This window comes from Synechococcus sp. N32 (assembly GCF_900473895.1).
GTDB lineage: Bacteria > Cyanobacteriota > Cyanobacteriia > PCC-6307 > Cyanobiaceae > Parasynechococcus.
In genome coordinates this window covers 51,712-157,658 of sequence record NZ_UCND01000014.1, presented here as the reverse complement: position 1 = coordinate 157,658, position 105,947 = coordinate 51,712, and the positions used below count along the sequence as shown (strand labels likewise).

The window sequence follows — 105,947 nt, the reverse complement described above, 5'->3', positions numbered from 1 at the left end:
GCTGCCCATGATGCGGCCTCTCAGGCGGGCCGGCCAGCACCCTGTTCCGTGATCCAGCCGGTGAACGGAACATCCCAGGACTCCCGAGGCAACGCCTCGGCCGCAAGGCAGGTTGAGGGCAGCACCACCCAGGCCGGCACGGCAGCCCAGGCGGGATCAGCCCTGAGTCGGTCGTAATACCCACCGCCGTAGCCCAGGCGGATTCCCGCGCCGTCCACCGCCAGCGCCGGCACCAGCAGCAGCGCCAGTTGATCGGGGTTCAGAGCATCTCCTGTGGCAGGCGCGGGAATGCCGCAGCCATCGGGCTGAAGCGGTTCCTCACCCCAGCTCCGGTAGATGAGCCGGCCGTTGCCATCGGCCACCGGCAAGGCCAAGGGCGAATGGGGACCCTCCCGCAGCGGCCGTACATCCACCTCCCCCGGAAGGGGCCAGTAGACCCCCACATGGCGGTTACCGCAGTTGGACTGGTCGATCAGCGCCGCCACGGCGTTCTGGATGGATCGCGTGGCGGCTTCCTCCAGATGACGCTGGGCTTTGAAGTGACGGCGCAGGGTTGGCTTGCTGCTCATCGCTGCAACCAGGCCGTCAGCGCCACCGCAAGGGCATCGGCCGCATCGTCCGGGCGGGGTGGTTCCTTCAGGTTCAACTCCCGCATCACCGCCTCCAGCACCTCATCCTTTTCGGCATGGCCGAACCCCGCCACGGCGAGTTTGATCTGCATGGGTGGGAACTCCACCATCGGGATCTTGAAGCGGGCCAGGGTCATCACCACCACGCCCCGCGCCTGTACCACGTTGATGGTGTTGCTGGATCGGTAGAAGAAAAACTTCTCCACGGCCGCCAGTTCCGGGCGCCAGATCCGGATCAGCTGCCGCAGGTCGCCAGCGATTTCAACCATGCGATCACCGTCAGAGCGACCGGGATCGGTCTGGATGATGCCGCAATCGAGCATGCGCTGGCATCCGTCCTGAATGTCGATCACCCCGTAGCCCACCCGGGCGAGGCCCGGGTCGATGCCGAGGATCCGCATGGGCTGATTGTGGGGGGATCAGGCGGCGAGGGCCAGTTCGAAATCAGCGCGGTCGCTGCTCTCGCTGCGCTCAAACACCTTGCAGAACACCTTCACCACGCGGTCGCCGGAATCCACCTGCTCCAGGGGGTCCTTGCGCAGCCGGTGGCGCAGGCAGCAGGAGGCCACGCGGGCCACGTCTTCCTCGCTCACTTCCGTGCGTCCCTCGAAGGCGGCCAGGGCTCGCGCGGCACGGTTGGTGACGATGTCACCCCGCAGACCATCCACATCCAGCTCGCCGCAGACGGCGGAGATGCGCAGACGCAGATCCTCATCGATGGTCACCTGGCCGAGGCGTTGCTGGGCCTCCACCACCCGCTGTTGCAGGGCGTTTTGATTGCCCTCCACGGCGGTGCTGAAGCCATCGGGGTCGCTGTCGAAGGAGGTGCGCTGGTCCACCACCTGCACCCGCAGCTCTGGATCACGCACGGTGCGCACTTCCACGCTCATGCCGAAACGGTCGAGCAGCTGGGGGCGGAGTTCGCCTTCCTCGGGGTTGCCGGAACCGATCAACACGAAACGCGCCGGGTGGCGCACGGAGACGCCTTCCCGTTCCACCGTGTTCCAGCCGGAGGCCGCTGAATCGAGCAGCACGTCGACGAGGTGGTCGTCGAGCAGGTTCACCTCATCCACGTAGAGCAGGCCACGGTTGGCTTTTGCCAGCAGGCCGGGCTCAAAGGCGCGCACGCCTTCGCTCAGGGCTTTCTCGATGTCGATGGTGCCGCAGAGGCGGTCTTCCGTTGCACCGAGGGGCAGGTCCACCATCGGCACCTGCCGCGGTTCGGTGCTCAGGGTTTCCCCCTGCTGCATCCGCTCGCGCACCTCACTGCTCTGCAGGTCGGGATCGCTGGCCGAGCTGTTGTAGGGATCGCCGGCGACAACGTCGATGTCCGGCAGCAGATCGGCCAGAGCACGGATCGTGGTGGATTTGCCGGTGCCACGGTCTCCCATGATCATCACGCCGCCGATGCGCGGATCGATCACGTTGAGAAGCAAGGCCAGCTTCATCTCCTCTTGACCGATCACCGCAGTGAAGGGGAAGACCCTGCGCTTCCGGGGTGCAGTCACGAGCAATTCTCTAAGCGTGCTCAGGATTGTTTCACAGGCTGCACGGTGATGACCTGCGGTGGTGTGGCATCAGCGGGATAGACCAGACGAACGCGCACCTCTTTGGCCTCCCCTGGCTTGAGCATCAGCTGTCCCAGGGACGGCCCCTGCTGCCCCTGGCGCAGCACCAGGTGCTGGGTCTGGCGTCCCTGGGAAACTCCCTCTGGATCCTCCAGACCCGTGGTCTGCACAGGCCCGCGGAACATCACCGGACCGTTGAGGTCATCGCGGAAGCGCAGCAGAGAGGTGGTGCTGTTGTCTTTGAGGGGCGAATCCAGCGACAACTGCAGCGTGACCGCAGAGGAACCGGTGTTCTTCAGCGGCAGGGTGAGGTCGTACTCCACCCCGTAGTTGCCATGGGCCGCCCAGGCGGTGCCGGGGTAAAAGCGCTTGAGTTCCGCGGTTTGCACCTGGTTGGTGGCGAGGGTGCCGCGCTCAAGGCTGCTGATCGGCCAGGAGATGGGGGCCGTGGGTGCGGCCAGCACCGGGCTGCCCGGGTCGGTGATGCGCGCCCGCCAGCTGCTGCCGATCTGAACACCGCTCACCCGGGAATAAATGATTTTGCCTTTGCTGCCCCGTGGGGTGGGTTGGTGCTCCTTGCTGCTCATGCGTTGGTTCTTGAGCAGCTGCAGCCAGTGCTGCTCGCTTGGAGCCTTGCCGTCTTCACCGTGGGCGGCCAGGGTGGCCAGCGCCACAGGGCCGGAGCTGTGGAAGCGCAGTTGCAGGTTGCGGCCGTTGAGCAGGGGATCGAGACCGGCCACGGGAATGGGCAGCAGCAACAGCTGTGTGGGTGCGCCGGGAGCCAGGCTCCAGCGGCGGTTGGTCAGTTCCGCTGCGCGGCGGCCGGCCAACAGATCTCCGGCCACACGGCTGCCGGGGCCAGACGCCACCACGTCGGTGGTTTCCGGCATCAGGCTCGGCAAGGGCAGGAAGGGGGCCTGGGTCTGGCCAGGCTCTGTGGCCTGCGAGAGCGAGGTGCTTCCCGAGAGCAGCTGCAGGGTCACAGGAGCATTCCCCAGCGGAGCCGCCAGCACCGCCAGCCACAGGGTTGAGCTGGGGCTGCCCTCCGCATCACCGGCATACACGTGGTGGCTGAACATGTCGAAGCGACCGTTCAGCACCACCGGAACTGACGCCACCTTTCCATCGGGGAAGGTTGAGATCAGGATGCCGTCGTCCTCGATCAGCTCGGGGTTGTTGTCGTTCACCATCAACACGCCGTCGAGGCCTCCCGGCAGGGGGCGAACGCTCTGCTGACGCTCAATCACCTCCGCAGCGCCGGGCATGGCTGCAACAGCCAGCCAGGCAGCAGACAACAGCGGAGCGAGCTTCATGGCTTGGGCGGAACAGGGATGGGTTTGAGGTGCGGTGCCATCGCAGCGGCGAGCCGACGGATCAGTTCGGTGGATCGGGGGTCGTTGAAGGGGCCCTCCACCAGAAATCCCGCCACAGCGCGTCGTCCGTCGGGGAGTTCGATCAGCCCGGCATCGGCGTAGGCGATGCCGATGTCACCTGTTTTGTTGTAGACGCGGTACCCCTTGCGGGCCAGGCTTGCGTCCGGTTCGCCCTGGGCGCCACCGAGGCCGCGCATCAAGCCCCTGGGCAGCAGCGTGTTGGTGATCGACGTGCCCATCACCTCGCGAAACAGATCCCGGCTGCGGGGGGCCAGCAGCTCCCCGCTGTCCACCAAGGCGATGGCCCGGCTGAGATCTCTGGCACTGGTGGTGTTGGTTCCGTCGAGATCCGGCAGCCAGTTGTTCACCACGGTGGAGGGCAGATCCAGCTCCTGAAAGCGGGCGTTGATCGCATCCATTCCCCCTGCCCGGGCAATCATCAGGTTGGTGGCGGAGTTGTCGCTCACCCGGATCATTTCCGTGGCTACCTCATGGGTGGGGAAGCGACTGCCCAGGGGCCGGGAGGCCATCCATCCGGCGCCTCCCCCCACCAGTTCTTCGGTGAGCGTGAGCGGTTCGTTCCACTGCAGTGTTCCCTGATCCAGCAGTTCCAGTACTGCGAGCAGGATCGGCGTCTTGATCGAGCTGGCGGCAGCCATCGGCCGTTCGGCCTGCATGGCTGCAAAGCGTCCGTCGTCGAGAATCAGCATGTAGGCGCTGGCCTGCAGATCGCTCTGTTGCGCGGCCAGCTCCAGCCAGCGCTCACTCAGCGCCCTGATTTCCTGCCTGGGGGCGAAGCGTGCCTGCTTCAGGCCCTTCGCCACGACAGGAGCAGTTTTCTTCCCTGAGGCATTTTCAGTGCTGGGCGGCTCCACGGCGTCACCGAGCAGCGTGGTGATCAGCGCTTGATCGGCCAGCCAGTTGGGCAGGGCGATCTCCTGTTGCTGAACGCGAGGCGCCAGCAGCCGCAGGCCGCTGCCGGTGAGCAGTCCAAGACCCACCCCCATCAACACCAGCCGCAGAATGAGCTGGGCCGGACCTTTCCAGCCGGCGGAGCGACGTGACGAACGACTGCTGCTCAACCTTTCAGCCGTGACTGTTCGGCAGAGATTAGGGGCGCTTGGCGCGGATGGCCCAGCGCAGTTGGCGCACCATTCCCCGCAGCAGAGCTACCTCCTCGGCGCGCACCGTGGCGCGTTGCAGCAGATCCCGCACCTTGGCCATGCGGGCGGAGGCGGTGTGCTCCAGCAGGAAACCGGCCTCCAGCAGCAGGTCAGTGGCGTCGTCAAGACATGCTGAAAGCGCTTTGGCGGCTGCCGGGTCCGGCGATGGTGGCTCGATGCAGCGGGTTTCAGTGCTCTCGCTGTTGAGGCGGGCCAACTCATGCAGCACCACCGCCACGGCGTGGGAGAGATTCAGCGAGGGATAGGCCTCCCCGCTCTGCAGGCAGAGAACCCTCTGGCAGAGCCGCAGCTCACTGTTGCTGAGGCCGCGGTCTTCCCGTCCAAACACCAAGGCCACGGGGGCGCCTGAGCTGGAGCTGCTGCCATCGCTGGCCAGCAACCAACCCAGGGCCTGCTCGGGTGTTTGCAGGGGGATCTCGCCATGGTCCAGGCGTCCGCAACTGCCCACGGTGCGGCGGCAGTCATGGATGGCCGTCAGCAGGTCGGGAACCACCACGGCGCCCTGAAGCAGCGCCTGGCCGTGCACGGCCATCAGAATGGCCTCCTCGCTGAGGTGGTCACAGCGGGGGGCCACCAGCCGCAGCTCGCTCACCCCGAAATTGGCGCAGAGCCTGGCCACGCTTCCGATGTTCAGGGGGCCGGCCGGCTCCACCAGCACGACAACGGCATTCAAGGCAGCGGCTCAGCTGAGGGTGTGCAGGTAGGCCAGCAGATCAGCCATCGATTGCGGTTCCATCTCAAAGCTCGGCATGGGGGGAGTTTCGCCACTGATGATCTGGTGCACCAGAACGGGGTCTTTGAGCTGGTTGCTGACGCCCTGAAGTTGAGGGCCCACCAACCCCTGGCCGGCAAGGCCGTGGCAGCCGGCGCAATTGATCCTGAACAGCTGGCCGCCGTGGTCAACGGCCCCCTGCAGCTCAAGGCTGGCCTTGATGTAGGGGTCCTGCTGGGCGCTGCCCAGAACCCAGAGCACCAGCACCACGCAGGCCGTGGCAGCCGACACCACGAGCGCGGCGATCAGGCCGCGACCCCGATCGCTTGAATCATTTGCATCAGCTGATGCCGATTCGGCCGCAATTCGTGACGGCTGGACCACAGACCCGGAGTTCCAATGAGAGGATTCTCCCTAATTCTGATTGCTGACGCGACGCGATGATCGAACCTCTGCTCTGCGGCATCGTTCTGGGTCTGATCCCCGTCACGCTGATGGGTCTGTTCGTGGCGGCATGGAACCAGTACCGCCGTGGTGGCAGCGCTCTGGGGGGCTGAGCAGCATCACGCTGCTGATGCCGTAGCGGCGTTGATCCACCACTGTCCAATCTGAGCCCGGTTCTGGGTTCAGGTTGGAGCGGTGTTCACACACCACCAGAGAATCCTGGTGAAGCCAATTCCCCTCGGCGAGGGCGATTAGGCAGGGTTCGTAGAGGCCCTGGTCGTAGGGAGGGTCGAAATAGACGATGTCGAAGGGCTCCTGGCTCCAGCCTTTTCGCAGCCATGCAATCAGTTCCCGCCGTTCCGTGCGGATCTCTGGAGCCGGTGCACGGCTTTCCGCCACGACACTGAGGTTGCTGCGGCTGACGCGGATGCACTGCGGGTCTTGATCAACGGCCACCACACAGCGCGCCCCTCGCTGCAGGGCCTCACAGCCCATCACGCCGCTGCCGCTGCAGAGGTCGAGCCAGCGGCAGTCCTGCAGGTGCGGGGCAAGGATGTTCATCACCGCTTCGCGCACCCTGGAGGTGGTGGGCCGAGCCGTGCGACCCCCGGGGCTCAGCAGCCGTCGCCCCCCGCTGAGGCGCAGTTGCCCGCCACCGCTCATGGGCAGGGTTCAGCCCCGTTGCGCAGCCAGGTCAACCAGCGCTTGAGCATCTGTTCTCCGGCATCGGACGACTTCTCCGGATGGAATTGGCAAGCGCCGACGCGGCCCCGCCAGACCACAGCGGTCACCTCCTGATCGCCGAAGGGGGCCGAGGCTTTGAGGTCATTTCGATCGGTGGGAACAGCGGCGTAGCTGTGCACGAAATACACCCATTCCGATGGGGCATCGCTGCTGAGCAGTGGGCAGCTGCCGTGATGCTTCAACGGTGCCCAGCCCATGTGGGGGATGCGTTCGCCGCTGTTGCTGGGCAGGCGGCTCACCCGTCCGCTCAAGAGCCCGAGGCCTGGATCGCTGCCTTCATCGCTCTGCTCGAACAGCAGTTGCAGGCCTAGGCAGATGCCGAGTAGGGGGCGATCCTCCTGGCCCCAGCGCAGCAGGTGGGGCACCAGTCCGGTGGCCCTGAGGTTGGCCATGGCTGGGTCGAAGGCGCCGACCCCGGGCAGGATCAGCGCATCGACGCCCTCCAGATCATCGGCGTTATGGATCAACGAGCAGCCTTGATCCAGCCGCTCGAGGCATTTCTCCACCGAGTGGAGATTGCCCATGCCGTAATCGATTAACCCGAGGTTCAGACTCAACCGGTTGATCCGTTCTGAAGACGGATTCAGAGGTACTTGGAAATGGTGCCTGACAGGGTTGCCTTGGGAACAGCACCCACGACAGTGTCAACTTTCTGGCCGCCCTTGAACACCATCAGCGTGGGGATGCTGCGGATGCCGTATTGGCTGGCAACGTTGGGGTTTTCGTCGGTGTTGAGCTTGAACACCTTGATCTGGCCGTCAAATTCTTTGGCGATCTCTTCCACGATCGGAGCCACCATGCGGCAAGGTCCGCACCAGGGTGCCCAGAAGTCCACGAGAACCGGCACGTCGCTCTGGAGCACGTCCTGCTCGAAGGATGCGTCGGTGACAGCAGCAGCGCTGGACATATGAGCAGGTGAATTTAAGGAGAATTTAGCAACGGTTTCGAGTGAAAACACAGCTCTTCCCTGCTGAGAAGGGAACTGTGACAGTCGCTCTCCACAAAGAGTGAAAGCCCGATCGCGCCGGGCCGGGGGGTGTGAGGAGTGTGTGGGCCGAAGCCCGCACAGCTCCAATTTAGCCCTGCCTTACTTGCCCATTCCGAGGTGTTGGGCCTTTTGGTAAACCTTGCCTTCCGTCAGCAGGGAGGGGGCCACGACCACCTCCACCTGCTGCATCTCTTTGATGGTTTGGGCGCCCAGGGTGCCCATGGATGTCTTCAGGCAGCCCAGCAGGTTGTGGGTGCCGTCGTCCAACTTGGCCGGGCCGCGCAGGATGCGCTCGATGCTGCCGGTGTTGCCCACATTGATGCGGGTGCCGCGGGGCAGCACCGGGCTAGGCGTGGCCATGCCCCAGTGGAAGCCACGGCCGGGAGCTTCCTCAGCACGGGCGATGGGAGAACCGATCATCACGGCGTCGGCGCCGCAGGCGATGCACTTGCAGATGTCACCGCCGGTGACGATGCCACCGTCGGCAACAATCGGCACGTAGCGACCGCTTTCCTTTTCGTAGTCGGCTCGGGCGGCAGCACAGTCGGCCACTGCGGTGGCCTGGGGAATGCCCACGCCGAGAACGCCACGGGATGTGCAGGCGGCACCGGGGCCGATGCCCACCATCACGCCGGCGGCACCAGCCCGCATCAGCTGCAGGGCCACGTCGTAGGTGACGCAGTTGCCGATCACCACGGGAACGCCCATGTCGCGGCACAGGGCTTCCAGATCCAGGGTCTCCTGGCCTGCAGGACCGGTGTGATCGGTCGAGACCACGGTGGCCTGCACGAAGAACAGGTCGGCTCCGGCTTCGGCGATGGCCTTGCCGAAACGCATGGCTGCCACCGGAGTGCCACTGACGGCTGCAATGCCGCCCTGGGCCTTGATGTCCTGGATGCGTTTGCGGATCAGCGCCTCCTGAACCGGCTGGCTGTAGATCTCCTGCATCAGCGGGACGAACTCGTCCTTGCCGACGGCGGCGATGCGATCCAGCACCTGGTTGGGGTCTTCGTAGCGGGTCTGAACACCCTCAAGGTTCAACACGCCGAGGGCGCCCAGTTGGGACAGGCGAACGGCCATGCCCACGTCCACCACGCCGTCCATGGCGCTGGCGATGATCGGGATCTCGCGCTCGATGCCGCCCAGGGTCCAACGGGTATCGGTGACCTCGGGGTCGACCGTGCGACCCCCAGGCACCAGAGCGATTTCATCGATTCCGTAGGCCCGGCGAACGGTCTTGGAGCGTCCGAGCTGAATGTCCACCGCGCGACTTCAATAAAGTCAGATCAAGCTACCAATCGGGATGATCGACTCAGCTTGATCGGGTCAGCTCGATCGGCCTGTCACGCGGGTCCAAGTGGAGCGGGCGCCCTTGATGAAGTTGTCCCGATCGCTGTTGCGGATCAGGTTGCGCAGGGCGAAGTTCACCAGCCAGATCACTCCGGCCAGCTCCAGCAGGCCTGGCACCAGAGGGATGCTGTTGATGGTGCTGAGCACGCCTGAGTAAACCGTCGCCACCAGGCTGAACACGATCAGGCCGCCCACCACCCGCAGCGGCAGCTGGGCTTTGGTCCAGAGCTCAGCCAGATCGTTCTGCTCGAGCCAGTCCTTCACCTTGCCCACCAGCAGCTCCCATTCGCCGCCGTCTTCATCGGCGCTCTCCTGAGCAGGGATCGACACGGTGGAAGCAATCACCGGGTCTGGTGTTGGAGCGGGGGTTGGTGCCGGAGTGGGAGCCGGTGTTGGTGCCGGAGTCGGCTCAGGTTCCGGCGTTGCGGCGGGCGTGGGCTCCGGTGTGGGGGTGGGGTCGCTGCCTGGGGTTTCGGCTTCAGGGCGCGGCTCGTCGACAGGACCCATCACGTCAGTTGAAAGCGTTCGGCAGTTTATCCGGATTTTTCTGTTGCTTCCACTGTCCGAGATAGACTGACAAAGGACGTCTGATGCACGTATGACGGATTCTGTGGGGCCTGGCGGCGGCGGTCCCGGCGATTCCGACGATCGGATCATTCAGACGGACCTGCGCAACGAGATGTCGCGCTCCTATTTGGAGTACGCGATGAGTGTGATCGTGGGTCGGGCCCTGCCCGATGCCCGCGACGGCCTCAAGCCGGTGCATCGCCGGATTCTCTACGCGATGTACGAGCTGGGCCTCACCAGCGACAGGCCTTACCGCAAGTGCGCCCGTGTGGTGGGCGAAGTGCTCGGCAAATATCACCCCCACGGCGACACCGCTGTGTACGACGCCCTGGTGCGCATGGCCCAGGACTTCTCCATGTCGATGCCCCTGATCGATGGGCACGGCAACTTCGGTTCGGTGGACAACGACCCACCGGCGGCCATGCGATACACCGAATCGCGGTTGCAGGCGCTCACCACCGACAGCCTCCTGGAGGACATCGAGGCCGAGACCGTTGATTTCGCCGACAACTTCGATGGCTCCCAGCAGGAGCCCACGGTGCTGCCGGCGCGTATTCCGCAGCTGCTGCTGAATGGTTCGGCGGGCATCGCCGTGGGGATGGCGACCAACATCCCGCCCCACAACCTCAATGAACTGATTGATGGCTTGCTCGCGTTGATCGCGAACCCGGAGATCACTGATCAGGAGTTGATCCAGCTGATCCCCGGACCGGACTTCCCCACCGGCGGTCAGATCCTGGGCCGTGAAGGCATCCGTGAGACCTACCTGGGTGGCCGCGGCTCGGTGACGATGCGCGGCGTGGCCAACATCGAAACGATCGAGGCACCGGGGCGTCCCGATCGCGATGCGGTGATCATCACCGAGTTGCCGTACCAAACCAACAAAGCGGCGCTGATCGAGCGCATCGCTGAGTTGGTCAACGACAAGAAGCTTGAGGGCATCTCCGACATCCGCGACGAGAGCGACCGCGATGGCATGCGGATCGTTGTGGAGCTGCGCCGCGACGCTTACCCGCAGGTGGTGCTGAACAACCTGTTCAAGCTCACTCCGCTGCAGAGCAACTTCAGTGCCTACATGCTGGCGCTGGTGAACGGTGAGCCGATCCTGCTCACCCTGCGCAAGATGCTCGAGGTGTTCCTCGACTTCCGCGTCGAGACGATCGAGCGCCGCACCCGCTATCTGCTGCGCAAGGCCGAAGAGCGCGACCACATCCTGCTGGGCCTGCTGCTGGCCCTCGATCAGCTCGATCCGATCATTGCCCTGATCCGGGCTGCACCCGACACGGCCACGGCCCGGCAACAGCTGCAGGATCGCCATGGCCTATCCGACATCCAGGCCGACGCCATCCTGCAGATGCAGCTGCGTCGTCTCACCGCTCTTGAGGCCGACAAGATCCGGCTCGAGCATGAGGACCTCGTCACCAAGATCGCCGACTACAAGGACATCCTGGGCCGGCGTGAGCGGGTGTTCGGGATCATCCAGGACGAGCTCGGCCAGCTGCGGGATCGCTACCCGACGCCGCGCCGCACCGAAATCCTCGATCTCGGCGGTGGCCTGTCTGACATTGACCTGATCGCCAACGAGCGGTCGGTGGTGCTGCTCACCGAGACCGGCTACCTCAAGCGGATGCCGGTGAGTGAATTTGAAGCCACCAGCCGCGGCACCCGTGGCAAGGCGGGCACCCGCAGCCAGGGTGAAGATGCGGTGAAGCTGTTCATCAGCTGCAACGATCACGACACCCTGGTGCTGTTCAGCGACCGTGGTGTGTCGTATGCCCTGCCCGCTTACCGCGTGCCCCAGTGCAGCCGTGCGGCCAAGGGAACACCAGTGGTGCAGCTGCTGCCTATTCCCCGGGAAGAAGCGATCACCACGTTGATTCCGGTGTCGGAATTCAGCGACGACACCGACCTGGTGATGCTTACCCGCGGTGGCTTCATCAAGCGCACCCGCCTTTCGGCCTTCAGCAATATCCGCTCCAACGGCCTGATCGCCATCAACCTGGAGGAAGGCGATGCCCTCACCTGGGTTCGCTTGGCCGTGCCCGGTGACAGCGTTTTGATCGGCTCCAAAGCCGGGATGACCATCCACTTCCGCCTCAGCGATGAGGAATTGCGGCCACTGGGGCGCACGGCCCGCGGCGTGCGGTCGATGAACCTGCGCGAGGGCGATGCCCTCGTGAGCATGGATGTGCTTCCGGTGGAACTCGCCGATCAGGTGGCCGCCAGTGCCGACGATGAAGAGGATGCCGCCAGCGAGGGCCCGTGGGTGCTCGTGGCGTCGGCTTCGGGTCTGGGCAAGCGGGTGCCGGTGACGCAATTCCGTCTGCAGAAGCGGGCCGGCATGGGCCTGCGGGCGATGAAGTTCCGTACCGACTCCGACGAGCTGGTGGGACTGAGTGTGCTCGGTGCCGGCGAAGAGCTGCTGCTGGTGAGCGAGAAAGGGGTGATCGTGCGCACCAGCGCCGATGCCATCCCTCAGCAGTCCCGTGCTGCTACGGGGGTGCGTCTGCAGAAGCTCGACAAGGGCGACCGGCTGCTGAAGGTGGTGCTGGTGCCGCCGGAAGCGGAGGACGATTCCGCTGACGACACTGAGTCCAACGACACTGAAGCTCAGGCGCAGGACAGCTGACCTTGGCTGAGCTGGTGGATGTGCTGGTGCTGGGGGGTGGTCCTGCTGCCCTCTGCATCGCTTCGGAACTGAACCAACGGGGTGTGGCTGTTGCAGGTATCGCCCCTGATCCGGTCGACAATCCCTGGCCGAACACCTACGGCATCTGGGCCGATGAACTCAAAGCGGTGGGGCTTGAGCAGCTGCTGGAGCACCGCTGGAGCGACACCGTCAGTTACTTCGGCGAAGGCGGATCAACGGCTCAGGATCAGAGCCATGCTCACGGGATTGACTACGGCCTGTTCGATCGTGCTGCCCTGCAGCGCCATTGGCTGGAGCGGGCTGAGGGTGTGGTCTTCCATCAAGACACCGTTGAGCGGGTGGACGTGAATGGCTCCACCACCAACGTGTGCTGCGCATCGGGAACCACCCTTCAGGCGCGCTTGGTGATTGATGCCTCCGGCTCGCGCACGCCCCACATTCGCCGGCCGGATCAGGGGCCGGTGGCGGGCCAGGCGGCCTATGGCGTGGTGGGGCGTTTCTCCAAACCGCCGATTGAAGAGAACCGGTTTGTGCTGATGGACTACCGCTGTGATCACCTCAGCGAGGAGCAGCGCAGCGAACCACCAACGTTCTTGTATGCGATGGATCTGGGTGATGGGGTGTTCTTCGTGGAAGAAACCTCACTCGCCTTGGCGCCGGGTGTTCCCTACGACGTGCTCAAGCAACGGCTGCAGCAGCGCCTGGATCTGCGCGGCGTGGAGATCACCGAGTTGATTCATGAGGAGTTCTGCCTCTTCCCGATGAACCTGCCGCTGCCAGATCGCAATCAGCCGGTGCTGGCTTTCGGTGGTGCGGCGAGCATGGTGCATCCGGCCTCGGGCTACATGGTGGGATCGCTGCTGCGGCGGGGGCCTGATCTGGCCCAGTCTTTAGCCGAAGCCCTCGCTAATCCAAGCCTTGGTTCAGCGGCTTTGGCGCAACGGGGCTGGCAAGCGCTTTGGTCGATCGAATTGGTGCTGCGCCATCAGCTTTATCAGTTCGGTTTGGGCCGTTTGATGGACTTCAACGAAGAGCTGCTGCGCACCCACTTCGCCACCTTCTTTTCGCTGCCGCGGGAGGAGTGGTTTGGCTTCCTCACCAACACACTGCCGTTGCCGCGCTTGATGGGGGTGATGCTGCGCTTGTTTGCCCTATCCCCCTGGGACTTGCGGCGGGGATTGGTGCTGGGGGCGGCTCAGGATCAAGCTCCGCGGTTTTGAGATCGTTTCAGGAAAGACCCGATCCCTCAGATGAGGGAGGCGATTGTCTATACACTCTGAGTAGAAGGCTTTGCAGTGGGCTTGGGCGGCACCGGAGCCCAGTCCAACGGCTGAATCAGCGGGAACAGGCGGTCGTCCGCCTGCACCTCCTCAAGCCAGCCCTCCGGCAATTCGCTGGTTCCGTCGATCGCCTGCATCAGTTGCCAGAAGCGGCCCAGGTGGCGTTGCACCCGTTCTTTGGCCAGTTCGGTGGTGGTGCCGGCCCGGAGGATGAAGCTCCAATCCGACGACTGCGCCAGCAACAGTTCCCTCGCCGCCTGCTGCAGCCACTGCATCGCCTGCTCGCTGCCGACGCCGCGGCTGCAGCGCTGCACCATCGCGGCGCTGGCCTTTTCCCACTCCGGGATGATCCAGGCGTTGCTGTCGTTCAGCCAGTAGTCGTGATAGCCCCCTTGCCCCCAGCTGGAGGGGCAGGGATCGCAGAGCTGAAGCTGGCCAACGTTGTTCAGCACATCGCGCAGCCGGGTGAAGGCCACCCCTTCCTGAGGTGCCTGCTGGAACAGCTGGCTGAGAAAAGCCGGGCCTTCAAACCACCAGTGGCCAAACAGTTCGGCATCGAAGGGGGCCACCAGCAGGGGGGACACGTCCATGGCAGCGCCGAGCTGATCCAGTTGCCGCCGGCGGCCCTGCAGGTAATCGTCGGCGTGCTCTTTCACCCGTTCAGCTGCCACCCCCGGTTCGTAGGGGTGTTTGCGGTCCAACGGCGCGCTGTGGTCGGTGACCCGATGCAGCTTCAGGCCGAGCGGTCGCGGCTGGTCGAGCCCCAGGGGTTTGAGCTCTTCGATCGGCAGGTCCCAACCCAGATCCCGGTGGAACTCCCGGTAGTGGGGATCGCCGGGGTAGCCGTCCTTGGCCGACCACACCGGCAGCGTGGCGTCACTGTCGCGCCCGAAGAAGGCCACCCCATTGCGGCTGCAGATCGGGGCGTACACCCCATAGCGGGGTCTGGGCCGGCCGTGCAGCAACCCATGGCCGTCCAGCACGGCGTAGCGCAGCCCCGCATCGCGCATCCAGCGATCCAGGCCCTCGTAATAGGCGCATTCCGGCAACCAGATCCCCAAGGGGCGTTCGCCCACCAGGCGTTGGTGTTCCCGCACCGCCGTGCGCAGTTGCCCGCGCACCGCTTCCGGGTGATGGCGCAGCAGGGGCAAATAGCCGTGGGTGGCGCCGCAGGTGAGCAGGTCCACCACCCCCTGGCGTTGCAGGGCGGCGAAGCGCTGGATCAGATCGCCGTCGCAGCTCTGCCAGGCCCGCCGGTGCCGCTCGATCGTGGCCGCCAGGTGTTCGGCGCCTGCGCGCAGGGACGGGTCAGCCTTCGGCAGCAGATCAAGCCGTTCGTTCAGCCAGGCGGGAAAGCGCTGCTTGAGGTCTTGATCGCTCAGCAGCGAAAGCAGCGTCGGCGATAGACCGATGGTGAGCTTGGGTTGCTGGTGCGGGTCTGCGCTGGCCCGCTCCAGCGTTTCCAGCAGCGGCAGATAACACTCGATCAGGGCCTGGAAAAACCAGTCCTCCTCCAGGGAGCCAGGTTGTGCCGACCGCACGTAGGGCAGATGGGCATGCAACACCAGGGCGACAGCGCCTTTGGTCACGAACAAGCCCAAACGGTGGCTGAATTTAATCCGATTCCCCCTCGGGGGCTGAACTAAGATGGGTTAACTCATAGTCATTCCGACTAAGACCTCCGCTGGAGCCCCTTCCATGGCCAAGGACCCCGGTCGCGTCCTGATTTTTGACACCACCCTTCGGGATGGTGAGCAGTCGCCCGGGGCGAGCCTCAACCTGGAGGAAAAGCTGGCCATTGCCCAGCAGCTGGCCCGGCTTGGTGTGGATGTGATCGAGGCGGGATTCCCCTTCGCCAGCCCCGGTGATTTCGCTGCAGTGCAGCGGATCGCCCAGCAGGTGGGTGGCGACAACGGCCCGATCATCTGCGGCCTGGCCCGTGCCTCCCGGGCTGACATCAAGGCCTGCGCCGATGCCGTGGCACCAGCCCCGCGCCGCCGCATTCACACCTTCATCGCCACCAGCGACATCCATCTCGAACACAAGCTGCGCAAGAGCCGTGCCGATGTGCTCGGCATCGTCCCCGAGATGGTGAGCTACGCCCGCTCTCTTGTGGAGGACGTTGAGTTCTCCTGTGAAGACGCCGGCCGCAGCGATCCGGAGTTCCTCTACGAGGTGATTGAGGCGGCGATTGCCGCTGGCGCCACCACGATCAACATTCCCGACACCGTCGGCTACACCACCCCCTCGGAGTTCGGTGCGCTGATCGCAGGCATCAATCAGCACGTGCCCAACATTGGCGATGCCGTGATCTCGGTGCACGGCCATAACGATCTCGGCCTGGCCGTGGCGAACTTCCTCGAGGCGGTCAAGAACGGCGCCCGTCAGCTTGAATGCACGATCAACGGCATCGGCGAGCGGGCCGGCAATGCCTCCCTTGAGGAGTTGGTGATGGCGCTGCACGTGCGGCGTCGTTACTACAACCCCTTCTTTGGCCGCGAGGAGGACAGCCCCACGCCGCTCACTGCCGTGCGCACCGAAGAGATCACCAAGACCTCACGGCTGGTCTCCAACCTTACCGGCATGGTGGTGCAGCCCAACAAGGCCATCGTTGGTGCCAATGCTTTCGCCCATGAATCGGGCATCCACCAGGACGGCGTTCTCAAGAACCGGCTCACCTACGAAATCATCGACGCCCAGACGGTGGGTTTGTCCGACAACCGCATCTCCCTCGGCAAGCTGAGCGGCCGCAGTGCCGTTCGCGCCCGTTTGGAGGAGCTGGGCTACGACCTCACCCGTGAGGACCTCGATGAGGCCTTTGCCCGCTTCAAGGAGCTCGCCGATCGCAAGCGCGAGATCACCGACCGTGATCTGGAGGCGATTGTCAGCGAACAGGTGCAGCAGCCGGAAGCCCGCTTCCAGCTCAAGCTGGTGCAGGTCAGCTGCGGCAGCAGCCTGCGCCCCACCGCCACCGTCACCCTTTCTGATGAAGAGGGCAGTGAAACCACGGGCTCGGCGGTGGGCACCGGCCCGGTGGATGCCGTCTGCCGTGCCCTGAATGATCTGGCGGGTGTGCCCAATGAGTTGATCGAGTTTTCGGTGAAGTCGGTCACCGAGGGCATCGACGCCATGGGTGATGTGACCATTCGCCTGCGCCGCAACGGTGCGCTCTATTCCGGTCACGCTGCCGACACCGATGTGGTGGTGGCGGCGGCGATGGCCTTCGTGAACGCCCTCAATCGCCTGGTGGCCGGAGAGGAGCGCCAGTCATTGCATCCGCAGAAGGATCCTGTTGTTCTGGAGACCCGACCGACGCTCTAGAGCCGACGCCATGCGCACCTCCACCGCCCGGGTTGTTCAGCTGGTGCTGCTGATTCTTCTGGCGCTGCTGGTGCTCACGCCCTTGCTCTGGTTGGTGAGCACCTCGCTCAAGGGCACGGCGGAAGACATCTTCAGCAGTCCACCGGCGTTGCTGCCCGCCCAGCCGAGCGTCGATGCCTACGTGCGGCTGTTTCAGGACAATCCCCTCACCACCTATCTGTTCAACAGCACCGTGGTGAGTGGCCTGGCGGTGCTGGCCAACCTGCTGTTCTGCTCCCTGGCCGCCTACCCCCTGGCCCGGCTGCGCTTCGCCGGCCGGGGCCTGGTGCTGGGCCTGGTGGTGGCCACGATCCTGATCCCGTTTCAGGTGGTGATGATTCCGCTGTATCTGCTGATGGTGCAGCTGGGGTTGCGCAACACCCTGCTGGCTTTGGTGATTCCCCAGGCGGCCACCGCCTTTGGGCTTTATCTGCTGCGTCAGAGCTTCCTGGGTGTCCCCAAGGAGCTTGAGGAGGCGGCACGCATCGATGGCTGCAGCCGCTTGGGGGAATGGTGGAACGTGATGATTCCTGCCGCTAAAGCCGATCTGATCACCCTCGCGATGTTCGTGTTCATCGGCACCTGGAGTGATTTCCTCTGGCCGCTGGTGATCCTCGACGACCCGTCCCTCTACACCCTGCCTCTCGGGTTGCAGCAGCTCTCCAGCAGCTTTTCGCTGGATTGGCGAATCGTTGCCGCCGGCTCGGTGGTGTCAATCCTGCCGGTGTTGGTCTTGTTCGTGCTGTTGCAGCGCTTCATCCTGCCCAATGCCAGCGGGGATGCGGTGAAGGGGTGAAGCGGCCGAGGTGCGCATGGCCGAGAAGGCGTCCATGCGTTCCTGCATCACACCCATCTGTTGGCTGAGTAGCTCACTGTGGGCGCGGTTTGGTGTGCGCTCCTCCAGCTGATCGATCCGCTCCTGCAGCGCATGGATGCGTTGGTTGTGCTGCCGCAAACCCTGCAGCAGGGTCACCACCAGAACACTCACCAGCGCCAGGCTGCTGCAGCTGATCAGTTTCAACAGCATGCAACCTCCCCACTTGGGTCGATGCTGACTTGAATGGGAGCATGCAACAAGTGGTGCAGGGATGTCTCTCGAGGATCTGGATCGGTTTCTCACGCTTCGCGACGGCGACCCTGATCTGGCCAAGGCCCTCGCGCAGCCCATGGATCTCGAGCGGTTCCTCGGGCTCGCTGCCGAGCACGGTTTTGCCCTGAGTGAGGCGGATGTCTTCGCGGCACAGCAGCGCGAACACCACGCGCGAACGGCAGCTGAGCTCCAGCAGGATCAAGCCGCCGAATCACGCCGCCTCCGCAATTTCATCCACGGCTGATCACCACCACGTTTCAGTTCGCAGATCCAGTCACTGATCCAGCTTCACCACATCCGGTGTTTCCCCGTGCACCTCGCCGATCCAACGGGCGTGGGTGACGGCACCGTCATGGGTGTGAAAGATCCAGGCCCTTTCGGGGGAGGGTTGCCGTTCAATCTGTTGATCCACGGCATTGACGCCGAGATAACCGCCGGCTGAACAAGACCGCAGCACGTAGCGTTCGGCGTACTTGGTGAGCATTGGCTGAGAGGGCTCTACCTGCTCGCTAGCGGTGCGTTTCGGCGGCTCCGCGCGTTCTGCGGAATTGCTTTTAGTTTTCTTCCTTGAGGGTTAAGAGGGTTTGTTGTTGCCAGCCCAACCCCATGGGCGCAGCAAAGCGGCTTTGATGCCCGCCCTCCCGGAACCAGGGGGTGCTGAGGGTCTCGATCTCCAGCTCGTCCAGGTTGAGCGACCAGGTGTCCTGCAGGTAGCGGCGCAGTTGCTCGGGTTCCGGCGGATCGGCCTGTTGCCAGTGCACCACGGCCAACTGCCCGGGCCGTGAGCGGAGAATCGCCAGACGGTGACTCGGATCGCCATCGTTGGCGGGCTGAATCGATTCCTCCAGCTGCTCATCGCAGACGTAGAGCCGCAGCGGGGCGCTGCTATCGGCCTGGGGAAGTGGATATTTGTTGAGATACAGGGCCCGTGCTTTTTGAAACGCTGCCCCCGGAGCCTTCACCATCAAGGCGTTGTAGGCCTGCTGCAGCTGTTCACTCATGCCCTTTGCGTCCCGTTGCTGGCTCCAGTGTGTGAATGCCGCCGGGTCACGATTATGTGAAGATGGTGACACTTCCGGGATTGGACTGCGATGGCCAAGCATCGCTCCCGCTACCGGTTGGTTGGCCTCGACGGTCGGCCGCATCCGGTGCTCGACGCTCCTTACGACACGTTGGAACTGGCCCTCGCTGATGCCAGCGATTGGTGCACGGGACAAGGGTCCCGCTGTTCCATGGGTCAGCAGGGCATTGCGGTTGAAGTGCGAACCGACAGCGGCAGTTGGCGCACCATCGACTACCCCGTCAGTTGCTTGAGCCGATCCAGTTCTATGGCGGGCTGATGTGGGTCAGCGTTGACCTCTGCGTGGTGCCGATCGGTGTGGGCGTCAGCCTTTCGCCCTACATCGCCGCCTGTGAGCGGGTGATCGCCGCCACGGGGCTGACCCATCAGCTGGGTCCCAATGGCACAGCGATCGAAGGCCCGTGGGACGAGGTGATGGACTGTGTGCGCGCGTGTCATGCCGAGTTGCACAGCATGGGAGCCCCGCGTCTCCACACAACGCTCAAGCTCAACACCCGCACCGATCGGCAGCAGTCGTTTGCTGAGAAGGTCACTTCCGTGGAACAGCTGCTTGACGACTGAAAATCTGTAGAACTTCGGTGGGAATCAAGCCAGCTTGAGCCGATCTTGAGACCAATGAGATTGTTCTGTGGTCCCTGGCTTGATGGGTCGCCGTTTCAGGGCTGCGCTGTTGGTTCTGCTGGTGTTGCAGCTCACGGGCAGTGCTGTTCAAGCCTCAACCTGGGATCGCATCGCCAGTTACCTGCGGCTGCTGCAGCGGGCGGGCGTGAAGGCTCTGGTGGCGCCCGACTGCCCTATGGGCTTGCTGGGGGCCTTCCATGAGGGCAAGCAGGCCCTGTTGATGTGCGGCAACAACCTGCCCGACGATCCCGCCGTGGTTTGGGTGGTGCTGGCCCATGAATCAGCCCATGTGATGCAGTCGTGCCATGGCGGCAACCTGATGCCGGCGGCCTTGCTCAGCCGTGAGGTGGAGCTGGCCCGCCAGCAGGAGCCCAATCCTTTTCACGAGTTGCAGCTCTATCACTCCAGCCAGCATCACGTTGAGGCGGAAGCCCGGCTGATTCAGGCCCTGCCCGCGGAGCAGGTGGTGGCCTTGTTTGAAAAACACTGCGCCCAGCGGCTCTCCCCTTGAAGCTGCTGATCCAGGACCCGTGGCTGATGGCGGTCGATAAACCCGCCGGCCTGCTGAGCCAACCGGGCCTGGGGCCCGAGCAAAGCGATTCCGTGATCACCCGCCTGCAGGAGCAGGACCAAAGCCTGCGCCTGGTTCACCGCCTGGACCGCGACACCTCGGGGGTGCTGCTCTTGGCCCGAAGCGCTGACGCCCTGCGCCGCCTGAGTGCCCTGTTTGCTGAACGGCGGATCAACAAGCTGTACCAGGCGGATGTGGAGGGGGAACTCCATGGCCGTGGTTGCATCGCCAGCCCTTTGGCGCGCCTGTCGCGCCAACCGCCGCGCTACGGCAGCCACCCTGAGGGACGTCTGGCGCTGACGATCTGGAGAGCCCGCGCCGCTGGTGCTCACAGCACGCGGCTCTGGCTGCGTCCGCTCACGGGGCGCTCCCATCAGCTGCGGGCCCATCTGGCCGAACGGGGTCACCCCATCGTGGGCGATCCCATCTATGGGGATGCCGGCCGTTCCTGCCGCTTGCATCTGCATGCCCAGGCTCTGAGCTTTCGCCATCCCTTCACCCAGCAACGCGTCCGTTTGATCGCGCAGGAGGTTCCCTTTGCAACTGAGTGCTGAACTCGTGAGTGCTGAATGTGGACGTTGCGGTCAGCGTCGGGCGGGGATTGGATAGGGGATGCGGCGGTGGCGCATCCGCCGCCATACCTGCACGAAGGCACGAATCACCAGTTCCACTTCGCTGCGGTTGAGGCTGCTTTTGCGCAGTTGTCCATCCCGCTGCCGCGCTTCCACAATCCGCCGCACCGTGTCCACCGCCTGGGCATCGGAGGTGTCGGGGGGGAGGGATCGAAGCGCCGCTTCACAGCCGTCGGCCAGCATCAGGATCGCCGTTTCTTTGGAGCGGGGTACCGGGCCCCGGTAACGGAAGCGGCTTTCCTCAACCACCCCGCCCCGCTCCTGGGCCTTGTGCAGGAAGTAGCCCATTTTCAACGTGCCCTGGTGCTCAGGGATGAAATCGGCGATGGGCCGGGGCAGGCGGTGGCGCCGCGCCAGCTTCAGGCCCTCATCCACATGGGCTTGAAGCACCGCCGCACTCGCCTGGGGGTCATCCAGCGCGTCGTGGGGATTGGGGCCATCCTTCTGGTTCTCGATGAACCAGTCCGGTGCATGCAGTTTGCCCACGTCGTGGTACAGCGAGCCGGTCCGGATCAGATCCACATCCGCACCAATCGCCCGCGCCCCCTCCTCCGCCAGGCCGCAGATCATCAGGGTGTGTTCGAAAGTTCCCGGGGCTTCGCAGGAGAGGCGGCGCAGCAGGGGGCGCTCCTGGTCGGCCAGTTCCAGCAGCCGCGCCCGGGTGAGCAAGCCAAAGGAGCCCTCGAGCATCGGGATCAGCAGCAGGCTGAACATCAGCAGAACACCGAGCACAAAGGAATCGGTGGCCAGTTCATCCAGGCTTGGGTTCAGATTTCCCCAGAGCCGCAGGCCGGTGATCGGTTGCATCTGCAGCAGCAGCCACTGCCCCACAAAGGCGCCGATCGGCAGCAGCACCGTGAGTTGAAGCAACTGGCCGCGGCTGCGCTGACGACCTGCGATCAAGGCCCCAGCGGCGGCCACCGTTGCCGCCACAATCAGGCGACCGTCCCCCAACCCTTGGACGGGTTCTGGCCAGAGCAGAGCGGCCACCCCCATCCAGACCAAGCCGCAGCCGGTGCCGAGGCCTTCCGCCAGCACCAGGGTGGGCGCCACCAGCACAGCCAGAGGGCTCACGGAGCTTTTGAACCAGAGCTTGGCTCCCTGCACCAAAAGCAGCAGGCCCACCGCCAGCAGCGCATGGCGCACCTCCAGGCCAGGCCGTTCACGCCGCATCACCAGCAGCATCACGGCGCAGGCTGCAGCGGCTTCAACAAACCGTTGGAACCAGATCAACGGTTGGGGTTCGCGGCGCACGCGGCCGAAATAATCCAGCACGTCGTAGGCCTGGGGACTGATCAGCTCGCCTTTGCGGGTGATCAGATCCCCCTTGCGCACCTCGATCGTGGGAATGGTCTGTTTGGTCAGCTGTTCCTCGATCAGCTGCTTGCTCAGGTTCGGGTCCGTGCGCAGGTTGGTGCTGCCGCGCATGGCGCTGGTGAGCACCTTGCCGGCCAGGGTGCTCGCCGCCTCTGGCTGCAGGGCAACCGCCTTGAGTTGCTGGTCGGCGGCCTTGCGCAATTGCTCAATGGCCAGGTTGCTCACAAGCCCTTGGCTGAGCATGCGATCAGCGGTGCTGCGCACCGCTTTATCCCAGGCCAGATGCTCCCATTCGCTGCGTCGTTCCAGCCACCTTTTCTCTTGATCAGACAGGTTCACCGGCCCGATCCGGTCTCCAGATCCGGTGTTGGTGACCTCCTGCAGTTGCAGGAGTTGTTGCTCGAGCCGTTGTTTGAGTGCTTGGGTCTGCTCCTGATCGATCACCTGCACCACCGATCGCGCCACCAGCGAGGCCCGCTGCTGCTCGAGGGCGGTGCTGTCCTGCACCAGGGCATCCTTTGGAGCGATGGCTTCAAACGGGGCCACTGATCCGGGTTGAAGTTTTGGCTTGATCAGCCAGGGCAGGCTTGAGGCTGCGGCCACGGAAAGGCATAGCAGCAGCACAACAAAGGTCTGCAGTCGCGTCCAGCGCAGCAGGCGTCGCCCTGGGCCTTCGAGCCGCACCCAGTTCCGCCAAAGGCTGCTCAGCCGTGGAACACGAACCAAAAAGGACCCTGTAGCGGCTTAACGCTAGCTCTCCTCAGAGGGCATGCTGGAGGGAGTGCATGGGAATGCCATGGCCCTGCGTTTGGACGGCAAGGTGCTGGCAAGGGATGTGGAGCATCGTCTTCAAACCCTGATCGAACGGCGTCTGGCCGAGGCGGGGCGACCGCCGGGCTTGGCGGTGCTGCGGGTTGGTGATGATCCCGCCAGCGCCGTCTACGTCGCCAACAAGGAAAAAGCCTGTGCTCGGATCGGGGTGGCCAGCTTTGGTGATCACCTCCCCGGCGACACGCCCCCAGCGCAGGTGCTTCAGACGATTGAACGGCTGAATGCCAACCCTGCAGTGGACGGGATCCTCCTGCAGCTGCCTCTTCCTTCTGGCCTCGATGAGGGGCCGCTGCTGATGGCCATTGATCCTGAAAAGGATGCCGATGGTCTGCACACCCTCAATCTCGGACGGCTGCTCAAGGGGGAGCCGGGCCCGCGCAGCTGCACCCCCGCCGGGGTGATGGCGATGCTGCGCAGCAATGGCATCGATCCTGCGGGCAAGCGCGCCGTGGTGATCGGCCGCAGCATTCTCGTGGGGCAGCCGATGGCCTTGATGCTGCAGGCCGCCAACGCCACCGTCACCATCGCCCACTCCCGCACGGCCGATCTGGCGGCCCACACCCGCGAAGCCGACATCCTCGTGGTGGCAGCAGGCCGTCCTGAGTTCATCGGGGCCGAGCACGTGCGGCCGGGAGCTGCGGTGGTGGATGTGGGCATCCACCGCAAGCCGGAAGGCGGACTGTGTGGGGATGTTCGTGCGGCTGAAGTCGAGTCGATCGCTGCTGCGCTCTCGCCCGTCCCCGGCGGTGTGGGACCGATGACGGTGACGATGCTTCTGGTGAACACCGTTGTGGCTTGGTGCAGACGCCACAACCTTGACCATGATTTGGACGATCTCGTGCCCTGATCGGTTCCATGGCGCTGCACTGGCTGTTCCCCACCCCCGTTCTGCAGGTGGACCTTGAGCCGGATGCCGCCACAGCCGCAGCCATGCAGCAGCAGCTGGAGCAGTTCGATGCCCAGGTGTATCAGCACCCTGAGTTCAGCGATCGCAACAACCTCACCGGAGATCTGCTGGGCCATGCCGGCCTGGATCAGTTGCATCGCATGGATGCGTTCCAGTGGCTGAACGGGCAGTTGGCTGAGCACGTTTCGGCCTATTTCCGTGCGCTGTTGGGCCCGGATCACGGTCTTGTGGCCCACATCCAGAAGGCCTGGCCTGTGGTGTGTGCGAGGAATGGCGGAACGGTGGATCTGCATAGCCACCGCAACGCCCAGTTGAGCGCGGTGTTCTACGTGTTGACGGATCCTGCGAACGAGAGCGGGGAGCTGGAATTTGAGGCACCCGACGATTACTTCAGCCATGTGATGGCGATTCCCTACCGCGATGCGGCGGTTTCCGGTGGGGTGTTTGCGCCCTTACCCCAGCGTCTTCTGCTGTTCCCTTCGGACCTGCGCCATCGGGTGCTCCCCTATGAGGGAAGCAGCCCCCGCTATTCGGTGTCCTACGACCTGGCCATCACTACGGCGCCGGGCAAGGGACGCGAGATGCGAACACCCCATCCGATGGATTGGGTTCCCCTCGGCAGCTAAGGGCTCGGCCTGAGAGAATCCCGCCAGCCAGGGTCCACCCATGAGCGCCGAGTTCGATTTCAAGGCCTATCTCGGCAAGGCCAAAGAGCGGGTGGAAGCGGCCCTCGATGGATCGCTCGGTCCGGAGCGGCCGGAGTCCCTCAGGGAAGCGATGCGCTATTCGCTGCTTGCCGGTGGCAAGCGCCTGCGCCCGATTCTCTGCCTTGCCGCCTGCGAGTTGGCGGGCGGGGAAGCGACGCAGGCCCTGCCCACGGCGGTGGCGTTGGAAATGATCCACACCATGTCGTTGATCCATGACGACCTGCCGGCCATGGATGACGATGACCTGCGCCGTGGTCGTCCCACCAACCACAAGGTGTACGGCGAAGCCGTGGCCATCCTTGCCGGTGATGCCCTGCTGACCCGTGCCTTTGAAATGGTGGCGCTGCGCAGTCCGGATGTTCCGGCTGAGCGTCTGCTCAAGGTGGTGGGAGAACTGTCGTTGGTGGCCGGCGCCCCTGGCCTGGTGGGCGGCCAGGTGGTGGATCTGGAAAGCGAAGGTAAGGAGGTGGATCTTGAAACCCTCGAATACATCCACCTCCACAAAACCGGAGCCCTGTTGAGTGCCTGTGTGATCACCGGGGCGATGATCGGCGGCGCCGATGAGGCGCTGATCAAGGCCCTGCGCACCTATGCCAGGGGGATCGGCCTCGCCTTCCAGATCATCGACGACATCCTCGATATCACCGCCAGCAGCGAGGTGCTCGGCAAAACCGCCGGCAAGGACCTCATCGCCGACAAGACCACCTATCCCAAGCTTCTCGGGCTCGACGAGTCCCGCCGTCGGGCCGATGCGTTGGTCAATGAAGCGAAAGAGGCGCTTCAACCCTGGGCCGAGAAGGCGATTCCCCTGCTGGCCTTGGCTGACTTCATCACCAGTCGCGACCGATGATCGACGCCACGCCCTCCCATGCGGTGCTGCGGGAGTTCTTCGACAACAGTTCGCTCACCTGGGGCCTGATGGCCTGTGGCGTCGCCCAGCTCTCGAAATTGTTCCTTGAGTTGCTTCTGCATCGCCGTTGGCGTCCGGCGGTGCTGATCGAAACCGGCGGCATGCCCTCGAGCCACTCCGCCCTGGTCACCGGCACGGCGGCCTGTGTGGGCTGGACCCTGGGCTTTGATCACCCACTCTTCGCCGTTGCGGCGATGGTGGCGTTCGTCGTCATGTACGACGCCAGTGGCATTCGTCGCGCCGCCGGGCTGACGGCGGAACGGGTCAATGCTCTGCCTGATTCGCTCTGGCCGGACGCTCCGGAAAAACCCCTCAAGGAAAGCCTTGGCCACAGCCGGCTGCAGGTGCTGGTGGGCAGCCTGATGGGTCCCGCCGTTGCTCTGCCCGGTTTGGAATTTGTGGGATCACCGCTGCATCTGCTGTCGGGTCTTGGAGCTGGGCTGGGGTGACCGCTGCCGCGGACCTCACCGCTGATCAGCAGGAAGCGGCGGACGCCTTTGCGGCCTGGCTCAAGCAGCCCGTGGATGGCACGCCCTTCGTGCTCAGCGGTTTTGCCGGCAGCGGCAAAACCTTCCTCTCCATGCGCCTGCTGCGCCAGGTGGAGGCCAGTGGTTTGTGCTGGACCGTCGTGGCACCGACCCATAAAGCGGTGGGCGTTCTGCGCCAGGCGTTGGAGTTGGAGGGTCTCCAACCCACCTGGTACCCCTCCACCATTCATCGCTTGCTGCGGCTGAAGCTCAAGCGCTCCGCCGACGCTGAACTCTGCGAACCCACCGAGCAGACGGCCATGGCCCTGGAAAACCTGGGCCTGGTGCTGATCGACGAAGCCTCGATGGTCGACAGCACCCTGCTGGGCATTGCCCTCCAGTGCGCCCATCCGTTCAAGACCCGTCTGGTGTTCGTCGGCGACCCCGCCCAGTTGCCCCCGGTGGGTGAGCCGAACAGCCCCGTGTTTGCGATGCAACGGTCCTGTTCCGCCAGCTTGACCCAGGTGGTGCGGCATCAAGGCCCGGTGCTGCAGTTGGCGGCGGGGCTGCGGGAGGGGCGCCTGCCCTGCCAGATGCCGCCGCTGCTGCCGCCGATTCGTTCCCCGCAGGGGCAGGTGCGCAGCCTGGTGCAACGGGAGTGGCTGGATCAGGCCAGGCGTGCATTGCGCGACGCCTCGGTGCAAGACAACCCCGATGCAGCACGCATCCTCTGCTACACGAACCGCACCCTGGATCGTCTGGTGCCCCATGCGCGCCGGGCCATCCATGGGGAAATGGCCGATCAGATGCCGGTGCTGCCCGGTGAGGTGTTGATCAGTCGCACCGCGGTGATGGCCCCGGCCTCAAGGGACGGAGAAGAGGCGGGTGAAGAACCCGACATGGTGCTCGGCTCCAACCGCGAAGTCACGGTGCGGGACGTCAAGCCTGAGGCCTGTGACCTGGCGGATTTCGGCCTCTCCTCAGCCGATGGGCCCGTGCCGGTGATCGAGACCCTCTCCGCATCGGTGAATGCGGGGGATCTGGAGCTCACCCTGCGCTTGCAGCCGCCGATTGGTAGCGCTGGTCGTCAGGAGCTTGATGCGGTGATGCAGCGGCTGCGCAAGCAGGCCCGTGATGCCGGCAAGAAAAACGGTCGCGCGATCTGGCGGCAGTACTTCCTGATTCGCGATGCCTTCGCTTCCCTGGGGCCTGCGGCAGTGCTCACGGTGCATCGCAGTCAGGGCAGCAGTTTCGGGGATGTCTTCGTGGCGCCGGATGTGTTCCGGGCCGATCCAGCCATCCGCCAGCAGCTCTGTTACGTGGCCGTGTCCCGTGCCCGCACGGGGGTTTGGTTGCTCGGCGGCGAGACGTCGCCTGATCTGCGCGCCACCTGGCAGCGCCAATTCGACACCATGCGGGATTCCGAGTGAATCAGTTGATCATCAAACCGCTGATGCCCTGCCAGCCCAGATAGGAGCCCAGTCCGAAGCTGAGGCTGCCCACCACCAGCTCCCCCCGACGCAGCAGGGCGGTTTTGCCGCGTTGCAGCAGCGGAAGAACCCGCTCGCGTCCGATCAACACGGCCAGGAACGGAACCAGCATCAGGGCAGTGGCGGCGGTGCTGAAGCCGATGCTGCAGGCAATCTCCTCCTGCAGGGGCAGTTGCGCAGCCAGAATCACGGCGGCGCTTTTGGCGAACAGCAACAGGTCGTCGGGACTGATCACTTCAGTGACGCTGCTGATCAGCAACAGCAGGGGAAGCGGCATCGCGGCGAAACGATCCACGGCGCCGCTCCAGGCGGGGGCTGCGCCGTCGTCCAGCAGCCCTCGGATCAGTTCACGTCCGCCCAGGGCGATCAAGGCTCCGCCGCCGATCAGGTCCAGACCGGTGCGGTGGTCAGACCCATGGGTCATGTCCAGCAGCAGCCCATGGCCCAGCGTCAGCAGCCCGATCACCGCCAGGGCGCTGGTCAGCAGCCAGCCGCCCACAAACAAGCCACCGCGCCGCAGCGGCGAGCCCCCCAGCAGAAGCAACAGCAGCAGAACGATGTGGATGGGCGACAGCGCCACGCCAAGCCCGTAGGTCAGCAGTTCCGTCCAGATCCGGGGTTCCGCCATGGGCCGTGCTCAGAACTCGCAGCTCACAGTTGCAGGATCAGGGCCGCCAGGCCGATGCTCACCCCCAAACTCACAACGCCGAGCAGGGCTCTCCAGAAGGCTTTGTCTTTGGTGTCGAGGAAGTTGCTCAAGACATGCCACGGGCGTTATTCGCCAGTTGTGCCATCTGGCAGTAGGTAAGGGAAGGTGCGATGAATCGGGCGGTGCAGCGACCGCAGCGTTTTGTTGTAGTGCACGCCGGGCACAACGCTGTAGCGGCGCCCCAGCACCAGTGCATGGTCCAGATCGGCCTCGCAACTGCGGATGTCGCTTTGCACTGGCCGCGCCTGCGTTGACACCGGTGCAGCGGCGGGAATCAGGGCCGAAAACTGTCCTTCCCTGAGCCGCCAGCTTTGACAGGCGTTGAGGGCTTTTGCCGCGGAATCGAACACCTGCTTGGTGGTTTCCCGTCGTGTGCTCATGGCCTCCATGCCGAGCAGGGGCAGCGCAGTCATCAACAGGACAAATCCGAAGCGGAGCATGCGGCAGGCGCGAAGGTCCTGCTTCAGCCGTAGCGAGATGGGCGGAGCGTGGAGACCTCCTTCCCAATTTTTTCGCGTCTATGTCTCAGCGCACGTCGTCTCAGTAGCGCACTTCGAACCAGTCGTCGCCCGTGACCGGGAGCTGGCTGGGGGTCACCCGAACCACCCGGGCGCCCGGCGGCCCGACCTCACACCAGGCCCGCAGTTCAGACAAGGCCAGCGGTGGGCCTTCGGCCTGCACTTCCACACGGCCATCACTCAGGTTCCGCACCCAGCCGCTGATGCCGAGATCCAGGGCGCGCCGATTGCAGCTGGCGCGGAACCCCACCCGCTGAACGCGACCTTCGATCACCCAGCGCCAGCGTTCGGAGAAGGGTTGGACCCGCGGGGGCTGCTGGCGGCTGACGAAGCGTTTGGCGATCTTCTCTCCCCGGATTCGAGCGCGGCGCGCCATCGGGAGCAGATCGTCGTAGAGCTTGCCCAGTGCAGGTGAACCCAGCTCGCGTGAACCGTCTGATCGACCCATCCTTCCGAATGTCGATGGACTTTCCATCCCTCAATGTCCCACAGCACTGACCTGTCGGAGGACGGCCGGTTGGTGTGCAGTTCCCAGCGGTGAAATTCATGGCCCACCAGCTGCTGACCGCTCTCCACCACAGGGCTGTCCCGCCGCGCCTGCAGGCGGCGATAGCCCACCTGCAGCGGGCCGCGCTGGGCTGTGAAGGGAAGCAGGCCCGCCATGGGGTGGCTGGTGCCATCGAGGTCGGTCAGCTGCTCTCCGAGCACAAGCATCCCGCCGCATTCGGCGTAGAGCGGTCGCTGCTGCACGAACGCCCGCAACGAGCTCAAGCTTCGTGTGCAGCCGCTGAGCTGGGCGGCATGCTGTTCGGGGAAACCGCCCGGCAGGATCAGGCCCTTGGCGTCTGCAGGGATGGCCTCATCGGCCAGGGGGCTCCAGCGGAGCACGGGCATGCCCATGTGCTCCAGCAGTTCACTGGTTTCCTGATAGCGGAAGTGAAAGGCGGCATCACTGGCCAAAGCCATCGGCAGGGGCTGGCCCTGCTCCACGGGGATGTGGGCCAGGGGATGCGGCCCAGGGCGGGGCGCCTGCAGCAGGGGGACCAGGCGTTCCAGGTTCAGGTGCTGGCTGGCCAGAGCGGCCCAGGCCTGGCGTCGCTGCTCGGGGGCCTCCAATTCATGGGCCGGGGCCAAGCCGAGATGCCGGCCCGGCAAGGCCAGGGCTTCGCTACGCGGCAGGCAGCCCAGCAATGGCACCTCCATGCGCTCCAGCACGTCGGCCAGCAGCTCCCGGTGCCTGGTGCTGCTGACCTTGTTGAGCACCACGCCGGCGATGCGCAGCTGGGGATCGTGATCGCGGAATCCGCGCACGATGGCGCCGAGGGAGGCGGCCTGACCACCGGCATCCAGCACCAGCACCACCGGCAGGTCCAGTAGGCGGGCCACGTCGGCCGTGCTTCCTGTTGTACTGCTGCCGATGCCATCGAAGAGCCCCATCACCCCTTCCACGAGGGTCAGCTCAGAGGCACCGCCGTAACCGTGAAAGGCCTGGCGAACCCAGGTTTCTCCGCAGAGATTGAGATCGAGGTTGCGACAGGCCTGCCCCGAGGCCTGGCTGAGCAGCTGGGCATCGAGATAGTCCGGTCCCACCTTGAAGGCCTGGATCCGGCGTCCGTTCTGCTGGGCCCAGCTCAGCAGCGCCAGGCTCAACAGGGTTTTGCCGCTGCCACTGGCTGGTGCAGCGATGACAGCGGCCATGGCTCAGATGCGGATCAGCCCAGCAGCCTGGCAGCCAGCGGAGCCGCAGCGGCCAGCAGGGGATTGGTGCTGTCGTGACCGCCGCCCAGCAGACGGGCCACATCCATTTCAGGGGTGTCGTGCTGCACGGGAACCACGTCCTCATGCAGCTCGAGATTGGCCATGCCTCCTCCCTCCAAACGCATGCAGCCCCCGGATTCAGCGCAGAGAATCACGCACACGCCCTTGCCGTTCTCCGGTTCAGCGATCAGCCGCAGCCCCACCATCTGGCCGGCGTGCACGTTGGGCTGAGCGACTGGCACGGCCATCAGTTGGAAGCGCACCTCGGTGCCATCGGAGCGCTTGAACTGGGCGGTGGTTCCGTTTTCGACCGCAGCGGTCGAGAGCAGCGTCCAGCCCAGTCGATCGGCGATCCAGGCGGCCAGCAGCAGCCCCTGGGCAGGGTGATGGCCCTCAACATCGATGTCGAGACGGGTGATGTGGCTCAGGGCATCACGCCGTTGCGGCGGGTCGAACACCATGGCCAGGGTCTCGCGCCAGCTGCGCAGGCGCAGCCAGTTGAGATCGTTCACCGCCTGGCCGCTCTCCACGCGATGACGTAGAAGCTCAAGGCACTGATGTGGATCCCCCAACGCGGTGTCGATGATCAGGCGCCGTGGTGCGCTGGTGAGCCGTTGCATCAGCTCCGGTGCTTCGTCGATGCAGCCGTTCCACCAGACCCAGGCCGGCATCGATTCCGGCAGCAGGGGGTCGAGAATCGAAAAGCCCTCATGCAGGGCGCCATGGCTGCCCCGCAGCACCACCACATCGCCGCAGGCGGCCGTACCACCGCCTTCTTCAGGCAGCGGGCAGTAGGCGGCCACGAGTGTTTCCAGGGGCTGGGCCGCATCGATGGTGGGTGCCAGGGTGATCAGGCGCCGGGGCATCAGTGCACTCAGGGCTGGGTCGATGTACTGCCCACGCAGGTCTTCGGCGTTCGCTTGCCCTTCCAAATCAGCCACCGCCTTCACCACAGCCCCATCCAGGGGCGGCGTGCTTAGCGGGAGGTCTGCATCCAGCACCGCCTGGCGTCCCGCAGCGATCAAGGGGGCGGACTGCTGTCCCGTGATGGGGCCTGATAAACGACCACTGCGTATCAGTTGCTGCTCGGCCCAGGCGGGTTGCCAGATCAGCAGGCAGAAGGTGTTGGCCCCGGTGCCCGTGCTGCCCTGCTGCTCGGGGGACCAGAGCTGTTCGAGGTAGTGGGGCACCTCCGCCGGTGCCAGTTCGAGCGGGGTTTGCAGGGTGAGCTGAGGGGACATGGTGACGGATGAACGAGACGTGGAGAGCTGAACAACAGGGCTGTGAACGTGCGCGGTCAGGGGCGTCGCCAGAGCAGTCCGTCCTTCGCCAGCAGGGCATCTGCGGCGGCCGGTCCCCAGGTGCGGGATTCATAGGGATGAACCGGCAGCTGCCAGGGACTGTCTTCAATCAGTTCCAGCAGCGGGGTGTAGAGCCGCCATGCCGCTTCCACCTCATCACTGCGGGTGAACAGGGTGGGGTCGCTGAGCATGGCGTCAGCCAGGAGCCGCACATAGCCCTCATCGGAGGGTTCCCCGAAGGATTCGTCGTAGGAGAACTCCATGTCGATCGGGCGGCTGCGCATGCCAGATCCGGGTGACTTCACCTCGAAGCGGAATTCGGCCCCCTCATCCGGTTGGATGCGCAGGATCAGCTGATTGGCCGTGGGACCTCCGGTGGCCGCATCAAACAGATGCACCGGAGCTTCACGGAAGGTGAGCACCACCTCACTGGTGCGCTTGGCCAGCCGTTTGCCGGTGCGCACATAGAACGGCACCCCCTGCCAGCGCCAGTTGTCGATGAACAGCTTCATCGCCACGTAGGTCTCGGTGGTGCTGTTGGGATCCACGCCGGGTTCATGGCGGTATCCGGCCAGGGGCGATTCCGCTGAACCACCGGGTCCGTACTGGCCACGGATGCAGCAGTTCCAGGGTTCGAGCTCATCGGCCAGGCGGGCGGCCTGGAGCACCTTGGCCTTTTCGTTGCGGATGGCCTCTGGGTCAAAGCGCCCGGGAGGTTCCATGGTGGTGATCGCCAGCATCTGGGTCAGGTGGTTCTGCACCATGTCCCGCAGGGCTCCGGCCGATTCGTAGTACCCGGCCCTTTCCTCCACGCCAACCGTTTCAGCGGCGGTGATCTGAACACTGGAGATGTAATTGCGGTTCCAGATCGGCTCGAAGATCGTGTTGGCAAACCGCAGAACCATGATGTTCTGGACGGTTTCCTTGCCCAGGTAATGGTCGATGCGAAAGATTTGGTTCTCCTGACCGCAGGCCTGCACCACGCGATTGAGGGCCTGGGCACTGCCGTAGTCGCGTCCGAAGGGCTTTTCGATCACCACCCGGCTGCGTTTGGGGTCCTTCAACAGGCCAGCGTCGGCCAGTGAACGGCAGCCACTGCCATAAAACTTGGGGGAGACGGAAAGATAAAAGGTGCGGTTGCCGCGGGTGGCGCACTGTTGATCGATCTGCTCGAGCCTGGTGTGCAGGCTCAGCATGTGATCGGTGTTCTGTAGGTCGACCGGCTCGTAGAACAACTTGCTCACGAACTGCTCCCAGGCCTGGGGATCGTCCTCGATCGCGCTGGCCAGTGCCTCCGCCATCTTTCCGCGGAACTCCTCGTCACTCCACGGCCGTCGCGCACAGCCCAGCAGGGCGAACTCACTGGGCAGACGCCGTTGCTTGAACAGTTCAAACAGGGCTGGCACCAGCTTGCGGTGGGTCAGATCACCACTGGCGCCGAAGATCACCAGACACTGCGGCGCGATCACGCGCTCCTGACGCAGTCCAACCCTGAGGGGGTTCGTCATCGTGGCAACCATGGAGTGTCCAGGCTTCTGACGCTGGTTTAGGCACGGAACTGGCAACAGACATGGACTCGCCGCTTTGTTTCCGTGTTGGCGTCAGCCTTTGTTGCCAACCCAAAAAAAAAGTCCACCCCTCGGGGTGGACTGAAAACGATCGTTGGCTGATGGATCAGCTAGTGATCGATCAATAGGTTTCAACGTGCCAACGGTCAGCCTTTTTGAGCTGGGGACGCAGTTCGGCCCAGTCGAGCCCCTTGGCAGCCGCGGCGGCGGTCATGGCTTCGTCGATGCCCGGCTCCATACCGCGCAGACCGCACATGTACACGTGGGTCTTGGGGTCTTCGATCATCGCGAAGATCTCTTCAGCGTGCTCCAGAACGCGGTCTTGGATGTACATCCGGCCGCCCTTGGCGTTTTGCTGTTCGCGGCTGATCGCCTTGGTGTAGCGGAAGTTGTCGGGATACTCCTTCTCGTAGTGGAGGAAGTCCTCGTCGTAGAGCAGGTTGGCGGTTTTGGGTGCGCCCATGAACAGCCAGGCTTTGCCGCGGAATTTCCAGCCGTTGGCCTCCTGTTCACGGGGCTCGAACATGCGACGCAGGTAGGTGCGCATCGGAGCGATGCCGGTGCCCGTCGCCAGCATGATGATGTTGGCGTCCTCGTCGTCAGGCAGGAGCATCTCCTTGCCGACAGGACCAGTGATCTTCACCTTGGTGCCGGGTTCGATGTCGCACAGGTAGGTGGAGCAGACGCCATAGATCTGCTCACCGGCGTCGTTCTTGTACTCGAGCTGGCGAACGCAGAGGGAGACGGTGTTGCCCTCCAGGTTGTCGCCGTGGCGGGTGCTGGCGATGGAGTACAGGCGCAGCTTGTGGGGCTTGCCGTTGGCGTCTTCCCCTTCGGGAATGATGCCGATGCTCTGGCCTTCGATGTACTTCAGCTGCGGGTCGCCGCCGGCCAAATCAAAGGTGATGTGCTGCACACGGCCGATCGCACCGTCCTTCAGCAGGGAGTAGTTCTCCGTGACCGTGCCCATGAACGGTGTTTTGGGCTTGTAGGTGTTGACCGGAACGTCGGCGTGGGGCTTCTTCTTCGGGGCGCTTGACGTCACGGCTTTCTTGGCGGTTTTTTTGGCGGTTTTTTTGGCAGGTGCCGGGGTGGTGGCGACAGGAGAGGCTTGTCGCTCTACTTCCTGACCGTTCACAGACAAGATTTTGGCGCCAGAGGCACCCAATCGTTTGAAAAGTGCGGAAAACTGGTTCATCCCAACGGTGTAGGTCTGAACCACAGACGGTTGTGAGCCGACATGGGGACCACTTGCCACCACAGTGAACAGAACCTCATTGCAGTGCTCTGTCGCTGCATTGGACACCCGCATTGAAATCACCTGCCATTGGTGGCGCGACTATAGGCGTGGCCTTTGATTTCACACAAAAAGGTTGCTGTTCGGAACAGAATCTGATCTGATCTAGGCGACCTCCTTAAGATCCTCTGGTTCGGCCCCTCATCTCGGCGTCTCTTTTGGTTTTCCCCCAGACAATGTTTGGACGAGGGCTTCAAACCTCCGCAGATTCAGGGACTGCGATTGAGCAGACCATGGAGCGTCTGCCCCAGGGGACGCGGCGTCTGGCCGCTGAACTCAAATCCTCATTGCCCGTTCAGCTGCTCTGGGATGTGCTGACGGATTACGAGAATCTCTCCCGATTCATCCCCAACCTCAGCACCAGTGAGCTGATTCAGCGCCAGGGTCAGACGGTGCGTCTTCAACAGGTGGGCAGTCAGCAGCTGCTGGGACTTCGCTTCTCAGCCCAGGTTCAGTTGGAGCTCACGGAATACCGACAGGACGGACTGCTGAAGTTCCGCATGGTGAAAGGTGATTTCCGACGTTTTGAAGGGTCCTGGCAGATTCGTCAGCGTCCCGATGGCAGTTCGCTGCTTTATGAGCTGACGGTTCAAGGCTGCCTTGGCATGCCGATCGGTCTGATCGAGGAGCGGCTGCGGGACGACCTCTCCAGCAACCTCAACGCCGTTGTGCAGGAAGCACACCGCAGAAACAGCTGAACAAGCGGCGAGGGTGCAGCCGATTCAATGCAAACAAAATGATTGGGTGTTTTAGGGCTTAAAAAGCGCCAAATCACTTGAATTTGTACTCAATTCATCACCAAAACGAGTCTGGTAATGACGTCATACCCCCAAGGGGATTCGAACCCCTGTCGCCTCCGTGAAAGGGAGGTGTCCTAGGCCTCTAGACGATGGGGGCGAGGCCGTAATCAGCGAGCGATCTGTGCTCCTGATCACTTGTGAACACTAGGGCTTGGTCGGACCCTCCGTCAAGACAGCTTGACCCCATTCGACACCTTGTCCTTGCCAGATCGGCACCGTGAAGGTGAAGCAGGCCCCTTCGCCGGGGTCAGAAACCACCCAGATCTTGCCGCCGTGCACTTCAACGATGCGGCGGCAGACCGACAGCCCCACGCCGTAACCGGTGGTTTGGTCGGAGGTTTGCGGCAGCCGCACCCGATCCAGAAAAATTCGCTGCTGTTCCGTTTCCGGAATGCCCGGGCCGCTGTCACAAACGCTCACCTCCACCCGCTGGCTGGTGCGGTGCAGCATCGTGAGCGAGATGTGCCCGCCGTCATTGGTGTATTTCAGGGCGTTTTCGAGCAGATTCAGCAGCACCTGGCGCATGCGGCGCTGATCGGCGAAAACCTTGGGCAGGTCAGCGGGAATGTCGGTTTTGATTTCGACGTTGCGCCCCAGCCACAATTTTTCGAGCTCAAGGATCACTTCGGCTGAAACGCTGGCCAGGTCAAGCCGTTGTGGATTGAACAGGGTTTCCCATCGGGTGGTGCCCACCTCCAGCAAATCTTTCGACAGCGCCTCCATCTCCTGCAGGCGGCGGGTGATCACATCCTGAAAGCGATCCATGTCGATCTGGCCCAGCTTCTGGCTTTGCAAGGCCAAAGCCGCTGCCGTGAGTGGGGTGCGCAGTTCGTGGGCCACCATGCGCAACAGGCGTTCCTGGGCGCTGACGCGATCGATCAGCGTTTCGTTCTCCTGGCGCAGCACCAGCAGCTGATCCTCCAGCTGAAGTTCCTTCTGGGTGCGACTGCCATCGAGTTCGGTGGGCCTGAGGCTGAGGCCAAGGCCGCTCACCACCCCATCCTGTTTCCAGCGGGGCACCCATCCTTTGAGTTGCTGAAGGATGTTGCTTCCCGCGAACACCTGCTTGGGGTTCGGCGCCAATTTGATCAGCGCTGGCGTCACCACGAGGCGATGCAGCTCAAGCAGTTCGGGTTGCTGGGCGGGATCGGCTACTTGCAGGGTGACTTCGAAGCCCAGGTCTTCCCGTTCCAGGAACTGCACCAGCGATCGGAGGTCCTGACCCGACAGGTGATGTCGAGCAGCCACCAGCAACAGCTTCAGGGTTTGCCGTGTCTTGGGAGCGTCCTTGACCACGCGGACTGCAAGACAGCAAAAACCGACGCTCACCTTATGGGTTTTTGACTGCGCCGCCAGCAGCGCTAAGACGAACAGGAACACTCCGTTGCGTCATTGACGCGGTCCATGTCGCTTTTTTCTGCGCAAAACCGTGTTCCTCTGACCGTTCCCGGCGGAGTGGCTGCCCAGCCTTCGATTCAGGTGGATAGCAACCTGCGCCGCTGGTTCAGCCGCAATCTGGGCTTGTGGCGTTCCCGGCGGCAATACACCTTCAGTGACGACCAGGTTCTCCATTTGGACATGAACCTGAAAATGGAGGCGTTCGCACACCCCGAGGTGGGTGAGAGCCGCTACCGCTTCAGCTGGTGGTCTGACCAGGAGGACCAGCATTCCGACGAATTCTTTGCCCGCAAGCCCTGGTTTGAACGTAGTGGCGTGATGGAAGCCACGTTGTGGGGCCATCAACTCCAGAGAAGCCGCGGTTATTTGACGGGAGACCCGGTGCGCACCCGGCTGCGTCAGGTGGATGAGCACGAAACCATCCTCGAATCCCACTACCAGCAGTGGGACATCCTTGAGCACATTCGCCTTGTCGATCAGGATCGCTACCGCTACCGCGCCATCTACAGCTGGGAGAACGGTGATCTCTCGATCGTTGAGCACCACCATGAGATTCGAATGTCCGATCCCCTGCCACTGATCGAGGACGACTAAACGGCGCCGTTGTGCTGATGGCCCAGTTCAACAACCGCGCCTGAGCTTCGGCCAGCTTTGGCATGGGCGGTAAGTTGCGAAAAATTTGACGCTGCCGGGACCCAAGGTGATTCGTCGTTCATTTGCTGCCGCAGCTCTCGTGCTGGCTGCCCCCTTGCTGTCACCGGCAACGGCTCTGGCTCAAGCTCAGGCCTCCAAGGACAAGCCCACTCCTGCCACGGCCATGGAGGTCAACACCTATGGCGTGATGTCGATTGCCACCTTCTGTGAGGCGAGGGCGCAGAAGATCGAGTTCAACAAGTCTTTGGCCGTGGCTCTTGCTGGTCAGTTGCATGTCATTTATGGCAAGCACGGTGGTTTGCTTCCCGGCACCAAAGACCCTTTGCCTGAGAAGCAATTTCTCAACAATGCAGGATTCATGATCGTTGGTGGTGCGCTGAAGTTCTGCCCTAAATCAGTTCCCGCTGCAGAAAAAGCACGCTTTGAAAAGGCTGCTGCTTCGTTGAAGCCTTCGAAAAAATAAGATCTTCCCAGGCCCTAACGATTGAAAACGTCTGGCCTGTTGAGGTCAGGAGTTTTCTTGTGTCTGTTCCTCTGCTCTGATGCCGTTGCTTGCTTGATGGTCGGCAGCTTGGCTGAAACGTCCCGGTTTTGAGCGTCGTCCGTCAGGATCGTTCGGTCCTCGCGTGGTTCAGCCATGACTGCAGCTGCTTCGATTCGTCTGGCGGACTACACGCCGTGGGCCTTTGAACTCCCTTCCATCGCCCTGGACGTGAACATCCAGGACGACCATGTCCTCGTTGCCTCCAGGCTCAGCCTTGAACCGCTTCGGCCTGGAGAGCCCTTGGTGCTGTGCGGCGTTGATCTGGCGATCGAATCCCTGGTGATCGACCAGTCGCCTTTATCGTCCGAGGAGTACAGCTTTGCCGACGGACGTCTCACCATCCCCAACGTTCCGGGCCAGCCGTTTGTGCTGGAAACCCGTTGCTGTCTGGATCCCTACTCCAACAGTTCGCTCGAAGGCCTGTACGCCAGTGGTGGTCTGCTGAGCACCCAGTGCGAGGCCGAGGGATTCCGGCGCATCAGCCTGCACCCTGATCGTCCGGATGTGCTGAGCCGCTGGCAGGTGCGGATTGAGGCCAGCCGCAGCAGCTGCCCTGTGCTGTTGAGCAATGGCAATGCGGTTCAGGAGGAATCCGTCGGCGCTGATCGTCATGCGGTCACGTGGGATGACCCCTTCCCCAAGCCCTCCTATCTGTTCGCCCTGGTGGCCGGAGACCTTAGGGAGATTCGTGATCACTACACAACGGCGTCGGGCCGCCAGGTCACCCTGCGCTTGCATGTGGAGGAGGGGGATGAACCCTTCACGGCCCATGCCATGGCTTCGTTGAAACGATCCATGCAATGGGATGAATCGGTTTACAACCTTGAATACGACCTGGATGAATACAACATCGTCGCCGTCCGACACTTCAACATGGGCGCGATGGAAAACAAGAGTCTGAATATTTTCAACTCAAAGCTTGTTCTGGCGGATGCGGAAACAGCCACCGATGCAGAACTTGAACGCATCGAAAGTGTGATTGCCCATGAATACTTTCACAACTGGAGCGGAAACCGCATCACCTGCCGGGATTGGTTCCAGCTGTCGCTCAAAGAAGGCCTGACGGTGTTCCGTGATCAGTGCTTCACCGCAGATTTGCATTCGGAGGCGGTGAAGCGCATTGAGGATGTGGCGATGTTGCGCAACACCCAATTCCGTGAGGATGCTGGCCCGACGGCCCACCCAGTGAAGCCAGCGGAATACCAGGCGATCGATAACTTCTACACAACAACCATCTATGAAAAAGGTGCGGAATTGATCCGCATGCTGCGCACCCTGCTGGGACCCGAGCGGTTCATGAAGGGAATGGAGGTTTACGTGCAACGCTTTGACGGCACGGCCGCCACGACGGAAGACTTCGTTCAGGCGATCGCCGATGGTGCCACCAGCCAGGGCGAGCCGCTGGGCTTTGATCTGGACCGTTTCAAGCGCTGGTACCACCAGGCAGGAACACCGGAACTCAGCATTGATCGGCAGTGGAACCCCGAATCGGGTGAGCTCACGGTCGACTTGCACCAGGCGACGCCTCCGACGCCGGGGCAGGCGGACAAACAGCCCCTGGTGCTGCCGGTTGCCATGGCCCTGGTGGGTGAGCAAGGCCGTGTTGGTGAGGAGCAGCTTCTGGTGATGGAGGCTGAGCGCGCCAGCATCACCCTGCAGGGCCAGCCTGGCGACACCCCCCCTGCCCTTTCGGTGCTGCGCCGCTTCTCGGCGCCGGTGCACGTGCGTCTCGAGCAGCCGCTGGAGGAGTGCCTGCAACTGTTGGCTTCTGATGATGACCCGTTCTGCCGCTGGGATGCGGCCCAGCGCCTGGCACGCCAGGTGCTGTTGGCGCGGGCTGAAAACGAGCCGAAGCCTGCCGTGGAAGCGGCGCTGATTCAGGCCCTTGATCAGCGGATCTGTGCCTACGACGGTGGTGATGGCATGGATCTGGCGGCGCTGCTGGCGCTGCCGGGCATGGCGGAACTGGAGGCGTTGCAATCCCCGGTGGATCCGCTGGCGCTGGATCAAGCCTTCCGGGCGTGGACCCAGGAGATGGGCGTTCAACTGCAGTCGTCCCTGCGTCGACTGCTGGAGCTGGCCCGGGCTGACTGGACCCTGGCTTGGCCGGCGGGTCAGGGCGGCCGGGCCCTGACAGCCTTGGCCTGGCGCTGGCTTGTCGCGGCTGGTGATGCCACGGTTCAAGCGGAGGCATTGGCTGCTGTTTCCGGCCCCACGATGACCCTGGCACGGGGAGCCCTGCGGGCCTTGCTGCCGCAGGAAAGTGCTGAGCGTGAGCAGGCGATGGCGCTGTTCTACGACCGTTGGCAAGACAAGCCCGTGATCCTGGACGCCTGGTTTGCGATGGAGGCATCAGCCCCCAGGTCCAACGCGTTGGAGCGCGTTCAACAGCTGCTGGAGCACCCGCGCTTCGATCCCTTGGCGCCCAATTCCCTTCGCGCTGTTCTCGGTGGATTCACCGCCAATGTTCAGGCGTTTCACGCCATCGATGGCAGTGGTTACCGGTTCATGGCGGAGCAGATCGCAGCGGTCGACTCCCGCAATCCGATCACCGCATCACGGATGGCCAAGGTGTTCAGTCGCTGCGGCAGTTACGGCTCCGAGCGCCAGAAGGTCATGCGTCAGGCCATCGACCAGCTGGCCGCCAAACCTTTGTCGGCGAACACCGCTGAGGTGGTGCAGTTGCTCACGACGTGACCACCACCAGCACGATCACCGCGATCAGCAGGATCACCAGCCAGCGTTTTGCGTTGCTGCGCCGCCTGCTGTGCGGTGTGGACCGTGCAGCTCGGCTACCGGCCGCAAGGCCGCAGTTCTGACAGACCAGCCGCCCGGCCATGGATCGGTCGGCACGAAACCGGCGGCTTCCGCAGTTCTGGCAGACGGTAACGGCCAAGGTCTCTCGATCAGCGCTTCACTAGCTTGCCTGGCGTAAGCCAGTGAGCCAGTGAGCCAGTGAGCCAGCCAGTCAGTTAGTCAGTCCCGTTGCCAGCCATCGCAGCCGGCTTTGGCGCGTTGGCGCTTGGTGCGCCGGTAGCTCTCGTTCTGTTCGGCCAGAGCATCACTCGCCGCAGCGACAGCCGTGCTGTCCTTGCCTTCCGCAATGATCAAACGGTTGATGGCCATGGCGTTGCCCAGGCGATTCAGCACCTGGTCGATCAAGCGACACTGATCAAATTCAGCGCGCCCCGCAGCCGGGATCCCCAACAGGATCAGGCACCAACACGCAGCACGCCAGCCTTTCATCGATCAGCTCAGGGGCTGTAGGTGATGGTGCACTGATAGCGGCTGCTGGCTCCCACATCAATGCTCTTGCAGGTGGTGTTGGTGATCGTTGCCCCTTTCGGGATCACCCGCATCGCCTCAGCGGTGGCGAACTGCTCGGACGGCCCTTGGGCTGTGGCCCGCTTGCCACCGGCAAGAGCCATGGATCCCAGAAGGAGGCTGGCCATCAACAGCGTTGCGTTTCGCATCGTTAGGGCCGGAAGGGGGGGCTTCTCCTTTCGGTTTACACAGAACGCTTCCAGGTGACAGCCGTCCTGAGTTCAACAGCCACCCCGGCACCAGCGTTGGCGTTGCGGCCTTGGTGCAGCGTTGGCTTCGCTGGCTGGAGTCGGACCAGGGATTGGAGGTGGCGGCAACAACGCTGCGGGCTGAACGGGAAGACGTCGCGACCCCCATGCGGCATCGAAGGGAACCACCACGAGGGGGATCGGTTCCGCACTCTTCGCAGGCCAGGCCAAAGCACAGGACGCGATCAGGACTGTGATCAGAACTCTCATCGCGCCATTTTTGCCGATCCTGCGGCGTCATGCCGTCATGTCGGTTGCATTCTCAGTGCCCAAGTCCAATGCCTTCTCAGACTTTGGAGTAGGAAACGCCGCGGTAGGTGAGAGCAACGCTATTGCGAACGGATTTGATCTGTTCAGCCCGATAGCTTTTGCCCATGTATTTCAGTTGGATTGTTGGCCGCGTCGATACTGCTTCTGTTTTTGCATATTTGTTGCCCAAGAAAGTGAGTTCCATGGAGTGAATAGGGATGAGTAAAAACTTGTTGAGTTCTACGTTCTCACCCGAATGCAGCAAGGTTCCGCTTGATACCTTGCTCTTTAGTCATTGTTAAGACTGCTTCAGCTTGATACAAGTTCTGCTCTTAACCCTGTCCTGGTAGGAGAAAGGGATTGATTCGACTTGTGGGATTTTGTGTTTGTTGATGTGAAGCCGTTGAAATATTTGTTGGTTTTGTGTGCGCTGTTGAACTTGTCTTGATTGATTCTCTCAGGCTTAAGGCTTGGAGCGCTCCTCTGTTTGCGCTTTGCTGCAGCGTTGGCATGCAGAAATCCTGTCTTTGTGGTGTTCCGGCAGCGTCAGCCGGAATGGGTCCACGTCAAATTCGTAGCCACAGGAGCAGCGGGCATGGAATTTCAGTTTTTTCGCTTTTTTGAGTCGCTTTAAAAGGGTGACGTTGCCAAAAACTTGATCGGGCTTGAATCGCTCCAGCTTGGTGCGTTCCTCCGGTGCATGCTTGACCCGGGCCTTGTGCAGGGCGTTGCGCACGGAGTTTTCGCTGCCTTTGCCCAGGATCTTTGGGATCTGCAGGATCGATCGCCCCTCCTGCAGATACAGACGCTTGATCTCCTCGATCTCAGCACTTGTGAAGCCAGATTTCTTGCCCACCTGCTCCCTGCCTTTGATTTGAGTCTCTCAGGCGGTGCGCAAGCGCCATCCACGTTCTCGGAGGCGAAATGTCAGCCTGTCGGGATGATCCAACTCGACCCACTGCTGCTACGGCTGGCCGGAGTTGCCGGCATGGAGAGCGGCTGCAAGCGCCTTGTTGTTGTGCAGGGCCAGCTGGGGGATTTCGACTCGATCGAATACGCCCAGGCGCTGGTGCCAAGGCTGCCCCAGTTGGCGGCGCTTGGGGTCAAGGTTCAGCTGTTCGGCATTGGCAACGCCGCCAGTGCCGAACGCTTCGCGGCCTTCACAGGGTTTCCCCTGCAGCAGCTGATCGCCGATCCATCACCCCAGCTGCATCAGGCCCTGGGGTTGGAGGCCGGCCTCAAGCTCCCCGGTGGGCCCTGGCCTGGTTTTCTGCTGATGTGCGCCGGCGTGGGTTCGCCGGGCACCCTGCGCGAGGTGCTGCGCGGCTACACCGGAGATCGCTCGGCGGCCCAGATCTTCGACGACGAAGAGTGGGTTGAAGCCTTTCCTCTGCCGCGCTTCCGGGGGGCTCTGTTCCGCCAGGCCGGTGGTGCTGGGTTCCAGCGACCGTTTGAGCTCGCCACCAAGCGTTTGCGCAACATGAATGAAGTGCTCCGCAACTGGCGCACCTACGTGCCCTGTGACGACTACATCACCCAGCGCGGCGCGACCGTGTTGCTCGACGCCGATGACAGCGTGATCTATTGCCACCGCGATCAAAGCCTGCTCGGCTACTCCGCCACCATGGAACGCCCCTTAGCGTTTCTCGATGAGGTTCTGGCCGAGGGCTGAGTTCAACTGGAGGTGTTCAATCAGCTGTCTTCAACTGGCTGTCTTCAATTGGCTGTCTTCACCTGGCAGTGGGCTCGCGATACACCGCAAGAGCCGCCACAAGGCCGCCGATGAATCCTGTGCTGTGGCCGATCCAGCTGACGCCAGCGGGTGAGACACCGGGGATCAAGGCGATCAGGGCTGAGCCGTAAAGCCAGAACGCCACGAGGCCCAGAGCGATGGAGAGGATGCGGCGTTCCAGCCAGCCGATCAGCAGCAGGTATCCCAGCAGTCCGTACACCACGCCTGAGAGTCCATGGCTGCGGGCGGGCCAGAACAGGGCCACCGGAATGTTGATCAGCAGCACCGACAGCCAGACGCTCAGGTAATCGCGCATCCCCCGGCTGAGCACAAGCCAGCTCAGGGGTAGAAACGCCAGGCTGTTGGAGATCAGATGCCCGAAGCCGGCATGGCTGAATGGCGCTGTGATCACCCCCCACCACGGTTGATCTGGCCCCATCGGCAGGTTCCACTGCCCCGCAAACAGCAGTTGGTCGATCAGCTCCTGCCCCCAGGCCAAGGCCAGGATCAGCAGGGGAAGCAGCAGTCGAGTGCGCATCGTCTTGCGCCAATGACCACAATGATGACGCGGATGCTGAGCGGATGATCAGAAGCGACGTCGACGTTCTGGTGATCGGCAGCGGCATCGGCGGACTCTGTGCCGCAGGTTTGTGTGCCCGCGCCGGCCGTGAGGTGCTGGTGCTGGAAGCCCATCACCAACCCGGTGGAGCCGCCCATGGCTTTCAACGCCAGGGGTATCACTTCGAATCCGGTCCATCCCTCTGGAGTGGCCTGGGGCCTTGGCCAAGCAGCAATCCCCTGGCCCAGGTGTTGCGCGCGCTGGGGCAGACCGTGGAGGTGATTCCGTATCGCAGCTGGGATGTGCTGTTGCCGGAAGGGGATCTGCGCATCGCCGTTGGGCACGACGACTTTGAGGCCGTGGTGCGCAGCCTGCGCGGCCCCGAAGTGGCCGCCGAATGGCGGCGTTTTGTGGAGGCGCTTCAGCCGATTGCCGCCGCTGCCGATGCTTTGCCCTTGCTGGCCCTGCGGCCTGGGGTGGATGGCATGGCGCAACTGCTGAAGCGCGGTGGACGTCTGCTGCCGCATCTTGCGGCGATGCGTCACCTCTCCGGTTCTTTTGGGCCCCTGGTGGATCGTCACCTCAGCGATCCTTTCCTGCGCCATTGGGTGGATCTGCTCTCCTTCCTGATCAGCGGCATGCCGATGGGAGACACCAACGCCGCAGCCATGGCCACGCTGTTCGGCGAGTGGTTTGAGCCGGATGCCCATCTCGACTATCCCGTTGGCGGCAGTGCAGCGGTGGTTGAGGCCCTGGTGCGTGGCTTGAAAGCTCACGGCGGCAGCCTGCACACCGGCAAGGCGGTTCAGCAGCTGCGGGTGGAGGGGGATCGTGTGGTGGGTGTGACGTTGGCCGATGGAACGCAGATCGCGGCGCGGCAGGTGATCTGCAATGCCGACATCTGGTCCACCCTGGCTCTGCTGCCGGAGTCCGTGGCGCCGAAGTGGCAGCGTCAGCGCCAGGCCACGCCGGCCTGCAACGGCTTCCTGCATCTGCATCTGGGCTTTGATGCCACGGGGCTGGAGAATCTGCCGATCCACACCGTCTGGGTCGACGACTGGGAGCGTGGGATCGACGCCGAGCGCAATGCTGTGGTGCTGTCGATTCCGTCGGTGTTGGATGCCTCGATGGCACCGGCCGGTCGCCATGTGCTGCATGCTTACACACCGGCCAGCGAACCCTGGGAGCTCTGGGCTGATCTGGAGCGCGATAGTGCGGCGTATCAGCAGAGAAAACAGGAGCGATGTGCTGTGTTCTGGCGGGTGCTGGAACGCCGTATTCCCGACATCCGCGACCGCTGTGAGCTGATCATGGAGGGAACGCCGCTGACCCACAGCCATTTCCTCAATGTTCATCAGGGCAGCTATGGCCCTGCCCTTTCAGCAGCTGAAGGTCTCTTCCCGGGCGTGACGACGCCCCTGGCCAATTTCTGGCTGTGTGGTGCCAGCACCTTCCCCGGGATCGGCATTCCACCCGTCGCGGCGAGTGGTGCCATGGCGGCCCATGCCGTCCTCGGCCGGGAGACGCAAAACAGTCTGCTGCGGGAGCTGGAGCTTTGAAGCAGCTGCGTCATAACCTCCTTTTGGAACGCCGACGCAGTTCATGACTTCCAACGCCCGGATCGATTCGCTGCAGCTGATGCTCACGGATCTGCGCATGCGCAACGAGCCGATCCGTCACAAAGCGGCGTTTCGTGGTTGCCAGCCGGAATTTCAGGCGTTGGTGAGTCGTTTGATCGAGCAACTGGAAGGCGAACTGCTGGATGAGAAGCAGCGCTCCCGTGAAGCCTCACGTCAGGCCTGATCTGCGGCCGACCGGTAGGCGGCGGGCACGAGCACCAGAAACAGCAGCCACCAGGCCAGTACGCCCAGGCTCAGGGGAAGGCTGATCCAGAGGCGGTGCAGCAGCGCCCAGGACCCGCCGACCATCAGCATTCCCGTGGAGAGGATCGACCAGGGCTGGCACCACCAGGGTTTCATCGACCAGAACGGTGGCTGTGCCGAGAGTGGCTGCTCCAGAGACTTCTGCTCCGGCTGATCAGCGGAGGGCGTCGAGTTCACCGGCGGCTTGCATGGCGGCGAGATCGTCGTAGCCACCAATCACCGATCCGTCGATGAACACCTGGGGGAAGGTGGTCATCCCACTGCGCTGCTGCACGGCCTGGAAGGCTGCGTCGTCGTTGATGGTAGTGACGGTGTGGGGCAGATCCAGGGTTCTCAGGATGCGTAGGGCGCGGCTGCACCAGGGGCATCCCGGCAGCACGGCGATCTCAATCCTTGGAGCTGCTGCTGCTGTCTGACGCTCGGGGCGGCCTTCGCGTTGCTCCAGCACGCCAATCAGCAGATCGACGCCCTTCTGCACGATCGTGCCGGGCTCCAGGTGGCCTCCCCACACCTGACAGGCCCCATCCGAGAGGCTCAGGTGCAGGTGCACGCCCTCGGGGGAAAAGGTTCCATTGAGGGTGATCACCTCAAGATCGCCCTCCAGCACGGTGGGCTCTGCCTGGCCGGGGCACTGGAACGACGCCTTGGTCAGGTTGCCGACCACGCCGAGCACAAAGCCGCTGATGCCGTCCCGCTGGGCCAGTTCTTCGAGGCTGAGGCGCAGATCACTGCCGGGAGCAAGCTTCAGCGGCAGGGATTGCATGGCGCCTCATAAAGTGTGTCCAAGATTACGCAATCTTGTCTAGCACGATATCGTTTATTTTATGTGAGCATATTTTCACGAAATCGTGTCTCTCCTTCAGGATCTGGTTCAGGAGTTGCAGCAGCGGATTGAAGGCCAGGCCGCGGCTCCCAGCACTGCTGCGGTGGCGGACGCCGCCGGCTCCGAGCGCATCAACGTCACCCTGCCCCGCGGGGTGATGGATGACCTCAAGCGTCATGCCCTCGCTGAAGGTCGCAGTTGCGGCAATCTGGCCGCCTATCTGTTGGAAGAGGCCCTGCGTCGTCATCGCCCGCTGGGCTGAGGTTTCCGTTTCAATCCAGCAGCCGGTTGGCAATGGCTGCAACCTTCCCCTGCCGTTGCAATTTGAGGATGGAGACGTCCATGGGCGTGCGCAGGGGGCTGCCCGGTTTGATCACGAAGCCGTAGGTCTCTTCCGAAAGGCTGAAGGGGGCGAGGCGCAGGGCGAGATCGGGATTGTTTTTGAGGTGGTAGCGAATGGCCGGTCGATCAAAGATCAAGGCATCAGCCTTCTGATTAACCAACAGTTGAACGGCGCTCCTGAGGTTGGTGGCGCTAACGATCCGCATGTCTCCGCGTTGGGCCAGCTCCATGCCACTGGTGCCCTCCACCACAGCAACCCGACGCCCGTTCAGTTGTGCAGGAGCGCTGATGCCTGATTCGGTGGCACCGGAGAGGAACAGGGTGAACGCCGAGGCAAGGCTGGCGGTGAGGGACGACACCGCGATCAGGGAGATCACCATCCAGGCACCGGTGATGCCCCGGCCGGTTCGTGTGATCGGCGCTTTGTCGCCGTAGCCCACCGTGGTCAAGGTCACCAGGGCGAACCACATGCCGCTGCTGATGCCCGGTAGCCAATCCCGCGGAAATTGCTCACTGTTGCGGTTGCGTTCAGCCAGCCAGATCAGGCTGCCCACCACCAGCAGAACGCTGATCAGCACCAGCACCGAGGAGATCACCGCCCAGCCGAAGAACACCTGAACGCGGCTCAGGATCGAGGGCGGGCGCATCGGCAGCAACACCCCGGATTTGCCCAGGTAGTAGGGCTGGGTGAAGTCAATGCCCGGCATGGCCAGGCGGCGTGAGGTGATGCTGATCGGGCCCACCAGTACGTCGATCTCGCCGTCATCCACCGCCTCAATCCCGGCTTTGGGGGAGGGCTGCTCCAACAGCTCGTAGCTGAGGTTGTTGTCTTCGGCGACGCGGCGCCAGATGTTGAGGCTGATGCCGCTGAGCTGATCGCCGTTCTTGATCACGAAGGGGGCCGATCCACTGATCCCCACCTTCAGTTGATTGGCCTGCAGGGGCAGTGCGTTGCCGAAGCAGGCCAGCGCGAGAACGACGGACCAGCGCCGGACGCCTCGCATCAGCGCTGTTCCAGACGACGCACGATCACGGCCATTGCCGCCAGGGAACCCGCCAGCGCGATCAGCAGGGCAATGGTCATGGAAGAGTCAGGTCAACGATGGTGCGCTCAGGTTGGCATCCCTCGCCCCAAGCAGCCAGTCGGCCACTTCCATCCTCAGGGCGTAGGCACATTCGAAACGGCCTTCCTCTTCCAGCAGGCTCAAGCGTTGTTCGAGCGTGCACAGGGTTGAACTCGCGACCTGGTGTGGACCCTTGCTCCGCGCCACAATGAGTCTTCTGGAGGCCCCCGAAGCTTGCGGCACGACGTCAGTCATCCAATCCAGCCAGCGCTACAGATCTGCGATCTGCACCGTTCATGACCGCATTTGAGTGGTCCTGGGGCGACAGCCCACTCACGTTCCTGCCCCAGCGGGCCCTGTGGCGGGCTGAGGGTCAGGAGCTGTTTGTTGCCGACCTGCATCTCGGCAAGGCCGAGGTGTTCCAGGCCCATGGCATCCCCATGCCCAGCGATGGGGATCAAGGAACCCTGAATCCGCTGCTGGAGCTCTGCCATGCTTGGTCACCGCAGCGGTTGTTTGTGCTGGGTGATCTCGTGCATGCCCGGATCGGCATCACCGCTTCCCTGCGCGAAACCCTGCTGGCGCTGCCCGATCTCTGTGGTTGCCCGGTGGTGCTGATCGGTGGCAACCATGACCAGGACAGCTGGATTGAAGGCTTGCCTCAGCAGCCTTCTCAGCGTCTGGGCCATCTTTGGTTGAGCCACATGCCCGAACGGGTGCCGGAGCCGGGGTTGTTGAACGTGTGCGGTCACCTGCACCCCACCACCCGGATTCGCAGCCGTTCCGACCAGTTGCGTTTGCCCTGCTTCGCCTTTGATCCGGATGGGCCGCGTCTGGTGATTCCTTCGTTCGGGCAGTTGACGGGAGGCCATGACTGCGGCGAGCGTTACCAGCAATGGCTGGTGGCCGAAGGCTCCATCGTTCCTTGGTTCGATCCAATCCCCAACAACCGAGAGCGAAGGGTCGCGTGACTCAGCCTGCAGCGCCGCGACCCCGACCCCGGCCCAAGCGCAGGATCCGTCTGCGCAAGCGCTGGCTGTTGCTGGCCATGCCGTTTGTGGTGTTCGGCGGCCTGATCGCCTTGGCGCCTGTGGCACCTGAGCGCTCCGAGCTGCAGGAGCAAGCTGTTCGTTCGGCCCAGCAGCGCGGCCGGGATGCTGGGCCGTTCCGCTACATCCCCGACGATGAGGTCTACGCGTTGGACCTCGACCCACGGAGGGTGCGCTTCGGGCTGCTGGAGGGTTGGGATCGCGAACAGGACGCCTACCAGGACAGCGCTGCCCTGGCCTACGTGTCCGGCCCGATGTACGAGCGCCATGTGGACGACGATGGCCGCGAGATCACGGTTCCCCTGGGGGATCTGAAATTCGGCAAGCAGGTTTGGCGCGGACGGAACCGCTCGGCGTCACGCCAACGGGCCTTCGTCGGCATCCGCCACGACGGCAGCATTGATTTCGGCTACGGGGAGCTCACCGATGAGCGCAGCCGCACCTACGACACCTTCATCGGCGGCCTGCACAGCCTCTACAACGACATCGAGGTTCCGCCGGAGAGTTACAAGGGGGCCTACAGCATCAGCATGGGCCAGCGCATCCGCTACTACCTGCCGCGGATCCGCATGGTGATGGGCCTGCGTCAGGACGGCCACATGGAGGTGCTGATGAGCCGTGATGGCCTCACCCTCGAGCAGACCAAAGACCTCGCCCGTCGCCGGGGCTATCTGGCGGCCTACATGCCCGACCATGCCTCGAAGAGTCGTTTGATCATCCCTGGGGTGAAGGGCTTCACCGAAGAAGACGCCAACTGGATCAGTGGCGGTGCCACCAGCTTTGTGCATGTGCCCTACCTGCTGCGGTTGAGCCCCCGCCAGATCCCCCTGCAGGGCAATCTGATTGCGGCGCTGACGCCCAAGCTGGCGCTGGATGAAGGTTGCGATGGCCCGCTCGACTGTGTGTCGTCCTTCGGCAATCACCTCGCCGATCGCGCTCTGGCGGGCCTGAACCGGGTGATGGAACAGGGCGTGGAACCCCTGGCTCGGATGATCTGGGGGCCCGCTAACAACCTCACCAAGCCGGGTTTGCCCGCGGATGCCGACGACCGCAGCGTCGATCTGGACCGTGCACCCCTGAGGGAACCCCCGATCACGGCGGATCCTTTGGTGTTGCGCGAGCCAAAGGCTGTGATCCGGGAGCCGGAGCCGGCTGAACTCGGTTCCGATGACAGCTCAGATGCCAGCTCCGATGACAACTGGACAGAGCCGCAGCTGTTTGTGCCGTTGCCCCCCGATCTGCCGCCGCCGATTGTGCTCGATGAGCCGATGCTCAACCCCGCCGAGGTTCTGCTGGATGAGCCAGCCCCATCGGTGATGCCGCCGCCAGCTTTGCCGCCCCTGCCGCCGGTGCCCGTGCCGCCTGTTCAGGATTGAGCTTGGATGCCGTTTGGTCCTGGTGGTCGATCCCCAGCACGCAACGTCGGGTGTTGGTGGCCCATCTCGCTCAGCCCCCAACGCGCGCTGAGCAGCGGGCCTTGAGCGACAGCCTCACCTGCCGGCTGTTCGCCGATGCAGGCCAGATGGTTGCTGCGGATGACATCGGCCGCACGATCTACGGCAAGCCGCAGCTGCGCAATTCCCCGCTGCACCACAGCATTTCCAACACCGGCTCCCTCAGCATCGGCGTGGTGGGGCCAGATCCGATTGGCATCGATGTGGAGGCGCTGGACCGGCCGTTGCGTGTGGCGTCTGACCTGCTGACGCGGCGCATGTTTGCTTCGGCCGCTCAAGCGACGGACTGCCTGGAGCATTGGACGCTGATTCAGGCCTGGACGGCGAAGGAGGCTGTGTTGAAGGCAGCGGGTTTAGGGCTGGGCGGCGGACTGGCGAACGTGACCATGGCTCCGGACGGGGCCGTGGCATGGCTGCATGGTTCGCGTTATTCGCTCCGCCTCTGGACCCAGGAGGGCTTCAGCGTTGCGGTCGCTGAGGGCATCCGTGGCTAGAGGAAGGGATGGAGCATCGAGCAACAGCGTGAGATCTCTTTTGCAGCAACGTCTCGCTAAGGCCAACAACTTCCAGAAGGCGTTGATCACGTCTCTGCTCGCCTGGGTGGCTCTGGGGGTGTGGAGCTATCTGATCGTCGTGCCGATCCTTTCGGCTGTGGCGTTCCTCTGGCTCGGGGTGACGGGCTGGCTGGTGTGGCGGATCTGGCGCAAACCCGTGGGCTGAGATATGCAATTGCAGTTCAGCAACTTAGAGTTCCGGCCGGTTTTGGTTCGCGTTCGGTGGAATTCACGGTGGTGATTCTGAGTGAGCAGGTTGGCTCATACCCAAAAATCAACTGGACGGAATGGAAAGATCGCAACCGCAAGCAGATGAAGAGTCAGGGCGATGTGTGGTCGATGGCAACACTGTCCGGAGCCACAATCTGGGATTGTTTGGATAACAACAAGATCGACCGGCTCCACCTTGTGCAGTGGAAACCAGTTGACGACACGATGTATCAAGTGAGCCTGCCGCGCCGCTGAGATTGAACTGGCAACCAACGGTTTTTTGATATTTAATTAATCACAAAAAGCACCTGTTCGATTCGAGCAGGTGCTTTTTGATTGATGCTGAGGATCAGTCTCTTCTCTTTAGAGCAGGAAGAGGAAAATCACCGTAAACATGGAACCCAGCAGGAAGATCGAGTCCTCCTTGCGGTTGATGTCAAAGGGCTCGTGGGGCTCTGGAATCATGGGAAGAGCTGTTGAAGCCGGCAAGCTAAAGGACTCGGCTGTTCGTTGGCGGTTTGATGCTGTTTCAATCGCGCCAATCCCTGAGCCGAGCTCCATTCCATCGCTCACTCGATAACACCTCTTGGAGTTGATCCACTGCAGACTGCTTTGCAGCATTCCAGTCGTGCTCTAAGAATCTGATCAGATATTCGTGCTGAATGCCTGAGCCTCTTTGCCTTGATGTGATGATTGAAACGTCGTCGTAGGTGATGGGGAAGGGGTTGCCAGCTGGTGCTCCGAGGGCAGCCTCTGAGGCGAACAGCAGGAAATCAAAAATCACTGGATTGAAATATTCTTCGCTTTCATCCAGATCCCCACAAGCCAGCATTTGTTCTCTGGTTTGTGGTGTGTAGGTCACAAAAGAAAAGCAGCAGGGATCATCGGTGGCTTGCAGGTAGAGCCCTTTGAACCGACGCTTGCTCATCAATCAGCCTGCCGCCAGACGGGAGAGTTCGGATCCCAGACGGGTTTGGCGTAGGTGCCCTTCAATTGCCGTTGAGGCTGATCGATGCCCAGTTGGCCATGGCATTGGCTTGCAAATTCAATCGAGTTTTTGTGGTAGTCCTTCCAGGGCACCAAGGTTTTGCCATTCCAGATTGGCGGTAAACCTGTTTCTTTGACCATCTGATCAAAGGCGTCAAAGTGGGCCTGGAGTTGTTCGTTACTGAGCACAGCTTCTGGCTGCGGCACCTTTAGAGCCTGTTTGAAGGGTGCGCTCTCCATGCATGCTTCAAAGCGCTTTGTGAGTTCCGCTTGATGGCTCCAGGCTTTCTGTTGGACCACTCCAAGGACAACGAGGCCAATGAGCAGGAGGCCAATCCCGATGATCGCGCTGAGATGACCCGCCGGCTCTCTGGTGTTGTCCATCGGCTTGCTCCCCCCAGCCAAGCCTAAGAAGGCATTTTTTCTCCGGGGCTCACCACCGTCGGGTTCACCCGAGCAGAATGGAACCCCTTGTGATCGCCTGCGGATGCGAGTGCTGCTCACGGCTCTCCTCTCACTCGCTTCTTGTGCGCTGGTGTTGGCGACTGGGGCGAAGAGCACAGAGCGTTTCACGACCCACATCGGGTCTCGGCTGCCGCCAGCAGAGATGGGTTGCGTCCAGTTAGGGCACGTTCAAACCGATGAGGGGCGACGGCTGAAGGTTTTCAAGTGTCCGGTCTGATCAGCCGTTGGCCGGCTTGGTCAGCTTGTAGAGGTTCAAGGCGAAGAGGGCCATGCCGAAGCTGCCGAAGGCGATGAGCAGGTCTTGGGTTGTGAAGGCCACGACTCTCGTTACAAAACTTTGTTGACTAATGTAACGGAGGCACAGTGATGCGTCGTCAAGTCGTTCGAGGGGGCTGTGGGCGGTCCTCTTTTTTTATGACCTACCCCTTTGGTGCCATCAAGACAGACCTCGAAAAAGCCTTCCGGCTTCCCGACGCCCCACCGCTTGAGCAGCCTCAGAAACAAGACGTTGCCGAGCTGAGCGAGTCAGAACGGTCGACAGTTTTGTTTGAGCACCCTGGCGTCTGAGTTGTCCATACTCATGGCCCAGCAAGGGATTGACCCATGACGGTGCTTGGACGTCAGGCCATTCTTCAAGCGATTGACGACGGCCTGATCGCAATCACGCCCTTCAATGCCGACCATGTTGGGCCGGCATCGGTGGACCTCACCCTCGGGTCCACATTTCGGGTGTTCCGCAAGGTGCATGAAGTGATCGAAGTGCGGGATCACACCGACTACCGCGAATGCACCGACAAGCTGGAGATCCCCGAGGGCGGGCACATCCTGATCATGCCGGGGGAGACCGTGTTGGGGATCACCCGCGAACGGGTCCGGCTCGGCCGTGGCCTTTGCGGTTGGCTTGAGGGCCGCAGTCGCTTTGCTCGTCTGGGGCTGATGGTGCACATCAGTGCACCGTTCATGGGGCCGGGGATCGACAGTCAGCAGGTGCTGGAAATGAGCAACTTCGGTCCGGCTCCACTGGCGGTGGTGCCGGGCACACTGATCTGTCAGTTCATCTTTCAGCGCATGGATGGTGAAGAGCACTACGCGGGCCGCTTCGCTGGGCAGAGCCAGAGCAGTTTTTAGGAGGGTCGACTTTCGTCATCCTGATTACCTCTTTTGAGAGGAATTACGAAACTCAATGTTGGTATCAAGCCATCAACTCCCTGCACCGCAGCGGGTTTACATAACTCATCGGAGATGTACATCCTTCGCAATGTTCGCTCTTCCGATTCTCTTTAGGTTCGCTCTGTTGGCGTTCGTCGGGGCAACCGTTGCATCTGTGGCTAAATCCAAAAAAGATTTTGCTTTGCTCGCTGGTGTTTTTCTGCTGGGTCTCGGAGCCCTAGAAGCAGTCCTTGCTTTCTTTGGTGTCTAAGCCTGAAGAAGAGCCTTGCTGGGCAAGCGAAGCCACGACCTTGGAAGGTGGCTTTTCCGCTCAGTGCAGGTGCAAATCAACTGGAGAGTGATGGCGATATTGGCGGCCTTTTGCTTGGTGAATTCAACCTGGGCCAAACAGGTGCTTGCGGAATTGACTGGTTTGGAACTGCTCAAAAAAAAGGGGGAACAGGCGTTGATTGTTCCCCAGCGGCAGTCTCCGGACTTGAATCTCGAAGATGGGGCTATTGAGCTCAGAGCTCTTCTTCTGCTTCTCCTTTGATCTGGCAATCACTTGTTGGGTAAGCCACGCAAAGCAGGGCAAAGCCTTTGGCGATCTGTTCGTCGTCCAGGAAGCTCTGATCCGACTGATCCAGAGAGCCACTCGAGAGCTTGCCTGCGCAGGTGGAGCAGGCACCGGCTCGGCATGAATAGGGCAGATCAGCACCAGCTTCTTCTGCAGCATCAAGGATGTATTGATCGTCGGCACAGGCAAAGCTGGAAGAGCCTTCCGATGTGGTGATCGTGATTTGATACGAAGCCATTGGTTTCAATCAATGCATGCGTCAATCAAAAATCCAATTGGATGCCTTCGCTGATGCATTCAAGGAAGACTTTGGGATCGATGTAGCAAGTCATACCGGATTGATTTTTGATGTTCTTGATCACTGATTTTGCAGGTCAGATTGATTGCTCTTTGGGGGGGTAATCGCTCAACTCAGAACACCCCGGTTGCACTCAAGCAAATCAGGGTTGTGGCGAGCAGCACCCAGCCCACCAGCTGAAGCCATTGCTTGAGTGGAGTTCCCATGGCTTGTCAGTCGAGTGGGTCGTCCCAAAGCGGTGGTTCATCAAATTCTTCCAACAGCGAGTTGGCTTCTAGCTCCTTGCCGGCCAGCAGCAGTTGAATCACTTTATTCCAGATGAATCGTGTCAGGCGTTCTGCCTCCTTTCCCTGATGCCCGGTCTTGAACTTGATCGGAGGCACATCACCTGTGTCGTCGTGAAATCGTGAGATGAGCGACACAGGATTTGGCGCATCAACTGCTCCGTCGTAACGCTCCTGGTTCGACGGTTGACGTATCAACTGACTCCGTTTGTTCGCACACGTTGAAAGCCAAACAAGGCCTCGCCATGGGTAACCCAGCAGCGCATGCTCGAAGCATGCAACCCAAAACATCGGAAGGCTTAGAGGTTCTCGCGGCTGTTGTTGTCACCGCCGGCCTGGTGGCAGGCAACCTCGTGTTGTTTTCGCCGTTGCGCGTGGACAACCGCGTGCCGCCTGCGCCGGTATCGCAAACGGCGGAACGCCCTTAGCGCTTGAACACGCCGTTGCAGTCGCCTGGAGCAGGTTCCACAAAGCAGTGACCCTCTACAGACCAGTACCCCAGGGCTGGAAAAGCCAGGCCTTGGGCCCGGGCTTCGGCGTTAACGGCATCAACGCCTTGGGCCTGGATCAGCACGTTGCCCTCGCCATCCACCAAGTCCAGGAAATCCATTTCCTCGGTCTCTGCCGTGGGGTTGGCATGGCCTTGCAGGGGAACAACCACCAGCACACAGGCCATGAGTAAGGAGCGCAGCATCGGCGTGGAAAAGGAAAAAACGAACGATGAGTTGAATCAGCTGGCTTGATGGGCGGCGAGGGCACGCACCACGTCTCCCCGGGTGATCACGCCGACGGGACATTGGTTGACGTCCAGAACAAACAGGCGTTGCGTGCCCCGTTCATGCAGCTGGGATGCCGCCTTGGGCAGAGCTAACGCCGTATCGCAACTGTGGGAGTCCTTGCGCATCAGATCGCTCACCTTGGTGCCGAGCACCTGGTGCACCTGTTTGTCCCAGTTCAAGGGATTGCGCAGGTAGATCACGCTGTCCAACAGCATCACGTAAGGGCCGGCGTCAACACCGCTCTCCCGCACCATCAGATCCTGCTCCGTCAGCTCGCCGATCAGACGCCCCTCTGCATTCACCACCGGCAAACCACTCACGTGGTGGTCGCTGATCATCTGAACGGCCTGCTGCAACGGGGTGTCGGGCGTGACCGTCAGCACCGGCTGGGTCATCACATCAGCCACCGTCAGCTGCAGGACCATGATCAAGGTTCAGCTCCTCACATTCTGAGCGTTGTTTCTGTCTTTGCGTTCGATTGCCAACGGGCTCACCGTGGCGCGAGCCGTTGCCGGTTTCCCGCTGATCCTTGCCCTGCAGTTCGGCTGGCAGGACTGGGCCTGGTGGTTGCTGCTGCTGGCCGGGCTCAGTGATGCGGCCGATGGTTGGCTGGCCCGGCGCGCCGGGGGTGGCAGCAGCTGGGGCGCCCGCCTCGACCCCCTCACCGACAAGGTGCTGATCGCGGCACCGTTGCTCTGGCTTGCGTCGGCCGCTGTGCTGCCGCTCTGGGCGGTTTGGTTGTTGCTGGCCCGTGAATTGCTGATCTCGGGCTGGCGCTCCCAGGCCAGTGATGGTGGGCCGGCTTCGCTGTCGGGCAAATCCAAGACGATCCTTCAGTTCCTCAGCCTGCTGCTGATGCTCTGGCCCTCCGGCTGGATCGCTGCTGCCGGGCTTCAGAGCCTGGGCTGGTGGCTGTTCTGGCCCTCCCTCGCCCTGGCTCTGAGCTCAGCTCTGGGCTACATCACGCCCCGATCAGCGCCTCGTCAGAACTGAAGTCGGGCGAGGCGGTTTGGTTCAGGGCGTAGTCGTTGCTGTAGCTGTCGGCCAGGCCCTTGGCCAGGTCGAAGCTGGGTTGCCAGGCCAGTTCGCGTTCCACCCGGGTGATGTCGGTGAGGAAGTGATTGAGCCGCAGCGGGAAGGCCTTGCGGGCCTTGGGGTCCAGATCGCTGGGGTTGAAGCTGCGCAGCTCGAGGCCATCGGGATCGCGGCCGCAGGCCACGGCGGCGGCGCGGATCAGGCCCCGGAAGCTGATGCCCTGTTTGCCAGAGCAGTTGTAGATGCGATTGGTGGCAGCATCCACCTCGATGCAACGGGCCATTGCTTCCGCCAGATCCTCCACATGGCCCAGTTGGGTGATCGTGCTGCCGTCACCGGGCAGCGGAATCGGGCGGTTGTGAACGATGCGATCGAAGAACCAGCGTTCCACTGGGTTGTAGTTGCCCGGGCCATAGATGTAGGTGGGCCGGAAGCTGGTGAAGGGGATGCCCTCCTTGCGCAGCCAGGCCTCGGTGTCGGCCTTGCCGGCGTGACGGCTCTGCGGATCGGTGGGGCTGGATTCATCCAGGGGCCACTGCTCCGAATCGGCGTACACCCCGGCTGAACTCACGTACACAAAGCGATGGCTGGGGGCCCCGGTGATGGCCACCACGCGGCTGCTGTCCTCTTGCTTGCGTCCGGAGCTGTCGACGATCACATCGAAGCTGCGGCCCTGCAGCGCGCTGAGGCCTTCATCGCTGCTGCGATCGCCACACAGGTGTTCCACGCCGGCGGGGACGGGATTCTTGCCGCGGGTGAACAGGGTGAGTGCATGGCCCTGGGCCTGCAGGCGGGCCACCAGGGGCCGGCCCACGAAGCGGGTTCCCCCCATCACCAGGATCTTCATGCACTTGGGCCCGAAAAGCGCAGCCATTGAAGCGTGGCGCTGCAGGATGGAGGGTCTCTGGTCCGACCCCGATGGAGATCATTCCCGCCATTGATTTGCTCGATGGAGCCTGTGTTCGGCTTCACCAGGGGGATTACGACCAGGTGACCCGATTTAGTGAGGATCCTGTGGCGCAGGCCCTCAGCTGGCAGAGCCAGGGGGCAACCCGTTTGCACCTGGTGGATCTCGATGGCGCCAAACGGGGTGAGCCGATCAATGACGCAGCGGTGCGGGCCATCACCGCCGCCCTCGACATCCCTGTTCAGCTCGGTGGTGGTGTGCGCTCGCTCGAGCGCGCCGAAGAGTTGATCGCCTGTGGCCTGAATCGGGTCATCCTCGGCACGGTGGCGATTGAACAGCCGGAGTTGGTTCAGGAGTTGGCCCAACGCCATCCCGGCCGCATCGTGGTGGGCATTGATGCCAACGATGGCCGGGTGGCCACCCGGGGCTGGATCGAGCAGAGCGATGTTCTGGCAACCGATCTGGCCAAGCAGTTCAGTGCCGCCGGCATCGCGGCGATCATCACCACCGACATCGCCACCGATGGCACCCTCGCTGGCCCCAACCTGGAGGCCCTGCGAACCATGGCGCAGTGCAGCGCCGTTCCGGTGATCGCCTCCGGTGGCATCGGCTGCATGGCCGACCTGCTCTCGCTCCTGCCCCTGGAGCCCCTTGGTGTGACTGGGGTGATCGTTGGCCGAGCCCTCTACGACGGCCGTGTCGACCTGGCGGAGGCCATCGCCGCGTTGGGCGAGGCAAGGCTTCAAGACGTCACCGCCGTGGCGGCAGACATCGCCTGAGCTGGCCTAGGGCCTTATGGTTGAAGCAGCAGGCCCCTTCTGTGGTAAGTGCAGCCGCTGGCAAGAGCAGCACGCCGTCCCCCGCGGGCAGCTTGCAGGAGGTGTTTGAGCAATGCCGGCGGCTGGGGATGCGCCTCAGCCGTCAGCGGCGCATGGTGCTCGACCTGCTCTGGAGCGAGAAGAGCCACCTCAGCGCCCGCGACATCTTTGAACAGCTGAATCTGAGGGGCCGCAGCATCGGCCACACCTCGGTGTATCAGAACCTCGAAGCCCTGCAGTCGGCTGGGGTGATCGAGTGTCTCGACCGCGCCAGTGGTCGCCTCTACGGCTACCGCAGCGATCCCCATAGCCATCTCACCTGTCTGGACAGCGGTTCGATCGAAGACATCGATGTTGTTCTCCCCGACGACCTGTTGCGTCAGATCGAACAGCGCACCGGCTTTCGGATCGAGTCGTACACCCTGCAATTGAACGGCCGGCGCACCCTGGAGAACTGAGCAGAAGCTCGTTACCTTGAGCCCAACTGTTTCGGGTTCAACCCTTGGTCTCCCCTTCGCCGGTGCGGATGTTGCTGCTCGCTCCGGATCTGCTCGGGGAGTCGCTGGCGCTGAAACTCACCTCCGCTCGGGACGATTGGGAGGTTGTGCTTCGCCCTGAGCGCCTGACGGGTGCCCCGGCGTTGGTGATCTGGTCGATCGACACCGTGGCCTCATTGGCGTCGCTTCAGCAGGAGCTGTTCGCTCTGCAGGAGCGCTGGCAGCCCGCCCCGGTTCTGCTGCTGCTGCCCAGCGAGTTACGCCTGTCGCGGGAACAGCTGCTGGAGCTGCCGGCGGCCGGCCTGCTTCAAAACGTTGATGCCCAGGGCCTGCAGAACGCCATCGAAACCCTGCTGCAGGGCGGACGGGACATTCGCCTGGAGGCTGCATCGGAGACGCCAAGCCAGCAGCAGACCATGGGCCTGGGCCAGTGGCTGCTGGTGAGTGGCCTGCAGCAGGTGAGCCGCGACCTGCAACGGGTGGAGGCCCTGCTCAATCCGCCCCCGGAGCAGCCGTTGCTGTTCCTGCTGCTGCAGGGGCGCCGCCGCGAATTGCGCTTCGCCAAGGGCTTGCTGCTCTGGCTCTGGGGACCGCTGCAGATGGGCCTCGAGCATGCAGAACCCCTGGGCCCCTCCGTGTCCAGCGATGGATCACCCACCACCACGGCGATCAGCCTGCGCGAGCGCAATGCCGTTGCCGTATGGGATGCCATCCGCGACCGCATCGATGCATCGGTTCAGGCTGGATTGACCAATTCCACCGGCCGTCTGCTGGCGATTGAGGGTCTGCACCCGGATCGCCGCCGGGAGTTGCTGCTGGCCCTGTTGCAACAGCTTGATCAGGTCCTTCAGCGCCTGCGCAGCCGCCAGGACGGCACGGCGATCGCCCAGGCCTGGGATTCGTTGCAGCCCGAGTTGCGCCAGCAGGCCCTTACCGCCCTGGCCGGCAGTTACGTTCAGATCCCCTGCGATGGCGAGCTGCAGCCGGTGGTGGCTTCGCTGCTCAGCCGTGCTGATCTCACTGGTGCCGACGGCGAGCTGCCCGATCCAACCGGAATGCTGGCGCCGCTGGTGGCCGATCAACCGATGCTGGTGAACGGCCTGCTGCTGCCGGCCGATGACCCGCGGGCTTTCCTGCAACTGGAAACCTTGGTGAGCAATTGGCTGGTGAGGACGGCGGAACTGATTGGTGCCGAATTGCTTGATGCCTGTGGTGACTGGCCGGAGCTGCGCCGTTACCTGCTGCGGGACCCCCTCCTGGCGACCAGGGAACTCGACCGGCTCAGGAACCGTTTGAACACCCAGCTGCGCTGGGCGGATTGGGTGGAGCGCCCCATTCAGCTCTACGAAAGCCAGCGCACCCTGTTTCAGTTGCGCTCCGGTCGCATCGAACCGCTGCTGCTGACGGAGCCCCGCGACAAGGAGCTCAATCAGCTGGGTTGGTGGCAGCGGCAGGTGGCCTTGCTCCTGGAAGCCCGGGATGCCCTCGCACCCCAGGTGCAGGCCCTGGTGCGCCGCATCGGCGACCTTGCTGTGATCCTGCTCACCCAGGTGCTGGGGCGCGCCATCGGTCTGGTGGGGCGGGGCATTGCCCAGGGCATGGGACGCAGCTTCGGCCGCGGTTAGGCCCCTGGGTCCACAATGGCGATCCGCTGCTTCGGCTTGATGCTTGCTTTGGTGCGCTGTCTGATCACCGTTTCGATCGCGCTGCTGCTCCATGTCGCACCAGCCGCCGCTGTGTTGAACAGCGACAGCTACGACGGCAACATCTACGCCCTCTACGCCGGCAATGGCTCGTTGGTCCCTCCCGCCAGCACCTTGGAGGAGTCCCTCGCTGAGGGACGCACAGCAGTGATCGTCTACTACCTGGACGACAGCGCCGTGAGCAAACGCTTCGCTCCGGTGGTGTCGGAACTGCAACGGCTTTGGGGCCGCAGCATCGATCTGCTTCCCCTCTCCACCGATCCTCTGCAGGGCCGTGAATCCCTGGGTGCGGGTGATCCAGCCACCTATTGGTCGGGAACCATTCCGCAGGTGGTGGTGATCGGCCCCGATGGCCGGGTTGTGCTCGACCAGAACGGTCAGGTTCCCCTGGCGGCGATCAACGACGCCATCAGCGCCTCCACCGGTCTTCCCGCTCCGGATCTGGGACGCATTGACCAGGAAGGCAGCTTCAACGAAGTGAACATCGAAGTCACCGCCAACTGAGACGCCCACCGCCATGGCGCCTACGCTGCCGGCCAGTTGTCCCGGTCGCTGAGCCGGATCCGCTGTGTCGCTGCTGCTTGCTCCGCTCGGCCTAGGACTTGCTGTGGCATGGCTGGAGCTCCGCCATCGCCTCAGGCCCGCCTCACCGTTGCGGATGACCCCTCGCGACTGGCGGGTAGATGATCTGGGCGGGCGGCTTCGTGTCGAGGGTGTGCTGGAGATCAGCAACCCCCACCCCCGCATGGAGATTTTTGTGCCGGAGCTGCGGGTCGAGCCCGTGCTGCTGGGGTCCTCTGATCCCGCCGGCCTGGAGGTGAAAACGCGGATCATTGCCGACCATCCCGACGAGGAGACCCGCGCAGACGGCTACTGGGCCGCTTACATCGTCAAAGGGCGCAAAACCACGCGTGCCCGGGTCTCGATCGAGATCACCGGCCCGACCCCATCCGCACGGGTCGACAGCCTCTGGGTGGATGCCCACTGGGTGAATTACGGACCCTTCGGTCGCCTGCAGCGCCGTCAGGGTGTGCTGGTTCCCTTGAGCCGTCCTGAACCCCTGCAGCCCGATCAAGCCCACTTCCGCCAGGGGGAAGGCTGCCGCGTCTTGCCGCTGCGCACCCACCTGCTCGGCCCCCTGGACGACGCCATCGACGTCCTGCGCACCTACGCCGCTGATCTGGTGCAGCCCGGCGACATCCTCACCATCGGCGAGACCCCCGTGGCTGTGATCCAGGGTCGCTACCGCCATCCCAGTGAGGTGGAACCCGGCATGGTGGCGCGCCTGGCCTGCCGTGTGTTTCACCCCACCAGCAGCCTGGCCACGGCCTGCGGGATGCAGACCTTGATCGATCTGGTGGGGCCCACCCGGGTGCTGGTCGCCTGGCTGGGGGGTCTGCTGATGAAGCTGGTGGGCATCCCCGGTGGCTTCTATCGCCTCGCCGGAGACCAGGCTCGCTTGATCGACGACATCACCGGCACCACACCGCCCTATGACCAGACCATTGTTCTGGGGCCATCCCGGGCTGAGCAGTTCTGTCGTGATGCTTCTGCCGAACTCGGGGTCGACGTTGCCATCGTCGACGTCAATGACCTCGGCCGTGTGAAGGTGCTGGCCTCCAGCCCCGGCTGTGATGAGGGCTTGCTGGGCCGGGCCCTGCGTCCCAATCCTGCTGGCAATGCCAATGAGCGCACCCCCCTGGTGTTGGTGCGGCCAGGCCTGGAATGAGCGATACATTGTGAGCAGTTGGGGTTGGAGGGTGTCCGATGACAGAACCCAAGACCACCTCCATCCGCATTGAGCCCCTCAATCCGGCCCACCTTGCCCAGTGGGTTCAGGATGCGCCGATCGATCAGCTCTCACGGTTTCAGGGCTTTCTGATCGGTGAATGGCTTTCGAGAGTTGAGCAACGCTTTCCCGATCTGCTCCCCAGCCGTTCGCCCCGTTGCCTGATGGCCCTCGCGGGGGATCGCCCGGTGGCCAGTGTGGTGGCCCGGCCGTTCAACCGCCGTGGCAGCTGCTGGATCCTTCATCTGCCGGAGCTGCTTGGCCCGCTGGACGATCACAGCCACCGCACCATTCAGCAGTCACTACTGCAGCAGGCTCTGCAGTCCTGGACGGCCCAGATCTGCAGCTGGGTGATCCGCTGCCCGGCCACCGATGCCGATGCGATTGCCCTGCTGCGGGAGCTGGGCTTTCAACCGCTTCGTCCGTATCAGTGCTGGTGTCCACCAGGGGCTGGGGTTGATCCAAATGGAACCGATCAGTTGCCAGGGGGTCTGCGCTGGGCGGCCTTGAACCGCCGCACCGCCCAGTTGCTCTGGCCGATCGAGCAGGGCGGCAGCCACAGCCACCTGCGTCAGATCACCGACCGCCATTGGCTGGATCTGCTGGACCGCAACGGCCCCGGCTGCGGCGTGCTGATGGCTGGAGATGCTGTGTTGGCGGGCTGCATCCGCCTTCCCGATGCGGGAGAGGCAGGGTTCCTGGAACTGATGCGCGACGTCGCCTGGGATCCCCGGCTGGATCAGGCCCTTCCCCAGGTTTTGAACGGGATCCTTCAGCGCGGCCGCCCCCGCGGGCTGCTGACGGCCTTTGACGATGCCCCCCTCAGCCGGATCCTGGAGGCGGAGGGCTGGACCCGCGGCGACGAGCAGCTGCTGCTCGGACGCAGCATGTGGCGACGTCAGTCACCCCAGCGCAACCTGCAGCTGACCCGCTCGCTCGATCAGGTGCTGGGCCGATTGCGGCCTCAGGGCACACCATTGCCCACACCAAGCCTGGGTGATCGGCACTAATGCGGCCGCGTCCCTGTTCGATCCTCAGCCTCGATGTGGGCCGGCGGCGCATCGGCCTGGCCGGCTGCGATGCTCTGGGCATCAGCGTCACGCCCCTCGCTGCCCTGCGTCGTGGTCGCTTTGATGCGGATCTGGTCGTTCTGCGGGCCCACTGCCGTGAACGGTCGGTGCAGGGGCTTGTGGTGGGATTGCCTCTGGATTCCGCGGGCCAGCCCACGGCCCAGGCGGAGCATTGCCAGCGTTACGGCCTGCGCCTGGCTGCCGCCCTCGATCTGCCCCTGGCCTGGGTGAATGAACACAGCAGCACCTGGGCGGCCGGTGAACAGTTCGGACTGATGGGCGATCGCAGCGGACGTCTGGACAGTGCCGCCGCTGCCCTGCTGCTGGAGCAATGGCTGGCGGAGGGTCCGGAGCTCAAACCGGCCCAACAGAGTGCGTCAAGGTCGGGCACCGGGGCTGGCGATGGTGGATCCTGAGCCCAGTCAGAGCCGCGTCGATGTCTGAGTCGGGCCCCGGTAAGAGCAGCGATCACCCCACCCTGCTGGTCCGCGACCGCGAGGGCCATGATCTGCTGTGTTTCCTCGAGCATCTGATCCCGATCGAGGGGCAGGACTACGCCCTGCTCTCGCCGGTCGACACACCGGTGTCGCTGTTTCGGCTCAATGACGTTGCAGAGCCGGTGCCGATCACGGAAGTTGCCAGCAGCGAGCCGATTCTCTCGGTGGCTGATGTGGTGCTCCAGGAGCACGACCTGGTGCTGGTGCGATCGGCGATCACCCTCACCGTCAGTGGTGAACTGGAGGAGCCAGATCAGGACGAGCTCGATGAGCTGGAAGAGGACGACGATGTTGATGAGGACGCCGAGACCTTTGAGCTACTGGTGAGCTTCATGGTCGACGCGGAGGAATACGGCCTCTACATCCCCCTCGATCCGTTCCTGGTCTTGGTGCGGATGGTGGATGGCCAGGCGGTGCTGCTGAGCGACGATGAGCTCGACCGCGTTCAACCCCTGATTGAGGCGGAACTGGAGGAGCGTGAATGGCCGGATTGACGGCACAGCACTGGTTGACCCCCGATTGGGATCCCCATCTCACCATTGCCCAGCTTTCGCTGCCTCACCTCACGGCCCACGGCCTGAAGGCCGCCGTGATCGACGTGGACCGCACCCTTCTGCCCGGTCGTGACGTGACCCTGCCAGGGCCGGTGCGCGACTGGCTTGTGGATGCCGGCCGCCGCCTGCAGTTGCACCTGTTCAGCAACAACCCCTCCCGCGATCGGATTGCTGCCGTGGCTGATCAGCTGCAGGTCAGCTTCACCTTTGGTGCCGGCAAGCCCCGCCGTGGTGCCCTGCGCAGCGTGGTTCGCGATCTCGCGCTGCCCCCGGAGGCGATCGCGATGATCGGCGACCGCTTGTTCACGGATGTGCTCTGCGGCAACCGAATGGGGCTTTACACGGTGTTGGTTCGACCGGTTCGAGACGACGGCAAGCCCTGCCGCCATGACCGGGTGCAGCGGTTTGAACGCGCCATGGCCCGCGTGATGGGGGCGCCTTCAGCATGACCCTGTGGGTCGTGAAAATCGGCACCAGCCTGCTTCGGGGGGAGACCGCCACCACGATTGATGGCTACGCCCGCTGCTTTGCAGGGGCCATGGACCGCGGTGACCAGGTGGTGCTGGTCACCAGTGGTGCCGTCGGCCTGGGCTGCCAGAAGTTGGCCCTCACCAACCGACCTGACACGGTGGTGGCCCTGCAGGCGGCTGCGGCCATCGGCCAGGGCGCGTTGATGGCGCTGTACGAACGGGCCATGGAACGTCATGGTCGTTCCGTGGCGCAGGTGCTGCTGACCCGCTCCGACCTGGCCGATCGCCGTCGGTATCAGAATGCTTCGGGCACTTTGCGGCAGCTGCTGAGCTGGGGGGTGCTGCCGGTGATCAACGAGAACGATGCCCTTTCGCCGGCGGAGTTGCGCTTCGGCGACAACGACACCCTCTCGGCGTTGGTGGCCGCCGCCGTTGAAGCCCAGCAACTGATCCTGCTCACGGATGTTGATCGCCTCTATTCCTCGGATCCGCGGGTTGATGCCAACGCCGAACCGATCTCGGATGTTCGCCACCCTCGGGAGCTGGACTCCTTGGAACAGGGGGCCGGCGACGGGGGGCGCTGGGGCACCGGGGGCATGACCACGAAGCTGTCGGCAGCCCGCATTGCCACCGCCAGTGGCATCACTGTGCAGCTCGCCGATGGCCGCGACCCCGCGCGTCTCGAGACTTTGTTGCAGGGCGAACGGGGGGGGACGGTGTTCCATCCCCACCCCGAACCCCTAGGCAACCGACGCAGTTGGCTGGCCCACGTGCTTCGGCCTGAGGGTGAACTGCAGCTGGATGCGGGGGCCTGTGCAGCGCTGCAGCACCGTGGTGCGTCCCTGCTGCTAGTGGGTGTGACGGCGGTGCGGGGTGACTTCGCCGCCAATCAACCCGTTCAGTTGCTGGATCCTGATGGAGACGATCTGGGCCGTGGCCTCTGTTCGATGGACAGCGACCAGTTGCGGACCGCGATGAATGACCCATCGCCGGGGGAGTCCTCCCCGGTGGTGGTGCATCGCGATGGTCTGGTGCTTCGCAGCCGTTAACCACGTCTACGATCCGCCGGACTGCCCTGGCCTCCATGCGTTTCAGCACCCTGATCAAGGTTCTGCAGACCGGTGATGCAGGCCTGCGTTGGAGCCAGCCGGGCTTGGACCCATGGCTTGAGGGTGCCGCTTCACTCGATCAGGCCTCAGCCGCCCAGCTCAGCTTTCTGGAGAAGGGCAACGCCCTCACCGCGGCCTTGGGCGCCAGTGGCGTGGGTGCCCTGTTGCTGCCCGATCAACAGGATCTGATTGATCTGGCTTCGCAGCGTGGCATCGCCTTTGCGGTCTTCGCGGATCCGCGTCTGGCCTTTGCTGAAGCCCTCGACCAGTTGCATCCCCGCCGCCGGCCCTTGGCGGAAATTCACCCTTCGGCGGTAATTGATGAACGGGCTGTGGTGGGCCCCGGCACAGCGGTGGGCCCGCGGGTCTGCATCGGGGAGGGAAGCCGTCTTGGTGCCGACTGCATCGTTCATCCCGGGGTGGTGATCTACGACAACGTGGTGGTGGGTGATGGCTGTGAGCTGCATGCCAATGCCGTGCTCCATCCCGGCAGCCGTCTTGGGCATGGCTGTGTGGTGAACTCCAATGCCGTTGTCGGCTCTGAGGGCTTTGGCTTCGTGCCGACGGCCAAGGGTTGGCGAAAAATGCCGCAGACCGGCCAGGTGGTTCTCGAAGACGGCGTTGAGGTGGGTAGCGGCACCACCATTGATCGCCCTTCCGTCGGCGAGACCCGTATTGGTGCCGGCACCAAGATCGACAACCTTGTGCAGATCGGCCATGGCGTCACCACCGGCCGTGGCTGTGCCTTCGCCTCCCAGGTGGGCATCGCCGGCGGCGCCCACATCGGCCAGGGGGTGATCCTGGCGGGCCAGGTGGGGGTCGCTAATCGTGTTGTCGTCGGTGATCGCGCCATCGCCAGCTCCAAGAGCGGCATTCACGCTGATGTCGCCCCGGGAGAGGTGGTGAGTGGTTTTCCCGCGATTCCGAATCGCCTCTGGCTGCGATGTGCCACCACCTTCAGCAAGCTGCCGGAGATGGCCAAGACCCTGCGGGAGCTCAAGCGGGACACCCCTCAGTAACCTCAGCGGTCGACCTGCCGCACCGCACCGTCATGGCTCAGCACCGCGTTGTTCTCCTGCCCGGTGATGGCATCGGCCCCGAGATCACCGCTGTTGCCCGTCAGCTGTTGGAGGTGGTGAGCCAGCGCCATGGCTTCTCGTTGAGCTTTGAAGAGCAGCCGATCGGTGGCAGCGCCATCGATGCCACCGGTGAGCCGTTGCCCGCCAGCACCCTCGAAGCCTGCAAGGCAGCCGATGCGGTGTTGCTCGCCGCCATCGGCAGCCCTCGTTTCGACAGCCTTCCCCGAGAGAAACGCCCGGAAACCGGCCTGCTTGGCCTGCGCGCCGGCATGGAGCTGTTTGCCAATTTGCGGCCGGTGAAGATTGTTCCGGCCCTCATCGATGCCAGCAGCCTCAAGCGTGAGGTGATCGAGGGGGTGGACCTGATGGTGGTGCGGGAACTCACCGGGGGGATCTACTTCGGTCAGCCCAAGGGACGCATCCAGACCGAGGCAGACGAGCGCGGCTTCAACACCATGACCTACTCCGCCTCGGAGGTGGATCGGATCGCGAAGGTGGCCTTTGAGATCGCCCAGGAGCGGCGGGGCCGGCTCTGCTCGGTGGACAAGGCGAATGTGCTCGATGTGAGCCAGCTCTGGCGGGACCGTGTTGATGCCATGGCGCCCAGCTATGGCGCTGTGGAGGTGAGCCACATGTATGTGGACAACGCGGCGATGCAGCTGGTGCGTGATCCCCGCCAGTTCGATGTGCTGCTCACCGGCAACCTCTTCGGCGACATCCTCAGCGATGAGGCGGCGATGCTCACCGGCTCCATCGGCATGCTGCCCTCCGCCTCCCTCGGCAGTGAGGGCCCTGGTCTGTTTGAGCCTGTGCACGGTTCAGCCCCCGACATCGCCGGTCAGGACAAGGCCAATCCCATGGCCATGGTGCTGTCGGCCGCAATGATGCTGCGCATTGGCCTCAAACAGGCCGCGGCTGCCGATGATCTTGAGGCCGCTGTGGATGCCGTTCTGGCCGGTGGCTTCCGCACGGGTGATCTGATAGCAGAAGGCTGCACCCAGCTGGGTTGTCGCGCCATGGGTGAGCAATTGCTCAAAGCTCTGTAAGCCAGAGATTGGTGCAATCGGGCCCTGATCTGGCAGGATCGCCGGGCCCGTAGTCCCTGCGTCGATGTCGAAGCGTCATCCGGTTGTCGCTGTTACCGGTTCTTCCGGAGCTGGAACCAGCACCGTCAAGCGCGCCTTCGAGCACATCTTTGCGAGGGAAGGCATTACCCCTGCAGTGGTGGAAGGCGACAGCTACCACCGCTACGAGCGGATGCCCATGAAACAGGCCATGGCGGATGCCCTGGCCAAGGGTGAGAACTTCTCCCACTTCGGCCCTGAGGCCAACCTCTTCGACAAGCTCGAGGAACTGTTCCGCACCTACGGCGAAACCGGTGCTGGTCAGAAGCGCTACTACCTCCACAGCGTTGAAGAAGCGGCTGAACACAACGCTCGTCTTGGCGTCAACCTCGAGCCGGGCCAGTTCACGCCTTGGGAAGACATCCCGACCGGCACTGACGTGCTGTTCTACGAAGGTCTCCATGGCGGTGTGAAGGGCGAGGGCTACGACGTGGCCGCCCTGGCCGACCTCCTGGTGGGTGTGGTGCCCATCACAAACCTTGAGTGGATTCAGAAGATCCACCGCGACAACGCTGAGCGTGGTTATTCCGCTGAGGCGATCGTTGACACGATCCTGCGCCGGATGCCTGATTACATCAATCACATCTGCCCGCAGTTCAGCCGGACCGACATCAACTTCCAGCGTGTTCCCACCGTGGACACCTCCAACCCCTTCATTTGCCGGAACATCCCGACCCCGGATGAAAGCTTCGTGATCATCCACTTCCGCAAGGGAGCTCGTGAGAAGTGGGGAATCGACTTCGGTTACTTGCTGAACATGATCCACGATTCCTTCATGTCCAGCCCCACCAGCATCGTGGTGAATGGCGGCAAGATGGGCTTCGCCATGGAACTGATCCTCACTCCGATCATTCACCGCATGATCGAAGAGAAGAACAAGCTCAGCTGATCGCTTCTCCTGCCAAAAATCGTCTCTACAATGGGCCCATCTGAGTGATCAGGTGGGCTCTATTTCTTTGTCAACGCCCTCCTTTGAAATCCGCGGAGCCTCGGGGGCGCCCTCGACGCCCCGCTGGGACCGCATTGACAGCCGCTCGCTGATCGCTCAGGCCCGTCGCATTTATTTCGCCTATCTTTCCAGCACCCCTGCGGGGCAGGAGCCTCTCGGTGTGGTGGTGGATCCGCGGGAACCCGATGGCCGCGTGGTCTTCGAGACCCCTGTTCTTCTGCCGGACGAAGAGTTCATTGCCATCGATCTGATCCGAGGGCGCACGAGTCGTGGTCGGACCCGATGGAAGGGTTGATCCTGGCTTGGACCGGCCTGCTGGGCGCCTGCGTCGGCAGCTTCACCAACGTGGTGGCCTGGCGCTTGCCCCGCCAGGAATCGGTGGTCTTCCCCAGCAGCCACTGCCCCAAATGCGGCCATGTCATCCGCTGGCATGACAATCTCCCGGTGCTCGGTTGGCTGCTGCTGAGGGGCCGCTGCCGCGACTGTGATGCAGCGATCAGCTGGCGTTACCCCGCCGTGGAGGCCCTGAGTGCCGGCCTCTGGATCTCGGCGCTCTTGGTGTGGCCTGGTGCTGGTGGTGGGCTGCCTGATCTCTGGCTCCCCTGGGCTGGTCTCCCCCTGATCGCGCTGCTGTTGCCGCTGGTGTTGATCGATCTGGATCACCTTTGGTTGCCGGAGCCCCTGTGCCGCTGGGGAGTGGTGCTGGGCCTGCTCGTCAGCACGGCTGCTGGCATTCCTGTTCTGGCCAGCCATTTGATCGCTGCGGTGCTGGCCCTGCTGCTGTTGGAAGGTCTCAGTGCCCTGGCCGAACGGTTGTTGGGACAGCCTGCGCTGGGCCTGGGCGATGCCAAGTTGGCGGCGTTGGGTGGGGCATGGCTGGGCCCCGGGGGCATTGCAGCGGCGATGGCCTTTGCGGTTGTCTCGGGAGCCTTGGTTGGAAGCGCCGCTCGCCTCAGTGGCCGGTTGGGCCCCAGGGAACCATTCCCCTTCGGTCCCTTCATTGCCCTGGGCATTTGGGTGGTCTGGTTGACCGGTCCGCAGTGGTGGTGGAACACCTGGGTGATGCTGTTGGGCGCTTGATTCCCCAGCGTCTCTTCCCAGTCCGGTTTTTAATGGTGTGAGCTGACGGCCCTGTGTGTCTCTGTTCGATTGGTTTGCTGATCGCCGCAAGGGTCAGTACGTCGCCAACGTCAAGCAGGAACCCGATGAAGGCGATGGGCTGTGGAGCAAATGCCCGGAGTGTGGTCAGGTCGTTTACCTCAAAGACCTGAAACTCAATGCCAGTGTTTGCGCCAACTGCGGCCATCACCACCGGATCGACAGTGCTGAGCGCATCGCACTGATTGCGGACCCCGACAGCTTCCAGGTGCTGAATGCGGATCTGTCACCGGTGGATCCCCTCGGATTCAAAGACCGGCGCGCCTATGCCGACCGGTTGCGGGAAAGTCAGGCCTCGACGGGGCTGCGGGATGGTGTCGTCACCGGGCTCTGCCGGGTGGAGGGCATCCCCATGGGCCTGGCAGCGATGGACTTCCGCTTCATGGGGGGATCGATGGGCTCGGTGGTCGGGGAGAAAATCACCCGTCTGATCGAGGAGTCCACCGCCCGCAAGTTGCCGCTGCTGATCGTTTGTGCCTCCGGCGGTGCCCGGATGCAGGAGGGGATGCTCAGCCTGATGCAGATGGCGAAGATCTCCGGAGCGCTGGAACGCCACCGCGAAGCCGAGCTGCTTTACATGCCCTTGCTCACCCACCCCACCACGGGGGGTGTGACCGCCAGTTTCGCCATGCTGGGCGACCTGATCCTGGCGGAACCGAAGGCGTTGATTGGTTTTGCTGGCCGCCGGGTGATCGAGCAGACCCTGCGGGAGAAGCTGCCTGACAATTTCCAGACGGCTGAATATCTGCAGGAGCACGGCTTCGTGGACACGATCGTTCCACGCACCCAGCTGCGCTCCACCCTGGCCAATCTTCTGCGCCTGCACGGCTGCAAACCGATGGAGCTCACCAGCGCATGATCCGAGCTGGTTGTGTTCTGATCCTGGCCTTGGTCTGCTGGGTGGCCCCCGTGCTGGCGGGCCCTGTGGAATGGATTGAGGTGCCTGCCACTGACGCGGGCCAGCAGTGGTGGGACCGCGGCAGTGTGCGCATCGATCGGGATGGATACCGAACCGTGCTCAGCCGGTTCACCCCAGCGGCTACTGAAGATGGAGAGCAGCCCTCCGGCGAGCTCTATGTGATGCAGCTGGACTGCTCCCAGGAGCTGTATCGCGACAAACAGGTGAATGGTTTGCCGCGTTTTCGTGCCCAATGGCAGCCTGCCGGGGATGACGGTCTGATCACCTCCGTGATTGAGGCTGTTTGTGCCGAACCCCTCCCCAGCTGAGATGTCCCCACAGCCCCTTGGTGTTGCCGTCGCCGGTCTTGGCTTCGGGGAGAAGGTGCACCTGCCGGCTCTTGCAGCAGCGCCTGATCTTGAGGCGGTGGCGCTTTGGCACCCGCGCCAGGAGCGCTTGGATGCCGCCACGGCCGCCCATGGCTTGAAGGGATTCAGTGACTGGGACGCTCTGCTGGCCGATCCCGCGGTGGACGCGGTGATCATCGCCACCCCACCGGCACCCCGCTTCGACCTGGCCCGTCGGGCCCTGGAGACGGGCAAGCACCTGCTGCTGGAAAAGCCCATCGCGCTGCATGCCGATCAAGCCCGCGAGCTGCAGCGGCTGGCCCTGGCACGGGGGCTGTCGGTGGCTGTGGACTACGAATACCGCGCTGTGCCCCTGTTCATGCAGGCCGCACGCCTTCTGCAGGCCGGTGCTGTCGGGACGCCCTGGCTGGTGAAGCTCGACTGGTTGATGGGCAGCCGTGCCGATCCCCAGCGCGGCTGGAACTGGTATGCCCAAGCGGATCAGGGCGGCGGTGTGATCGGAGCGCTCGGAACCCATGCCATGGACATGCTGGCCTGGCTGATCGGTCCCCTGGGGAGCGTCCAGGCCCTGAACAGCGTTTCGATCAAGCAACGCCCCCACCCCGATGGTGGTCTGGCCGCTGTGGATGCTTCCGATGTGTCGCTGCTACAGACCGTTGCCCATTGGCAGGGGAGGCAGGACCTGCCGGTGCCGTGTCAGGTCAGCCTCAGTTCCGTGTCGCGCAATGGTCGCGGGTTCTGCCTGGATGTGGTGGGGTCGTCGGGATCGCTGCTGCTCAGCAGCACCAATCAGAAGGACTACGTCCATGGCTTTGAGCTCCAGCACGCCCCGCTCGGTGAGCCCTTCCGCGCCGTGGAAGCCGATGCCGATTTCACCTTCCTTGAAACCTGGTCGGATGGCCGCATCGCCCCTGTGGCCAGGGTGCTGGGCTGGTGGGCCGAGAGCATTCGCCGTGGGCAACCGATGCTGCCTGGACTGGCCGAGGGCGTGGCCAGTCGTGTGGCCTGCGACCAAGCACAGACGTCACTTGCTCACAACTGATTGCGCCAAATGATGCAATCCCTTGGTTCCAATTTGAAGGCGTTTTTGTAACTCAAGTCAATTGGTTTGTCGCTTCAGATCGAAGAATTGCTTTCCACTGAATCGACCCCATGGCTCTGGCGGATTACTCCTCGGAACTGATGGCTACAGCCCAAGCCCTAGCCGCTCCTGGTAAGGGGATCTTGGCTGTTGACGAATCCACCAAGACAATTGGTAAACGTCTCGGCTCAATCGGTGTCGAGAACACGGAAGCGAACCGTCAGGCTTACCGCGGAATGCTCTTCACCACAGCAGGCTTGGGTGAATTCATCAGCGGCGCCATTCTGTACGAAGAGACCCTGTTCCAAAGCCACGCCGATGGCGAGTCGATGGTCGACAAATTGGGCAAGCTTGGAATCATCCCCGGCATCAAGGTTGATAAGGGCCTGAGGCCCCTGGGTGGAGCCAATGCCGTCGAGACGCTTTGCACCGGCCTTGATGGGTTGGTCGAGCGTGCTGCCGACTACTACGCCCAAGGTGCACGCTTCGCTAAGTGGCGTGCTGTGCTGCAGATCACGGCAGATGGCTGTCCTTCAGCGCTCTCCATTCGCGAAAACGCTTGGGGCCTTGCCCGTTATGCCCGCTCTGTTCAGGAATCAGGTTTGGTGCCGATCGTGGAGCCCGAAATCCTGATGGACGGCAATCACAGCATCGAAACCACAGCTCGTATCCAGGAGCATGTGATTCAGGAGGTTTATCACGCTTGTCACGCCAACGGTGTTCTGCTCGAAGGCACTCTTCTGAAGCCTTCCATGACCGTTCAAGGGGCTGATTGTGCTGAGAAGGCCGATCCAGCAAAAGTTGCTGCCATGACGGTGCGAACCCTTGAGAGAAGTGTTCCTGCCAGTGTCCCCGGCATCGTGTTCCTCTCCGGAGGTCTGAGTGAGGAGGCCGCCTCGGTTTACCTCAATCACATGAACAGCATTGAGCGCAAAGCCAAGTGGAACCTGGGTTTCTCCTATGGCCGTGCTCTTCAGCACTCCTGCCTCAAAGGCTGGGCTGGTTCCAACCTGGAAGCTGGTCAGAAAGCCCTGCTTGCAAGAGCTCAGGCCAACTCTGAGGCTTCTCGAGGTCAGTACGTGCCTGGATCACAGCCTTCCTCGGATGAGCAGCTGTTTGTCGCTGGTTACACCTACTGAATCGGATTTCACCAAGCCCTGTCGTTCGTTCAACAGGGCTTGGTGACAATTTGAACACAACTAGGTAAAGTCGTCGCCCGGCGGAGTCTTATCCGTCAAGGTTCTCCGTTTCAGACTTTTCCTATGGCGCTCGTTCCGCTTCGGCTCCTGCTCGACCACGCCGCTGAAAACGGCTATGGCATTCCTGCGTTCAATGTGAACAATCTGGAGCAGGTCCAGGCCATCATGGAAGCGGCTGACGAGACCGACAGCCCTGTGATCCTCCAGGCTTCCCGCGGCGCCCGCAGCTACGCCGGTGAGATTTTCCTGCGTCACCTGATCCTGGCCGCGACCGAGACCTATCCCCACATCCCCGTGGTGATGCACCAGGACCACGGCAACGCCCCTGACACTTGCTATTCCGCTGCCATCAACGGCTTCACCTCCGTGATGATGGACGGTTCCCTGGAAGCCGACGCCAAGACTCCCGCCAGCTACGACTACAACGTCAACGTCACCAAGCAGGTGGTTGACTTCGCTCACTCCGTGGGTGTGAGCGTTGAGGGTGAGCTGGGTTGCCTGGGCTCCCTGGAAACCGGCAAGGGTGAAGCCGAAGACGGCCACGGTTTCGAGGGCGAGCTGTCCAAGGACATGCTGCTCACCGATCCCGCTGAGGCTGCCGACTTCGTCGCCAAGACCAAGTGCGACGCCCTGGCCATCGCCATCGGCACCAGCCACGGCGCTTACAAGTTCACCCGCAAGCCCACGGGTGAAGTGCTGGCCATCAGCCGCATTGCTGAGATCCACAAAGCCATCCCCAACACCCACCTGGTGATGCACGGCTCCTCCTCCGTTCCCCAGGAATGGCTGGAGATGATCAACAAGCACGGTGGTGCCATCCCCGAGACCTACGGCGTTCCCGTCGAGGAAATCCAGGAAGGCATCCGCAACGGTGTTCGCAAGGTGAACATCGACACTGACAACCGTCTCGCCTTCACCGCTGCTGTGCGTGAAGCGGCCATGGCCGATCCTTCCAACTTCGACCCCCGCCACTTCAACAAGCCGGCTCGCAAGTACATGAAGCAGGTCTGCCTGGACCGTTACCAGCAGTTCTGGGCTGCCGGCAACGCCAGCAAGATCCAGCAGCAGAGCATCACCTACTACGCCGGCCTCTACGCCAAGGGTGCTCTCGATCCCAAGGCTGCCGTCGCTGCCTGATCATCACGATCAACCGATCACTCGCTGGGGGCCGAAAGGCCCCCTTTTTTGTGGTGCTGCTCGTGAGCAGCGTCACGTTTTGACCAGGCCATCACATCAGGCTGAGCAGGCCGTGCTTGCCGTCCAGTTGTGCCTGCGCTCCCAGGGGCAAGGCCTGGTTGGGCCGGCCATGGCCCAGAGGCAGATTCAGCACCAGTGGAATGCCCAGATCGCCCAGGCGTTCCTCCAGGATCTCGTCCATCGTGAAATCACCGGGAAGGATGTCGTCTTCAGCCCAGCTGAAGCGGCCGCAGGCCACCCCCGCCAACTGCTGCAACAGGCCTGCGCTGCGCCACTGGGTCAGCATCCGATCCACCCGGTAGGGCGCTTCGCCCACGTCTTCCAGCACCAGGATGGCCCCCTTCAGGGAGGGAAGCCAGGCTGTGCCGATCAGATGGGTCGCCACGGTCAGGTTGGTGACCACCAAGGGTCCGCGGGCGATCCCCCGCCGTCGTGGCTCGCCCAGCAGGGGCGCCACCGGACGCCCGCAGAGCAAGTCCACCGTGCGTTGCCATTGCGTCTCTGTGCCGCCGCTGGATCCATGGATGGCCCCCGGCAGGCCAGCGGCCCACTGGGCCAGCAGCAGGGAGCTGGTGTCGGAGAACCCCAGGCTCCATTTTGGATGGCGCGGAAAACGAAAACCGGCTTCGAGCACGCGGGCGGCCCCCCAGCCCCCGCCAAGGGTCACCACGGCATCCAGCGTTGGATCGTTCCAGGCTGATCTCAGATCCTCAACCCGTTCCTGGTCGGTTCCCGAGAAATAGCGCCATTGACGGGTGACGGCCGCGGGAATCTCCAGGTGCCACTGCTGTTGATCGCAGCGTTCGCGCAAGGCTTGGAGATATGTGTCCGGATCCATCCAGGTGCCGGGATTCACGGCGCGGATGCGTGATCCAGGCTTCAAGGGTTTCAGCCTGCGCTGGGCCGCCATGGCCCTGGGGGAGAGCAGGGCCGTGATGATCGTGGATGCTCCTGAGATCAGCAGCGTCCGGCGGGTTGGCATCAGCCCAGCAGGGCTTCCAGCATGCGGCGGCCGTCGGTTCCTCCCGTGGCCGGATCACAGGCACGCTCGGGGTGGGGCATCAGGCCCAGAACGCTGCCGCTTGCATTGGTGATGCCTGCGATGTCGGACACCGACCCGTTGGGGTTGTTGCCGTAGCTCAGGGCGATGGCGTCGTCGTCCCGCAGCTGTTTGAGCGTGTCATCGCTGCACTGGTAGCGGCCTTCACCGTGGGCGATCGGCAGGGTCAGGGCCCCGTCGTTGTACCCCTGCATCCAGGCCGTGCGCTGGCTCACCACCTTGAGGGGTGCGTCTTCACAGATGAAGTGCAGATCGCGGTTCCTGGTGAGGGCGCCGGGGAGCAGGCCCAGTTCGGTGAGCACCTGAAATCCGTTGCAGATGCCGAGCACGCGACCGCCCTTGGCTGCAAAGTCGATCAAGGACTGCAGGGCTGGTGCGAAGCGGGCAATGGCGCCGCAACGCAGGTAGTCGCCGTAGCTGAAACCGCCCGGCAGAACGATGGCGTCAAAGCCGCTGAGGTCGGTTTCCTCATGCCAGACCCGACGCGTGCTCATCCCAAGGCAACCCTCGGTTGCCCATTGCACATCCCGGTCGCAGTTGGAGCCGGGAAAAACGATGACCCCGATGCTCATGACTGCTCCAGCTCCAGGCTCCAGTCTTCGATCACCGGGTTGGCCAGCAAGCGATCACTGAGCAGTTCCAACCTGCGGCGGGCCTCGGCCTCATCAGGAGCCTCAAGCTCCATTTCCACGGCTTTACCGATCCGCAGCTTGCTGAGGCCTTCCACCCCAAGTCGTTCAGCGGCACCACGCGCGGCTTCTCCGGCTGGATCGAGTACGGAGGGGCGCAGACGCACGAGGACGCGGGCTTGAAAACGCGGCACGATCAGCAACTGGTCTGATCAAATCCTGACAGACACCAAACCCTGAAGAGATCCGGTGCGCCTCAACGGCGTGACCATCGCCCGGCCCCATGGTGAAAAGGAGGCCTTTCGCCAGCGTGCTGCCGAGTCAGTGTCTGTGTTTCGCATTCAGCTCTGGACTGCTGCTCTGCTGCTGATGGGCAGCTCTGCAGCTGGGAGTTCAGCAGCAGCGGCTTCGATGCGCTGCCGGATCGCGCAGCAGGCCTGGAGTCCCTGTCGGATGGTGGCCGCCAGTCCTGGAGAGCGCTGGGTGTTGACCTGGAATCAGCAGCGCGTCGAATTTGTCCATGACGGCAGCGGCCAGATGATGATGCGGGTTGGTGAGGGCGACGACTGGCGGGAGGTGCAACCCTTCTGGACGGCGGACCACAGCCTTTGCTGGGGTTCTGTTTGTGCCACGGGAGACGTTCCGTTGGAGTGAAACCGGGGTGATAGATCTGAATTGAGGGCAGATTCCCCATGGCAGTTTTTTCTCTCCCTTGTTCCAGCTGTGGAACACCCGTTGAGATTCCGGGGCGTTACGGCTTCAAGTTGAAGAGTGCAGGCGTCACCAACACGGTGTGCACCCGCTGCCGGCAGGGCGCATTTCTGGCGTCACGACGCGACAACCTCTCCAGCCCGATCGCCCTTGCTTCCAGTTCTGACCGTCGTCGTCTGATCCCCTTCACCGCTGCTGTGGCGGCCTTGGCCCTGTTGATCGGGGGTGTTGTTTGGCGCTCAGCTGTGCCGACGGCTCAGGAGGCTTTGCCGGCGAGTGAATCTCCCTCCAAGTAGAGCGTCCTGCTTGGGAAGGCAAAGTCGATGCCTGCTTGGGCGAAGGCCTCCATGATTCCGAGGTTGATGGCTTGCTGTTCGTTCAGAGCGACCGTGAAATCACGGGTGTCGATGTAATAAACCAGTTCAAAATTCAAGCTTGAATCAGCAAATTCGGTGAAGTGGCAGCGGTTGAAGGTGCTGTGGGCCTGATCATCGATCACGGCCTGAACCATCGTCGGGATTGCCTTCATCTGCTCGAGCGATGTGCTGTAGGTGACGCCAATGGAATAGATCATCCGGCGTTGCGCCATTTCAGCGAAATTGAGGATGGTTGAGCCTGTAAGGGATGAGTTGCTCATCACCACCTGTTCGCCGCGCAGGCTGCGCAGATGGGTGGAGCGAACCCCGATGCGTTCCACCGTTGCCGAGGTGGAGCCCACCGTGATGAATTGCCCAACGGTGAAAGGCTTGTCCAGAAGAATCATCAGGTAGGCGAACAATTCCTGGGCCGGTTCTTTCAGGGCCAAGCCAATGCCGATGCCGCCGGCACTGAGCAAACCCCAGATCACCGTCATCTTCACGCCCAGGCTCTGCAGCAGCACCAAGGTGCCGATCGCCCACACCACGGTTTTCAGCAGCGGGAGCAGGCTTTGGAGCAGTTGTTGAAGATCATCCGCGCCTGCACGGCGCACCAATCCGAAAAGGAATCGCGCTCCGATTCGGTTGACCAACCGAATCAGAATGATCGTGCCAACAATGCGCAGCGATGTGTCGTAAGCCCTTGCAATGTTGTTGGGCAAGCCCAAATCATCCCGAGCAAGGATCAAAGTGACCACCAAGCCGAAAGGCACCACCGAAGCGGCGAAGGCGTTGAGCACGAAGTCGTCGAAGTCGGTTTTGCTTCGCTTCGTGAACCGAGGAAAAACTGTCTTACAAAGAAACGCCAGGGTCAGAGTGATGGCTGAACCGATCAGCAGCTTCGCTATGAAATCAGTCAGATCCATCGCTCACACCGGAGATACTGCGTGATTGTCGACGGCCTTCCAGAGGCTGGCAAGCGAGATGGGGCTCAAGCGCGCTGAAACACCAAAGTCAGATTGTTGGCGGGCATGGAGACCACGTTTTCGGTGTTGAAGCCAGCCTTGGCGGCGATGGCTGTTACTTGATTCAGCTCCCGCAATCCCCATTGGTGGTTGCGTTCCCTGAGGGATTGGTCGAAGGCGGCATTGCTTGCGCTCGTGTGAGCACCATTGCGCCTGAATGGGCCATAAATGATCAAGGGGGCGCCGCTGGGCAGCAACAGGGCTGATTCCTCGAGCACAGCATCCGTGCAGCTGGCTGGACTGATGTGCAGCAGGTTGATGCACACAACAGCCTTCACGGCCCCTTGGAGGTTCTGGGGCAGGGGCCAGGGGCGGTGTTCAACATCGAGGTTGAGGGCTGCTGGCATCACCTGGCTCAGAGCCTGGTGCTGGATCCAGGCGTTGATGCTGGCGCGATGGTCTGGATCCGGATCGCTGGCCTGCCAGCGCAGATGGGGAAAGCGCTGCTGAAAGCAGACGGCGTGCTCACCACTGCCGCTGGCCAGTTCCAGCACGGCTCCTGAGCCAGGCAAGAGCTGCTTCAACAGATCTCCGATGGGGCCGCGGTTGCGTTCCGTGGCCGGGAAGAAAAGCCTTTGGTCCATTGTCAGCTCGGGCAGGGGGCAGCGCTCTGGCTGCAGTGGAGGCGCAGGTCGGCCAGCCAGGCTTCCAGGGCTGCCAGGGCGTCCGGTTGCAGGCGGTAGTAGATCCAGCGGCCGCTCTGCCGATCCGTCAGCAGCCCCGCCTCTCGCAGCACCCTGAGGTGGAACGAGAGCTTCGACTGGGAGAGGTTGAGCTCACCGGTGAGGTCACAGACGCATCGTTCCCCCTGTGCCAGCGCATGGATCACGTCGAGACGGATCGGGTCGGCCAGTGCTTTGAGCAGCTGCCTCGACTGCTCTCTGTTGAGGGTGTTCTGGATCACAGGAGCAGCGTCCCACGCTCTGTTTGGATCAAGATAATTTGATTGATCAAAGGAGCTGGTATGCGGATCGGCATCAATGGCTTTGGACGGATTGGTCGCCTGGTGTTCCGGGCCCTCTGGGGACGGCCCGGCATCGAACTGGTGCATGTCAATGATCCCGCTGGCGATGCAGCAACGGCGGCCCATCTGCTGGAGTTCGATTCTGTGCATGGTCGCTGGGATCGAGGAATCACCAGCAGCGCTGATGGATTCAGCGTGGAGGGATCCGCACTCACCTGGTCCAGCGAGAAGGACCCCACCGCCGTGCCCTGGAGCGATCGGGGGGTGGAGATGGTGCTTGAAGCCAGCGGCAAGATCAAAACGCCGGAGACGCTCAATCCCTATTTCGATCAGCTGGGCCTCAAACGTGTGGTGGTTGCCTGTCCCGTGAAGGGTGTGGTTGCCGGTGAGGACGCGCTCAACATCGTTTACGGGATCAATCACCACCTCTATGAACCGGCGCGCCACAAGTTGGTGACGGCCGCCTCATGCACCACCAACTGCCTGGCGCCTGTGGTGAAGGTGGTGCACGAGAGCTTCGGCATCGAGCACGGCCTGAGCACAACCATTCACGACATCACTAACACCCAGGTGCCGATCGATTCCTTCAAAAGCGACCTGCGCCGGGCGCGCTCCGGGCTCAGCTCACTCATTCCCACCACCACCGGCTCGGCCAAGGCGATCGCGATGATCTTCCCTGAGCTGAAGGGCAAGCTCAACGGTCATGCCGTTCGTGTTCCCCTGCTGAGTGGATCGCTCACCGATGCGGTGTTCGAGCTCAAGCAGAGCGTCACGGTGGAGCAGGTGAATGCTGCGTTCCAAGCAGCTGCGGAAGGGCCTCTGAAGGGAATCCTGGGTTACGAGGAACGCCCGTTGGTGTCCTGCGATTACACCAACGACAACCGCAGCTCGATTGTCGACGCCCTCTCGACGATGGTTGTTGATGGCAATCAGCTGAAGGTGTTTGCCTGGTACGACAACGAATGGGGCTACAGCTGCCGCATGGCCGATCTCACCTGCCACGTGGTTGGTCTGGACGGATGAAGCTCTCCCCTCTGCAGCAATACGGCATCGTCACCGCCAATTACTGGGCCTTCACGCTCACCGATGGGGCCCTGCGGATGTTGGTGGTGTTCCACTTCCATCAACTCGGCTACACCACCCTCGAGATCGCCTTCCTGTTTCTGTTTTATGAGCTGTTTGGTGTGCTCACCAACCTGTACGGCGGTTGGATCGGTGCCCGCTATGGGCTTCGGCTCACCCTCTGGGTGGGAACGCTGCTGCAGATTCTTGCGTTGTTGATGCTGATGCCCGTCGCCGCCAATTGGCCGAAACTGTTGAGCGTGATCTATGTGATGACCGCCCAGGCCATCAGCGGCATCGCCAAAGATCTCAACAAGATGAGCGCCAAGAGTGCCATCAAGACGGTGGTTTCGGAAACGCCGGAGGATCAGCAGCAGGGGCAGCAGCAGCTGTTCAAGTGGGTGGCGATCCTCACGGGATCCAAGAACGCCCTCAAGGGTGTGGGCTTCTTCCTCGGTGGGGTGCTGCTCACTGCCTTTGGCTTCAATGCTGCCGTGGGCTGGATGGCAGCCGGTCTGGCCCTGGCCTTTCTGCTCACGCTGGTGCTGCCCGGGGAGATCGGAAAGATGAAGTCCAAGCCGGCCTTTTCGTCGCTGTTCTCCAAATCCCAGGGCATCAACGTGCTGTCCCTGGCGCGCTTCTTTCTGTTTGGTGCCCGGGATGTTTGGTTCGTGGTGGCCTTGCCCGTGTTTCTTGAGGCCTCCCTGGGCTGGAGTTTCTGGGAGATCGGTGGCTTCCTCGGTCTCTGGGTGATTGGCTACGGCATCGTTCAGGGATCAGCGCCTGGTCTGAGACGGCTCTTGGGGCAGACCAGATCCCCGGGAGCATCTGCTGTGCAGTTCTGGAGTGCTCTGCTCACCGCCATTCCCGCCCTAATCGCGGTGGCGCTGTGGCGCCAGGTGGATGTGGCGGTCGCCATCACCGCAGGCCTTGCCGCCTTTGGGGTGGTGTTCGCGATGAATTCGTCGATCCACTCCTACATGGTGCTGGCTTACACCGATGCGGAGAGCGTCAGCCTCAATGTGGGTTTCTATTACATGGCCAACGCTGCCGGACGCTTGGTAGGCACGTTGCTCTCGGGGGCAGTGTTCATGCTCGGCCGAACCGAAGCCGCGGGCATGCAGGCCTGCCTCTGGGCTTCATCCCTGCTGGTGTTGTTGTCGTGGTTCAGCAGCCTCAGGCTTCCTGTTATGCGAAACGCCACTTGATCGGGGCATGGGTGAAGCAGGACTGGGCCAAACCCTGAATTTCTGCTGAATATCGCCGCGTTGGTAGGGATTCAGACACCCGCAAGCAGGGATTTTCTGCTGAATGGACGTATTCGCTTCTGATCCCATGCGTGACGAGCCTGGCAGCCCCGATTGTCGTTTGGTGATCGATGCCAAGCGTTCCCTGGAGGATGTGCTGCGTTTGATCGCTGATCTGCCCCATACCGACCACATGCGCCGGCAGCTTTTGTCGGTCTACAACCAGCTGGAGGGCATGCACGACCTGAAACGCAGTGGTGGCGCCAATGTGTCTTTTCGTTCCGCCGATTGGAGCTCTTCGGCGAAGTGATGCTTCATCTGCGGCATTGATGACCAACGAGATCAGCTGATCGGTTTGAACAGATGTTGTTCGAGGTTTTTCACCAACACATACACAGGGGGCACGACGCCCAGCGACAACACTGTCGCCACCACCAAGCCTCCGAAGATCACGGTGCCAAGCGACTGCTGGCTGTGAGCGCCGGCGCCATTGGCCACCACCAGCGGCAGGAAGCCCGCCAGGGCAGCGATCGCCGTCATCAGGATCGGCCGCAGTCGTGATTCGGCGGACTGCACCGCCGCTTCTGTGATGCTCAGACCTTGCTCGAGTTTCTGCTCGGCCACCTCCACGATCAGGATGCCGTTCTTGGCGGCGAGGCCGATCAGGGTCACAAGGCCAACTTGGGCATAGATGTTCAGATCGATGGAGCGCATCGCCAGGAAGGCCAGGGCGCCGAGCATGGCCAGAGGCACAGTGGCCAAAATGATTACGGGCGTGATGTAGCTCTCGTACTGAGCTGACAGCACCAGGTACACAATCAGCACGCCCAGCCCGAACACCAGCACGCTGGCGTTGCCGGCGGACAGCTGCAACGCGGCTAACCCGGTGAAGGCGGAGCCGATGTTGGTGAAGTCGGCGGCATTGAACAGCGCTTGAATTTTGGCCAGGGCCTGACCACTGCTCTTGCCGAGGGCTTCCACCCCTTGGATCAGCACCGTTCGGTTGAGGTTGTAATGGCTGATCACCGGTGGAGCGCTGCTCAGCTCGGCATCGGCGAACTGAGATACCTGCACCAGCCCTCCCTCGCGATCTCGCACGTAGTAACTGAGTACGTCGTTGATGCTCTGGCGTTGATCCGGTGTGCCTTGCACGTAGATGTTGCGCACCTGACCGCTTTCGTAGGTGAGACCGGAGTAGTTGCCGCCGGTGAGGGCAGCGATGGTGTCCATCGCCTCCTGATAGTCGACGTTCAGCGCCCCCATCACCTCTCGATTGATCGACAGCCCGACCGCGGGTGAGCTTGGGTTGAACTGGGTGTAGAGCGTGGAGAAATCCCCACTGGCATTGCCTTCCTTGATCAGTTGATCAGCCAGATCCGAGAGTTCATTGAGGTTGTATTGACCATTGCTGAGGTCGTTGAACTGGAAGTAGAAGCCGCCCTGAGAGGAGAAGCCGGGCACCGCTGGCGGGCCTGATGCTGCCGCCAGTCCTGAACTCAGCTGGATCAGCTTGGCGTTCAGCCGCTTGATGATTGCGTCGGAACTGTGGCTAGCCCCTTTGCGCTCCTCAAGGGGCTTGAGCCCGAAGAAGAAGATGCCCTGGTCGGGGCTGGAGCCGTTGAAGCCGGAGCCGTTGATGATCGAGGCGTTGGCCACGTCATCTTCTTCACTCAGCACCTTGGCGATCTGCATGCCGAGCTGTTTTGTTTCCACCAGGGAAGCGCCGTTTTGCAGCTGAAAAATGCCCAGGCCGTAGCCCTGGTCTTCATCGGGGATGAAGGCGGTGGGCAGGGCGGTGAAGGCGAAGCCGGTGAGCATGATGCCAACGGCCAATCCGCTTAGGATCAGTTGGCGCAGGGCGATCAACCGGGTGAGCAGGGCGGCGTAGGCCCGTTGCAGGCGGTCAAAGCTGGTGTTGAACGCCGTGAAGATCTTGGGCAGGTTGGCCCCTGCCAGTGCTCCGATGCCGACGCCAGCCAGGTAGGTCCAGCTGCCAAAGGCCGCAGCGCTGAACCGTCCAAAGGCCAGCCCCACAATCACGCCCACAACGATCCAGGCGCGGCCCCGTGGTTCGGCCGGTTTTTCTCTGGGCAGGATCAAGCCCGAGAGCATCGGCGAGAAGCTCAGGGCGTTGAAGGCCGAGATGGCGATGGAGAAGGCGATCGTGAGCGCAAACTGCTTGTAGATGATGCCGATGCCTCCGGGGTAGAAGGCCACGGGAACAAACACCGCCATCAGCACTAGGGCTGTGGCCAGAAGGGCACCAAACAGTTCGCCCATGCAGGCCAGGGCCGCCTCACGGGGTTTCATCCCCTGCTCGATGTTGGTGGACACCGCCTCGATCACCACGATGGCGTCGTCCACCACCAGGCCTGTGGCCAGCACCAACCCCAGCAGGGTGAGTTGATTAATCGAGAAGCCGAATACCTTGAGAAAGGCGAAGGTGCCGATCAGGGAGATCGGGATGGCCAGGCTGGGCACCACGGTGGCGCGCCAGTTCTGCAGGAACAGAAACAGGATCACCAGCACCAGCACGATCGCCAGGCCCAGTGCGTCAATCACCCCATCCACCGACGCCTCGATGAACTGGCCGATGTCATAGATCTGGTTCACCGTCACTCCGGGAGGCACGAGGGAGCGGAAGTCATTGAGTTGTTCCACCACCGCATTGGACACATCCAGGGCGTTGCTGGAGGGGGTCTGGTACACCGCAAGAGTCAGTGCCTCATAGCCGTTCTTGTCGATGCCCTGCACGGCGAAGCTGTTGGTGCCGTAGCGCACCTCTCCCACGTCCTCGAGCTTCAGCAGGTTGCCCGAGGGGGAACGGTTGACGATCAGGTTGTTGAAGGCCTCCAGGGAGGTGAGGTTGCCGTTGTTCTCCACCACGATCGGGTAGGTGTAGGCCTGATCGCCTGATGCCGGCGGCCCTCCGACCAGGCCCCCCACCGCCACGCTGTTCTGGGATTGCACCGCGTTGAGAACGTCTTGTGTGGTGAGCTTGTTTGCGGCGAGTTTGTCGGGGTCGACAAACAGCCAGAAGGCGGGATTAGCCCCACCGAAAACGCTCACCGTGGCCACGCCTTCAACACGCGACAGGGGGTAGTAGAGCTGCTCGTAGACCAGGCCATTGAGGTAGGCGGCGTCGTACTGGCCTTCCGAGGAGCTGATTTCGTAGGCGAGCAGGATTGAGGGGTTGCTCTGTTTCACCGAGACCCCAGTAGCTGCAACCTGATCGGGCAGCTGCGGCATCGCCAGGGAGACGCGGTTCTGCACGTTGACCTGGTCGATGTCGATGTCGGTGGTTTGATCGAAATAGACGTTGATCGAGCTGGAGCCCGTCATGTCGCTGGTCGACGCGATGTAGGACACTCCGGGCACCCCGTTGATCTGCTGCTCGATCGGGTTTGTGACCGCCTGCTCAGTCACCTCGGCATTGGCGCCGCCGTACACCGCGCTCACCTGGATCAGCGGATCGGCGATGTTGGGCAGGTTGGCGATCGGCAGGGTGGGGATCGCGATGAGTCCCACCAGCACGATCAAGATGCTGCAGACCGTGGTGAGAACCGGCTTCTTGATGAAGTTGTCGGAGAAAGACATCGCTTCAGTTGGCTTCGGTTTTCACCTGCACGGGCATACCGCTGCGCAGGCGGCTGGTGTTGCTGATGGCCACCTGATCCCCTGCCTTCAGCCCAGCCTTCACGGGGTAAGCGTTGTTTTGTAGGTCGCCGAGCTGCACCTTCGTCTGCACCACGATCGGGGTGTCTCCCGGCAGGCGCTCGAGCTTTTTGATCGCTTGCTCTGAGGCATTGGGGGAGGCCTTGATCTTCGGCAGGGCCTTGTTCAGGGGAACAACCCGATAAACAAAAGGTTGTTGCGCCTGCATCATCACGGCCTGCACCGGCACCGCCAGGCTGGATTGGCTGCCGGTGATGATTTTGGAGGCAACGAACTGGCCGGTTTTGAGCTTGCCGGTGAGGTTGGGAAACTCCGCTTTCACCATCAGCGTGTTGGGGGCGTTGGTGCTGCCGCTGACCGCGTAATACGGCGACACGAAGCTCACCTTGCCCTCACCGCTCACCGGTGGTGCGGTCTGAGACACCAGCTTCACCGTTTGGCCTACCTTCACCGCCGAGGCCTCGGATGCGGGAATCTCCATCAGCGTCCACAGGATGGAGTTGTCGACAATTCCGGTGATCGTCTGCCCGGTTTTGACGTAGTCGCCGAGCTTCACCGAATCCAGATCACCGATCACCCCATCGATCGGCGCCCGTACAAATTTGTAGCCCAGCTCGGCGGCATCGGAGCGGGCGTCGTCTTTGGCCTGCTCGGCTTCTGTTGCGTAGCGATCCCGCTCTTTCGCGGAGACGGCACCCTGCTCGTAGAGGTACTCGTAGCGTTCAGCATTGAGGATGTCTTTACGGGCTTCGCTCCGGGCAGCGTCGAGGGCAGCACTCTGTTGAATGTTGTCCAGCACCAGGATCACTTGACCCGCTTTCACCTCTTGTCCAGCGGTGGCCAGGATTTGAACGACGGTGCCGTCGATCTGGGGCTTCACGGCCACATTGCTGGTGGATTCCAGTGGACTGATTGCTTCAATCTCAGGGGAAAACGTTGTGGTCTCGATTCGGCTGGTCTGGATCGAGAGAAACGTCTTGGTTGGTTTGGTGCCGCATCCGCTGAGGCCCAGCACCACCATGAGCAGTGCTGCCTTCATGATGGATCGCATGACCATGGCGGGCAGTGGACGGCTGGGATTTTTTGAAGTTAGAGATGTTGGTTGTGGATGTCGGTGTTCTGATGCGAATCGCGAACGTGTGGGCGCTCTGATGCTGCAACTCTGTTGATCGCCATAGGGCCTGGTGGTCAGCCCTCTTGCTACGGAGCAACCCGTGAATCTCCAGCACGTGGATTGCCAAGGTGATGGATGTTTCGGCGATAAGGTCAGGTGTCGCCTTTCGCTGTCCTGAGAGATGTTTGAAAACGACCGACGTCCGGCTTGGCTGAACTGGGTCTTCCTGGGGATGTTCCTCTGGTCGTCGTGGCAGCTGTTTGGTTTTTGGTCCCAGCGGTTGAGTGGTTGAAGGGCCTTAGACCAATACGCCGGTCAGACGCAGCGTTCCCCACAGGTCGAAGACGCAGAAAATCAGTCCGATCACGATGATGTCCCAGGCTTTGTGGCGGATGGCCCAGGGGGCAAGGAACAACTCAGCAATCCCATGCAGTGCCGTTCCAATGGTGATGTGCTCCAGCACCAGCAGACCATGGGCCACCAGGAACAGTGCGCTGGCGATACACCGCATTAGGACCTGCCAGGAACCGAGCAAAGCCTGCAGAACTGGAATGGTCAAATACCTTAAAGCGTGCCGCTGTCTGGACTCAAGCCCGCTGCAGATGACACTCCCCGTATTTCTCGGAATGTGAGGTGCAAGATCGATCGCTACGTTGAAGTTCTCGCCCCTTTGTTGTCTCTGATGCGCCTTCAACAATCGATTGCTGGTCAACTCAAAAAGCGCAAAGAGTTGCTTTACAACCTCGGAGCGATTTCGTCCTATGCCTCAATGCTGACCTTCTTCTGGCATGGCGTCAGCATGCTGGTTGCCAAGGAACATCCCAAGCACACCTTGGTTGTGTATGCCGCTCTCACATTTTTTACGATCGTGGTGATGGCTCCCTACAAGTGGGACAAAAAGTGGATGCGGATCAAAACCTCGATTGGGATGTTGGTGTTTGGCGTGTCACTGTTGATCTATTTGTTCTGCTGGTTTGCGTATTGATTTGGAGTGTATTGATTGTAATGGCTTTGGCCTAATCGAAACCCATCGGTCTGCCTGAAGGCGGCTAATCGATGGGTTGATTGGGTTCATAAGTCAACCGTTTGTGGTGGAGTTGCTTGGTCAGTTCTTGTAGGGATAGTTGTTGGGTACAAAGAATTGCTCGTTGAAGGGAGGCCGTTTGTAGCTTCCTTGCTTCGGGCGCTTCGGCATCTTGATGGGTGGCGGTGTCATGTCTTCATAGGGCACCTTGCTGAGAATGTGGCGCAGGCAATTCAAGCGGGCGCGGCGCTTGTCATTCGCCTCCACGGTGAACCACGGGGCTTCCGGGATATGCGTCTTGGCAAACATGGTGTCCTTCGCTTTCGAGTACTCCACCCAGCGGTTGCGGGACTCGATGTCCATCGGACTCATCTTCCAGCGACGCTCTTCGTTATCAATACGTTCCTGGAAACGTTTCTCCTGTTCGTCATCATTAATGGAGAACCAGTATTTGAGCAGCAGGATTCCGTCCTGCACCAGCATTTGCTCAAACTGTGGGCACGACACATAAAACTGCTCCACTTGTTCGCGTGTCGCGAAGCCCATCACCTTTTCCACGCCGGCCCGGTTGTACCAGCTCCGGTCAAAGACAACGATTTCTCCGGCACTGGGAAAATGCTCCACATAGCGCTGGAAATACCACTGGCTTTTCTGATGCTCTGAAGGGATGCCCAGGGCCACCACCCGGCACCCCCTGGGGTTCAAGGGCTCCGTCATCCGTTTGATCGATCCTCCCTTGCCTGCGGCGTCCCGCCCTTCGAACAGGATGATTATGCGAAAGCCGGTGGCTTTCACCCAGTACTGCATCTTCACCAGTTCCGTCTGGAGTTTGGCCAGCTCTTTTTCGTAGACCTTTTTGTTCAGCCGTTTGTGCTTGTTGGAGCAACCCTCCTGCAGCTCCACCATGATTTCCTGCGGTCGGTCGACGTCGCCATCGCTGTAGTGATCGATGGCCTCGAGGACGGCTGTCATGTCGTGGTCGAAGGGCTGGCTCATGCTTTCGTTGGATCGCCAGTTCGGTTCTGCCAGCGCTGCAATCTGCGGGGTCGATCTGGTCCGGTTTTTTACGGAATGTCTGGTGTTTTCGTCTCCTGCATCGGGAGGGTGATGATCACGGCAAAGCGGCCCGGGTCGCCGTTGCCCTGTTGGAAACTGAGCCGTCCAGCATGGGTGCGAACCACATGGTTCACGATTGCCAACCCCAAGCCGCAATGGCCTTGACGCCCCCGTGCTGAATCCAGGCGCTGAAAGGGTTGCAGGGCCCGTTCCCAGGCGTTGCTGGGCATTCCCTGCCCCTGGTCCCACACTTCAATGGCAACCTCCGCTCCCTGCCTGCGCAGCCGTAGCCGTACGACAACCGGTGCGGTGCCATGGCTGAAGGCGTTGTCGATCAGGTTGCTCACGGCGCGGCCCAGGGCCACCGGTCGAATCGGTAGATGGATCGGACTGAGCTTGAGCTGAAGCTGGTCCTTGGGTTGGCCTGCCACGGTCTCGGCCAGCCACTGATCCAATGGACAGGCGACACACGCTTCCCGTTCACCGCCTCCGGCGTACAGCAGAAATTGGCCTGTAATCCGCTCCAGAGCCTCCAGATCGCTTTGGCAGCGCGTTCGTTCCTCGGTGTTGAGCTCCGGCATCGATAAACGAAACTGCAGCCGTGTGAGGGGTGCTCGCAGATCGTGGGCGATGCCGGCCAGCATCGTGGCGCGCTCTTTTTCTCCTTCCGCCAGGCGGCGCACCATCGCGTTGAAGCGTCGGGAGATCCGCCGTACTTCAGCGGATCCTTGCTCGGGGACAGGCTCACGGTTGATGTCTTCACCGACCCGAGAGACGGCGTCCTCAAGCTTGCGAAGAGGACGGGCAACATCGAGGAGCAGATAGAGCACCCCGGTCATCACCGTCGCGCCCACCAGGGCCAGCAGCAGCAAGGTGGGTGGTGGCGGCCAGGTGCGTGCCATGGGCAGGGGGCTGCGAAGCCAGACCGGCTCCAGAGGAGAGAACAGTTCAATCCAAACCTCCGGCGTGCCCGCCCTGCTCGGGGCAGGCCGGAGCTCACGGCAGTGCGAGAGGCGAGAGCAGAGCACCTGACGCAGCTCCTGGCGCCGCTGGGCTGAAGCCTGGGTCTCGCGATCTGGCGCCGCTGGTTGTGAGCTCACCAAGAGGTCCAGGCCCGTGAGCTCGCTGATCAGTGAAGGGGGATAACGCTCGAGGGTTAATTCGCTGAGGCGGATATTCAACGCCAGGTCCCGTCCCAACTGCAGCGTCTGAATCCGTTCCAGCTGTCGGCCGAACAGCACCTGCAGCAGCAGCAGGGCCAGCATCCAACAGACCAGCAGGGTCGTCCCCCAGGCACCGAAGCGAGCCAGTCTTTGTGTCAGTCCCCGTTGGCGAGGCATGTCAGCGGGATCTCGGCGTGCCGTCTGGCACAAACACGTAGCCATACCCCCAAACCGTCTGCACGTAGCGGGGGCGGGTTGGATCCGGTTCCACCAGCTTGCGCACCCGCGACACCTGAACGTCCATGCTGCGGCTGTCGGTGTCGCTGCCGGGACCCCGGGCGAGTTCGATCAGACGTTCCCGCGAGAGGGGTCGATGGGGATGGCGCACAAAGGCGGCCAGCAGGCTGAACTCACCGCTGGTGATCACTACCGGCTCGTTGTTCTGCAGCAAGGTGCGGGCGGCGAGATCCAGTTGGTTGTCGCCAAAGCGGATGCATTCCCCACCTTCCACCGGCGTTCCCGCCGGCATGGCGTTGCGCCGCCGGAGTACGGCTTCAATGCGGGCCGTGAGTTCTCGGGGCAAGAACGGTTTGGCCAGGTAGTCATCGGCTCCCTGTTCGAGGCCGATGATCCGATCCACCCCATCGGCCCGCGCAGTGAGCATCACCACGGGAAGATCATCCCCGGCATCCCGCAGCCTGCGCAGAGCCGTCAGCCCATCATCGCCGGGCAGCATCAGGTCAAGAACCACAAGATCTGGCCGTTGGCATTCCAGCCGTGCCTCGAATTGCTTCACATCGCAGAGGCTGCGCACGTCATAGCCCTGGTCGATCAGGTAGGTGCCGACCATCTTTCTCAGTTCCGGGTCGTCGTCCACCACCCAGATCATTGTGTCCTTGGCCATGGCCATCAGCGGATGGGCTGATGGTATGCAGCGCTTCGGCGTCCGTCCTTCTCCGGTAGGACCCGGTCACAGCTCAGCCGCTTCCTGTCATGCATCAGTCATCGTCAGAGCGGCTCAGGCTCCATAGGCTTATGGCATGACTTCGCTGAACGTCATCCGTGTGCTCGGCCCTGTGGCGTTGGCGCTGAGTTCGATGGCGTTGCAGGCCGCTCCGGGCGACAAGACCATGCGTGTTTACAGCACCAGGATGGAGACCCTGTTCATCCGCCTGGACGTCAACGGAGACGGTCGATTGGATGCCTCGGAAGTGCAGGGTCGACGCGCCCTGAGCCGTGTGCTCAAGCGGCAGAACAATCGCTCCTATCTCCTGTTGAAGGACCTGCGTCTTCAGGATTCATCGCCCAGTGGCCCACGCCTGAAGCGCCATTTCCGCCAGGCCGACCGTGACCGGAACCATCGCTTGAATCGTCAGGAAGCCAAGAGCATTCCCTGGATCAGTCGCAACTTCAACGATTTGGATGGCGATCGGGATGGAAGCGTGACCCTGGAGGAGTTGTGGAACCATCAGCGCTCGCTGGCGCCGCCTCAGCGCCTGCCTTGAGTTGGGGGAGAGACCACCAGGCGGATGATGCGAATCAACCTCCAGAGCGCACCAAGCAAGAGGATGCCCGCCAGAAGCGCGATGGCAGCGATCAGCACGATGGCGGCGAGCCCGAGCATGGCTTCCAGCAGTTGCTGAACGCCGCCAATCAGGTCATCAATGGCCTGGCTCAGCAGCAGCATGATGTCCACCTGCTGGGGCAGCTGATTCAGCAGGACAGCGATCCCTGCGGCAGCAGCCAGCATCAGCACGACAACCGTCAACTGACGCAGGACGGGGCCATAGGGGAAGCGGCGACGGGGGCGAAAGACCCGTCGTTGATCACGTTTGCTGCTCCGGCTCGCCTTCCTCATGGCATCGGTGTGATCAGGGTGCCGTCACTGCGGCGATTCTGAAGCGTGTTTCCTGCACGTCAACGGTCGGACTGCGTTTCAGGCTTGTCCACCGGTGCCGGTGTTGGCGATGTCTCCTTGGTCTCATGGGGAAGAGGCACAAGCCAGGCGGTGGCGATGCTGCATGCCAGAGCAACACCAGCCAGAAGGGGAGGTCCGAGGCGTTTCTGCAGAGGAATGCGATCGACGATCTCCTGACGCTTCAACGGGCGGTCCTCGGGGAACGTCCAGGCCAGCTTGACCCGGTTGTCGAGCCGCAAGCGATCGAGGCAACGCACCAGATCGGCCAGTTCGGCGTCATCGAGCTTCAGTTGCAGAGGCTCAACGCCCTCTCGGCTGCTGCGCAGTTCCAGCCGATGGTTGGCCTGATCCGGCGCGATGCTCACAAAACCGTTTTCCAGGCCAAACCGGCGCTGCACGCCGGACATGCGATGCCTGGCGTAGGGCATCACCGCTGCCATCAGAGCCTCTAGATGATCTCGGGTGCCTTCCAGTTCCGGTGCTCCGATCAACTGCAGCCGCCAGGACGACAGGATGCCGATCACTTCATTCGAATGTCCGGCGGAGAGGTCAGGCAAGCCCTCCACCACCAGCCGTGCTGCGGTCTGTTCGTATTGGTATGTCGTTTTCAACATGGTCGGCCTAGAGCGTGTGGTCGAGCAGGGTTGCGCGAAGACGATCGATTCCTCCTGGGCCTGCGCAGAACGCCAGGGTGCTGATCAGCTGACGGTGCACAGGGCCCGCCGGCTCCATCGTGAGCAGGCGAACAACGGCTTCCCGGCGCTGATTCATCCGCTCCTCAATCAGGTCCCGCAGGCGCTCGTGGAACAACTGCCAACGCTGTTGGGTGAGCTGTTCCGGTTCGCGGCTCGAAAGGAGTTGATGGAGCATGGGGTAGAGCCGATCAGCCATGGCACACACCAGGCAGATCAGCGATTCGGCGTCCACCGGGTCGAGCTGGTCCCGCCGGGTGGTGCGCCGAAGCGGGTTGTGACAGCGCCGCTTCCAAAGTTCAACCCGGTTGGGGAATTGCGCCTGGAGTCCCATCTGCTGGCTGGTCCAGACCATCGCCTCGCCACCATTGAGGTCGAGAGCCTCAATGGTCAGTAGCAACAGGTCGAGACGCTCGACGCCCCGCCGGCTGAGACGCGCGCCGTCGGTGGGTGCGATGGGGGCTGGAGCTTCAGTCATGGCTGCGATGATGCCAGGGGCACCGCCATTGCGTCACCTGGATTTGGATCTTCAGTCGCACATTCGCTCAATTCCAGATTTTCCCAAGCCTGGAATTCTGTTTCGAGACATCAACCCCCTGCTGCGGTCGCCCGAAGCCATGGCCGAGGTGATCCGCCAGCTGGGTGCGTTCTGCGACCAGGTGAAGCCTGATCTGATCGTGGGGATCGAATCCCGGGGATTCATTTTTGGGGCACCTTTGGCCAGCGACCGACGACTTGGCTTCGTGCCTGTCCGGAAGCCCGGAAAGCTGCCCGGTGAGGTGGTGTGTCTGGATTACGCCTTGGAGTACGGCACCGATCGGCTGGAGATCCAAGCCGATGCATTTGAGAATTCACCCCGGGTGCTGGTGGTGGACGATCTGTTGGCCACCGGTGGAACGGCTGCAGCGACGGGACAACTGGTGGAGCAGGCCGGCGGTTGTTTGGTGGGCTTTGCCTTCGTGATCGAGCTGGAAGGGCTCGGAGGCCGTCAGGCCTTGCCCGCAGGCCAACCCGTGGACGCGTTGTTGCGCTACGGCTGACTGTTCTGCCAGTCGAAGACGTCTTCCAGTTGCTGCAAACTCAACAACCCGAAGCTCCACAGCACGATCGGGAGGGGGGCTTGTTCCAGTTCCGCCTGGCGTTGTCCCAGCTCCAGGGCGCTGGGACTCAACCCCAAACGCCGCTGAAGAAATTGCAGCAAGGCGTCTGTCGCTGGGGGTTGCCGCTGGCTGGACATCACCATGGTCGCGACCCGCGCTTGGTTCAGTTTGGCAAGGCCCGCCAGAGCTGCATAGGGCCGTCACTCATGGCCCGCAGGCTGAGTTGGCGCAGCCCAGAGAACTGCTTAAGCAGCAGCAGGGCCAAACGCCGCAGGGGAAGCAACAGCGGTTGGCGGTTGGAGAACACCCGCACCAGAAGATCCGTCGCCACTCCCACCTGGAGCACATCGAGCCAGCGGCTCGTCCCGTAGCGCCGAGCGATTGTTGCGGCGCTGCCACCCCGCTCCACGGCGCGGAGCAAACCTTCCACATCACGCCAGCAGAGATTGAGCCCCTGGCCTCCCACGGGATGGCAGCGGTGGCCCGCTTCGCCGATCAGCACGCCCCGTCCGCGATGAAAGCGGCGAGCCAGGAGCCATTGTTGTGGGAAGGCTCGGGGTTGATCCAGAAGGAAATCCGGTTCAATTCCCTCCGGCAGAACAGCGGCCAGCTGATCGAGAAAGGCACTGCGCTGCAGCGTGCTGCGCTGCTCGCAACGCTGCCAGGGTGCACTCCACACCACCTGGAACCTGCCCTGCCCCAAGGGCAGAACGGCGAGAGGGCCTTCCGGGCGAAACAACTCGCAGGCCATGTCGTGGGGGAGTCCCCGCAGGGACACTTTGGCGGTGAGGCACCCCTGGCGATAGCGCATGCCCCAGTGACGGATGCCCCAGGCCTCTCGTGTGGGGGAGCTCGGTCCGTCAGCCGCCACGATCAGGGCGTCAGCACTTGGATCAGGGCATGGTTCGGCCAGGTGCATGGCCACGTTGCAATTGGCCTTCAGCCGAGCCAGCAACAACTTCATCAAGGGCCGGTGATCGAGGATCCAGCCGATGCCGTCATGGTGTCGATTGGCTGATGCCAGGTCGTCCTCGCTGAAGAGAACGCGGGCGTTGGTGGCCCCATCCCGCAAATCCAGCTCACGGAACGGCACCAAGGCATCGCGCAGGTCGTGCCATAGGCCCAGGTTGGTCAACAACCGGCGGCTGGAATGGGTGATGGCGTACGCCCGACTTCTGGATTGCAGTTCCGATGCCGTCAGCGGGTCAAACAGAGCCACGCGCTGACCACGGAGGCCGAGGGCAAGAGCTGTGAGGGCGCCGGTGGGACCAGCTCCCAAAACATGAATCTCTGGAGGGGATGGAACCATTCAAGGAGTCTGGCCAGCCATCCCGATCCAGCGCGAGACGATCAGCCCAGGCCGAGCAGCCCGTGAACGAAGGATTCGCCGCCCAGGGCCAGTTCAGTCGCCAGCAGAGCGATGAAACCGAGCATGGCCATGCGGCCGTTCAGTTTTTCGGCGCGATCGTGAAAACCCCAACCCTGGGTTGCTTCAACCACTTCCATTCGGGGTTCCGTGGCGAAGGCGTTGAGGCGGCCGCCGTCTTCCGTGGTGACCTGTGCACCGCGCACGACAGGAGTGGTGGGAGAGGACTGGGACATGGATGCCGCCGTTTAATTGCTAAGAAGTGTAAACCAGGTTTAAGAAATATTCAGCAGCGCCTGTTGTTCAGCGCCGGCTGTTCAGGCGTAGTTGGCAGAGCTCCTCAAAGGCGGGACGGAGCAGGAAGGGGTACTCGCCAACCCACATCCGCATGCCCGGCAGCCAGGCATCGCTGAGGGCTCCGATCTTTGAGAAATCCTTGCGCTCGCTCAGCACCAGGCAGCGGATCATGCTGCCGCGGCGGATCGACTGGTGCTTTTTTTCCATCGGAAAGGCCACCCGGCCGAGGTAACCCTCCTCGTCTTCGAGCTCGAGCAGCATCCAGGTGCGTCGGTTCTCCACGAGTTCCAGCCGCCCGCGGCTGTCGGCTTGCTCGTGGCGGTTTTCCACCCGCTCACGCGTGATCACGTCCGCCACCTCGCCCTCAAACAGGGCAGCCGCGTGGTAGCGCCGCAGGGTGGCGTTGCGCTGGCCGGCTTGCACGATCGGGCCCCACAGCACATAGAGAAAAAACACAACGCTGATCACCAGCCAGACGGGGCCCCAGCGGCTGCCGAGCTGCGCCTGGTTGTAGATCAGGAACGTGATCACCCCACCGATGGCGGCGATCATCAGGCGCTGCAGCACCTCCTGGGGGTTGCCGAGGGCAAAGCGGAACTGGTTGCCGGTGGCAACGGCGGGGATCAGCCGTTGCAGTTCGCCGGGGCGGAGGGGAATGAGCATGGTGTCGCCTTCAGATCAGGCGCTCAAGGCCGTACACAAGGCTGCCGAGGCTGCCCACCTTGCGCACCGTGAGTAGCACCCCTGGCATGTAGGCGGAACGATCAATGGTGTCGTGACGCAGGGTGTAGGTCTCCCCTGGGGCACCGAACATCACTTCTTGATGAGCCACCAGGCCCGGCAGCCGCACGGAGTGCAGCCGCAGGCCGCTGTCCCGCTGTCCGCCGCGGCAGCCCGCCAATGATTCGTGCTCAGCCACTTCCTCGGGATTGAAGCTCTTGCCCAGCTCCTCCATCAGCTCAGCGGTTTTGATGCAGGTGCCGCTGGGGGCGTCCGCCTTGCGGTTGTGGTGAAGTTCCGTCAGTTCCGCGTGGTCGTAGAACCGTGCCGCTGCGGCTGCGGCTTGCTGCAACAGCACCATGCCCACGGAGAAATTGGGGATCACGGCCCCACCCACGGACGCTTTGGCCGAGAACTCGGTGAGGTCGTTGAGTTGTTCCGGCGAGAGCCCTGTGGTTCCAATCACGGGGTGAACGCCGTAGGCGATCGCCGCGCGGGTGTGCTCATAAACAACGGAGGGGTGGGTGAAATCCACCAACACGGCGCCGCTGCCGCTGTCCCGCACCGATTGGCTCACGGCGCAGAGACAGCCTTCGAAATCAGCTGTTATGGCCACTTCCAGCTCGCCCAGGCCCAGCTCCAGACCCACGTCTGCCCCCTCTTTGCCGGGGGTGTTGTCGATGGCGCCAACCAGGCTGCAGTCTTCGGCTCCCATCACAGCCTTGATCACCTCGGCGCCCATGCGCCCCAGGGCACCGGCAACAACGACGGGAATCGGAGCGGTCATGAAAGCGCAGCAGACGCTCCAAAGCCTATGGGTCGGCTCGTGTAACGGCCGGTCAGAAATCCTCGCGCCCTCAGGGCCAGTCGCCGTAAGGTTCTTCACATTGCTCAAAGCGCGCTGATGTTCACACAGGTCCGCTCCGCCGATCGCCGCGTTGCTCCTGTGGAGGGCCAGAACCACAAGTCCGTCATGAAGGCGGTTTATGTGGTGCTGGAGCCCCAGTACCAAAACGCCCTCACCCAGGCAGCGACGGCTCTCAATGCCTCCGGTGGCGATCTCGGAATCGAGCTGAGCGGCTATCTGATCGAAGAACTCCGCGACGACGACAACTACGCCGGCTTCTGCGCCGACGTGGCTGAGGCTGATGTCTTTGTGGCCTCCTTGATCTTCATTGAGGATCTGGCTCAGAAGGTTGTGGACGCTGTCGCTCCCCACCGCGACCGACTCAAGGCGGCGGTGGTCTTCCCTTCCATGCCGGAGGTGATGCGTCTCAACAAGCTGGGCAGCTTCTCCATGGCCCAGCTCGGTCAGAGCAAGAGCGCCATCGCAGGCTTCATGAAGAAGCGGAAGGAAGCCGGAGGTGCTGGCTTCCAGGACGCGATGCTCAAGCTGCTGAACACGCTGCCCACCGTTCTCAAGTACCTGCCGGTTGAGAAGGCGCAGGATGCCCGCAGCTTCATGCTCAGCTTCCAGTACTGGCTGGGCGGTACCCCCGACAACCTGCGCAACTTCCTGTTGATGCTGGCGGACAAATACGTCTTCCCAGCTGCAGAAGGCGAGGAACGCCCGGCAATGGAGGTGGCGGAGCCCGAAGTGTTCCCCGACCTCGGCATCTGGCACCCCCTGGCTCCCTCGATGTTCGAGGACCTCAAGGAATATCTCAACTGGACTTCCAGCCGCACCGACCTTTCTGAGGAAGCCCGCAAAGGGCCGGTGATCGGTTTGGTGCTGCAGCGCAGCCACATCGTCACCGGTGACGATGCCCATTACGTGGCCACCATCCAGGAGCTGGAGTTCCGTGGCGCTCGCGTGATTCCGATCTTCTGCGGCGGTCTCGACTTCTCCAAGCCGGTCAATGCTTTCTTCTACGACCCGCTCAATCCCGAGCAGCCCCTGGTGGATGGCATTGTCTCCCTCACTGGTTTTGCGCTGGTCGGAGGCCCGGCCCGTCAGGACCACCCCAAGGCGATTGAGTCGCTGAAGAAGCTCAACCGTCCTTACATGGTGGCGCTTCCCCTCGTCTTCCAGACCACCCAGGAGTGGGAACAGAGCGACCTTGGCCTGCACCCGGTGCAGGTGGCCCTGCAGATCGCCATTCCTGAACTGGATGGCGCTATTGAGCCCATCGTTCTTTCGGGTCGCGACGATGCCACCGGCAAGGCGCACACACTTCAAGACCGTGTTGATGCCATTGCTGAGCGGGCCATCCGATGGTCTTCGCTGCGGATCAAGCCCCGCAACGAGAAGAAGCTGGCGATCACCGTGTTCAGCTTCCCTCCCGACAAAGGCAATGTCGGTACGGCGGCTTACCTCGACGTCTTCGGCTCCATCCATCGGGTGATGCAGGAGATGAAGGCGAAGGGCTACGAAGTGCAGGACCTGCCTTCCACTCCTCGAGAGCTGTTGGAGGCCGTCATTAACGACGCCGATGCCATGCAGGGCTCTCCGGAGCTGTCGATCGCCCACCGTATGAGCGTTGAGGAGTATGAGCGTCTGACGCCTTACTCCGAACGGCTCGAAGAGAACTGGGGCAAGCCCCCCGGCAACCTCAACAGCGATGGCCAGAACCTGCTGGTTTTCGGTCGCCACTTCGGCAACGTTTTCGTTGGCGTTCAGCCCACCTTCGGCTACGAGGGTGATCCGATGCGTCTGCTGTATTCCCGCAGCGCCAGCCCTCACCACGGCTTCGCCGCCTACTACACCTATCTCCAGAAGATCTGGAAGGCTGATGCGGTGCTCCACTTCGGCACCCACGGCTCCCTCGAGTTCATGCCCGGCAAGCAGATGGGTATGAGCGAAACCTGCTACCCCGATTCACTTATCGGAGCGCTGCCCAACCTCTACTACTACGCTGCCAATAACCCCTCTGAGGCCACCATCGCCAAGCGGCGGGGTTATGCCTCCACCATCAGCTACCTCACCCCTCCGGCTGAAAATGCCGGTCTTTATAAGGGCCTGAAGGAACTGGGTGAGCTGGTGGGCTCCTACCAGCAGCTGCGTGAGGGTGGCCGCGGGATTCAGATCGTCAACACGATCATTGAGACGGCACGCCAGTGCAACCTCGATAAGGATGTCGTCCTTCCTGAGGACGATGCCTCAACCCTCGACCTGGAGGGTCGTGATGCCCTGGTGGGCGCCGTTTACCGCCAGTTGATGGAGATCGAAAGCCGTCTCCTTCCCTGTGGCCTTCACACCATTGGCAAGCCTCCCACCGCAGAGGAAGCCGTTGCCACTCTGGTGAACATCGCTGCTCTTGAGCGTGAGGAGGATGGGCTGCGCTCACTCCCTGGCCTGCTGGCTGAGGCGATGGGCCGCTCGATCGAAGACATCTACAAAGGCAACGACGAGGGCGTCCTCGCCGATGTGGAACTCAACCGCACGATCACGGAGACATCCCGCGCTGCCATTGGCGCCATGGTTCGCACCCTCACCGGCCGTGATGGTCGGGTCAGCCTGCGCAACAGCTTCGGTTGGTTCTACGACCTGCTGGCCAAGTTCGGCTTCAAGCTTCCCTCGCCTTGGCTGCGGGCCTGCTGCAGTGCTGGCTTCGTGCAGATCGATGCCACCGAGCTCGATAAGCTCTTTGCTTATCTGCGCTTCTGCCTTGAGCAGGTGTGTGCCGACATGGAGATGGAGAGTCTGCTGAAGGCTCTCGATGGTGAATACATCCTTCCGGGCCCCGGTGGTGATCCGATCCGGAATCCTGGTGTGCTGCCCAGCGGCAAGAACATCCACGCCCTCGACCCGCAGGCGATCCCCACCCGTGCCGCGGTGGCTGCAGCCAAGAGTGTTGTCGACAAGTTGATCGAGCGTCAGCGCGAGGAGCAGGGCACCTGGCCCGAAACCATCGCCTGCGTGCTCTGGGGAACCGACAACATCAAGACCTACGGCGAATCCCTGGCTCAGATCCTCTGGTTCGTTGGCGTCAAGCCGATGCCGGATTCCGTGGGTCGGGTGAACAAGCTTGAGCTGATTCCCCTGGAGGAACTCGGCCGCCCTCGCGTTGATGTGGTGGTGAACTGCTCCGGAGTGTTCCGCGATCTGTTCATCAACCAGATGGCGCTGATCGATCAGGCCGTGAAGATGGCTGCCGAGGCCGACGAGCCTCTGGAGCAGAACTTCGTTCGTAAGCACTCTCTTGAGCAGGCGGAGAAAGAAGGCACGAGCCTGCGGGATGCGGCCTGCCGGGTGTTCTCCAATGCCAGCGGCAGCTACAGCTCCAACGTGAACCTCGCAGTCGAGAACAGCACCTGGGAGGAGGAAGGTGAGCTGCAGGAGATGTACCTCTCCCGCAAGACCTTCGCCTTCAATGCCGACAACCCCGGTGAGATGAACCAGAAGCGGGAGGTGTTTGAGAACGTGATGAAGACGGCGGATGTCACCTTCCAGAACCTCGATTCGGCTGAGATCTCTCTCACCGATGTCAGCCACTACTTCGACTCCGACCCCACCAAGCTCATTGCTGGCCTGCGTGATGACGGCAAAGCTCCCACCAGCTACATCGCTGACACCACCACGGCCAACGCGCAGGTGCGTTCGCTGAGTGAAACGATCCGCCTGGATTCACGCACCAAGCTGCTGAATCCCAAGTGGTACGAAGGCATGCTCGATTCCGGCTACGAGGGTGTGCGAGAGGTGGCCAAGCGCCTCAACTTCACATTGGGTTGGAGTGCTACCAGCGGTGCCGTTGACAACTTCGTCTACGAAGAGGCCAACGAAACCTTCATCAATGATCCCGAGATGCGCAAGCGTCTGCTGGAACTCAACCCGAACAGCTTCCGTCAGATCGTGGGCACCCTGCTAGAGGTGCATGGCCGCGGATACTGGGAGACCTCGGATGAAAACATCGAGCAGCTTCAGGAGCTGTACCAGGAGGTTGAGGATCGGATTGAAGGTGTCGTCACCGACTGACGCCTCAGCTTCAATCGAAATCAAGGCCAGGGTTTATCGAACTCTGGCTTTTTTATTGGGAGTAGCGAGCTGGGGATACGACTATGCCAGCCCGACTTTGTGTTTCCAGTTCATGCAAATGCATTGATCGTTAGAGATCAGATCCCCATCGTTGTTGACTGTGGTGATGAACTGTCGTTCTGGGTTGAGGATGTGCAAGTTGTTGCGCCAGGCCGTATGCATCGCAGCATGTGCTTTTTTCTCGGTTTCTCGTTTGTCGGCATCGTCGAATTGAACTGTTTTCCCTTGTTGTGTTTCGCGGGATGCGTATTGTCTATAGTTTTGCTCGAAATCTGTGTATACAGTATTTACAACGATCGATTTAAATCTTTGGAAGAATGAATTTTTTAGGTAGCACGACATCATGAGGTCGCAAATTTTTGGATCTGATTTTCTGCTGCGTGGGGTTGGGACTTTTGTGAGTTTTTCAATTTCTTTCTGTTCTTTTTTCGTCGCTGCTGAGTGCCCAAGCCTGTGCACGACGTGCTTGAGGTCCAGTTGGATGAGTATGTTTTTTGGGGGATGTTGTTCTTTTGTGAGTTTGCGGATGTGCCTGCCTTGGAAATTGGCGCTGATTTTTATCGCTTCATCGTAATTATCGTTTTCTGTATGGGAGGATAATTGGCTCGTGTCTCTGAATTGTTGATGAAATTCTTCTCCAAACAGTCGTATTTCGAGTTCATGAGACGTCCTGATAATCGTTGACTTTCCTGCGCCGGTATACCCGGCGATGATGAAGCATGTTTGTAGATCTTGATTGATGTTACCTTGTTTTGATTGTCTTTTGGACTTCACCTTGCAAGCATTTGCCTTCTCTTTTCGAACTTAACATGACCTTAAACAAGGGTTTGTGGTTGTCGGTTTTGAGCGGTGTTCAGTGACACGTTGGGTTGAACTCTGCGTTCTTTGCTTGTTCGCTGACTTCTGACCTGGTGAAATTCACACCAGCCCACTGCTGGTAGTCGTTCAGTGTGCGTTGGTCTCCCAGCCCATAGTTGATGAGGTTGTCAACGTCTTCGGTTGTCGCTCTGAGCTTCTGTGGAGCGTGATGCAGGCTGTTCAGCAGGGTGTGCACCCGCACGAGGGAGAGTCGGTTCCGTTCAAACCAGTCGCTGTGATCGCCCCAGTGCGTGGCTGAGTGTTCTGCTGCTGTGCCTTGCGACTTGTAGAGATGAAAAAGCAGAAGACGATTCGGAGCGTAGATGTTGAAACCCGACGTCCACAGTCGTGCCGACATGGCAATCTCTTCGCCATAGAAGTAGAGCTCGGGGTCGTAGGGCACGTCGCTCACGATTGAGCCCGGGCCGAACAGGAATCCTCCGGCGATAAATGCCCCGGGGATGGGACGATCAGGTTGTTCTTCTGGCAGTTGGAATCGGCTGATGCCTCGCAGTTTGAGAATGCCGTAGGCATCGAAACCGGCGGCTGCCATCACAGGCAGGGTTGATGTCTGCAAACGACACGGCTGTTGAAAGCCATTCGGGTAAACACTGAGAACGGCGCGCTCATCGCTGCATTCCCTCCAGGTCGTCAGCAACAGGTCATCCCAGTGCTCCACGGCCCGCATGTGGCTGTCGATCTGCAGCAGAAAGTCTTCCCCGCCGTAAACACCCTGAGCCTGTCGTCGGGCCCAGCAGGCCCCGCGGCTGTCCGCTGCATCGAACCTGATGCACTTCAGGTGTGGATGATCCGGAAATGCGCTTGTTCCCCAGTGGGGCGGGTCATCAGTCGCCAGTTGCAGGCAGATGCCGAAGCGCAGGCGCTCTGGCTGGGTTGCGCGCTGAATCAGGTTGTGCAATGTCGCCGGGAGATCTGGATCCCTGTATGCCGCGATCTGAACAAAGATCGTGGAGCTCACCAGAGTGCAGCCGCCATGCGCAGCGTCTGGCTGATGGGGCCCACATCGTGCACCCGCAGTACGGCAGCACCCGCCTGGGCGCAGCGGCAGGCCACGGCAGCAGTTCCCCAGAGACGCGCTTTGGGTCTGGGTTCATCCAGTACCGCACCGATGAAGCGTTTGCGTGAAGGGCCGATCAGCACCGGTCGCGGCCCTGCAGTGAGTTGTTCCAAATCCTGCAGCAGCTGGAGGTTCTGCTCATGGGTCTTGGCAAAGCCGAGACCCGGATCCCAGATGATTTGGCTTTCATCAACGCCGGCTTGAATCGCAGCTTCACTGCGCTCCAGCAACGCTTCTTTCACATCTGCCACGACATCGGCATAGGTCGTGAGCTGATCCATGGTTTGGCTGTCGCCGCGGCTGTGCATCAGCACCACCGGACAGCCGGCATCAGCGACCACCCTCAGCAGATCGGGATCCCGACGGCCACCGCTTACATCATTGATCCAGTTGGCCCCTGCTTCCAGTGCCTTGGCGGCCACCGGCGCCAGAAACGTGTCGATGGAGATCAGTGCCTCTGGGCAGCGCTGCCGGATGCTCTTCAGCGCTGGCAGGAGCCTCCGCAACTCCTCTTCGGCGCCCACCTCCTCCGCTCCAGGTCGGGTGCTTTGCGCCCCGAGATCCAACACGTCCGCACCACGGCTCAGTTGCCGCTGAGCTTCAGCAAGGGCCAGTTCGCTCGCCAGAAATCTCCCTCCGTCACTGAAGGAATCCGGGGTGACGTTGATCACCCCCATCACGGCTGTGCGTTGGCCCCAACCCTGAGGCCAGCTGCCTGAATCAGGCCGCTTGGTAGTTGGCAATCCGTCCAAAGCTTTCGGGCTCCAAGGAAGCACCCCCCACCAGCACCCCGTCGATATCGCTCATGCCCATCAACTCATCAATGTTGCTGGGTTTGACGGAGCCGCCGTACTGAATCACCAGATCGGGGGAGCCCACCCAGCTACGGATCAGACCACAGATGCGGTTGGCTTCTTCGGCTGCGCAGGTCTTGCCTGTGCCAATCGCCCAGATCGGTTCGTAGGCCACCACCAGTTTCTCGGCATCGAGACCCTCCAGGCCCTGCTCGATCTGACGGCGGATCACCCGTTCAGCTTCGCCCCGCTCGCGCTGCTCATCGCTTTCGCCAACGCAAACGATCGGAATCAGACCGTTGGACTGTGAGGAGCGGGCCCGGTGGTTGATCTGTTCGTCGCTTTCACTGAAGTATTTCCGCGGTTCGCTGTGGCCCACGATCGTGTGGGTCACCCCGTGCTCCTTGAGCATGGCTGGGGAGATCTCCCCGGTGAAGGCTCCCTGGCCTTCCCAGTGCACGTTCTGGCTCGACAGGCAGACCCGGGAGTCCTGGCTGAGTTCCGCCATGGTCGACAGCGCCGTGAAGGGTGGTGCCAGCACCAGGTCGCGGTCGTCCGGGGTGTCAGCAATCAACGGCAGGAAGGCTTCCATGAACTCCCGCGACTGGGCACAGGTCATGTGCATCTTCCAGTTGCCAGCGATCACCGGTCTGCGCACGCCTTGCTTCCCCATGGAATGTGGCAGCCAACTTACGGCCCGGTCGCGTTTTCGCTGCCGACAACGGACTCCTCCCCAGCAAGCACAACCCGATCTCCCGCGGAAAGCTGACGTCCCCGCCGGGTTTCAACGCTTCCATTGACCTCCACTTCACCCATCTGGATGCGTTGCTTCGCTTCACCGCCGGTGGAGACCCAACCCTTCCATTTCAGGAACTGATCCAGCTTCATTGGGCAGAGTTTTGAGCTCACCATTGATACTGTTCCGCGATGCTGACCCCATCCCAGGCCGGTTTTCGCCGGCTGCTGCCGTTGCTTCGCCCCCACCTGCGGGAATTGCTCTGGGGGGGCTGCTGCATGGCGATTTACGTGGGCAGCTTTCCATTGCTCGTGCAGCTGGCCGGGGAGTTGTTTCCCGCGCTGGGGTCGGGTGATCTGGCTCGGGTGCTTCAGCTGATCGGGCTGGCGTTGCTGATCTTTGCTGTTCAGAAGATCGCCCAGTTCGGTCAGGACTCGCTTCTTGCCGGGCCTGCATTGCTGGTGAGCCAGGACTTACGGCGTGATCTGTTCCGCCGCCTGCAGACCGTGGAGCTGGGGGCACTGGAGAAGCTCTCGGCCGGTGATCTCACCTACCGCTTCACCGAAGACGCCGATCGCGTCAGCGAGGTGCTGTACAAGACCATCCATGACACGGTCCCCAGCGTTCTTCAGCTCGTTGCGGTGCTGGGGATGATGCTCTGGCTCGACTGGAAGCTGACGCTGGCCATCCTGCTGCTGGCACCGGTGATCGTCTGGCTGATCAGCCTGTTTGGTGCGCGCGTGATGGCGGCCACGGAACGCAGTCAGAAAAAGGT

Annotated in this window: 129 protein-coding genes, 1 tRNA gene and 1 pseudogene (2 of these 131 only partly in view); 62 read left to right on the top strand and 69 right to left on the bottom strand. The window is 62.4% G+C overall.

What is annotated here, in order from left to right; genetic code table 11:
* The 8 genes in view from DXY35_RS08165 to DXY35_RS08130 are tightly spaced (at most 28 nt apart) and all read right to left on the bottom strand, a layout consistent with a single transcriptional unit that may run on beyond the window.
* On the bottom strand, nucleotides 1-9 hold the beginning of the coding sequence (locus DXY35_RS08165; protein ID WP_115081884.1) for a hypothetical protein. It extends 435 nt beyond the left edge of the window; the window shows 9 of its 444 coding nt (coding positions 1-9); the start codon lies at nucleotides 7-9; its stop codon lies beyond the left edge, outside the window.
* An 11-nt stretch (nucleotides 10-20) separates the two neighbouring features.
* Complete coding sequence (locus DXY35_RS08160; protein ID WP_115081883.1) at nucleotides 21-569, bottom strand: 5-formyltetrahydrofolate cyclo-ligase; 549 nt, start codon at nucleotides 567-569, stop codon at nucleotides 21-23.
* Complete coding sequence (gene ruvC / locus DXY35_RS08155; RefSeq protein WP_115081882.1) at nucleotides 566-1,030, bottom strand: crossover junction endodeoxyribonuclease RuvC; 465 nt, start codon at nucleotides 1,028-1,030, stop codon at nucleotides 566-568. Before ruvC ends, DXY35_RS08160 begins: the two co-directional genes overlap by 4 nt.
* Nucleotides 1,031-1,048: 18 nt before the next feature.
* On the bottom strand, nucleotides 1,049-2,137 hold the full coding sequence (bchI, locus tag DXY35_RS08150) for a magnesium chelatase ATPase subunit I (protein WP_115009220.1): 1,089 nt from the start codon (nucleotides 2,135-2,137) through the stop codon (nucleotides 1,049-1,051).
* Between the two features lie 20 nt (nucleotides 2,138-2,157).
* Nucleotides 2,158-3,510, bottom strand: a complete 1,353-nt coding sequence (locus DXY35_RS08145; protein WP_115081881.1) for a DUF3370 domain-containing protein — start codon at nucleotides 3,508-3,510, stop codon at nucleotides 2,158-2,160.
* Entirely contained in the window at nucleotides 3,507-4,652 is a 1,146-nt protein-coding gene (locus DXY35_RS08140; RefSeq protein ID WP_115081880.1) for a serine hydrolase, read from the bottom strand. Before DXY35_RS08140 ends, DXY35_RS08145 begins: the two co-directional genes overlap by 4 nt.
* Nucleotides 4,653-4,680: 28 nt before the next feature.
* Nucleotides 4,681-5,427: an RNA methyltransferase gene (locus tag DXY35_RS08135; protein WP_115081879.1), complete on the bottom strand. Its 747-nt coding sequence runs from the start codon at nucleotides 5,425-5,427 to the stop codon at nucleotides 4,681-4,683.
* 9 nt (nucleotides 5,428-5,436) lie between these two features.
* Complete coding sequence (locus DXY35_RS08130) at nucleotides 5,437-5,850, bottom strand: c-type cytochrome (protein WP_025362444.1); 414 nt, start codon at nucleotides 5,848-5,850, stop codon at nucleotides 5,437-5,439.
* Between the two features lie 56 nt (nucleotides 5,851-5,906).
* Here DXY35_RS08130 and petG point away from each other — a divergent pair, with 56 nt between their 5' ends.
* The gene (gene petG / locus DXY35_RS13120; RefSeq protein WP_071823076.1) at nucleotides 5,907-6,023 is read left to right on the top strand and encodes a cytochrome b6-f complex subunit V; all 117 of its coding nucleotides are present in this window, start codon (nucleotides 5,907-5,909) and stop codon (nucleotides 6,021-6,023) included.
* Between the two features lie 10 nt (nucleotides 6,024-6,033).
* Here petG and rsmD read toward each other — a convergent pair.
* The 5 genes and pseudogenes from rsmD to DXY35_RS08100 all read right to left on the bottom strand — a co-directional run.
* A pseudogene (rsmD, locus tag DXY35_RS08120) lies at nucleotides 6,034-6,573 on the bottom strand (16S rRNA (guanine(966)-N(2))-methyltransferase RsmD); the annotation flags it as partial.
* Nucleotides 6,570-7,211 (bottom strand): imidazole glycerol phosphate synthase subunit HisH, encoded by a 642-nt coding sequence (hisH, locus tag DXY35_RS08115; protein ID WP_115081877.1) that lies wholly within the window; start codon nucleotides 7,209-7,211, stop codon nucleotides 6,570-6,572. The pseudogene rsmD and the gene hisH, both read right to left, overlap by 4 nt.
* 26 nt (nucleotides 7,212-7,237) lie before the next feature.
* Nucleotides 7,238-7,561 (bottom strand): thioredoxin, encoded by a 324-nt coding sequence (gene trxA, locus DXY35_RS08110; protein WP_006851354.1) that lies wholly within the window; start codon nucleotides 7,559-7,561, stop codon nucleotides 7,238-7,240.
* Nucleotides 7,562-7,741: 180 nt separating this feature from the next.
* The gene (locus DXY35_RS08105) at nucleotides 7,742-8,905 is read right to left on the bottom strand and encodes a GuaB3 family IMP dehydrogenase-related protein (protein WP_115081876.1); all 1,164 of its coding nucleotides are present in this window, start codon (nucleotides 8,903-8,905) and stop codon (nucleotides 7,742-7,744) included.
* Nucleotides 8,906-8,968: 63 nt separating this feature from the next.
* Entirely contained in the window at nucleotides 8,969-9,499 is a 531-nt protein-coding gene (locus tag DXY35_RS08100) for a CAAD domain-containing protein (protein ID WP_115081875.1), read from the bottom strand.
* 91 nt (nucleotides 9,500-9,590) lie between these two features.
* Between DXY35_RS08100 and gyrA the strand changes: the two genes are divergently transcribed.
* Entirely contained in the window at nucleotides 9,591-12,188 is a 2,598-nt protein-coding gene (gene gyrA / locus DXY35_RS08095; RefSeq protein WP_115081874.1) for a DNA gyrase subunit A, read from the top strand.
* Between the two features lie 2 nt (nucleotides 12,189-12,190).
* The gene (gene crtL, locus DXY35_RS08090) at nucleotides 12,191-13,429 is read left to right on the top strand and encodes a lycopene beta cyclase (RefSeq protein ID WP_115081873.1); all 1,239 of its coding nucleotides are present in this window, start codon (nucleotides 12,191-12,193) and stop codon (nucleotides 13,427-13,429) included.
* 47 nt (nucleotides 13,430-13,476) lie between these two features.
* On the opposite strand, the gene DXY35_RS08085 is transcribed toward crtL, so the two are convergent.
* Nucleotides 13,477-15,078: a glycoside hydrolase family 57 protein gene (locus tag DXY35_RS08085; protein WP_115081932.1), complete on the bottom strand. Its 1,602-nt coding sequence runs from the start codon at nucleotides 15,076-15,078 to the stop codon at nucleotides 13,477-13,479.
* 109 nt (nucleotides 15,079-15,187) lie between these two features.
* Here DXY35_RS08085 and DXY35_RS08080 point away from each other — a divergent pair, with 109 nt between their 5' ends.
* Together DXY35_RS08080 and DXY35_RS08075 are read left to right on the top strand one after the other, a co-directional pair.
* A complete protein-coding gene (locus tag DXY35_RS08080; protein WP_115081872.1) occupies nucleotides 15,188-16,810 on the top strand; it encodes a 2-isopropylmalate synthase in 1,623 nt (540 codons plus the stop codon).
* A gap of 10 nt (nucleotides 16,811-16,820) precedes the next feature.
* Nucleotides 16,821-17,645, top strand: coding sequence for a carbohydrate ABC transporter permease (locus DXY35_RS08075; protein ID WP_115081871.1), 825 nt, complete (start codon nucleotides 16,821-16,823; stop codon nucleotides 17,643-17,645).
* Here the strand turns inward: DXY35_RS08075 and DXY35_RS08070 are convergent.
* On the bottom strand, nucleotides 17,562-17,876 hold the full coding sequence (locus tag DXY35_RS08070; RefSeq protein WP_115081870.1) for a hypothetical protein: 315 nt from the start codon (nucleotides 17,874-17,876) through the stop codon (nucleotides 17,562-17,564). The two genes, DXY35_RS08075 and DXY35_RS08070, sit on opposite strands and share 84 nt — an antisense overlap.
* A 61-nt stretch (nucleotides 17,877-17,937) precedes the next feature.
* On the opposite strand from DXY35_RS08070, the gene DXY35_RS08065 reads away from it, so the two are divergent.
* Nucleotides 17,938-18,183: a Nif11-like leader peptide family RiPP precursor gene (locus tag DXY35_RS08065; protein WP_115081869.1), complete on the top strand. Its 246-nt coding sequence runs from the start codon at nucleotides 17,938-17,940 to the stop codon at nucleotides 18,181-18,183.
* Between the two features lie 30 nt (nucleotides 18,184-18,213).
* Here the strand turns inward: DXY35_RS08065 and DXY35_RS08060 are convergent, their stop codons facing one another.
* Both DXY35_RS08060 and DXY35_RS08055 read right to left on the bottom strand, forming a co-directional pair.
* Nucleotides 18,214-18,423, bottom strand: a complete 210-nt coding sequence (locus DXY35_RS08060; protein ID WP_115081868.1) for a hypothetical protein — start codon at nucleotides 18,421-18,423, stop codon at nucleotides 18,214-18,216.
* Nucleotides 18,424-18,493: 70 nt separating this feature from the next.
* The gene (locus DXY35_RS08055) at nucleotides 18,494-18,940 is read right to left on the bottom strand and encodes a hypothetical protein (protein ID WP_115081867.1); all 447 of its coding nucleotides are present in this window, start codon (nucleotides 18,938-18,940) and stop codon (nucleotides 18,494-18,496) included.
* A 90-nt stretch (nucleotides 18,941-19,030) separates the two neighbouring features.
* On the opposite strand from DXY35_RS08055, the gene DXY35_RS08050 reads away from it, so the two are divergent.
* The 4 genes from DXY35_RS08050 (at nucleotide 19,031) to DXY35_RS08035 (ending at nucleotide 20,766) form a co-directional block, all read left to right on the top strand.
* Nucleotides 19,031-19,279 carry a hypothetical protein gene (locus DXY35_RS08050; protein ID WP_115081866.1) on the top strand — a complete coding sequence of 83 codons (249 nt, stop codon included), beginning with the start codon at nucleotides 19,031-19,033 and terminating at the stop codon, nucleotides 19,277-19,279.
* Nucleotides 19,279-19,581, top strand: a complete 303-nt coding sequence (locus DXY35_RS08045) for an MTH1187 family thiamine-binding protein (RefSeq protein ID WP_115081865.1) — start codon at nucleotides 19,279-19,281, stop codon at nucleotides 19,579-19,581. Before DXY35_RS08050 ends, DXY35_RS08045 begins: the two co-directional genes overlap by 1 nt.
* Nucleotides 19,582-19,663: 82 nt before the next feature.
* Nucleotides 19,664-20,152 carry a hypothetical protein gene (locus tag DXY35_RS08040; RefSeq protein WP_115081864.1) on the top strand — a complete coding sequence of 163 codons (489 nt, stop codon included), beginning with the start codon at nucleotides 19,664-19,666 and terminating at the stop codon, nucleotides 20,150-20,152.
* Between the two features lie 26 nt (nucleotides 20,153-20,178).
* On the top strand, nucleotides 20,179-20,766 hold the full coding sequence (locus DXY35_RS08035) for an RluA family pseudouridine synthase (protein WP_115081931.1): 588 nt from the start codon (nucleotides 20,179-20,181) through the stop codon (nucleotides 20,764-20,766).
* Between the two features lie 30 nt (nucleotides 20,767-20,796).
* Here DXY35_RS08035 and DXY35_RS08030 read toward each other — a convergent pair whose 3' ends face one another.
* The gene (locus tag DXY35_RS08030; protein ID WP_115081863.1) at nucleotides 20,797-22,887 is read right to left on the bottom strand and encodes an HDIG domain-containing metalloprotein; all 2,091 of its coding nucleotides are present in this window, start codon (nucleotides 22,885-22,887) and stop codon (nucleotides 20,797-20,799) included.
* Nucleotides 22,888-22,957: 70 nt separating this feature from the next.
* On the opposite strand from DXY35_RS08030, the gene folD reads away from it, so the two are divergent.
* The 5 genes from folD to DXY35_RS08005 are packed head-to-tail and all read left to right on the top strand — an operon-like array spanning nucleotide 22,958 to nucleotide 27,413.
* Complete coding sequence (gene folD / locus DXY35_RS08025) at nucleotides 22,958-23,839, top strand: bifunctional methylenetetrahydrofolate dehydrogenase/methenyltetrahydrofolate cyclohydrolase FolD (protein WP_115081930.1); 882 nt, start codon at nucleotides 22,958-22,960, stop codon at nucleotides 23,837-23,839.
* Nucleotides 23,840-23,847: 8 nt separating this feature from the next.
* On the top strand, nucleotides 23,848-24,525 hold the full coding sequence (locus tag DXY35_RS08020) for a TIGR02466 family protein (protein ID WP_115081862.1): 678 nt from the start codon (nucleotides 23,848-23,850) through the stop codon (nucleotides 24,523-24,525).
* 40 nt (nucleotides 24,526-24,565) lie between these two features.
* Nucleotides 24,566-25,456: a geranylgeranyl diphosphate synthase CrtE gene (crtE, locus tag DXY35_RS08015; RefSeq protein ID WP_115008653.1), complete on the top strand. Its 891-nt coding sequence runs from the start codon at nucleotides 24,566-24,568 to the stop codon at nucleotides 25,454-25,456.
* Nucleotides 25,453-25,965, top strand: coding sequence for a divergent PAP2 family protein (locus tag DXY35_RS08010; protein WP_115081861.1), 513 nt, complete (start codon nucleotides 25,453-25,455; stop codon nucleotides 25,963-25,965). The genes crtE and DXY35_RS08010 overlap by 4 nt, the downstream gene beginning before the upstream one ends.
* Nucleotides 25,962-27,413, top strand: a complete 1,452-nt coding sequence (locus DXY35_RS08005; protein ID WP_115081860.1) for an ATP-dependent RecD-like DNA helicase — start codon at nucleotides 25,962-25,964, stop codon at nucleotides 27,411-27,413. Before DXY35_RS08010 ends, DXY35_RS08005 begins: the two co-directional genes overlap by 4 nt.
* Before the next feature lies 1 nt (nucleotide 27,414).
* On the opposite strand, the gene DXY35_RS08000 is transcribed toward DXY35_RS08005, so the two are convergent.
* The 7 genes from DXY35_RS08000 to DXY35_RS07970 all read right to left on the bottom strand — a co-directional run bounded on the left by DXY35_RS08000 (nucleotide 27,415) and on the right by DXY35_RS07970 (nucleotide 34,639).
* Entirely contained in the window at nucleotides 27,415-28,101 is a 687-nt protein-coding gene (locus tag DXY35_RS08000) for a GAP family protein (RefSeq protein ID WP_115081859.1), read from the bottom strand.
* A gap of 146 nt (nucleotides 28,102-28,247) precedes the next feature.
* Complete coding sequence (locus DXY35_RS07995) at nucleotides 28,248-28,595, bottom strand: hypothetical protein (RefSeq protein WP_244273024.1); 348 nt, start codon at nucleotides 28,593-28,595, stop codon at nucleotides 28,248-28,250.
* A 127-nt stretch (nucleotides 28,596-28,722) separates the two neighbouring features.
* Nucleotides 28,723-29,043 (bottom strand): acylphosphatase, encoded by a 321-nt coding sequence (locus DXY35_RS07990; protein ID WP_244273035.1) that lies wholly within the window; start codon nucleotides 29,041-29,043, stop codon nucleotides 28,723-28,725.
* A complete protein-coding gene (locus DXY35_RS07985; RefSeq protein ID WP_115081856.1) occupies nucleotides 28,971-30,398 on the bottom strand; it encodes a cobyrinate a,c-diamide synthase in 1,428 nt (475 codons plus the stop codon). Before DXY35_RS07985 ends, DXY35_RS07990 begins: the two co-directional genes overlap by 73 nt.
* Nucleotides 30,399-30,412: 14 nt before the next feature.
* Complete coding sequence (locus DXY35_RS07980; protein ID WP_115081855.1) at nucleotides 30,413-31,699, bottom strand: glucose-6-phosphate dehydrogenase assembly protein OpcA; 1,287 nt, start codon at nucleotides 31,697-31,699, stop codon at nucleotides 30,413-30,415.
* Between the two features lie 56 nt (nucleotides 31,700-31,755).
* Nucleotides 31,756-33,279 carry a glucose-6-phosphate dehydrogenase gene (gene zwf, locus DXY35_RS07975; protein ID WP_115081854.1) on the bottom strand — a complete coding sequence of 508 codons (1,524 nt, stop codon included), beginning with the start codon at nucleotides 33,277-33,279 and terminating at the stop codon, nucleotides 31,756-31,758.
* Nucleotides 33,280-33,448: 169 nt separating this feature from the next.
* Nucleotides 33,449-34,639 (bottom strand): FAD-binding oxidoreductase, encoded by a 1,191-nt coding sequence (locus DXY35_RS07970; protein WP_115081853.1) that lies wholly within the window; start codon nucleotides 34,637-34,639, stop codon nucleotides 33,449-33,451.
* A 161-nt stretch (nucleotides 34,640-34,800) separates the two neighbouring features.
* Here DXY35_RS07970 and DXY35_RS07965 point away from each other — a divergent pair, with 161 nt between their 5' ends.
* The gene (locus tag DXY35_RS07965) at nucleotides 34,801-35,322 is read left to right on the top strand and encodes an SRPBCC family protein (RefSeq protein ID WP_115081852.1); all 522 of its coding nucleotides are present in this window, start codon (nucleotides 34,801-34,803) and stop codon (nucleotides 35,320-35,322) included.
* 126 nt (nucleotides 35,323-35,448) lie between these two features.
* Here the strand turns inward: DXY35_RS07965 and DXY35_RS07960 are convergent.
* Nucleotides 35,449-35,521, bottom strand: a tRNA-Glu gene (locus DXY35_RS07960).
* Nucleotides 35,522-35,568: 47 nt separating this feature from the next.
* Complete coding sequence (locus DXY35_RS07955; protein ID WP_006850655.1) at nucleotides 35,569-36,720, bottom strand: histidine kinase; 1,152 nt, start codon at nucleotides 36,718-36,720, stop codon at nucleotides 35,569-35,571.
* 108 nt (nucleotides 36,721-36,828) lie between these two features.
* On the opposite strand from DXY35_RS07955, the gene DXY35_RS07950 reads away from it, so the two are divergent.
* The 3 genes from DXY35_RS07950 (at nucleotide 36,829) to pepN (ending at nucleotide 40,717) form a co-directional block, all read left to right on the top strand.
* On the top strand, nucleotides 36,829-37,416 hold the full coding sequence (locus DXY35_RS07950) for a hypothetical protein (RefSeq protein WP_114988554.1): 588 nt from the start codon (nucleotides 36,829-36,831) through the stop codon (nucleotides 37,414-37,416).
* A gap of 223 nt (nucleotides 37,417-37,639) precedes the next feature.
* Nucleotides 37,640-37,939, top strand: a complete 300-nt coding sequence (locus tag DXY35_RS07945) for a cAMP phosphodiesterase (protein WP_244273022.1) — start codon at nucleotides 37,640-37,642, stop codon at nucleotides 37,937-37,939.
* Between the two features lie 174 nt (nucleotides 37,940-38,113).
* Nucleotides 38,114-40,717 carry an aminopeptidase N gene (gene pepN / locus DXY35_RS07940; RefSeq protein ID WP_115081850.1) on the top strand — a complete coding sequence of 868 codons (2,604 nt, stop codon included), beginning with the start codon at nucleotides 38,114-38,116 and terminating at the stop codon, nucleotides 40,715-40,717.
* On the opposite strand, the gene DXY35_RS07935 is transcribed toward pepN, so the two are convergent.
* The 6 genes from DXY35_RS07935 to DXY35_RS07915 form a co-directional block, all read right to left on the bottom strand.
* Nucleotides 40,707-40,916, bottom strand: a complete 210-nt coding sequence (locus tag DXY35_RS07935) for a transcriptional regulator (RefSeq protein ID WP_115081849.1) — start codon at nucleotides 40,914-40,916, stop codon at nucleotides 40,707-40,709. The two genes, pepN and DXY35_RS07935, sit on opposite strands and share 11 nt — an antisense overlap.
* 80 nt (nucleotides 40,917-40,996) lie before the next feature.
* Nucleotides 40,997-41,266, bottom strand: coding sequence for a hypothetical protein (locus tag DXY35_RS07930; protein ID WP_115081848.1), 270 nt, complete (start codon nucleotides 41,264-41,266; stop codon nucleotides 40,997-40,999).
* A gap of 8 nt (nucleotides 41,267-41,274) precedes the next feature.
* A complete protein-coding gene (locus tag DXY35_RS07925) occupies nucleotides 41,275-41,472 on the bottom strand; it encodes a hypothetical protein (protein WP_244273020.1) in 198 nt (65 codons plus the stop codon).
* 93 nt (nucleotides 41,473-41,565) lie between these two features.
* Nucleotides 41,566-41,802, bottom strand: coding sequence for a hypothetical protein (locus tag DXY35_RS12465; protein WP_137006733.1), 237 nt, complete (start codon nucleotides 41,800-41,802; stop codon nucleotides 41,566-41,568).
* Nucleotides 41,803-41,878: 76 nt separating this feature from the next.
* Complete coding sequence (locus DXY35_RS07920; RefSeq protein ID WP_136987602.1) at nucleotides 41,879-42,046, bottom strand: DUF4278 domain-containing protein; 168 nt, start codon at nucleotides 42,044-42,046, stop codon at nucleotides 41,879-41,881.
* Between the two features lie 258 nt (nucleotides 42,047-42,304).
* On the bottom strand, nucleotides 42,305-42,697 hold the full coding sequence (locus tag DXY35_RS07915; RefSeq protein ID WP_115081845.1) for a hypothetical protein: 393 nt from the start codon (nucleotides 42,695-42,697) through the stop codon (nucleotides 42,305-42,307).
* An 84-nt stretch (nucleotides 42,698-42,781) separates the two neighbouring features.
* On the opposite strand from DXY35_RS07915, the gene DXY35_RS07910 reads away from it, so the two are divergent.
* Entirely contained in the window at nucleotides 42,782-43,513 is a 732-nt protein-coding gene (locus DXY35_RS07910) for a peroxiredoxin-like family protein (protein ID WP_115081844.1), read from the top strand.
* A 58-nt stretch (nucleotides 43,514-43,571) separates the two neighbouring features.
* Here DXY35_RS07910 and DXY35_RS07905 read toward each other — a convergent pair whose 3' ends face one another.
* Complete coding sequence (locus DXY35_RS07905) at nucleotides 43,572-44,111, bottom strand: rhomboid family intramembrane serine protease (RefSeq protein ID WP_115081843.1); 540 nt, start codon at nucleotides 44,109-44,111, stop codon at nucleotides 43,572-43,574.
* Nucleotides 44,112-44,155: 44 nt separating this feature from the next.
* On the opposite strand from DXY35_RS07905, the gene DXY35_RS07900 reads away from it, so the two are divergent.
* Together DXY35_RS07900 and DXY35_RS07895 are read left to right on the top strand one after the other, a co-directional pair.
* A complete protein-coding gene (locus DXY35_RS07900; protein ID WP_115081842.1) occupies nucleotides 44,156-45,691 on the top strand; it encodes an NAD(P)/FAD-dependent oxidoreductase in 1,536 nt (511 codons plus the stop codon).
* A 43-nt stretch (nucleotides 45,692-45,734) separates the two neighbouring features.
* Nucleotides 45,735-45,935: a hypothetical protein gene (locus DXY35_RS07895; protein ID WP_114988545.1), complete on the top strand. Its 201-nt coding sequence runs from the start codon at nucleotides 45,735-45,737 to the stop codon at nucleotides 45,933-45,935.
* Here DXY35_RS07895 and DXY35_RS07890 read toward each other — a convergent pair.
* Nucleotides 45,926-46,192, bottom strand: coding sequence for a DUF6737 family protein (locus DXY35_RS07890; RefSeq protein ID WP_115081841.1), 267 nt, complete (start codon nucleotides 46,190-46,192; stop codon nucleotides 45,926-45,928). The two genes, DXY35_RS07895 and DXY35_RS07890, sit on opposite strands and share 10 nt — an antisense overlap.
* Nucleotides 46,170-46,778, bottom strand: a complete 609-nt coding sequence (locus DXY35_RS07885) for a PCC domain-containing protein (RefSeq protein WP_115081840.1) — start codon at nucleotides 46,776-46,778, stop codon at nucleotides 46,170-46,172. Before DXY35_RS07885 ends, DXY35_RS07890 begins: the two co-directional genes overlap by 23 nt.
* 85 nt (nucleotides 46,779-46,863) lie before the next feature.
* Between DXY35_RS07885 and DXY35_RS07880 the strand changes: the two genes are divergently transcribed.
* Entirely contained in the window at nucleotides 46,864-47,100 is a 237-nt protein-coding gene (locus DXY35_RS07880; RefSeq protein ID WP_115009451.1) for a CopG family transcriptional regulator, read from the top strand.
* Between the two features lie 10 nt (nucleotides 47,101-47,110).
* On the opposite strand, the gene DXY35_RS07875 is transcribed toward DXY35_RS07880, so the two are convergent.
* Nucleotides 47,111-48,184: a transporter substrate-binding domain-containing protein gene (locus DXY35_RS07875; protein ID WP_115081839.1), complete on the bottom strand. Its 1,074-nt coding sequence runs from the start codon at nucleotides 48,182-48,184 to the stop codon at nucleotides 47,111-47,113.
* A gap of 356 nt (nucleotides 48,185-48,540) precedes the next feature.
* Here DXY35_RS07875 and pdeM point away from each other — a divergent pair, with 356 nt between their 5' ends.
* The 5 genes from pdeM (at nucleotide 48,541) to DXY35_RS07845 (ending at nucleotide 51,766) form a co-directional block, all read left to right on the top strand.
* The gene (gene pdeM, locus DXY35_RS07865) at nucleotides 48,541-49,215 is read left to right on the top strand and encodes a ligase-associated DNA damage response endonuclease PdeM (protein ID WP_115081837.1); all 675 of its coding nucleotides are present in this window, start codon (nucleotides 48,541-48,543) and stop codon (nucleotides 49,213-49,215) included.
* Between the two features lie 77 nt (nucleotides 49,216-49,292).
* Nucleotides 49,293-50,669 (top strand): hypothetical protein, encoded by a 1,377-nt coding sequence (locus tag DXY35_RS07860; protein WP_371681759.1) that lies wholly within the window; start codon nucleotides 49,293-49,295, stop codon nucleotides 50,667-50,669.
* A 2-nt stretch (nucleotides 50,670-50,671) separates the two neighbouring features.
* Nucleotides 50,672-51,241, top strand: coding sequence for a 4'-phosphopantetheinyl transferase superfamily protein (locus DXY35_RS07855; RefSeq protein WP_115081835.1), 570 nt, complete (start codon nucleotides 50,672-50,674; stop codon nucleotides 51,239-51,241).
* 28 nt (nucleotides 51,242-51,269) lie between these two features.
* Nucleotides 51,270-51,467: a hypothetical protein gene (locus DXY35_RS07850; protein WP_115132105.1), complete on the top strand. Its 198-nt coding sequence runs from the start codon at nucleotides 51,270-51,272 to the stop codon at nucleotides 51,465-51,467.
* On the top strand, nucleotides 51,437-51,766 hold the full coding sequence (locus DXY35_RS07845; protein WP_371681755.1) for a hypothetical protein: 330 nt from the start codon (nucleotides 51,437-51,439) through the stop codon (nucleotides 51,764-51,766). Before DXY35_RS07850 ends, DXY35_RS07845 begins: the two co-directional genes overlap by 31 nt.
* Nucleotides 51,767-52,040: 274 nt before the next feature.
* On the opposite strand, the gene DXY35_RS07840 is transcribed toward DXY35_RS07845, so the two are convergent.
* Together DXY35_RS07840 and DXY35_RS07835 are read right to left on the bottom strand one after the other, a co-directional pair.
* The gene (locus DXY35_RS07840) at nucleotides 52,041-52,439 is read right to left on the bottom strand and encodes a hypothetical protein (RefSeq protein WP_115081834.1); all 399 of its coding nucleotides are present in this window, start codon (nucleotides 52,437-52,439) and stop codon (nucleotides 52,041-52,043) included.
* On the bottom strand, nucleotides 52,439-52,738 hold the full coding sequence (locus tag DXY35_RS07835; protein ID WP_115081833.1) for a hypothetical protein: 300 nt from the start codon (nucleotides 52,736-52,738) through the stop codon (nucleotides 52,439-52,441). The genes DXY35_RS07840 and DXY35_RS07835 overlap by 1 nt, the downstream gene beginning before the upstream one ends.
* Before the next feature lie 33 nt (nucleotides 52,739-52,771).
* Here DXY35_RS07835 and DXY35_RS12695 point away from each other — a divergent pair, with 33 nt between their 5' ends.
* The 3 genes from DXY35_RS12695 (at nucleotide 52,772) to DXY35_RS12455 (ending at nucleotide 54,634) form a co-directional block, all read left to right on the top strand.
* Nucleotides 52,772-52,909 (top strand): hypothetical protein, encoded by a 138-nt coding sequence (locus DXY35_RS12695; protein WP_170950558.1) that lies wholly within the window; start codon nucleotides 52,772-52,774, stop codon nucleotides 52,907-52,909.
* 657 nt (nucleotides 52,910-53,566) lie between these two features.
* Entirely contained in the window at nucleotides 53,567-54,091 is a 525-nt protein-coding gene (dcd, locus tag DXY35_RS07825) for a dCTP deaminase (protein ID WP_115081831.1), read from the top strand.
* A 339-nt stretch (nucleotides 54,092-54,430) separates the two neighbouring features.
* Entirely contained in the window at nucleotides 54,431-54,634 is a 204-nt protein-coding gene (locus tag DXY35_RS12455; protein ID WP_137006731.1) for a hypothetical protein, read from the top strand.
* Nucleotides 54,635-54,636: 2 nt separating this feature from the next.
* Here the strand turns inward: DXY35_RS12455 and DXY35_RS07820 are convergent, their stop codons facing one another.
* The 4 genes from DXY35_RS07820 to DXY35_RS07805 form a co-directional block, all read right to left on the bottom strand.
* On the bottom strand, nucleotides 54,637-54,927 hold the full coding sequence (locus DXY35_RS07820) for a 2Fe-2S iron-sulfur cluster-binding protein (protein ID WP_041435043.1): 291 nt from the start codon (nucleotides 54,925-54,927) through the stop codon (nucleotides 54,637-54,639).
* A gap of 272 nt (nucleotides 54,928-55,199) precedes the next feature.
* On the bottom strand, nucleotides 55,200-55,562 hold the full coding sequence (locus DXY35_RS12690; RefSeq protein ID WP_170950557.1) for a hypothetical protein: 363 nt from the start codon (nucleotides 55,560-55,562) through the stop codon (nucleotides 55,200-55,202).
* 133 nt (nucleotides 55,563-55,695) lie between these two features.
* Nucleotides 55,696-55,965 carry a hypothetical protein gene (locus tag DXY35_RS07810; protein ID WP_170950556.1) on the bottom strand — a complete coding sequence of 90 codons (270 nt, stop codon included), beginning with the start codon at nucleotides 55,963-55,965 and terminating at the stop codon, nucleotides 55,696-55,698.
* A 36-nt stretch (nucleotides 55,966-56,001) separates the two neighbouring features.
* Nucleotides 56,002-56,475 (bottom strand): CBS domain-containing protein, encoded by a 474-nt coding sequence (locus DXY35_RS07805; RefSeq protein WP_115081829.1) that lies wholly within the window; start codon nucleotides 56,473-56,475, stop codon nucleotides 56,002-56,004.
* Nucleotides 56,476-56,506: 31 nt separating this feature from the next.
* On the opposite strand from DXY35_RS07805, the gene DXY35_RS07800 reads away from it, so the two are divergent.
* Nucleotides 56,507-57,043: a CDP-alcohol phosphatidyltransferase family protein gene (locus DXY35_RS07800; protein ID WP_115081828.1), complete on the top strand. Its 537-nt coding sequence runs from the start codon at nucleotides 56,507-56,509 to the stop codon at nucleotides 57,041-57,043.
* Here the strand turns inward: DXY35_RS07800 and DXY35_RS07795 are convergent.
* Nucleotides 57,012-57,932, bottom strand: a complete 921-nt coding sequence (locus tag DXY35_RS07795; RefSeq protein WP_115081928.1) for an NAD-dependent epimerase/dehydratase family protein — start codon at nucleotides 57,930-57,932, stop codon at nucleotides 57,012-57,014. The genes DXY35_RS07800 and DXY35_RS07795 overlap by 32 nt on opposite strands.
* Nucleotides 57,933-58,003: 71 nt before the next feature.
* On the opposite strand from DXY35_RS07795, the gene hisA reads away from it, so the two are divergent.
* The 20 genes from hisA to fba all read left to right on the top strand — a co-directional run bounded on the left by hisA (nucleotide 58,004) and on the right by fba (nucleotide 75,492).
* Nucleotides 58,004-58,771, top strand: coding sequence for a 1-(5-phosphoribosyl)-5-[(5-phosphoribosylamino)methylideneamino]imidazole-4-carboxamide isomerase (gene hisA / locus DXY35_RS07790; protein WP_115081827.1), 768 nt, complete (start codon nucleotides 58,004-58,006; stop codon nucleotides 58,769-58,771).
* Nucleotides 58,772-58,899: 128 nt separating this feature from the next.
* Nucleotides 58,900-59,268, top strand: coding sequence for a Fur family transcriptional regulator (locus DXY35_RS07785; protein ID WP_226424454.1), 369 nt, complete (start codon nucleotides 58,900-58,902; stop codon nucleotides 59,266-59,268).
* 68 nt (nucleotides 59,269-59,336) lie between these two features.
* A complete protein-coding gene (locus DXY35_RS07780) occupies nucleotides 59,337-60,932 on the top strand; it encodes a DUF3685 domain-containing protein (protein WP_115081826.1) in 1,596 nt (531 codons plus the stop codon).
* 15 nt (nucleotides 60,933-60,947) lie between these two features.
* A complete protein-coding gene (locus DXY35_RS07775; RefSeq protein ID WP_114987936.1) occupies nucleotides 60,948-61,514 on the top strand; it encodes a thylakoid membrane photosystem I accumulation factor in 567 nt (188 codons plus the stop codon).
* 64 nt (nucleotides 61,515-61,578) lie between these two features.
* Nucleotides 61,579-62,739 (top strand): F420-0:Gamma-glutamyl ligase, encoded by a 1,161-nt coding sequence (locus DXY35_RS07770; protein WP_115081825.1) that lies wholly within the window; start codon nucleotides 61,579-61,581, stop codon nucleotides 62,737-62,739.
* A gap of 38 nt (nucleotides 62,740-62,777) precedes the next feature.
* Nucleotides 62,778-63,809, top strand: coding sequence for a hypothetical protein (locus DXY35_RS07765; RefSeq protein ID WP_115081824.1), 1,032 nt, complete (start codon nucleotides 62,778-62,780; stop codon nucleotides 63,807-63,809).
* A complete protein-coding gene (gene ruvX, locus DXY35_RS07760; RefSeq protein ID WP_114987933.1) occupies nucleotides 63,809-64,285 on the top strand; it encodes a Holliday junction resolvase RuvX in 477 nt (158 codons plus the stop codon). The genes DXY35_RS07765 and ruvX overlap by 1 nt, the downstream gene beginning before the upstream one ends.
* A gap of 20 nt (nucleotides 64,286-64,305) precedes the next feature.
* Nucleotides 64,306-64,860: a DUF3727 domain-containing protein gene (locus DXY35_RS07755; protein ID WP_115081823.1), complete on the top strand. Its 555-nt coding sequence runs from the start codon at nucleotides 64,306-64,308 to the stop codon at nucleotides 64,858-64,860.
* Nucleotides 64,848-65,369: a YqeG family HAD IIIA-type phosphatase gene (locus DXY35_RS07750; protein WP_115081822.1), complete on the top strand. Its 522-nt coding sequence runs from the start codon at nucleotides 64,848-64,850 to the stop codon at nucleotides 65,367-65,369. The genes DXY35_RS07755 and DXY35_RS07750 overlap by 13 nt, the downstream gene beginning before the upstream one ends.
* Entirely contained in the window at nucleotides 65,366-66,439 is a 1,074-nt protein-coding gene (proB, locus tag DXY35_RS07745) for a glutamate 5-kinase (protein WP_115081821.1), read from the top strand. The genes DXY35_RS07750 and proB overlap by 4 nt, the downstream gene beginning before the upstream one ends.
* A gap of 35 nt (nucleotides 66,440-66,474) precedes the next feature.
* On the top strand, nucleotides 66,475-67,518 hold the full coding sequence (gene lpxD, locus DXY35_RS07740) for a UDP-3-O-(3-hydroxymyristoyl)glucosamine N-acyltransferase (RefSeq protein WP_115081820.1): 1,044 nt from the start codon (nucleotides 66,475-66,477) through the stop codon (nucleotides 67,516-67,518).
* A 32-nt stretch (nucleotides 67,519-67,550) separates the two neighbouring features.
* Nucleotides 67,551-68,624: a 3-isopropylmalate dehydrogenase gene (leuB, locus tag DXY35_RS07735; RefSeq protein ID WP_115081819.1), complete on the top strand. Its 1,074-nt coding sequence runs from the start codon at nucleotides 67,551-67,553 to the stop codon at nucleotides 68,622-68,624.
* A 64-nt stretch (nucleotides 68,625-68,688) separates the two neighbouring features.
* A complete protein-coding gene (locus tag DXY35_RS07730) occupies nucleotides 68,689-69,591 on the top strand; it encodes a phosphoribulokinase (RefSeq protein ID WP_115081818.1) in 903 nt (300 codons plus the stop codon).
* A gap of 67 nt (nucleotides 69,592-69,658) precedes the next feature.
* Nucleotides 69,659-69,946: a hypothetical protein gene (locus DXY35_RS07725; RefSeq protein WP_115081817.1), complete on the top strand. Its 288-nt coding sequence runs from the start codon at nucleotides 69,659-69,661 to the stop codon at nucleotides 69,944-69,946.
* On the top strand, nucleotides 69,934-70,731 hold the full coding sequence (locus DXY35_RS07720; protein WP_115081816.1) for an A24 family peptidase: 798 nt from the start codon (nucleotides 69,934-69,936) through the stop codon (nucleotides 70,729-70,731). The genes DXY35_RS07725 and DXY35_RS07720 overlap by 13 nt, the downstream gene beginning before the upstream one ends.
* A gap of 55 nt (nucleotides 70,732-70,786) precedes the next feature.
* Nucleotides 70,787-71,668 (top strand): acetyl-CoA carboxylase, carboxyltransferase subunit beta, encoded by an 882-nt coding sequence (gene accD, locus DXY35_RS07715; protein ID WP_115081815.1) that lies wholly within the window; start codon nucleotides 70,787-70,789, stop codon nucleotides 71,666-71,668.
* Nucleotides 71,665-72,036, top strand: coding sequence for a hypothetical protein (locus DXY35_RS07710; RefSeq protein WP_115081814.1), 372 nt, complete (start codon nucleotides 71,665-71,667; stop codon nucleotides 72,034-72,036). The genes accD and DXY35_RS07710 overlap by 4 nt, the downstream gene beginning before the upstream one ends.
* Nucleotide 72,037: 1 nt before the next feature.
* Nucleotides 72,038-73,117: a Gfo/Idh/MocA family protein gene (locus DXY35_RS07705; RefSeq protein WP_115081813.1), complete on the top strand. Its 1,080-nt coding sequence runs from the start codon at nucleotides 72,038-72,040 to the stop codon at nucleotides 73,115-73,117.
* A 110-nt stretch (nucleotides 73,118-73,227) separates the two neighbouring features.
* Entirely contained in the window at nucleotides 73,228-74,295 is a 1,068-nt protein-coding gene (locus DXY35_RS07700) for a class I fructose-bisphosphate aldolase (protein ID WP_114987922.1), read from the top strand.
* 123 nt (nucleotides 74,296-74,418) lie between these two features.
* The gene (gene fba / locus DXY35_RS07695; RefSeq protein ID WP_114987921.1) at nucleotides 74,419-75,492 is read left to right on the top strand and encodes a class II fructose-bisphosphate aldolase; all 1,074 of its coding nucleotides are present in this window, start codon (nucleotides 74,419-74,421) and stop codon (nucleotides 75,490-75,492) included.
* A gap of 91 nt (nucleotides 75,493-75,583) precedes the next feature.
* Here the strand turns inward: fba and DXY35_RS07690 are convergent, their stop codons facing one another.
* From DXY35_RS07690 to purS, 3 genes are read right to left on the bottom strand one after another with little or no spacing between them, the layout of a single operon-like run.
* Nucleotides 75,584-76,534, bottom strand: coding sequence for an LD-carboxypeptidase (locus tag DXY35_RS07690; RefSeq protein WP_115081812.1), 951 nt, complete (start codon nucleotides 76,532-76,534; stop codon nucleotides 75,584-75,586).
* The gene (gene purQ, locus DXY35_RS07685; protein WP_115081811.1) at nucleotides 76,534-77,184 is read right to left on the bottom strand and encodes a phosphoribosylformylglycinamidine synthase subunit PurQ; all 651 of its coding nucleotides are present in this window, start codon (nucleotides 77,182-77,184) and stop codon (nucleotides 76,534-76,536) included. Before purQ ends, DXY35_RS07690 begins: the two co-directional genes overlap by 1 nt.
* Complete coding sequence (purS, locus tag DXY35_RS07680; protein WP_011364806.1) at nucleotides 77,181-77,435, bottom strand: phosphoribosylformylglycinamidine synthase subunit PurS; 255 nt, start codon at nucleotides 77,433-77,435, stop codon at nucleotides 77,181-77,183. Before purS ends, purQ begins: the two co-directional genes overlap by 4 nt.
* Nucleotides 77,436-77,490: 55 nt before the next feature.
* Here purS and DXY35_RS07675 point away from each other — a divergent pair, with 55 nt between their 5' ends.
* Entirely contained in the window at nucleotides 77,491-77,895 is a 405-nt protein-coding gene (locus DXY35_RS07675; RefSeq protein ID WP_115081810.1) for a hypothetical protein, read from the top strand.
* A gap of 38 nt (nucleotides 77,896-77,933) precedes the next feature.
* Complete coding sequence (locus tag DXY35_RS07670; protein WP_114987917.1) at nucleotides 77,934-78,248, top strand: Tat pathway signal protein; 315 nt, start codon at nucleotides 77,934-77,936, stop codon at nucleotides 78,246-78,248.
* Here DXY35_RS07670 and DXY35_RS07665 read toward each other — a convergent pair.
* From DXY35_RS07665 to DXY35_RS07655, 3 genes are all read right to left on the bottom strand, one after another.
* Nucleotides 78,209-79,234 carry a mechanosensitive ion channel family protein gene (locus DXY35_RS07665; protein WP_115081809.1) on the bottom strand — a complete coding sequence of 342 codons (1,026 nt, stop codon included), beginning with the start codon at nucleotides 79,232-79,234 and terminating at the stop codon, nucleotides 78,209-78,211. The genes DXY35_RS07670 and DXY35_RS07665 overlap by 40 nt on opposite strands.
* Before the next feature lie 65 nt (nucleotides 79,235-79,299).
* On the bottom strand, nucleotides 79,300-79,917 hold the full coding sequence (locus DXY35_RS07660; RefSeq protein ID WP_114987915.1) for a DUF938 domain-containing protein: 618 nt from the start codon (nucleotides 79,915-79,917) through the stop codon (nucleotides 79,300-79,302).
* 2 nt (nucleotides 79,918-79,919) lie between these two features.
* Nucleotides 79,920-80,237 carry a metalloregulator ArsR/SmtB family transcription factor gene (locus tag DXY35_RS07655; RefSeq protein ID WP_115009405.1) on the bottom strand — a complete coding sequence of 106 codons (318 nt, stop codon included), beginning with the start codon at nucleotides 80,235-80,237 and terminating at the stop codon, nucleotides 79,920-79,922.
* Between the two features lie 60 nt (nucleotides 80,238-80,297).
* Between DXY35_RS07655 and DXY35_RS07650 the strand changes: the two genes are divergently transcribed.
* The 3 genes from DXY35_RS07650 to DXY35_RS07640 all read left to right on the top strand — a co-directional run bounded on the left by DXY35_RS07650 (nucleotide 80,298) and on the right by DXY35_RS07640 (nucleotide 82,916).
* Nucleotides 80,298-81,320, top strand: coding sequence for an ArsJ-associated glyceraldehyde-3-phosphate dehydrogenase (locus DXY35_RS07650; protein WP_115081808.1), 1,023 nt, complete (start codon nucleotides 80,298-80,300; stop codon nucleotides 81,318-81,320).
* Nucleotides 81,317-82,567 carry an organoarsenical effux MFS transporter ArsJ gene (arsJ, locus tag DXY35_RS07645; RefSeq protein WP_115081807.1) on the top strand — a complete coding sequence of 417 codons (1,251 nt, stop codon included), beginning with the start codon at nucleotides 81,317-81,319 and terminating at the stop codon, nucleotides 82,565-82,567. Before DXY35_RS07650 ends, arsJ begins: the two co-directional genes overlap by 4 nt.
* Before the next feature lie 127 nt (nucleotides 82,568-82,694).
* On the top strand, nucleotides 82,695-82,916 hold the full coding sequence (locus DXY35_RS07640; protein WP_041435027.1) for a hypothetical protein: 222 nt from the start codon (nucleotides 82,695-82,697) through the stop codon (nucleotides 82,914-82,916).
* 32 nt (nucleotides 82,917-82,948) lie between these two features.
* On the opposite strand, the gene DXY35_RS07635 is transcribed toward DXY35_RS07640, so the two are convergent.
* The 3 genes from DXY35_RS07635 to DXY35_RS07625 all read right to left on the bottom strand — a co-directional run bounded on the left by DXY35_RS07635 (nucleotide 82,949) and on the right by DXY35_RS07625 (nucleotide 87,906).
* On the bottom strand, nucleotides 82,949-86,203 hold the full coding sequence (locus tag DXY35_RS07635) for an efflux RND transporter permease subunit (RefSeq protein WP_115081806.1): 3,255 nt from the start codon (nucleotides 86,201-86,203) through the stop codon (nucleotides 82,949-82,951).
* Between the two features lie 4 nt (nucleotides 86,204-86,207).
* A complete protein-coding gene (locus DXY35_RS07630; RefSeq protein WP_115081927.1) occupies nucleotides 86,208-87,332 on the bottom strand; it encodes an efflux RND transporter periplasmic adaptor subunit in 1,125 nt (374 codons plus the stop codon).
* A 361-nt stretch (nucleotides 87,333-87,693) separates the two neighbouring features.
* The gene (locus tag DXY35_RS07625; RefSeq protein ID WP_011364797.1) at nucleotides 87,694-87,906 is read right to left on the bottom strand and encodes a hypothetical protein; all 213 of its coding nucleotides are present in this window, start codon (nucleotides 87,904-87,906) and stop codon (nucleotides 87,694-87,696) included.
* A gap of 60 nt (nucleotides 87,907-87,966) precedes the next feature.
* Between DXY35_RS07625 and DXY35_RS07620 the strand changes: the two genes are divergently transcribed.
* Nucleotides 87,967-88,380, top strand: coding sequence for a hypothetical protein (locus tag DXY35_RS07620; RefSeq protein WP_137006729.1), 414 nt, complete (start codon nucleotides 87,967-87,969; stop codon nucleotides 88,378-88,380).
* Nucleotides 88,381-88,500: 120 nt separating this feature from the next.
* Here the strand turns inward: DXY35_RS07620 and ppk2 are convergent, their stop codons facing one another.
* The 3 genes from ppk2 to DXY35_RS07605 all read right to left on the bottom strand — a co-directional run bounded on the left by ppk2 (nucleotide 88,501) and on the right by DXY35_RS07605 (nucleotide 91,542).
* Nucleotides 88,501-89,415: a polyphosphate kinase 2 gene (ppk2, locus tag DXY35_RS07615; RefSeq protein ID WP_115081804.1), complete on the bottom strand. Its 915-nt coding sequence runs from the start codon at nucleotides 89,413-89,415 to the stop codon at nucleotides 88,501-88,503.
* Nucleotides 89,416-89,483: 68 nt separating this feature from the next.
* On the bottom strand, nucleotides 89,484-90,815 hold the full coding sequence (locus tag DXY35_RS07610; protein ID WP_115081803.1) for an ATP-binding protein: 1,332 nt from the start codon (nucleotides 90,813-90,815) through the stop codon (nucleotides 89,484-89,486).
* Between the two features lies 1 nt (nucleotide 90,816).
* A complete protein-coding gene (locus DXY35_RS07605) occupies nucleotides 90,817-91,542 on the bottom strand; it encodes a response regulator (RefSeq protein ID WP_170950555.1) in 726 nt (241 codons plus the stop codon).
* A gap of 136 nt (nucleotides 91,543-91,678) precedes the next feature.
* Between DXY35_RS07605 and DXY35_RS07600 the strand changes: the two genes are divergently transcribed.
* Entirely contained in the window at nucleotides 91,679-92,143 is a 465-nt protein-coding gene (locus tag DXY35_RS07600) for an EF-hand domain-containing protein (protein ID WP_115081802.1), read from the top strand.
* Here DXY35_RS07600 and DXY35_RS07595 read toward each other — a convergent pair.
* The 3 genes from DXY35_RS07595 to DXY35_RS07585 are packed head-to-tail and all read right to left on the bottom strand — an operon-like array spanning nucleotide 92,128 to nucleotide 93,726.
* Complete coding sequence (locus DXY35_RS07595; protein ID WP_115081801.1) at nucleotides 92,128-92,496, bottom strand: hypothetical protein; 369 nt, start codon at nucleotides 92,494-92,496, stop codon at nucleotides 92,128-92,130. The genes DXY35_RS07600 and DXY35_RS07595 overlap by 16 nt on opposite strands.
* A gap of 59 nt (nucleotides 92,497-92,555) precedes the next feature.
* The gene (locus DXY35_RS07590) at nucleotides 92,556-93,170 is read right to left on the bottom strand and encodes a DUF4335 domain-containing protein (protein WP_115081800.1); all 615 of its coding nucleotides are present in this window, start codon (nucleotides 93,168-93,170) and stop codon (nucleotides 92,556-92,558) included.
* Nucleotides 93,171-93,177: 7 nt separating this feature from the next.
* Nucleotides 93,178-93,726 carry a DUF3038 domain-containing protein gene (locus DXY35_RS07585; RefSeq protein WP_115081799.1) on the bottom strand — a complete coding sequence of 183 codons (549 nt, stop codon included), beginning with the start codon at nucleotides 93,724-93,726 and terminating at the stop codon, nucleotides 93,178-93,180.
* A 7-nt stretch (nucleotides 93,727-93,733) separates the two neighbouring features.
* Here DXY35_RS07585 and DXY35_RS07580 point away from each other — a divergent pair, with 7 nt between their 5' ends.
* Nucleotides 93,734-94,288, top strand: a complete 555-nt coding sequence (locus DXY35_RS07580) for an adenine phosphoribosyltransferase (protein WP_115081925.1) — start codon at nucleotides 93,734-93,736, stop codon at nucleotides 94,286-94,288.
* Here DXY35_RS07580 and DXY35_RS07575 read toward each other — a convergent pair.
* The 5 genes from DXY35_RS07575 to dapB all read right to left on the bottom strand — a co-directional run bounded on the left by DXY35_RS07575 (nucleotide 94,279) and on the right by dapB (nucleotide 97,518).
* Nucleotides 94,279-94,491: a DUF2949 domain-containing protein gene (locus DXY35_RS07575; RefSeq protein ID WP_115010222.1), complete on the bottom strand. Its 213-nt coding sequence runs from the start codon at nucleotides 94,489-94,491 to the stop codon at nucleotides 94,279-94,281. The two genes, DXY35_RS07580 and DXY35_RS07575, sit on opposite strands and share 10 nt — an antisense overlap.
* A gap of 20 nt (nucleotides 94,492-94,511) precedes the next feature.
* Nucleotides 94,512-95,657 carry an FAD-dependent monooxygenase gene (locus DXY35_RS07570; protein ID WP_115081798.1) on the bottom strand — a complete coding sequence of 382 codons (1,146 nt, stop codon included), beginning with the start codon at nucleotides 95,655-95,657 and terminating at the stop codon, nucleotides 94,512-94,514.
* 41 nt (nucleotides 95,658-95,698) lie between these two features.
* A complete protein-coding gene (locus DXY35_RS07565; protein WP_114987899.1) occupies nucleotides 95,699-95,950 on the bottom strand; it encodes a high light inducible protein in 252 nt (83 codons plus the stop codon).
* Between the two features lie 67 nt (nucleotides 95,951-96,017).
* Nucleotides 96,018-96,674 carry a hypothetical protein gene (locus tag DXY35_RS07560; protein WP_115081797.1) on the bottom strand — a complete coding sequence of 219 codons (657 nt, stop codon included), beginning with the start codon at nucleotides 96,672-96,674 and terminating at the stop codon, nucleotides 96,018-96,020.
* 10 nt (nucleotides 96,675-96,684) lie between these two features.
* Nucleotides 96,685-97,518, bottom strand: coding sequence for a 4-hydroxy-tetrahydrodipicolinate reductase (gene dapB, locus DXY35_RS07555; protein ID WP_115081796.1), 834 nt, complete (start codon nucleotides 97,516-97,518; stop codon nucleotides 96,685-96,687).
* 117 nt (nucleotides 97,519-97,635) lie between these two features.
* Here dapB and DXY35_RS07550 point away from each other — a divergent pair, with 117 nt between their 5' ends.
* Nucleotides 97,636-101,646, top strand: coding sequence for a magnesium chelatase subunit H (locus DXY35_RS07550; RefSeq protein ID WP_115081795.1), 4,011 nt, complete (start codon nucleotides 97,636-97,638; stop codon nucleotides 101,644-101,646).
* Between the two features lie 81 nt (nucleotides 101,647-101,727).
* On the opposite strand, the gene DXY35_RS12445 is transcribed toward DXY35_RS07550, so the two are convergent.
* The 5 genes from DXY35_RS12445 to DXY35_RS07525 all read right to left on the bottom strand — a co-directional run bounded on the left by DXY35_RS12445 (nucleotide 101,728) and on the right by DXY35_RS07525 (nucleotide 105,324).
* Entirely contained in the window at nucleotides 101,728-102,480 is a 753-nt protein-coding gene (locus DXY35_RS12445; RefSeq protein WP_137006728.1) for a hypothetical protein, read from the bottom strand.
* 79 nt (nucleotides 102,481-102,559) lie between these two features.
* Nucleotides 102,560-103,543, bottom strand: coding sequence for a GlcNAc-transferase family protein (locus tag DXY35_RS07540; RefSeq protein WP_115081793.1), 984 nt, complete (start codon nucleotides 103,541-103,543; stop codon nucleotides 102,560-102,562).
* Entirely contained in the window at nucleotides 103,540-104,385 is an 846-nt protein-coding gene (gene folP, locus DXY35_RS07535) for a dihydropteroate synthase (protein ID WP_244273014.1), read from the bottom strand. Before folP ends, DXY35_RS07540 begins: the two co-directional genes overlap by 4 nt.
* Nucleotides 104,363-105,094: a triose-phosphate isomerase gene (tpiA, locus tag DXY35_RS07530; protein ID WP_115081924.1), complete on the bottom strand. Its 732-nt coding sequence runs from the start codon at nucleotides 105,092-105,094 to the stop codon at nucleotides 104,363-104,365. Before tpiA ends, folP begins: the two co-directional genes overlap by 23 nt.
* Nucleotides 105,095-105,126: 32 nt before the next feature.
* Entirely contained in the window at nucleotides 105,127-105,324 is a 198-nt protein-coding gene (locus DXY35_RS07525; RefSeq protein WP_115081791.1) for an RNA-binding S4 domain-containing protein, read from the bottom strand.
* A gap of 39 nt (nucleotides 105,325-105,363) precedes the next feature.
* Between DXY35_RS07525 and DXY35_RS07520 the strand changes: the two genes are divergently transcribed.
* On the top strand, nucleotides 105,364-105,947 hold the beginning of the coding sequence (locus DXY35_RS07520) for an ABC transporter ATP-binding protein (protein ID WP_115081790.1). Its footprint extends 1,162 nt past the window's final position; the window shows 584 of its 1,746 coding nt (coding positions 1-584); the start codon lies at nucleotides 105,364-105,366; its stop codon lies beyond the right edge, outside the window.

What these genes read in the sequence shown, in the direction of transcription:
- DXY35_RS08160 (WP_115081883.1), bottom strand. Translation starts at nt 569, where the DNA reads ATGAGCAGCAAGCCAACCCTGCGCCGTCACTTCAAAGCCCAGCGTCAT.
- ruvC (WP_115081882.1), bottom strand. Translation starts at nt 1,030, where the DNA reads ATGCGGATCCTCGGCATCGACCCGGGCCTCGCCCGGGTGGGCTACGGG.
- DXY35_RS08145 (WP_115081881.1), bottom strand. Translation starts at nt 3,510, where the DNA reads ATGAAGCTCGCTCCGCTGTTGTCTGCTGCCTGGCTGGCTGTTGCAGCC.
- petG (WP_071823076.1), top strand. Translation starts at nt 5,907, where the DNA reads ATGATCGAACCTCTGCTCTGCGGCATCGTTCTGGGTCTGATCCCCGTC.
- trxA (WP_006851354.1), bottom strand. Translation starts at nt 7,561, where the DNA reads ATGTCCAGCGCTGCTGCTGTCACCGACGCATCCTTCGAGCAGGACGTG.
- DXY35_RS08100 (WP_115081875.1), bottom strand. Translation starts at nt 9,499, where the DNA reads ATGGGTCCTGTCGACGAGCCGCGCCCTGAAGCCGAAACCCCAGGCAGC.
- gyrA (WP_115081874.1), top strand. Translation starts at nt 9,591, where the DNA reads ATGACGGATTCTGTGGGGCCTGGCGGCGGCGGTCCCGGCGATTCCGAC.
- DXY35_RS08080 (WP_115081872.1), top strand. Translation starts at nt 15,188, where the DNA reads ATGGCCAAGGACCCCGGTCGCGTCCTGATTTTTGACACCACCCTTCGG.
- DXY35_RS08075 (WP_115081871.1), top strand. Translation starts at nt 16,821, where the DNA reads ATGCGCACCTCCACCGCCCGGGTTGTTCAGCTGGTGCTGCTGATTCTT.
- DXY35_RS08070 (WP_115081870.1), bottom strand. Translation starts at nt 17,876, where the DNA reads ATGCTGTTGAAACTGATCAGCTGCAGCAGCCTGGCGCTGGTGAGTGTT.
- DXY35_RS08065 (WP_115081869.1), top strand. Translation starts at nt 17,938, where the DNA reads ATGTCTCTCGAGGATCTGGATCGGTTTCTCACGCTTCGCGACGGCGAC.
- DXY35_RS08060 (WP_115081868.1), bottom strand. Translation starts at nt 18,423, where the DNA reads ATGCTCACCAAGTACGCCGAACGCTACGTGCTGCGGTCTTGTTCAGCC.
- DXY35_RS08055 (WP_115081867.1), bottom strand. Translation starts at nt 18,940, where the DNA reads ATGAGTGAACAGCTGCAGCAGGCCTACAACGCCTTGATGGTGAAGGCT.
- DXY35_RS08050 (WP_115081866.1), top strand. Translation starts at nt 19,031, where the DNA reads ATGGCCAAGCATCGCTCCCGCTACCGGTTGGTTGGCCTCGACGGTCGG.
- DXY35_RS08045 (WP_115081865.1), top strand. Translation starts at nt 19,279, where the DNA reads ATGTGGGTCAGCGTTGACCTCTGCGTGGTGCCGATCGGTGTGGGCGTC.
- DXY35_RS08040 (WP_115081864.1), top strand. Translation starts at nt 19,664, where the DNA reads ATGGGTCGCCGTTTCAGGGCTGCGCTGTTGGTTCTGCTGGTGTTGCAG.
- DXY35_RS08035 (WP_115081931.1), top strand. Translation starts at nt 20,179, where the DNA reads ATGGCGGTCGATAAACCCGCCGGCCTGCTGAGCCAACCGGGCCTGGGG.
- folD (WP_115081930.1), top strand. Translation starts at nt 22,958, where the DNA reads ATGGCCCTGCGTTTGGACGGCAAGGTGCTGGCAAGGGATGTGGAGCAT.
- DXY35_RS08020 (WP_115081862.1), top strand. Translation starts at nt 23,848, where the DNA reads ATGGCGCTGCACTGGCTGTTCCCCACCCCCGTTCTGCAGGTGGACCTT.
- crtE (WP_115008653.1), top strand. Translation starts at nt 24,566, where the DNA reads ATGAGCGCCGAGTTCGATTTCAAGGCCTATCTCGGCAAGGCCAAAGAG.
- DXY35_RS08010 (WP_115081861.1), top strand. Translation starts at nt 25,453, where the DNA reads ATGATCGACGCCACGCCCTCCCATGCGGTGCTGCGGGAGTTCTTCGAC.
- DXY35_RS08000 (WP_115081859.1), bottom strand. Translation starts at nt 28,101, where the DNA reads ATGGCGGAACCCCGGATCTGGACGGAACTGCTGACCTACGGGCTTGGC.
- DXY35_RS07995 (WP_244273024.1), bottom strand. Translation starts at nt 28,595, where the DNA reads ATGACTGCGCTGCCCCTGCTCGGCATGGAGGCCATGAGCACACGACGG.
- DXY35_RS07985 (WP_115081856.1), bottom strand. Translation starts at nt 30,398, where the DNA reads ATGGCCGCTGTCATCGCTGCACCAGCCAGTGGCAGCGGCAAAACCCTG.
- DXY35_RS07980 (WP_115081855.1), bottom strand. Translation starts at nt 31,699, where the DNA reads ATGTCCCCTCAGCTCACCCTGCAAACCCCGCTCGAACTGGCACCGGCG.
- zwf (WP_115081854.1), bottom strand. Translation starts at nt 33,279, where the DNA reads ATGGTTGCCACGATGACGAACCCCCTCAGGGTTGGACTGCGTCAGGAG.
- DXY35_RS07970 (WP_115081853.1), bottom strand. Translation starts at nt 34,639, where the DNA reads ATGCGGGTGTCCAATGCAGCGACAGAGCACTGCAATGAGGTTCTGTTC.
- DXY35_RS07965 (WP_115081852.1), top strand. Translation starts at nt 34,801, where the DNA reads ATGTTTGGACGAGGGCTTCAAACCTCCGCAGATTCAGGGACTGCGATT.
- DXY35_RS07950 (WP_114988554.1), top strand. Translation starts at nt 36,829, where the DNA reads ATGTCGCTTTTTTCTGCGCAAAACCGTGTTCCTCTGACCGTTCCCGGC.
- DXY35_RS07945 (WP_244273022.1), top strand. Translation starts at nt 37,640, where the DNA reads ATGGAGGTCAACACCTATGGCGTGATGTCGATTGCCACCTTCTGTGAG.
- pepN (WP_115081850.1), top strand. Translation starts at nt 38,114, where the DNA reads ATGACTGCAGCTGCTTCGATTCGTCTGGCGGACTACACGCCGTGGGCC.
- DXY35_RS07930 (WP_115081848.1), bottom strand. Translation starts at nt 41,266, where the DNA reads ATGAAAGGCTGGCGTGCTGCGTGTTGGTGCCTGATCCTGTTGGGGATC.
- DXY35_RS07925 (WP_244273020.1), bottom strand. Translation starts at nt 41,472, where the DNA reads ATGGCCAGCCTCCTTCTGGGATCCATGGCTCTTGCCGGTGGCAAGCGG.
- DXY35_RS12465 (WP_137006733.1), bottom strand. Translation starts at nt 41,802, where the DNA reads ATGAGAGTTCTGATCACAGTCCTGATCGCGTCCTGTGCTTTGGCCTGG.
- DXY35_RS07920 (WP_136987602.1), bottom strand. Translation starts at nt 42,046, where the DNA reads ATGGAACTCACTTTCTTGGGCAACAAATATGCAAAAACAGAAGCAGTA.
- DXY35_RS07910 (WP_115081844.1), top strand. Translation starts at nt 42,782, where the DNA reads ATGATCCAACTCGACCCACTGCTGCTACGGCTGGCCGGAGTTGCCGGC.
- DXY35_RS07905 (WP_115081843.1), bottom strand. Translation starts at nt 44,111, where the DNA reads ATGCGCACTCGACTGCTGCTTCCCCTGCTGATCCTGGCCTTGGCCTGG.
- DXY35_RS07900 (WP_115081842.1), top strand. Translation starts at nt 44,156, where the DNA reads ATGATCAGAAGCGACGTCGACGTTCTGGTGATCGGCAGCGGCATCGGC.
- DXY35_RS07895 (WP_114988545.1), top strand. Translation starts at nt 45,735, where the DNA reads ATGACTTCCAACGCCCGGATCGATTCGCTGCAGCTGATGCTCACGGAT.
- DXY35_RS07885 (WP_115081840.1), bottom strand. Translation starts at nt 46,778, where the DNA reads ATGCAATCCCTGCCGCTGAAGCTTGCTCCCGGCAGTGATCTGCGCCTC.
- DXY35_RS07875 (WP_115081839.1), bottom strand. Translation starts at nt 48,184, where the DNA reads ATGCGAGGCGTCCGGCGCTGGTCCGTCGTTCTCGCGCTGGCCTGCTTC.
- pdeM (WP_115081837.1), top strand. Translation starts at nt 48,541, where the DNA reads ATGACCGCATTTGAGTGGTCCTGGGGCGACAGCCCACTCACGTTCCTG.
- DXY35_RS07860 (WP_371681759.1), top strand. Translation starts at nt 49,293, where the DNA reads ATGCCGTTTGTGGTGTTCGGCGGCCTGATCGCCTTGGCGCCTGTGGCA.
- DXY35_RS07840 (WP_115081834.1), bottom strand. Translation starts at nt 52,439, where the DNA reads ATGAGCAAGCGTCGGTTCAAAGGGCTCTACCTGCAAGCCACCGATGAT.
- DXY35_RS07835 (WP_115081833.1), bottom strand. Translation starts at nt 52,738, where the DNA reads ATGGAGAGCGCACCCTTCAAACAGGCTCTAAAGGTGCCGCAGCCAGAA.
- DXY35_RS12695 (WP_170950558.1), top strand. Translation starts at nt 52,772, where the DNA reads ATGGCTCCAGGCTTTCTGTTGGACCACTCCAAGGACAACGAGGCCAAT.
- dcd (WP_115081831.1), top strand. Translation starts at nt 53,567, where the DNA reads ATGACGGTGCTTGGACGTCAGGCCATTCTTCAAGCGATTGACGACGGC.
- DXY35_RS07820 (WP_041435043.1), bottom strand. Translation starts at nt 54,927, where the DNA reads ATGGCTTCGTATCAAATCACGATCACCACATCGGAAGGCTCTTCCAGC.
- DXY35_RS12690 (WP_170950557.1), bottom strand. Translation starts at nt 55,562, where the DNA reads ATGTTTTGGGTTGCATGCTTCGAGCATGCGCTGCTGGGTTACCCATGG.
- DXY35_RS07810 (WP_170950556.1), bottom strand. Translation starts at nt 55,965, where the DNA reads ATGCTGCGCTCCTTACTCATGGCCTGTGTGCTGGTGGTTGTTCCCCTG.
- DXY35_RS07805 (WP_115081829.1), bottom strand. Translation starts at nt 56,475, where the DNA reads ATGGTCCTGCAGCTGACGGTGGCTGATGTGATGACCCAGCCGGTGCTG.
- DXY35_RS07795 (WP_115081928.1), bottom strand. Translation starts at nt 57,932, where the DNA reads ATGAAGATCCTGGTGATGGGGGGAACCCGCTTCGTGGGCCGGCCCCTG.
- hisA (WP_115081827.1), top strand. Translation starts at nt 58,004, where the DNA reads ATGGAGATCATTCCCGCCATTGATTTGCTCGATGGAGCCTGTGTTCGG.
- DXY35_RS07785 (WP_226424454.1), top strand. Translation starts at nt 58,900, where the DNA reads ATGCGCCTCAGCCGTCAGCGGCGCATGGTGCTCGACCTGCTCTGGAGC.
- DXY35_RS07780 (WP_115081826.1), top strand. Translation starts at nt 59,337, where the DNA reads ATGTTGCTGCTCGCTCCGGATCTGCTCGGGGAGTCGCTGGCGCTGAAA.
- DXY35_RS07775 (WP_114987936.1), top strand. Translation starts at nt 60,948, where the DNA reads ATGGCGATCCGCTGCTTCGGCTTGATGCTTGCTTTGGTGCGCTGTCTG.
- DXY35_RS07765 (WP_115081824.1), top strand. Translation starts at nt 62,778, where the DNA reads ATGACAGAACCCAAGACCACCTCCATCCGCATTGAGCCCCTCAATCCG.
- ruvX (WP_114987933.1), top strand. Translation starts at nt 63,809, where the DNA reads ATGCGGCCGCGTCCCTGTTCGATCCTCAGCCTCGATGTGGGCCGGCGG.
- DXY35_RS07755 (WP_115081823.1), top strand. Translation starts at nt 64,306, where the DNA reads ATGTCTGAGTCGGGCCCCGGTAAGAGCAGCGATCACCCCACCCTGCTG.
- DXY35_RS07750 (WP_115081822.1), top strand. Translation starts at nt 64,848, where the DNA reads ATGGCCGGATTGACGGCACAGCACTGGTTGACCCCCGATTGGGATCCC.
- proB (WP_115081821.1), top strand. Translation starts at nt 65,366, where the DNA reads ATGACCCTGTGGGTCGTGAAAATCGGCACCAGCCTGCTTCGGGGGGAG.
- lpxD (WP_115081820.1), top strand. Translation starts at nt 66,475, where the DNA reads ATGCGTTTCAGCACCCTGATCAAGGTTCTGCAGACCGGTGATGCAGGC.
- leuB (WP_115081819.1), top strand. Translation starts at nt 67,551, where the DNA reads ATGGCTCAGCACCGCGTTGTTCTCCTGCCCGGTGATGGCATCGGCCCC.
- DXY35_RS07730 (WP_115081818.1), top strand. Translation starts at nt 68,689, where the DNA reads ATGTCGAAGCGTCATCCGGTTGTCGCTGTTACCGGTTCTTCCGGAGCT.
- DXY35_RS07720 (WP_115081816.1), top strand. Translation starts at nt 69,934, where the DNA reads ATGGAAGGGTTGATCCTGGCTTGGACCGGCCTGCTGGGCGCCTGCGTC.
- DXY35_RS07710 (WP_115081814.1), top strand. Translation starts at nt 71,665, where the DNA reads ATGATCCGAGCTGGTTGTGTTCTGATCCTGGCCTTGGTCTGCTGGGTG.
- DXY35_RS07705 (WP_115081813.1), top strand. Translation starts at nt 72,038, where the DNA reads ATGTCCCCACAGCCCCTTGGTGTTGCCGTCGCCGGTCTTGGCTTCGGG.
- DXY35_RS07700 (WP_114987922.1), top strand. Translation starts at nt 73,228, where the DNA reads ATGGCTCTGGCGGATTACTCCTCGGAACTGATGGCTACAGCCCAAGCC.
- fba (WP_114987921.1), top strand. Translation starts at nt 74,419, where the DNA reads ATGGCGCTCGTTCCGCTTCGGCTCCTGCTCGACCACGCCGCTGAAAAC.
- DXY35_RS07690 (WP_115081812.1), bottom strand. Translation starts at nt 76,534, where the DNA reads ATGCCAACCCGCCGGACGCTGCTGATCTCAGGAGCATCCACGATCATC.
- purQ (WP_115081811.1), bottom strand. Translation starts at nt 77,184, where the DNA reads ATGAGCATCGGGGTCATCGTTTTTCCCGGCTCCAACTGCGACCGGGAT.
- DXY35_RS07670 (WP_114987917.1), top strand. Translation starts at nt 77,934, where the DNA reads ATGGCAGTTTTTTCTCTCCCTTGTTCCAGCTGTGGAACACCCGTTGAG.
- DXY35_RS07665 (WP_115081809.1), bottom strand. Translation starts at nt 79,234, where the DNA reads ATGGATCTGACTGATTTCATAGCGAAGCTGCTGATCGGTTCAGCCATC.
- DXY35_RS07660 (WP_114987915.1), bottom strand. Translation starts at nt 79,917, where the DNA reads ATGGACCAAAGGCTTTTCTTCCCGGCCACGGAACGCAACCGCGGCCCC.
- DXY35_RS07650 (WP_115081808.1), top strand. Translation starts at nt 80,298, where the DNA reads ATGCGGATCGGCATCAATGGCTTTGGACGGATTGGTCGCCTGGTGTTC.
- arsJ (WP_115081807.1), top strand. Translation starts at nt 81,317, where the DNA reads ATGAAGCTCTCCCCTCTGCAGCAATACGGCATCGTCACCGCCAATTAC.
- DXY35_RS07640 (WP_041435027.1), top strand. Translation starts at nt 82,695, where the DNA reads ATGCGTGACGAGCCTGGCAGCCCCGATTGTCGTTTGGTGATCGATGCC.
- DXY35_RS07635 (WP_115081806.1), bottom strand. Translation starts at nt 86,203, where the DNA reads ATGTCTTTCTCCGACAACTTCATCAAGAAGCCGGTTCTCACCACGGTC.
- DXY35_RS07630 (WP_115081927.1), bottom strand. Translation starts at nt 87,332, where the DNA reads ATGCGATCCATCATGAAGGCAGCACTGCTCATGGTGGTGCTGGGCCTC.
- DXY35_RS07625 (WP_011364797.1), bottom strand. Translation starts at nt 87,906, where the DNA reads ATGCGGTGTATCGCCAGCGCACTGTTCCTGGTGGCCCATGGTCTGCTG.
- ppk2 (WP_115081804.1), bottom strand. Translation starts at nt 89,415, where the DNA reads ATGAGCCAGCCCTTCGACCACGACATGACAGCCGTCCTCGAGGCCATC.
- DXY35_RS07610 (WP_115081803.1), bottom strand. Translation starts at nt 90,815, where the DNA reads ATGCCTCGCCAACGGGGACTGACACAAAGACTGGCTCGCTTCGGTGCC.
- DXY35_RS07605 (WP_170950555.1), bottom strand. Translation starts at nt 91,542, where the DNA reads ATGGCCAAGGACACAATGATCTGGGTGGTGGACGACGACCCGGAACTG.
- DXY35_RS07600 (WP_115081802.1), top strand. Translation starts at nt 91,679, where the DNA reads ATGACTTCGCTGAACGTCATCCGTGTGCTCGGCCCTGTGGCGTTGGCG.
- DXY35_RS07595 (WP_115081801.1), bottom strand. Translation starts at nt 92,496, where the DNA reads ATGAGGAAGGCGAGCCGGAGCAGCAAACGTGATCAACGACGGGTCTTT.
- DXY35_RS07590 (WP_115081800.1), bottom strand. Translation starts at nt 93,170, where the DNA reads ATGTTGAAAACGACATACCAATACGAACAGACCGCAGCACGGCTGGTG.
- DXY35_RS07585 (WP_115081799.1), bottom strand. Translation starts at nt 93,726, where the DNA reads ATGACTGAAGCTCCAGCCCCCATCGCACCCACCGACGGCGCGCGTCTC.
- DXY35_RS07580 (WP_115081925.1), top strand. Translation starts at nt 93,734, where the DNA reads ATGATGCCAGGGGCACCGCCATTGCGTCACCTGGATTTGGATCTTCAG.
- DXY35_RS07575 (WP_115010222.1), bottom strand. Translation starts at nt 94,491, where the DNA reads ATGGTGATGTCCAGCCAGCGGCAACCCCCAGCGACAGACGCCTTGCTG.
- DXY35_RS07570 (WP_115081798.1), bottom strand. Translation starts at nt 95,657, where the DNA reads ATGGTTCCATCCCCTCCAGAGATTCATGTTTTGGGAGCTGGTCCCACC.
- DXY35_RS07565 (WP_114987899.1), bottom strand. Translation starts at nt 95,950, where the DNA reads ATGTCCCAGTCCTCTCCCACCACTCCTGTCGTGCGCGGTGCACAGGTC.
- DXY35_RS07560 (WP_115081797.1), bottom strand. Translation starts at nt 96,674, where the DNA reads ATGCTCATTCCCCTCCGCCCCGGCGAACTGCAACGGCTGATCCCCGCC.
- dapB (WP_115081796.1), bottom strand. Translation starts at nt 97,518, where the DNA reads ATGACCGCTCCGATTCCCGTCGTTGTTGCCGGTGCCCTGGGGCGCATG.
- DXY35_RS07550 (WP_115081795.1), top strand. Translation starts at nt 97,636, where the DNA reads ATGTTCACACAGGTCCGCTCCGCCGATCGCCGCGTTGCTCCTGTGGAG.
- DXY35_RS07525 (WP_115081791.1), bottom strand. Translation starts at nt 105,324, where the DNA reads ATGAAGCTGGATCAGTTCCTGAAATGGAAGGGTTGGGTCTCCACCGGC.